We start from the raw sequence: 115,343 nt of genomic DNA, 5'->3' as shown, positions 1-115,343 counted from the left end.
CTCAACGCTATGTTCTAGTTTTCCCATCATATTGATAGCGGTAAACGCAATTATCACAAGCATTAGAAGTGGTACGAGAATGCCAATAAACATCTTATGTTTTATTTGAACGCCATTCATATGGATTTCCTCAGTGAGCTAAGGGGAGTCTTCTAGGCAGAACTCGAGCAGACCATGATGAGTCTGTATGAATAGTTATAGCAAATATGAAAAAAGTGGTTGGATATTTAAGGAAATAAAATCACAGATACAAAAAAAACTCGCTAAGCGAGGTTTAAATGTTGGTACAGATGAGAGGACTTGAACCTCCACGCCCGCAAGGGCACCAGCACCTGAAGCTGGCGTGTCTACCAATTCCACCACATCTGCATGGTATTCGACATGTTGTCGAATTAAGTTGAATCGCAATTTGGTACAGGTGAGAGGACTTGAACCTCCACGCCCGCAAGGGCACCAGCACCTGAAGCTGGCGTGTCTACCAATTCCACCACACCTGCACTGTACTTTATTGCAATTCTTTAACACTGGTCGCTAACGCAGCCAATTTAAAGATGGTGCCCGAACCCGGAATCGAACCAGGGACACGAGGATTTTCAATCCTCTGCTCTACCGACTGAGCTATTCGGGCGACGGGCGCAATTTAAAGGCTTTTCGGCTTTTGAGTCAACTGATTTTTACTAAATAATGTAAAAAGTGACGCGGTTGGATAAGTTTCACTCGAATCGCGTATTTATTGAGTCTTTTGCGATGAGCATGAGAAATACTCAGTGTGATAAAAAAGAGTAAGAAACGTAAAATATGGTCGTAGAGGGTAAAAAAATGCCCCTCTAAAAGGGGCATTTCGACTTAGTTTGATAAGATTTCATTGTTTGGGAAGTTAGCTTGCATTACCATTAGCACGTTTTGCTTCAGTTGGTTCTGACCTAACTCGCCATAAGCTTCTGCCATAATCTCCAGTGCTCGCTCAGTTGACGGTGTACCGGGATACGTTTCTAACACAGATTGTGCACGAACGGCCGCAGCACTCCAAGCATTCATTTTGATATAGTATTCAGCAACTTGAATGGAGTATTTTGCTAAACGGTTTTTCAGCGATAACATGCGTTTTTGCGCATCGGCGGCATATTTGCTGTTGGGGTAGGTTTTGATTAGACGATCAAAATCCTTAAAGGCGTCTTGGGCATTTTTGGGATCGCGATCGGTTCTATCGATATTCAACATATCATGGAATAAATAGCTATCCGCCTGCATATTGACGAGTCCTCGCATATAGTAGACATAGTCGATATTGGGGTGAGTTGGGTTTAAACGGATGAATCTGTCAATGTTGGCAATACCAGAGGCAACATCGTCCATTTTGTAATAAGCATAAATCAGATCTAATTGTACCTGAGTTTTATGTGGTCCGAACGGGAAGCGAGAGTCTAACGCCTCCAATGAACGGACAGCTTTAGAGTAATTGCCAAGCTCCATGGAGGTTCTTGCCTGAGAATAAAGTTCGTCAGGTGAGGTTTTGGCGGCAATGTCGTTATCTTCAGGACTGCTACTACAGGCTGATAACGCTAGTGAAAATAGGACTAAGGTTAAGCCTTTGGAGAATTTATACATACTTGAATTCAATTCTTTATAAGTTGTAGTTAAGAATTTTTCCATTTCACGATAAAATAGAAAGCATTCGATTGTAACAGATAGTACACATTTTTTGACCCCAAAATGGGGATACGGTTCCTATGACACAAGAGATTAATCTAAAAAGCGAGATTTCGGCAACACAAACTGGCCTGAGATTGGATCAAGCACTGGCTGAGTTGTTTCCAGATTACTCGCGCACGCGCATCAAGGAATGGATCCTATCTGATGCAGTCTATGTTGATGGCGTGATGGTAAACAAGCCACGCGAGAAGGTTTTTGAGCTGCAGCAAATTGAAATTAATGCCACGCTCGAAGAAGAAGTGCATGCGGCAGCTCAAGCGATTGAGCTGGATATTGTCTATGAAGACGATGATATCTTAGTCATCAATAAACAAGCTGGCTTAGTGGTTCATCCTGGTGCAGGTAATGCCGACGGTACTTTGATGAACGCACTGCTGCACCATTGCCCTAATATTGAGCACGTGCCACGTGCCGGTATTGTGCACCGTTTGGATAAAGACACCACAGGTTTGATGGTGGTGGCCAAAACGGTTGAAGCACAGACTCATTTGGTTGCCGCATTGCAAGCTCGTGAAATCACCCGTGAGTACGAGGCGATTGTCCTCGGTACTATGACGGCGGGTGGCACAGTGGATGAGCCGATTGGCCGTCATCCGACAAAACGTACCCATATGGCGGTGCATCATTCGGGTAAACCCGCGGTGACCCATTATCGTGTGGCAGAAAAATTCCGTAATCACACTCGCTTAAGATTGCGTTTAGAATCGGGCCGTACTCACCAAATTCGTGTCCATATGGCGTATATCGGCCATGTGCTGGTGGGTGATCCTGTATATGGTGGCCGTCCAAAACCACCGAAAGCAGCAAGCCCTGAGTTTTTTGAGATTTTGAAAAACTTTAAACGCCAAGCACTGCACGCGGTGCGTTTGGAATTAGCGCATCCTGTGACCTGTGAAATCATGAGCTGGACGGCGCCGATCCCAGAAGATATGGTGATTTTGACTAAAGCACTACGTCAAGACACTTTAGAACATCCGATCGAGTACTAACTGATGTTGATGCACGATTGGCCTGTACCGGATAATGTGGCAATTGCAATGACCGACCGCCATGGCGGCGTGAGTCTTGCTCCCTACGACAGCCTGAATTTAGGGCTGCACGTTGGGGACATACCACAGCAAGTATTGGTTAATCGTGGCATTTTGGCTAAGCAGTTAGGGCTTGCGACTGAGCCTGTGTGGTTAGAACAGGTTCATGGTACTCATGTAATTGATTTAGCGGATATCAAATCTGTTGATTTAGCGCCAGAAGCTCAGGCTCAACAAGCGAGTATTTCAGTTTCTCATCCCCATATTGCTGACGCTAGCTATACCAATCTTGCTGGACGAGTTTGCGTGGTGATGACCGCCGATTGCTTGCCAGTGCTTTTGTGTAATCAACAAGGGACTGAAGTTGCGGCGGCTCACGCAGGTTGGCGCGGACTCTGTGATGGTGTGATTGAGGCGAGCGTGGCACATTTTACCTCAAAGCCAAACGAGCTTATCGCCTACTTAGGGCCGGCTATTGGTCCTATGGCCTTTGAGGTTGGCGCTGAAGTGCGTGATGCTTTTATGGTAAAAGATCCTAATGCTGAAAGTTGCTTTATTGCGCGAGGTGATAAATACCTTGCCGATATTATCGGTTTAGCCAAACTGCGTTTAACTAAACTGGGAGTCTCTCAAGTTTATAGTGCCGATATTTGTACTGTATCGAACATGGATTATTTCTCCTATCGCCGCGATAAAATCACTGGCCGCATGGCTTCCTTGATCTGGCTTAAGTCTTAAGTTTATTTCCCTACAGTTTGTATTAATTTCTAGCCATATAGCTTGAATTTGGTTAAATAGCCCCCATCTTTCTAACTAACAAAATGTTGTACCTTATTTGTGAGTTTTAGGAGGCTGTATGCGACTCGATCGTATGACCAATAAATTTCAGCTTGCCATCTCAGATGCCCAGTCGTTAGCTCTTGGGCGTGATCATCAGTTTATCGAACCGCTACATTTGATGATGGCGCTGCTCAACCAGGATTCTGGTTCTATCCATCCTTTATTAACCCAAGCTGGTATTCGGGTGAGTGCATTGCGTTCGCTTTTGAGCCAAGAGCTTGAGCGTCTTCCCCAAGTTGAAGGCACTGGCGGCGATGTACAGTTATCCCAAGGGTTAATTCGTTTATTAAACCTTTGCGATAAATTGGCGCAAAAGCGTAAAGACAAATATATCTCCAGCGAATTGTTCGTTCTCGCGGCGCTTGAGGGCTGCGATGCACTAGCGCAATGCCTCAAAAAATCCGGCGCGACCAAAGAGCTGATGGAACAAACCATTGAGCAAGTGCGTGGTGGGCAAAAAGTGGATGATCCCAATGCGGAAGATCAACGCCAAGCGCTGAAAAAGTTTACCGTCGATCTTACTGAACGTGCTGAGCAGGGCAAACTCGATCCTGTGATTGGCCGTGATGATGAAATTCGTCGCACGATTCAAGTCTTGCAACGTCGAACTAAAAATAACCCTGTGCTTATTGGTGAGCCTGGGGTGGGTAAAACGGCCATTGTCGAAGGGCTTGCTCAGCGGATTGTGAACGGTGAAGTACCTGAAGGTATTAAAAATAAACGTGTTTTATCCTTAGATATGGGGGCATTAATTGCGGGCGCTAAATACCGGGGAGAGTTCGAGGAGCGTTTAAAAGCCGTGCTTAACGAGCTGGCGCAGGAAGAAGGCCAAGTGATCCTCTTTATCGACGAGCTACACACTATGGTGGGCGCGGGCAAGGGCGATGGCGCAATGGATGCGGGCAATATGTTAAAACCTGCTTTGGCTCGTGGCGATCTCCACTGCGTAGGGGCTACTACTCTCGACGAGTATCGCCAATATATTGAAAAAGATGCCGCCCTTGAGCGTCGTTTCCAAAAAGTATTAGTGGATGAGCCAAGCGTTGAAGACACCATCGCGATTTTGCGTGGCTTGAAAGAGCGTTATGAGCTGCATCACCATGTGGAAATTACCGATCCAGCGATTGTGGCGGCGGCGACGATGTCGCACCGTTATGTGTCGGATCGTAAATTACCTGATAAAGCCATCGATTTAATTGACGAAGCGGCATCGAGCATCCGTATGCAGATGGATTCCAAGCCTGAATCCCTCGACAGGCTCGAACGTCGTGCTATCCAGCTCAAACTGGAGGAGCAAGCGTTAGCCAAAGAAAATGATGAGGCGAGTCGTCGAAGGCTAGATCATTTGCAAGAGGAATTGCGTGACGTTGAAGCTAAGGCTTCTGAGCTGAGCGAAATCTGGCGTACCGAAAAGGCTGCCCTTGCTGGTACTCAGCATATTAAAGCCGATTTGGAACAAGCGCGGCTGGACTTAGAAGTCGCGCGCCGCGCAGGTGATTTAACTCGTATGTCTGAATTGCAATATGGCCGCATTCCAGAGCTTGAAAAGCAGCTGGATTTAGCATCGCAAGCTGAAATGCAGGATATGACCCTGCTGCGTAATAAAGTCACCGACTTAGAAATTGCCGAAGTATTGTCTAAGGCAACGGGTATTCCTGTGTCTAAGATGCTCGAAGGCGAGCGTGAAAAACTGTTGCAGATGGAAGTGGCATTACATGAGCGTGTGATTGGCCAAAATGAAGCTGTAGATGCGGTCGCCAATGCGATTCGTCGCAGCCGAGCTGGGCTTGCCGATCCAAATCGCCCGATTGGTTCGTTCCTGTTTTTAGGACCAACTGGTGTGGGTAAAACTGAGCTGTGTAAGTCGTTAGCTAGATTCTTATTTGATAGTGAATCAGCCTTAGTGCGCATCGACATGTCCGAGTTTATGGAAAAACATGCAGTTTCACGTTTGGTTGGTGCTCCTCCTGGATATGTTGGTTATGAAGAGGGCGGTTACTTAACTGAAGCAGTTCGTCGTAAGCCTTATTCAGTGATTTTGCTCGATGAGGTGGAAAAGGCGCACCCTGACGTGTTCAACATTTTGCTGCAAGTATTGGATGATGGCCGCTTAACCGATGGTCAAGGTCGCACTGTCGACTTTAGAAATACGGTGATCATCATGACCTCGAACTTAGGTTCCGACATTATCCAAGAAGGATTCGGCCATTTAAGTTACAGCGAAATGAAGAGCGCGGTGATGAATGTGGTGACCCATAGCTTTAGACCCGAGTTCTTAAACCGGATCGATGAGTCTGTGGTATTCCATCCCTTGGATGCAGAAAATATCAAGCATATTGCTTCTATCCAAATTGCTTCATTGCGTAAGCGTTTGGCAGAGAAAGACTATACCCTGGAGATCACCGACGAGGCATTATCGTTGATCGCAGAAATTGGTTTCGACCCTGTCTATGGTGCAAGACCACTAAAACGAGCCTTGCAACAAGAGATGGAAAATCCGCTAGCGCAAAAACTACTGCGTGGTGATTTGCTACCCGGCAAACCTATCAAGGTCAGCTGTGTGGATGGTGAACTGGTATTTGAGCAATAACATTGCTCAAAACCGTGCGGTGGTAACTATCTTGAGAGCAAAACAAAAAACCGAAGTCCAAGACTTCGGTTTTTTTATCTATTTTTAGTGGGTTACATTAGAGACTTTTGTGCGATTTTTTATGGGAGTCTACCTAGGGCGTGTTGACGTTTCAGGGTTATTTTTACAGCAATTTGACTGGTGTTTATGCAAGGCAAAGTCCGTGCGGTGTAGTTATTCTACATAAACGGACGATAAGGCGGCATAAACGCAGCCAAATGCTGCCCGAAGGGTTGGCAAGCCCTTGCTCTTACTTTCTGTCATCAGAGTCGCTCGTCATTTGAGTAGAATAACGACACATCATTCCTCGTTTCGTGAACACGAGCTTGCCAGAGCGAACAAAATGTAATCTCGAAACGTCAACACACCCTAAGTGTTTAGCTTATTTTTTATCGCAGAAAAGTGTAATCCGTTGCTGATTTTCTGTAATTGCCGCTAGGCGCTCTTCTTCAGTCATCGCAACGGGGTCATTATTCCCCTCTTCTTGACGAGTGAGTTTAGTGTGAGTCATCAGCACATCTAAATTATGCTTTGCATTTTCACAAATAGCTTGAGCTTGCTTAGCGTCTTTCTCTTTGATTAAGGCTGCAGACTTTTCAGATTCTGATATTTCTGCTGGCGCAGCTGTTTTTACGGGGGCCACATAGCCGATTTTACTTGGCTCAAGATCCTCACTATACAACTGCTGTGCTTTTTGTTGTTCCTGAGTCGGTGGTTGTTGACTGTAATGGGTGACCCCATTTTCATCCACCCAAGTGTAAATGACACTTGCCAAAACGGAGGGCGTTAGCAGTGCCATGCAGACAATACTTAATAACACTGCGCTCAAATTTGCTTTCTTTAACATAAAAATCATCCCTAAGGGCATCATCGACATGATTGTAAAATATGCTATCTTGAAGCCTACTTCCATTTCTGTTCATAGCTCTATAAGTGTATGCAAAATTCTTCTAATCAAACAGTAAAGAATAAAGGTATCTATTTACTGCCGAATTTATTCACGACTGCAGGATTGTTTTCCGGTTTCTATGCTGTGATTGCCTCTATGAATGCTAACTTCGAAGCGGCTGCGATCGCGATTTTTGTGGCCATGATATGTGATGGTCTCGATGGGCGAGTGGCAAGGTTGACTAATACTCAAAGTGACTTTGGTGCCGAGTACGACAGCATGGCTGATATGGTGTCCTTTGGGATGGCACCAGCACTACTCGCCTATAATTGGGCCTTGGCGGATTTAGGCAAAGTCGGTTGGTTGGCGGCGTTTATCTATTGCGCGGGGGCAGCATTAAGGCTCGCACGTTTCAACACTCAAGTGGGAGTTGCGGATAAACGTTACTTTCAAGGGCTCGCCAGTCCAGCAGCTGCAGCGGTAATTGCGGGTAGTATCTGGCTCGGTAACCAATATAGTCTCGATGGTAAAAATATCAGTTGGATTGCAGGATTGATCACTGCTACTACAGGCTTATTAATGGTGAGTAATTTCCGTTACCATTCCTTCAAAGAGATCGACTGGCGCGGCAAAGTGAACTTTATCGTCATTCTATTGCTTGTGGGCATATTTGTGGTGGTTTCGGTGCAGCCTGCGTTAATCCTCTGTATAGGTTTTTACCTTTATGCTATCTCAGGTCCTGTGGTTACTATTCGTACAGTTCGAAAACTAAAAGTGGCTCATATTGTTGGCGATGATGAACAAGGCAAAGAGATTAAAGAAAATAAGAGTTCAATCAACTCCGGTGAAAAACCATAATCTAAAAGACTTTTCGATTACTCATAAGTTAGTAGTCAACCTTAAGCAGTGAGGCTGACGGTTCAAGATGAACAGTATCTTGAACCGTAACGTTAAACCTATTCAAGTACATCTACTCTTTATATGCGAAAGTGTTAAAGATTCGTTCCTTAAGGTTATTCGATCTATAGAATTCCCTGCACATATATTGTCTATATGCCAAACTCATTAACCTAATCAGTAAATTTGGCGCATATTTCACCAACAAAGAATGTTTTGCTGGTTATTTGTGCGAGCGAGCTCTTTAATTAAAAAATCCCTTGCACAAAAAATTCAGCTGCCTATAATGCGCATCCACTGACACGGCAGGCAGCGAAAGCGGATGCGGTTGCGGATGCGGTTTCAGTGTGAATCGAATGCAAAATGTGCAGTTGATTCGAAAGCGCCAAGAAGTTTGCAAAAACGCCTTGACGCGACAAGGGAAATGCGTAGAATACGCAGCCCTAGCCAACTGGAAGCGTTAATCGCCCAGTGTGGTGCTCAGGTTCTCTGATGAGACTGAGATGCTCTTTAACAATCTAAACAAGAAATCTGTGTGGGCACTCACAGGTGTTGAGTTAATCGAAATTACTCTGCCGTTTGGCGAGTAATCAAAGAATTAAATCAATGATGACGAGTGTTCATAGCAATATGTACATAATTTTGGTTTCGCTTTCTTCTCTTTATGAAGAGATGGCGGAAACAAATGACAGAATTCATTGAGCCGTTTCTTCGGAAACACCAAAACTTTAATTGAAGAGTTTGATCATGGCTCAGATTGAACGCTGGCGGCAGGCCTAACACATGCAAGTCGAGCGGCAGCACGAGGGAGTTTACTCCTGAGGTGGCGAGCGGCGGACGGGTGAGTAATGCCTAGGGATCTGCCCAGTCGAGGGGGATAACAGTTGGAAACGACTGCTAATACCGCATACGCCCTACGGGGGAAAGAGGGGGACTTTCGGGCCTCTCGCGATTGGATGAACCTAGGTGGGATTAGCTAGTTGGTGAGGTAATGGCTCACCAAGGCGACGATCCCTAGCTGTTCTGAGAGGATGATCAGCCACACTGGGACTGAGACACGGCCCAGACTCCTACGGGAGGCAGCAGTGGGGAATATTGCACAATGGGGGAAACCCTGATGCAGCCATGCCGCGTGTGTGAAGAAGGCCTTCGGGTTGTAAAGCACTTTCAGTAGGGAGGAAAGGGTAAGTCCTAATACGACTTATCTGTGACGTTACCTACAGAAGAAGGACCGGCTAACTCCGTGCCAGCAGCCGCGGTAATACGGAGGGTCCGAGCGTTAATCGGAATTACTGGGCGTAAAGCGTGCGCAGGCGGTTTGTTAAGCGAGATGTGAAAGCCCTGGGCTCAACCTAGGAATCGCATTTCGAACTGACCAACTAGAGTCTTGTAGAGGGGGGTAGAATTCCAGGTGTAGCGGTGAAATGCGTAGAGATCTGGAGGAATACCGGTGGCGAAGGCGGCCCCCTGGACAAAGACTGACGCTCATGCACGAAAGCGTGGGGAGCAAACAGGATTAGATACCCTGGTAGTCCACGCCGTAAACGATGTCTACTCGGAGTTTGGTGTCTTGAACACTGGGCTCTCAAGCTAACGCATTAAGTAGACCGCCTGGGGAGTACGGCCGCAAGGTTAAAACTCAAATGAATTGACGGGGGCCCGCACAAGCGGTGGAGCATGTGGTTTAATTCGATGCAACGCGAAGAACCTTACCTACTCTTGACATCCACGGAAGACTGCAGAGATGCGGTTGTGCCTTCGGGAACCGTGAGACAGGTGCTGCATGGCTGTCGTCAGCTCGTGTTGTGAAATGTTGGGTTAAGTCCCGCAACGAGCGCAACCCCTATCCTTATTTGCCAGCACGTAATGGTGGGAACTCTAGGGAGACTGCCGGTGATAAACCGGAGGAAGGTGGGGACGACGTCAAGTCATCATGGCCCTTACGAGTAGGGCTACACACGTGCTACAATGGCGAGTACAGAGGGTTGCAAAGCCGCGAGGTGGAGCTAATCTCACAAAGCTCGTCGTAGTCCGGATTGGAGTCTGCAACTCGACTCCATGAAGTCGGAATCGCTAGTAATCGTGGATCAGAATGCCACGGTGAATACGTTCCCGGGCCTTGTACACACCGCCCGTCACACCATGGGAGTGGGCTGCAAAAGAAGTGGGTAGCTTAACCTTCGGGGGGGCGCTCACCACTTTGTGGTTCATGACTGGGGTGAAGTCGTAACAAGGTAGCCCTAGGGGAACCTGGGGCTGGATCACCTCCTTACCTATACGACTAACTTGATGTTTGTTGAGTGTTCACACAGATGGCTTGTTGAACTTCCTGTAAGGGAAGGGAGAGCGACATGCACCGCGAGCCGGTAAGCATTGTTCTTTAACAATTTGGAAAGCTGATAGTAATTAACACAATGATGTCTGTCGTTGTGTTAATACGAAAAAAATTGAGTTCTTAACACACTTTTTAAGTGTCTTGAATATTCAAGTCTAAGGCGAGTCCATCTTCTTGGTCGAAGATGAGACAAGTAAAACCAGCTGGTCGCAACGACGCAAGTGATGTGAAACTCATTTGGGTTGTATGGTTAAGCGACTAAGCGTATACGGTGGATGCCTTGGCAGTCAGAGGCGATGAAGGACGTAGTAACTTGCGAAAAGCGTTGGCGAGCTAGTAACAAGCATTTGAGCTAACGATGTCCGAATGGGGGAACCCGGCCGCATAAGCGGTCATCATAACGTGAATACATAGCGTTATGAGGCAAACGAGGGGAACTGAAACATCTAAGTACCCTTAGGAAAAGAAATCAACCGAGATTCCCCTAGTAGCGGCGAGCGAACGGGGATTAGCCCTTAAGTCAGAGGGGTGTTAGTGGAATGGTCTGGAAAGTCCAGCGGCACAGGGTGATAGCCCCGTACACGAAAACTAACCTTTGATGAAAACGAGTAAGGCGGGACACGTGATATCCTGTTTGAATATGGGGGGACCATCCTCCAAGGCTAAATACTCCTGACTGACCGATAGTGAACCAGTACCGTGAGGGAAAGGCGAAAAGAACCCCTGTGAGGGGAGTGAAATAGAACCTGAAACCGTATACGTACAAGCAGTGGGAGCGGTACTTGAGACCGTGACTGCGTACCTTTTGTATAATGGGTCAGCGACTTACGTTTTGTAGCGAGGTTAAGCGAATAGCGGAGCCGTAGGGAAACCGAGTGTTAACTGCGCGTTTAGTTGCAAGGCGTAGACCCGAAACCCGGTGATCTAGCCATGGGCAGGTTGAAGGTTGAGTAACATCAACTGGAGGACCGAACCGACTAATGTTGAAAAATTAGCGGATGACTTGTGGCTGGGGGTGAAAGGCCAATCAAACCGGGAGATATCTGGTTCTCCTCGAAAGCTATTTAGGTAGCGCCTCGAGCGAATACCATTGGGGGTAGAGCACTGTTAAGGCTAGGGGGTCATCCCGACTTACCAACCCTTTGCAAACTCCGAATACCAATGAGTACTACTCGGGAGACAGACGGCGGGTGCTAACGTCCGTCGTCAAAAGGGAAACAACCCAGACCGTCAGCTAAGGTCCCAAAGTGTATGTTAAGTGGGAAACGATGTGGGAAGGCTTAGACAGCTAGGATGTTGGCTTAGAAGCAGCCATCATTTAAAGAAAGCGTAATAGCTCACTAGTCGAGTCGGCCTGCGCGGAAGATGTAACGGGGCTAAACATACCACCGAAGCTACGGGTGCAATCCATTAGGGTTGCGCGGTAGAGGAGCGTTCTGTAAGCCGTAGAAGGTGAAGGGGTAACCCACACTGGAGGTATCAGAAGTGCGAATGCTGACATGAGTAACGATAAAGGGGGTGAAAAACCCCCTCGCCGAAAGACCAAGGGTTCCTGTCCAACGTTAATCGGGGCAGGGTGAGTCGACCCCTAAGGTGAGGCCGAAAGGCGTAATCGATGGGAAACAGATTAATATTTCTGTACTTTTGCTAACTGCGATGGAGAGACGGAGAAGGCTAGGCTAGCGCGGCGTTGGTAGTCCGCGTTTAAGGTGGTAGGTGGGTGACTTAGGCAAATCCGGGTCACTATACACTGAGAGCTGATGACGAGTCCCCAAGGGGATGAAGTAGTTGATGCCATGCTTCCAGGAAAATCTTCTAAGCTTCAGGTTAGTAGGAATCGTACCCCAAACCGACACAGGTGGTCGGGTAGAGAATACCAAGGCGCTTGAGAGAACTCGGCTGAAGGAACTAGGCAAAATGGTACCGTAACTTCGGGAGAAGGTACGCTCCTGTTGGTGATGAGACTTGCTCTCTAAGCTGACGGGAGTCGCAGATACCAGGTGGCTGCAACTGTTTATCAAAAACACAGCACTGTGCAAACTCGCAAGAGGAAGTATACGGTGTGACGCCTGCCCGGTGCCGGAAGGTTAATTGATTGGGTTATCGCAAGAGAAGCTCATGATCGAAGCCCCGGTAAACGGCGGCCGTAACTATAACGGTCCTAAGGTAGCGAAATTCCTTGTCGGGTAAGTTCCGACCTGCACGAATGGCGTAATGATGGCCACGCTGTCTCCAGCCGAGACTCAGTGAAGTTGAAATTGCGGTGAAGATGCCGTATACCCGCGGCTAGACGGAAAGACCCCGTGAACCTTTACTATAGCTTGGCACTGAACATTGACCCTACATGTGTAGGATAGGTGGGAGACTTTGAAGTTGGAACGCTAGTTCTGATGGAGTCGTCCTTGAAATACCACCCTTGTAGTGTTGATGTTCTAACTTGGCCCCATTATCTGGGGTAAGGACAGTGCCTGGTGGGTAGTTTGACTGGGGCGGTCTCCTCCCAAAGAGTAACGGAGGAGCACGAAGGTTGGCTAAGTACGGTCGGACATCGTACGGTTAGTGCAATGGCATAAGCCAGCTTAACTGCGAGACAGACACGTCGAGCAGGTACGAAAGTAGGTCATAGTGATCCGGTGGTTCTGAATGGAAGGGCCATCGCTCAACGGATAAAAGGTACTCCGGGGATAACAGGCTGATACCGCCCAAGAGTTCATATCGACGGCGGTGTTTGGCACCTCGATGTCGGCTCATCACATCCTGGGGCTGAAGTCGGTCCCAAGGGTATGGCTGTTCGCCATTTAAAGTGGTACGCGAGCTGGGTTCAGAACGTCGTGAGACAGTTCGGTCCCTATCTGCCGTGGGCGTTGGATGATTGAGGGGAGTTGCTCCTAGTACGAGAGGACCGGAGTGAACGAACCGCTGGTGTTCGGGTTGTCATGCCAATGGCATTGCCCGGTAGCTATGTTCGGAATCGATAACCGCTGAAAGCATCTAAGCGGGAAGCGAGCCCCAAGATGAGTCATCCCTTGGACTTTAAGTCCACTAAAGAGCCGTTCGAGACTAGGACGTTGATAGGTCAGGTGTGTAAGCGTTGTGAGGCGTTGAGCTAACTGATACTAATGACTCGAGAGGCTTAACCATACAACCCAGATGGGTTTTACTGAAAATGTTCCAGACATTTTCCAGTACTTCCTCCTTCCCTGGAGGTCGTACAGTACTTAGACGAATACAAACACTTAAGAAGTGATACTCAATACAGCTTTCTAAATTAATAAATAAGACAAGAGTAGGTTCTAGGACCTAGCAGCACGCAGTGCGCTCTCGAGTCTTGTTAAAACCGAATTTGCTTGGTGACAATAGCATTGTGGTCCCACCTGATCCCATCCCGAACTCAGAAGTGAAACGCAATCGCGCCGATGGTAGTGTGGGGTCTCCCCATGTGAGAGTAGGTCATCGCCAAGCGCCTAAATAAACAAAAAAGCCCTAGCCTAAACCGCTAGGGCTTTTTTGTTTATACGCTTCGCGAAAAGCTACCTCGATGTCGGTCAATAAATGTTCCTCCAATATTGACACTTCCACCATCCTTGGCGGCCGCCCGCCGCTAAGCGGGATACCCAGCTGCGCAATACATTGCTCCGCGCGACACATCAAAATGCTGTGCATTTTAGGCAATGATGACTCGCCCCCATCTATCCCCTTCGGGGATAACAGAAAGTAGGTCATCGCCAAGCGCCTAATTTGATTTCACTAAAAGTGAAGGTAAACCGTCTTGTAAGAGAGCATAAAGTCAGCTTAATAAGCTGGCTTTTTTGTATTTAGTGTTTTCGGTTTCTGCTTGTTTAACTTTTATATTCTCCCTTAAACACCATTTCATATTGGGTTACCCTGAAGAATTTAGGCGCATAACATCAGGCCAATAAAAAGAGCAACCCAGGCTGCTCTATTCTGTATTGGGGTTAGCGTGACATGCTAGTTTGGTGCTGCGCAAAACTTAACGAATAAGCTTATTGCCCATTAATTTTGGCTTTGAACTTTGCTTTAGTAACGTCATCGGCGAGGTGATACCAATAATCCAGCATATGGCTGATTTCGGCTTGAGTTGGCGTATTAGGCGTTACAGTGTTATTCGTCATAGGAGATGATGCTTGAGGTGTGGATCGCTCTGCCATTAACGTTAATGAGGCTGGATGTTGCCCTTGGTTGTATTGAAAGATTTCCTGCTCGAAGTTTCGTCCTATCTGTAGACCATTTTTTACTAATTTATCTTGGTCAAAGTGTACGGATTGGTTGTGCTTATTCACAAGTTTGAGTGTGGGGGACTTATCAAATTGTTTTGCACTTTTAGCTGAGTTGATACTTGGTAATTCAAGCTGGAGTTGTTGATCGACTTCATTAAAGCGAATGATCAATACATCGGATTGATATTTCACTGAATTAGCTTGTTGTCGATATAGTGCATTATAGCGAAAGCTAATTTGGTTCAATCCGTTGCTAAGGGTGATAGGAGCTGCGCCTAATGGTTTTTGGCCATTGACAGTTAATAATTCTACATCGCTTGGAAGCTGTAAGATCACTTCTGCACTTGCGGGTTGAAGACTGGTGAGCAGAATGACTGAGGCTAACAGGATTGAACTGGGTTTCATAGGCTTTCTCTTGGTTGATATCACGCCTTAATGATAAGTGATATTACCAGTAACACAAAATCACGTTTACACGGTAGGATATGCCTGTAATTGGCTAGAATGCGGGTAAAAGAAAAGGCTCGCTGGGAGCCTTTTCTCGAGAGAGCAGTTTGGGTAGTGTGTACTGGTCAACCCAAACTGGACACTTTTACTTGAGAATTCTCAAACTCTACAGGTGACAGATCGTTATTAGCAGAATGAAGTCGCTCCAAGTTGTAATATTTGATGTAAGCCGTCACATCTTGCTTCATAAACTCCCTTGTTGGTTGAGCAACTTTAAAAATCCAATCGTGTTTCAAGCTACCAAAGAATCGCTCAACAACGGCATTATCCCAACACGCACCCACATCACCCATGCTGGCTCGGATACCATAGCTCGATAGCAGCCTACCGAATTGTTTACTGGTATATTGCGAGCCTCGGTCACTGTGAAATACCAGCCCTCGCGCTGGTTGTCGCAGGTTGTAGGCTTTTATTAATGCCTTGGATATCAAATCTGTGGTCATGCGTTTGTCTATGCGCCATCCCACAATCCGGCGTGAATATAAATCCATCACCACAGCTAAGTACATCCAGCCTTCACCCGTCTTTAAATAGGTCACGTCACCCGCCCAGACCTGATTAGCCGATACTGGATTAAAGTTCATGTTTAACAGGTTATCAGCCACTGCATCTGAGTGTTTTCGCTGTGTCGTCACCTTGTAAGCACATCGCTGGGTTGCTTTGAGTCGAAGGCGGTGCATAATTTTACGAACGAGATAGCGACCAACCTGGTAGCCTTCCTTGCGCAATTTCTTCACCATTTCACGATTCCCTAAGCTGCCTCGACTTTGCTTAAATAGCTGTCGAACAAGGCGATAAAGCTTCAGTGTTTCAACGCTTATCACGTTTGCAGGGCGTTTATGCCAATCGTAATAGCCTGACTTACTGACACTCATTACTCGACATAACAGTGTTATGGGAAACAGGTGAGATTGCAGTTTGATGAAACGAAATCTTACTTCATTTCTCTCGCAAAGAAGGCGCTTGCCTTTTTTAGAATTTCTTTCTCCATGCGTAATTCTTTGTTTTCTCTACGCAATCGCTTCAACTCATCACGCTCAGACTCTTCTAAGGTGATGCCTTGTTGCAGGGCTTCGTGTTTTTCCTTCCAGTTGTAAAGCAGGCTCGTGCTAACTCCAAGAGACTTTGCCGCATCGGCAACGCTATAACCTTGCTCCAGCACCATCAAGACGGCTTCATCTTTAAATGCCTGCGGATAACTCTTATGTGATTTTTTCAGACTCATATAGACCTCTTAATTTATTGACCATACTGTCTCAAAATTAAGTGTCCGATGGGATTAGACCAGAACAGTGTTCATAATTCTGTGTCATTTCAGTAAAATATTCAAAAACAGGAATGACACATGACCCAACCTTTTAACTTCGAACAAGCCCTTAAAGATCTGCAATCAGGTAAAAGCCTCACAGGTAAAGACAGCATTCTTGGCCCACTGATCAAGCAACTCACTGAAGCGGCTCTCCAGGCTGAGCTCTGAAGAATCCCCTGATGATTTTCAGATAAATCATTAAATTAGAGTGAACTTGCACCTTGAAGTGTGATCAGATGGAAGTGCGAACAAACATCAATCACAGGGCATCAAGGTGCAAGTGTTAACTATCTTACATCAATCTCTCTATCAACATTGTCCAGAAATCCATCAAAAGCGACTGAATACACTCATGGTCGCCTGCAAAGCCCTCATCAACGCGGATTGTCTCACCCTCACGCATTTAGGGCGGCACATTGATGGCACCAGCACTCATACTAAACACTCAATAAAACGCATGGATAGATTATTGGGCAACCCGCACCTTCACCATGAAAGACTGGCTGTTTATCAGTGGCATGCAAAGTGGCTGCTAACAGCACATACGATGCCGACCATACTGGTGGATTGGTCTGATATGCGTGAAGGTCGTGAACTGATTGCACTACGCGCCTCTATTGCGATTAAGGGCCGCTCTATCACGCTCTACGAGCGAACATTTCCGTTAGTACTACAAGGCACACAAACTGCCCATAATCAGTTTCTGAATGAACTCCATAAAGTGTTACCTGACAATATTACCCCGCTGATAGTCACTGACGCGGGCTTCCGTAATCCATGGTTTCGAAAAGTCGAGCAGCTCGGTTGGTATTGGCTGGGTCGTGTCAGAGGATTAAGTGTCTATCGGCTGCACCCCTTCGGTCGCCAATTTTCGCTAAAAGCGCTTTATCCCAAAGCCAGTCGTCGCGCAAAACATGTTGGGCGAGTGGCGTTATCGGTAAAGAAACCCTTGTTATGCGAGATGGTATTGTTCAGGGCTCCAAGTAAAGGCAGAAAAGGTCAGCGAAGTACGACAACAGACTGTCACCATACGGCGCAATGGACGTATGAACTAACCGCCAAAGAGCCTTGGGCACTGGTGACCAACTTGACCATAGAAGCCATGTCGCCTCAAAAACTGGTTAATATTTACCAAAAACGGATGCAAATAGAAGAAACCTTTAGAGATTTAAAAAGCCCCGCTTATGGCTTTGGTTTACGTCATAGCAGAACACGTTATGCGGCGAGGATGGACATACTGCTATTGATAGCATTATTGGTACAACTGGCATTTTGGTGGGTAGGATTATACGGAGAAACACAGCAATTACAGCGGCACTTCCAAGCCAACACGGTAAAGAAAAGGAATGTGCTATCAACAATCAGGATGGGCAAAGAACTGCTGCGGCGACGGCATGACTACCCCATATCAGCAGATGATTTGCTTTGTGCTGCGAAGAAACTAGCCCAACTCTCATTAACTCATGGTTGTTGGGGCTATGAATTATGAGGGGATCCTACAGGGCTGAGCTTGAGCAGCATTTAGCGCATGATCCTCAGCCTAATCGTAAAAATGGCAAAACCCCTAAGACCATTAAGCATCCGTCCGGTAACTTTGAGTTAGACGCTCCTAGAGACCGCAATGGCACCTTTGAGCCTCAGTTGATTAAGAAAAATCAAACTACACTAACCGATGAAATCGAACGTAAAGTGTTATCGATGTTCAGTATAGGTATGAGCTATCGCGATATTAATCAACATGTTGAAGATATGTATGGGCTCAATGTGTCTAACGCAACAGTCAGTGCTATCACTGACAAACTCATCCCCGAACTTAAAGCGTGGCAACAGCGCCCATTAGATAGCCATTATCCTATCGTTTGGCTTGATGCGATACATTATAAAGTCAAAGAGGATGGGCGTTACGTCAGTAAAGCCGTTTACACATTGTTAGCGCTTAATATGAAAGGAAAAAAGGAAATTTTGGGGCTTCACTTGTCCGAAAATGAAGGCGCTAATTACTGGCTATCCGTACTGACCGATCTTAATAATCGTGGTGTAAAAGATATTCTTATCGCCTGTGTTGACGGCTTGACCGGTTTCCCTGAGGCCATAGCCAGTATCTTCCCTCATACGGAAACACAGCTATGCGTTATCCACCAGATCCGCAACTCAATGAAGTATGTCGCCTCAAAAAATCAGAAAGCGTTTATGGCTGATTTAAAGCCTGTGTATCGAGCCGTGAGTAAAGAAGCCGCAGAGATGGCATTGGACGAACTGGAGGCCAAATGGGGTGATGCTTATCCGTTGGTAATCAACTCTTGGCGTCGCAAATGGCATAATTTGTCCCATTATTTTAAGTACCCAGAACATATCAGGAAAGTGATTTACACGACCAATGCGGTTGAGGCTGTACATCGCCAATTTAGAAAGCTCACCAAAACCAAAGGTGCATTTCCTAATGAAAATAGCTTGTTGAAGCTACTTTACGCAGGCATATTAAACGCCTCAGATAAATGGACCATGCCAATCCACAATTGGAGCCTTTGTTTATCTCAGTTAGCGATTTATTTTGAAGGACGTTTAGATAGCGTGCTAGAAATTTAAAAATTAGCCTGACACAGAATTTTGAACGCCCTCGCAGTTTGATTATTTCGTTTTATCTTGGCTTAAATTAATGCTGTAAACCGCGAAACCGAGTTCATCTTTGCTGATCTTTTTCATTTCGCGTTGTTTATTCGCTTCGATAAAGGTAGCTGCTTTGTCGCTATCTTGGGTTTGGAAACGAATATCCAACGTAACGTTTGTATTGATAGTTTTAAAATCCCAGTTGTAATCAGCACTTGGGTTTACCATACCTTCGTACTTGCCTGTTGCTTCATTGTACTTAGATTGCGCCGTGATATAGGCCGCTAAGGCTTCACGGTTGGTATCTGGCAGTTCCAGAACTACATGGTCACTGCCTGTGCCTGCGAACTTACCACCAAAGGCGCGATAGTTATTTGAGGCCACGATAAATTCTTTAGCCGCAAATTCTTCGCCAGTGAATACTTTACCATTTTCATCGGTATATCTTAAATCGACGATACGGTTAGCACTCGCGTTGACGACTGCACAATCTCGGTCGAACTTGCTTGGTTGGGTGACATCAATCTTATAGGTTAAGCCATCGAGTACGTCGAAGTTATAAGTTGGGTGGCCATCCCAGTTGATTAATTCCTGTGGCGCCGTTTGGGTTGGATCGATTTGTTTAAACTGGTTTGCTGAACATTCTAACCAGTCTTTAAGCTCTGCACCTGTGGCTTTTACTGCCACCATGGTATTGGGGTAGAGGTAAAGATCGGCGGCGTTTTTGAAGGTTAATGCACCTTTATCCACCTGCACATATTGGTCAGCATCGCTAGTGGTGCCATGGCGACCACCGGCTTTAAAGGGGGCTGAGGCGGATAATACGGGCAGATTCTTTAACGCCTCGGGTAATTTAGCTTTGACGTTAGCAATTTGGGCATCCGAGACGATTTGTACCGTTGGATCGTCTTGCACTAAGGTCAAGAAGCTATACATATCCGCAGCAGCAATGCCAATAGGCTGATCTACGAAGGTTAAAGTGCCTTGGTGCTCAGCCGCTACTGCATCAATAATTTCTTGGTCACGCTCCACTAATGGTGTTTTAGTGGCGCCATCATAGATAGGACGCGCTTTCGTCGAGGCGCTTAGTACCGACCACTTACCGTCTTTACGCTCCAGTTTAAAATCGACTACACCTAAGTTATCGCCCCAGCGTCCTGGCATAACCGCTGGTACACCATTTAGCAAACCTTTAGTGACGTCTGTATTAGGCAAATCGGCATATTTTGCATCAGGGAAGATGGAGTGGCTGTGACCAAACATAATCGCATTAATATCTTTTACATTTGTTAATGCGTAGGTGGCGTTTTCAGCCATTGGATCGCCTGGATTTTCCGTTGAGCCGATACCAGAGTGGGGGATTGCGATAATTAAATCAGCGCCTTTGGCTTTCATTTCAGGCACATACTTTTTCGCGGTGGCAACGATATCTTCAACGGTGACTTTACCCGTGAGATTTTGTTTATCCCACAATAAAATTTGTGGTGGCACAAAACCAATATAACCAATTTTAATGGTTTGGTTATTGCCTTCACTATCGATGATTTGTTTTTCTTTAATGATATAAGGGGTGAATAAATGTTCACCTTTTTTTACACCATTCCAGCAGCCATCATCATCGGCACAATATACGTTGGCGTTAATATAAGGGAATTTTGCACCATGGAGTGATTTATTTAAGAAGTCTAAACCATAGTTAAATTCGTGGTTACCAATATTACCGACTTCATAGTCTAATAGGTTCATTGCTTTATAGGCTGGGTGAACATCACCCATTTGCAGACCGACTTTCGCCATATAGTCGCCCATTGGACTTCCTTGGAGTAGGTCGCCGTTATCCACCAGAACACTGTTTTTCGATTCGCTACGAGCAGCATGGATTAAACTTGCGGTACGCACAAGACCGATTGTTGGGTCCACTTTACCACTGTAGTAGTTGAAATCCATGATATTGGTGTGCAGATCTGTGGTTTCAAGTACACGTAAATCCGCTTGAACAATTGGTTCATCATCTGAGCCACAGGCGCTTACACCAAGGGCGGCAGTGATCATCACTGCGAGTAGTTTTTTATTTAACATTATTTTCTCTATTTATATTTATGTGACCCAAATACATGTTCTATTTTGAACATGTACATCATCCTGTTAATTCATGCGCTGAACACGATTAAGTGTATAAGTGCTGAGTTAACGAACGGGGATTATAAAGACATTTGGTGTTATGAATGTGACATTAATTGGATAAAGGGTGTTTAAAATTGTGACAGCAAACTTTATTGGTTAAATTGCATACAGTTAGGCGAGTTTTTACTTTGTCGTAGGTTAATTAATTGTTGCTCACTGTTTGTTGATGATAATTAATATTTGTTGGATTTATGATTTAAATTTGAATCCATTTTTATGCTGTTATTGAGTTTCATGTCATTGGTACTTAATTGTTTTAATCTAACATTATATTTTTAAATTAAAATATTTAATTTAATTTAGCTTTGTTTGTATTCGGCGATCATTCGCCTGAAGATGAACATCACAGTAGATCGTGTGTTGATTTGTGGTGGAGGTTCATCACACATAAAGAGATACAAATTAGCCTTGAATCTCCAGTTCGAAAGCTTGGCTGAATGACTGTGAACTTGCTAAGGTTGTGCTTCAACAGCGAGCGTATCTATCGATATGTCTGTTGGAAGATAAGCCAAAATCCGTTGCTTGTACCTTCACTTAAAAAATATAAAGAAAGGACAGTAACACTCTAGGGAGTTCCTATGCGTAAGTCTGTTATTACTACCGCTGTTGCCGCGGCGTTGTTTTTGGGTGCCTGTTCTGAAAATTCTGCTGTCAATACTGAAGCGACCAATGCTGTCGCAACCCAAGTTGCTCCAACCACAGCTCAAGCCAGCGCGAGCAATGTATTGTTGAGCAAGAGTCCACTGCAGGATCAAGCCCCTCAATTTAATTTGATTAAGAGCTCGGATTATGCACCCGCCTTTGCGCAGGGGATAAAAGAGCATGAGGCTCAAATCGCAGCGATTATTGCCAATAAGCAGTTGCCTAGCTTTGAGAATACTATTCTCGCAATGGAAACCTCAGGTGAGTTGTTGACCCGAGTTTCCCGCACCTTCTTCAATCTTGCTGGTTTGATGTCGGATGACAACATTCAAAAAACAGAAGCCGATTTAGCGCCTAAATTATCGGCTCATCGCGATAATATTTACCTCGATCCAAGCTTATTTGCCCGTGTTGAGGCGGTATATCAACAACGAACCAATTTAAATGCTGAGGATAAGCACTTAGTTGAGTTCTATTACGATCAATTTGTACGTGCTGGCGCCAAATTATCCGATGTCGATAAAGCCAAAATGCGTGACTATAATGCCGAGCTCGCTACGCTTGCGACTGAGTTTTCGCAAAATAGTTTAAAGTCATTTAAAGATGATGTGATTGTTGTGACTGACAAGGCACTGTTAGACGGATTATCTGACAGCGAAATCGCCACTTTAGCCGCTGCGGCGCAAGCGGCGGGCAAAACCGGTTATTTGATCAGTTTAGTGAACACAACTCGTCAGCCGATTCTTACAAGTTTAAACAACCGTGAACTTCGCCAAAAAGTTTGGCAAACCTCAGCCCACAGAGCTATTGCCAACAATGGCCCATTGATTGTAAAAATGGCGCAAATTCGTGCTAAGAAAGCCAATTTACTCGGCTTTGACACGTGGGCTTCCTATGCAGTGGCCGATCAAATGGCCAAAACGCCTTCTGCCGTTTACGAGATCTTAGATGATCTCGCGCCTAAAGCCCTGGCTCGTGCTAAAGTGGAAGCGGCTGATATTCAAGCTGAAATCAAAAAAGCGGGCGGTGATTTTGAGTTACAACCATGGGATTGGTCTTTTTACGCAGATAAAGTTCGTAAGGAAAAGTATGCTCTTGATGAAAACAGCATTAAACCTTACTTTGAATTTAACTCAGTATTGAAAGATGGTCTGTTCTTCGCGATGCATAAACTCTACGGCATTAGCGTCAAACCCCGAACTGATTTACCTGTTTGGCACAGTGATGTGCTGGCCTTTGAGGTTTTCGATAAAGACAACAGTTCTATCGGCTTATTCTATCTCGACCCTTATGCCCGTGAAGGCAAGGGCGGCGGTGCTTGGATGGATGAGTTTGTCACTCAAAGTGGCTTACTGGGCACTAAGCCTGTGGTGTATAACGCGCTTAATATTCCAAAACCTGCAGAGGGGCCAACCCTGATGACCTTCGATGAAGTGACAACCCTGTTCCATGAGTTTGGTCATGCGGTGCACGGTTTATTCTCTAAGGTGAAATACCCGAGCGTGGCAGGCACTTCTACAGCACGTGACTTTGTGGAGTTTCCATCCCAAGTCAACGAAGACTGGAATATTGATCCTGCCGTTATTGCCAATTACGCCAAGCATTATCAAACCGGTGAGCCAATTCCTAAAGCCTTGCTCGATAAGATTTTAGCTGCGAATAAATTTGGTCAGGGTTTTGATACCGTTGAGTATTTAGCGGCTGCATTACTCGATATGGAATGGCATTCAATCGGTGCGGATACGAAAATTACCGATGTGGAGCAGTTTGAGCATCAAGCTTTGGCAAAACATGGCCTTGATTTTGCGCCGATCCCACCGCGTTATAAGTCGAGTTATTTTAGCCATGCTTTCTCAGGTGGTTACTCTGCCGGATATTATGCTTATCTGTGGACTGAGGTGTTTGCTGCCGATGCTTTTGCTTATATGGGGCAGCATGGAGGCCTAACCCTCGAGAATGGCAATAAATTCCGTGGGGCCGTATTGTCTAAGGGCAACAGTGAAGATTTGATGCAGAATTACATCAACCTAACTGGTCAAAAACCGACGACCAACGCGCTCTTAAAACGTCGTGGTTTAGTCGAATAATCGATTCCATGTAAAATGTGCCAAAGGCTTGATAAGACAATCTATCAAGCCTTTATTCGTACTATTGTTTTTCGATAATCTTTACTCTAAAATCCGGCCGAATTTGACTGTGGGATTGTTTCCCGTATCGACGCCCCTCGAAAATCAGGCTCAGTTTCCCCTCCCTTTGAGCCCTTGAGTACAGCTAAAGCGTAGCCTCTTTTTATTGGATGTAGCATTAATGGTTTCGCAATTGAGTGAATCAGTGCTGGATGTGATCGCTGACGCCTTGGTGGATAAAGGCTATATCTTTTTACCCGAGTTAGTGCCTGCCCATATAAGCCAAGTTTTATTGGAAAAAGTGCAAGCGACAGAAATACATGAGCTAAAAGCGGCCTCCATCGGACGTGGTGCAGAACAACAACTTAACCCCGATATTCGCCGTGATCGGATCCAGTGGTTGGACGAGCAGCATGAGCCTGACTCGCTTTATTTGGATTTGATGATGCAATTAAAAGAGGGGCTCAATCGTCGCTTATTTATGGGCTTGTTTGACTATGAAAGCCATTATGCGGTGTACCAACCTGGTGCCTTCTATAAAAAGCATGTGGATGCATTGAAAGGTAGCCAAAACCGTATTTTAACGACAGTCTTTTTCCTTAATCCTGACTGGATACCCGAACATTGTGGTGAGTTAGTCATTTTTGATGAAGATGATAACGAGATTGAGCACATCGCGCCAAAAATGGGGCACTTTGTGATTTTCTTAAGTGAGCGTTTTCCCCATGAGGTGACAAAAACCTTAGCTAAACGCAACAGTATTGCGGGTTGGTTTAGGGTGAGCAATAGCGTGCATGGCTTTTAAAAGGGCTAAAAAAACCACCTTAGTTAAGGTGGTTTTTTGTATACAGTTATCCAATCCTGGGTATTAGTTAGGCTAACGACGCTTGCGTATCCTTAGCATTAAACTGTTCAACATCTAGTTCATTTTCTGACTTACCTATCACGACGGCTGTCATCATATCGCCAGTGACGTTTGTCGTTGTTCGGATCATATCGATAATGCGATCGATTGAGGCAATAAAGGCGATACCTTCGAGCGGTAAACCAATCACACCTAAGGTCACAGTCAACATCACCATGGCACTACCGGGAACACCTGCGGTGCCGACAGAAGCGATGGTCGCGGTCACGGCGATCATCACATAATCTAAGGTATCGAGTGGAATACCATAAATCTGGGCGATAAAAATCGCGGCAATCGCAGGGTAGATTCCGCCACAGCCATCCATGTTCATGGTGGCGCCTAGTGGCATGACAAAGGCACTGTAACGCTTAGAAACACCCATGGTTTCAACCGCTCTCGTACTTGCGGGCAACGTGCCAAAGCTTGAAGAAGTGCTGAATGCAACTAATTGAGCTGGCAATGCTTTACGGAAAAATTGTATCGGGCTTAATCCTGCTAATTTCACAAAGCCACCATACACAAAAATCATATGTACAAGGGCTGCAATGTAGATTGCGGCAATAAATTTGCCTAAGGGTAGCAGGGTCGATAAACCATACTCACCAACTACCCAAGCCATTAAACCAAATACACCAATAGGGGTGAGTTTGAGCACCATGCGAGTCAGTTGAAACATCACTTCGGCGCCCGCTTCAATTGTGCGTTTTAGCGGCTCAGCCTTCTCGCCGACCTTGTTAATTGCAATCCCCACTAATGCTGCAAACACAATGATTTGCAGCACTTTACCTTCGGCCAGTGAAGCAAATGGATTGATAGGGATCATATCGAGTAGCACCTGCGCAAACCCAGGGATATTGCGTTCACGGACTTCTGTCGTGGCCAGTTGCATGGTGCCACCCATATCGATAAGCGAACCAACGGCTAAACCGATTAACGAGGCGATTGTACCTGTTAGCATAAACATGCCTAAGGTCTTAATGCTTAGGCGTTTTAGATTGGTTTGAGAACCTAGCGAGGTAATACTTACCACGATAGAGCAGAAGACCAGCGGGGCAACAAGCATCTTAATTGCGCTAATAAACAGATCACCCAGAGGTTTGAGCACTGTTGCGCTTTCGCCTAACAGTACACCAACGAGCGCACCTAAAATGAAGCCTGTAAGGACTTTTTGCCAAAAAGGGATGCGGCTAATAGTTTGAAGGATCATGCGTTTTCCAAAAATATATCATTACAAGCCCATAGACCTGAGATGCTAGTATGTGCATCCACTTGAAGTGAATGAACTTATACCAAGTGGCGCGTCAGGTACAGGACAATTTCTGCCATTAAAAACATTGTATCGGTAGTGATAGGGTTATAACAAACCGATTTTCTTATAACTTATTGTGATAAATGAGTTTGTTGTGAAATGGTTGGTTATTACATCGTTTTAACGCTAAGGTTGCAGCCAAATATTTAATGTAAAAAATTATTAATTTCATAGAGTAAGCTTTTATGTCTGACTTGATTATCATGTTTTCGGGGGCCTTTTTGGCGGCCACCTTGTTACCGGGGGGATCTGAAGTTTTACTGGTCGGCCTGTTAAATAAAGTCCCGCAAGCCTGGCTATCATTAGTCGCCGTAGCCAGTATGGGTAATACCTTAGGGGCGATGACGAGTTTTTATCTCGGGCGTTTAGGGCGGTTTGCTAAATCCCCAGAGGCGTTGAGTGAGGGCAAACACGCTAAAGCGTTAACGTTAATTGAGCGTTATGGTGTGTGGTCACTATTACTGTCGTGGGCACCGATTATCGGGGATGTCTTATGCTTATTAGCTGGTTGGTTAAAGCTCCCAATGCGACTCGCATTAATCGTGATTTTTATCGGTAAAACCGTTCGTTATCTTGTAGTTGCCGCTGCAACATTACATTGGCTTGGTTGATTTTTTAACGGGCTGTTCGGTTAAAGTGGCGTAGCTTAGCAAAGGAAGTCATTGTATTGCTTGGAACTTTACTGTGACTTTAGAGTCTTAACTGATTATTAGTAGTGCGCTTTGAGCTGGGACTAATTTTTTAGCCCATTTATGTATAAGGGGAATACTTTGAAAAGATGGATATTAGCCGTCGCGATTTCCGCGGCTCTTGCAGGTTGTGCCACCGAAACCTCAACCAAATTACCCGCAGGCGTAACGTTAATTGAAAATGTGCAATTGACGGACTCTCAAGTCGGTATTCCCTATAAAAAATATCAGCTTGCCAATGGCCTTACCGTGATTTTGCATCAGGATCGCTCAGATCCTTTAGTACACGTCGATGTGACCTATCATGTCGGCTCAGCCCGTGAACTCGCTGGTCGCTCTGGGTTCGCCCATTTGTTTGAACATATGATGTTCCAAGGTTCGGAGCATGTTGCCGATGAGCAACATTTTGAGGTGGTGACTGAGGCGGGCGGCACGCTTAATGGCTCCACCAATACCGATAGAACCAACTATTTTGAAACCGTGCCCAACAATCAGCTTGAGAAAATGCTCTGGCTTGAGTCTGACCGTATGGGCTTTTTATTGCCAGCACTGACCAGTGAAAAATTTGAAGTACAGCGCGAGACGGTAAAAAATGAGCGCGCTCAGCGGATTGATAATCAACCCTATGGTCGAATGAGCGAGCGCTTTAATCAGGCCATGTTCCCTGTCGGGCATCCATACTCTTGGCCTGTGATTGGCTGGCCAGAGGATCTTAACCGCGCGACAGTGGATGATGTGAAGCACTTTTTCCAGCGTTGGTACGGTCCTAATAATGCCACACTGACCATTGGTGGTGATTTCGATGAGCTGCAAGCCTTGGCTTGGGTCAATAAATACTTTGGTGAAATTCCCCGTGGTCCAGAGGTTCAGCCCGAGCCTAAGACCTTAGTTACGATTGATAAAACGCGTTATCTCTCAATGGAAGATAACGTACATTTACCCTTGATCCGTATTGGTTTTCCGACTGTGTATGCCAACCATCCCGATGAGGCGGCGCTGGATTTGTTAGCTAACATTTTGGGCGGCGGTAAAACCTCTTTAGTCTATAAAAATTTGGTCAAAGATGGCTATGCTGTGCAGGCTAGTGTGAGCCAACCCTGTCAAGAGTTGGCGTGTCAGATGTCGATTTATGCCTTAGCCAATCCGCAAAAAGGGGTTACCCTTGCCGAACTTGAGCAGCGCATTTTAGCCTCGATTAATGAGTTTGAGCAGCGCGGTGTGACCGACGACGATTTGCAAAAAGTCAAAGTGCAATTTGAGGCCGATACCATTTTTGGTCTGCAAAGTGTCAAAGGTAAAGTGTCTAACTTGGCGCTTAATCAAACCCTGTTTGGTAAGCCCAATAAGATTGCTTCCGACCTTGCTCGTTACGCTAACGTTACTAAAGACGATGTGATGCGCGTATTTAAAAAATACATCAAAGACAAACCTATGGTGGTGATGAGTGTGGTGCCGCAGGGGATGACTGCGTTAGTTGCCCATCCTGATAACTTCATTGCGCAAATGCTGCCAGTCGCCCAAACGGCGGTTGAAGGTGAATTGCCTAACGCTAAATTGGTTTCAAGCTTTGATCGTTCAAAAATGCCCGCAACGGGTGCCGCGTCTGTGCTTAAAGTGCCGCAAATCTGGACCAGCAAGTTAGCCAACGGCATTGAAGTGATGGGCACTCAAAGCATTGAGACTCCAACAGTTGAGTTGGTGATTTATCTTAATGGTGGTCATCGATTAGTCCCCGTCGAAAAGGCGGGACTGGCAAGTTTAACCGCAGAAATGCTCAATGAATCGACCCAAAAACGTAGCAGCGAGCAATTGTCGCAGGCGCTCGAGGTGTTAGGCAGCACGGTCGATTTTAGTGCATCGGAGTATCAAAGCACGATTAAGGTCTCTGCGCTCACTGAGCATTTGGATGAAACCTTAGCCATTTTAGAAGAAAAGCTGTTTGAACCAGCCTTCAATGAGGCTGATTTTGCTCGGGTGAAGCAGCAACAACTCCAGCAAATTCAGCATATGCAGTCGAATCCGAGTTATCAGGCCAGTGCGGCGCTGTATAGCTTGCTCTATGGTAATAATAACGCCCTTGGGGTCAGTGATACGGGGACCTTAGATTCAGTCGCGGCACTGACACTCGCGGATGTGCAGGCGTTTTATGCCGAGCAATACCGTGGTGCTAATGCCAAAATCATTACCGTGGCGAATCTTCCCGAAACTGCGTTGTTACCAAAACTTGCAGGATTAAGCCAATGGCAAGGTGAGGCTAGCGTATTGCCGCCGCTCAAATCATTCCCTGCGCTTAAAGGGGGGATCATTTACCTGATTGATAAGCCGGGGGCTGCTCAGTCGGTGATCAATATAGCGAAACGTGCCTTACCCTATGATGCAACAGGTAATTATTTTAAATCGTATTTAATGAACTACCCGCTTGGTGGGGCTTTTAATAGCCGTATTAACCTTAACCTACGTGAGAATAAGGGCTATACCTATGGGGCTCGTACAAACTTTTCGGGTACGGGGGAAGTAGGTGAGTTTATCGCCTCAAGTGATGTTCGTACCGATGTAACAGCCAAAGCCGTAAATGAATTCATTAATGAAATCAAAGCATATCAGCAACAAGGAATGACAGATACCGAGCTTACCTTTATGCGAAACTCGGTCTCCCAAGGGCAGGCACTGGATTATGAGACGCCTTATCAGAAGGCGGGTTTTATGCGGATGATCCAGCGCTATCAATTGAGCCAAGATTTTACTACCGAGCAGGACAAAATTATAAATACTGTAACAAAAGATGAACTCAATGCCCTCGCGGCTTCCGAGCTAGATATCTCGAAAATGATTATCTTAGTTGTTGGTGATAAGGCTAAAATTGAAGCGGATTTAGCAACTTTAGGCTATCCAATTGAAACTTTAGTATTGTAAATTAGCTTTTTGGCCTTATATACACCCAATAAACCTAAAGATACAAGTTTCAACCTCTTTAGGTTAGTTGGGCATAAATTGCTGACAAGCTAATTGTGTAGCACAACGTGGCTGCTAGTCTAAAGTGTTAGATTGCAAGACGGTGGCAGCATTAGCTGTCACCGTCTGTGTTTAATGGCAGAAGAATGTAACTTGGCTTGTCCCATGGACAGATTTAGATTTATTTTGAAGTGTATTTTGAAAGATAAGCCTCAAAATAAAGGTCTTACTGTTAACCTTGTCGCGATAGCGAATAACCAACCAGAGAAGCGCAAATTGAAGCCATTCAATGAATTAGTACAACATTTCTCGGACGCTCAAGGGCGCGCCGCACTTCTTGGCATGTTACGTGGAATTGAGCGTGAAGCGTTGCGTATTGATGAGTCTGGTTACTTAGCGCTAGATGGTCATCCCCTCGAGTTGGGGTCGGCATTAACCCACTCGCGTATTACGACGGACTACAGTGAAGCGCTGCTTGAATTTATTACGCCTGTTAATCATCAGGTTGAGTCGCTATTGCAGGGATTAACTGAGACCCATGCCTACAGTGTGCGCCATTTGCATGGGCAGCGGCTGTGGCCTGTCAGCATGCCCTGCTATGTTAAAGATGAGGCGAATATCCCCATTGCTCGGTACGGAACATCTAATACAGGTAAGATGAAAACCTTGTATCGTAAGGGCTTAACTTACCGTTATGGCGCCCTCATGCAGATTATCTCTGGGGTGCATTTTAACTTTTCGGTGTCGCAAGAACTGTGGCAAAGTCTCTATGAACTGAGCGATAAAAGCTTGAGCTTTGATGACTTTATTTCAGAGTCTTACTTTGGTCTTATCCGTAATTATCGCCGTTTAGTTTGGGTCTTACCTTATCTGTTTGGTGCTTCACCAGCGCTGTGTAACTCGTTTATCAAAGGCCAAAAAACCGATTTACGCTTTGAGAAGTCGGGACGAGGCACTTTGTATTTACCCTATGCAACGTCGCTGCGGATGAGCGATCTGGGGTATACCAATAAAGAGCAGGCCGACCTCAATATCAGCTACAACTCCCTGCCAGAGTATCTTGCGGGGATTCGAGCTGCGATTAAGATGCCATCGGCAAACTTTGCCAATATTGGCGTTAAGGTTGATGGTGAATATCGTCAACTCAATGCTAACGTGCTGCAAATTGAGAACGAATTTTACTCACCCATCCGTGCTAAACGGGTGACAAAAAGTGGTGAGAAACCCTCTGAGGCCCTTGCTCGCGCTGGGGTGGAATATATTGAGGTGCGTGCATTAGATGTCAATCCCTTTAGCCCTATTGGGATTGAGGCAAGCCAAGTGCGCTTCCTCGACTTATTCTTACTCTATTGTTTACTAACACCATCACCTAAGTCAGATGCCGCTGAAGAGGCACGATTAAGCGCCAACTTAAAGTCAGTGGTACTTGAGGGACGTAAGCCCGGACTCGAGCTGCACACGGCAACGGGAACATTATCATTACAGACATGGCTCTTGGAGCTATTTGATAACTTATCGTCACTGGCAGTATTACTCGACGGTGAAACGAATGCTTATCAAGCAGCCTTAGCCCATTGGCGAGACGCTGTGGTTGATCCGCAGAAAACCTTGTCTGGCCAAGTTCTTCAGCAATTGGTTACTAAAGGGCAAGATCATGGGCAGTGGGTGATGTCTTTGGCACAGCAATACCATCAATATTTCATCGATTACCCATTATCCTCAGAAGCAGCAAGTGATTATGACGCTGAGGCGCAAAGTTCGTTAGCCAAACAAGTGGAATTAGAGGCTGCACAGAGCGCGGTATCCTTAGATGATTATCTGACTGACTATTTCGGTGCGCCAGCCTAATGAGTCAAGGTGTGAAGATGCGGACATTTATTCTCGCTGCCAGTTTGCTTGGGTCTACTGCGTTACTCTCTGGTTGCGCTTCATCCCCTGAAGATGATTTAAGTTGTGGTACGGTATCGGGCTATTTGCAACCCGATGCTAGTACCCATTGGTATCGAGTGGTGGTGACTCATCTAGATGGTAAGCCTGTGGTCTCAAAGCCTAATTATCAATTAGCACCTGGGGAATATGAGTTTACCGTTGCCGAGTTGATTGATGCTCCATCGCTTGGGGTGTCCCTCAGTGCACGAACGCCAAAAACCTTCACATTAATGGTGGAAGGGCACCAGCGTTACCACATAGGAGCATTATTCCACACGGATAAACGCTACATGGGTAAAGATACTAACTATTGGGAGCCCGGTGTGTGGCAGCAAGAAAATCATGACTGTCAGTTTGATTTGAGTCCTGAAACAAAATAGCTTGTGTTAACAATGGATTGTCATTTCTGCTAATGAGTGTTGCCTGAACTTATACCAATCGTATTAAATATCTGTTCATTCAGCGGGAGTTAAACGGGCTTTAGACAAGGCGAAGGCTTGAAGGCATAGTGGCGCTCTGTCGAAAGCCTTAAACGCAGTATAAAGCCCGTTCAACCCCGCCCTTCGGGAGCCTCACAGGCATCTCACTCCCGTGTTACATTGACTTAAAAGGGAATAACCATTTCTTCGTCAATGCGCCTTGGATTGAGATGCCTGTGAGGCTCTGAACTGATTAGATATTTAATGTGATTGGTATTAGGCGCTTAAGTGATTTTGACGCCAAAAACAGATTTGAGGCTTTGGCGTATTCTACTACTGTGCGATGATGAGCCGTTTTTATTACTTGGGAGAATAAGCGCTTCATGAATTGGCTTTCGACAACTCTGTTATGTACATCCATAGGTTTACTGTCTGGCTGCGCCACTTCTCCGCCTAAATCTCCTGAAAACATTTGCGATATTTTCCAAGAACATCGTTCATGGTATGAAGCCGCAAAGGATACCCGCGATAAATGGGGTGTACCAGTGCATGTACCTCTGGCGATGATGTATCAAGAAAGCTCGTTTAAACATAATGCGGCGCCGCCGATGGAGTACTTCTTAGGCTTTATTCCCATTGGACGTGCCAGTGATGCCTATGGTTATGCGCAGGCAAAATCTATGACATGGGACGACTATGTTCGCGAGACGGGGAACAGTTGGTCATCGCGCAGTAATTTTGATGATGCTATAGATTTTATGGGCTGGTTTATTTATAAGACCAATAAAATCAATGGGATTTCTAAGTGGGATGCGAGAGCGCAATACCTCAATTATCACGAAGGTTGGGGAGGTTATCGTCGGGGCTCTTATAAGTCTAAGGCATGGTTAGTGAAGGTTGCCGCTAAGGTCGATGACAGAGCGAAGCGTTACGCGGCGCAATATAAAACCTGTCAGAAAGATTTAGACTCCTCTTGGCTGCGGCGCTTATTTTTTGATTAACCTTGCGCCCATGCACTAGGAACTTATTGACTATAAGCTGTTGCCGAATGCTTATTGCGGCAGCTGATTATTGGCCACAATGGCTTTGAGTGCATTAACGGCCTGTTTTTTACCGCGCTTTTGCTCATACATCGCATTATCAGCCTGTTTAAAAGACTTAGCCCAATCATTATCGTAGGGGGCGATGCCCACACTAAAATTGAGATTTAGGGGCGATTCATGATGTAACTTAAGGCGCATGGCATCCAGATCGTTTTCGATTAGTTCAAGCGGGCCATGGCATAGGGCTACAAACTCATCACCACCAAACCGAGAGATAATGCCTTTGTGTTTCCAGAAACCTAGGATTGTTTTAGCGACTTCTTTTATTGCCACATCGCCGACCTGATGCCCCTGTTGATCATTGATAATTTTGAGATTATCCATATCAATAATCACTAAAAAGCTGCCTAAATGAGCCTTCGGCTGCCAATGCTGTAAGGCATCTTCAAAGTTTTTGCGGTTATAGAGCCCTGTTAGGTTATCGAAATTGGCGAGCTTGGTGATTTGCAGCGACTTTTGATACAAGGCAATGGCGTTGCTGGCCTCATGGGTGAGGATGGAGACCAAATTACGGTCGTAGTCGTTAAAGGCGCCAACGCTGCTGCTGTCGAGGTTAAGCATGCCGTAAAGTTTGCCATCAATTCGTATTGGGCTGGAGAGTGTGGAGCGTATTGGTTGCTTGGCTGCTGTAAGCAGTACCTGCTGTTGTTCATTTGTTAGTGTGCTTGCGGCATTGATATTTTTCATATCATCCACGACCACTACACGGTCACATTTACCCTTGGTGAGTCGATACTCGAAGGATTGTTCAAGGGAAAAGTTCAGTCTTTTTAGCTTGTTAAGATCGAGTCCCACGACGGATTCAAAATGTAGCTTGTGGTTATCCTCACTGACCTTGATGATGCTGCCCATTTCCGCGCCATTAATAATACAGACGGCTTTATTGAGTAGGGCATCGAGAAATGCATGCTCATTTTTATATTGGCTTGATAGGTGGGCAAGTTCATAAATGGCATCATTAATACTGACAACCTGCTCTAAGTGTTGCCATAGGCGAGTTAAACGCCCCTGATGCAGATAGTAAATTAAGCTATAGGTAACGACATAGATAAGGCAGACAAACAGCAGGGGGAGAATGGTCCAGCCTTCTGTCGGGGCATTAAAAACAAACAATAAAACAAAGAGGACTATCGGTATAATCAACAGCAAGAGATGATAGCGATAATCCAAGCGATCTATAGTCTTACGTTTAAAATTATCCCTTAATTTCACTCGGCAGTTCCTTTATTCGTGCTTCGACTAGCCTGATTTTATCACCATATCACTCATTCACGCTGAGTATGATAAGTATATAACAAACATTAAAATCCACTGATAAGGGGACAACTTAGTCCCCCTATCAGTGCTGAACGCTATTAAATTAGCTTTTTGTAAACTCAGCCAAAATCCAAGCGAGAGGTGCTTGATATTGGTTTGGCATCCACGTTTGTAGTGCACTAATGCTGTTTGTTAATACAGTCAGATTAGGCACCGAAAGATTTAAATGCCCGACTTTGCGGCCAGGACGTACTTCTTTGTTGTACCAATAGAGTTCTGCATTGGGCAAGCTTAACCAACGGGGATCGTTGTCGATACCAATCAGATTAACCATCACACATTGAAAGTTCACCTGTGGCTGTGGAATCGCAATCCCACACAAGGCTCTTAAATGCAGTTGAAATTGATCCATATGGGTGCCCGCTTGGGTCCAATGGCCGGAGTTGTGTACCCGCGGGGCTAACTCGTTGACCAGCAGATTGTCGCCAACACGGAAGCATTCCATCGCCATCACGCCGGCATATTCCAGCTCATGCATAATCGCACTGAGCATGGTTTCGGCTTGGGCTTGCAGATGATCTAAGCGTGCCAGTGGTGCAATCGATGCCATCAAAATGCCATCTTGATGAAGGTTAAGTGTTAATGGATAAAACACGCATTGGCCTTCACGGGTACGCACGCCGACTAAGGACACTTCTTCATCGAAGTTTATCGCTTGCTCGGCAATGGCTAAGTTGCGCCAATCATGGGGGATATCACCCGCTTCGGCTTGTTTTAGCCAATGCTGACCTTTGCCATCATAACCGCCAGTGCGGCGCTTCATTAAAACTCTTGGGCCAAACGCTTGATACAGAGTTTCGACCTTTGTGTGATCATCAACGAGTGACCAAGGTGCTGTTGGGACGTTAAGCTGATCGAGTAAGCTTTTTTGGCTATAGCGATCGGCTAAACGGCTAAAGACTGGGCCGTTAACAAAATGCGGATGGGTGCTGAGTTGTAAGCTTAAGGCGGATTCAGGCCACTGCTCACGTTCGGCGGTAATAATATCGTTTGGCGCGAGGGGTAAAATATCATCCGTTGGCGTCATTATATCCACGGCGCGAACATCAATCGCCAGCGGCTCACCTGCATGGGTTAGCATGGCACCGAGTTGGCCATTTCCTAATACCCAAACCTTAGGTTTTGTGCTTGTTTGAGTCATTAGACTTCCCTCGGATCGGGATTATCCAGCACAGCACGAGTTTGTTCTTCTCTGAAGGCGTCTAAACGAGCAGCAAGCGCTACATCGTTATTGGCTAAAATTTGGCAGGCGAGTAAACCGGCGTTAAAGGCACCAGCAGTACCAATTGCTAAGGTGCCTACAGCGATCCCTTTGGGCATTTGCACGATAGACAGTAAGCTATCCATGCCTGAGAGTGCTTTACTTTGCACGGGTACACCTAATACGGGTAAGCGAGTTTTAGAGGCGATCATACCGGGTAAGTGCGCGGCACCGCCCGCACCACCGATAATAATTTTAAAACCACGGTCAGCGGCACCGGCTGCAAACTCCATCAGTTTATCTGGCGTTCTATGGGCTGATACAACTTCAACATGGTAAGGCACTTGCAGTTTATCCATGATCTCAGCGGCGGCTTCCATTGTGGGCCAATCACTCTTAGAACCCATAACAACAGCAACAAGGGCTTGCATGATAACTCCTTAACTCACTAATTTTAATTATATTTCGACCTTGTTTCAGGTCTGGGTACAGTCGATGTTCCAAGGCCCTATTCGAGCTGGGAGCATCATGGCGCAGAATAATACCATGTAAAGCCCTATTTCTGACTTATTTGCGCGTAAAAATAGCGTCTTTAGCATGGATAAAGTGTTCGTTGAATTGAGCTAAATTAAGCCGATATCCCAAAGCCCAATGATGGGCTTTGGGAGCCTATGGCAATTAATCAGCCTTGGATTAATCGGTGGCTTCTGGAGTTGCCTCTAACTCGGGTGATGGTGCCTCGGTCAGGGCCTCACGCAGAGTAGGATAAAACTTTAATACCCCCTCAACAGGCTGAATTTTAGCTTTTGCTAAGGTACGGATGGGCTGGAACTGCAGATCGGTAATGAGCAACTTGGTTTGATTAAGTTTACATTTTTCAATTAGTTTACTGAGCGCAGCAAGGCCGCCTGCATCCAGAATTGATACCCCATCTAAGTAAAGTACAATCACTTGTTTATCTTGAGTGAGGCTGGCTATCTCGGCAAAAATGCGATCGGCCGCGGCAAAAAATAATGGACCATTAATTTTGAGCACGGCCCAGTCAGCGGGCAGAGATTGATCAACATAGCGTTTGTTACTGCTTATATCATAAAGCTTGGTCATCTCCGCGATTTCTTTCATAAACAGCAGCGCAGCTAAAATAATCCCCACACTGATGGCGATCACCATATCGAAAATCACCGTGAGTGAAAAACAGCTTAAAAACACCAATATGTCGCTGGTGGGGGCTGTTTTGAGTAAATGCACTGCTTTTGGTGCTTCACTCATATTCCAAGCCACTACCAGTAATAATGCGGCCATCGCCGACATGGGTAAATAGGCTAAAATCCCTGCGAGAGCCACGAGGCCAATTAGTACCACTAAGGCGTGGATCATAGACGCGATTGGACTTTGAGCGCCAGCTTTTACGTTTGCCGCACTGCGGGCAATTGCCGCGGTTGCGGGGATCCCACCAAAGAAGGGGGCGATAATATTGCCTATCCCTTGGCCAAGGAGTTCACTGTTTGCACTGTGGCGCTTGCCCGTCATGCCATCAAGGACTACGGCACAGAGTAGTGATTCAATTGCGCCTAACATGGCGATGGCAAATGCTGCTGGGAGTAAGGCTTGAAAGGCAGCCAGATTAAATTCAAAGGCTTGACCATTTGGACCTGTCTGTAGCCAAGGCCATTCAAAGTGAGGCAAGACTGCGGGGATACCACTTCCTATGCCGCCATCAGTTAATTGGTAGTGGAAACGTGTTCCAATGGTTTCAATCTCTGCGCCCATGGCATTGAGTATTAAGGCGAGGATACTGCCTAAGGCGATAGCGGGAAGGTGTGCCGGTACAGGAATTTTTAATCTAGGCCACAGTAACATGGTGGCTAAGGTAGCAGCTGCTATGAACAGGCTTGGTAGATGAAGCGATGGTAGCGCCTGCCCTAGCGCCATGAGTTTGGCAAAGTACTGCTCTGGCATATGCTCAATCTGCAGACCAAAAAAGTCTTTTAGCTGTAACGTGGCAATCACCACTCCAATACCAGCGGTAAAGCCTAAGGTGACTGATTCTGGAATGTAGAGAATTAATCGGCCTAGTCTTAGCATAGCCATGGCAACGAGCATCATGCCTGACATAACGGTGGCAATGAGTAACCCCGCTAAGCCAAACTGCTGCGCTATAGGATAGAGCAATACCACAAAAGCGGCGGTTGGCCCTGAGACGCTGTAACGGGAACCGCCCGTCATCGCAATGATAAAACCACCGACAATCGCAGTGTAAAGGCCGTATTGTGGCGGCACGCCGCTAGCAATCGCCAGAGCCATAGCCAGCGGAATAGCAATTATCCCGACCGTCAACCCAGCGAGAAGATCTTGTCCAAAACGTTTAAACGAATACCTATCTTTTACGCACGCTTCGTTAAGAGCGTGCGCAATTCTTAATGAAAACAAATGAGCAGAGTGTGACACGTGTGGGTCCATAAACGCGGCTTATTACAAGGCTCTATTCTAGAGTCCAGAAGAATATTCTTGTGTGATCATAGTTGCAAAAGAAGGGTAAGTGTCTTTGTTTTTAATAAATAGTATGCTTGGTCAATTAAATGTAGCAATTTCCTCTGCTGAAATAACCCTTTTGTACTTGAACTGCGTTTATGGGGATATACATCATTGAGGGTAAAGTTATGACACATCCATTACGTTTATTGAACACCCAACTCGTTTCCATCTCCTCACATAAAAAACGTCACAATGCAGCTGTTTCTGCCTTAACACTCGCCATTCTATTGGGGTTGAGTGGTTGTATTGATAAACAAACTGAATCGGAGAGTCGCACTGAATTAGCGACTCAAGCTAACGAGGCTGCAGAGCAGCAAGCTGCGCTTGTGCAACGTGTTGAGGCTGAACGGCAGGCTAAAATACAACATGAAAATGAATTAAGTGCAAAATCGCAGGATATGCGTGCTGAACATATGCCTTATATTGCTCAATATGCCGCTAGTTCTAGTGTAGCCGCCCCCGGGTTAAACGATGATTGGCAAGGGGCAGTGCTTCCTGAGCGTAATCAATTTGAAAAGCAAGTACAAAACGGCATTATGGTCGCGGGAGAAATCCCTGTATCGACCTTTTCAATCGATGTTGATACCGGCAGTTATACCACATTAAGGCGAATGCTAAAGGAAGGGCGGTTACCGCAGAAAGACACGTTACGCGTTGAAGAAATGCTGAATTATTTTTCTTATAACTACCCACAACCCAATAAAAATGAGGCGCCATTTAGTGTAACAACAGAGCTTGCACCATCACCTTATAATGATGACATGATGTTATTGCGTATTGGCTTAAAGGGATATGAGCAGAGTAAAGCTGAGCTTGGGGCGAGTAATTTAGTCTTCTTGCTGGATGTCTCTGGCTCTATGGCGTCTGATGATAAGTTACCTCTGCTGCAAACCGCCTTAAAAATGCTGACTCAACAACTGGATGAACAGGATAAAGTATCGATTGTGGTCTACGCGGGGGCTGCAGGCGTGGTGCTCGATGGCGCTGCAGGTAACGATATTAAAATCCTTACCTATGCATTGGAACAGTTAACTGCAGGAGGTTCAACCAATGGCGCAGAAGGGATCCAACTGGCTTATCAGTTAGCGCAGAAACATTTTGTTAAAGGTGGCATTAACCGAGTCATTCTCGCAACCGACGGTGATTTTAATGTTGGGACCACCAACCTCGATGAGTTAGTCGACTTGGTTGAAGTACAGAAAAAACATGGAATTGGCTTGACGACACTTGGCTTTGGCATGGGTAACTACAATGACCACTTAATGGAGCAACTTGCCAATAAAGGTAATGGACAATATGCCTACATTGATTCTGTGAACGAGGCTCGAAAAGTGCTGGTAGAACAGTTAGGTGCGACTTTGCTGACCATCGTCAAAGAGGTAAAAGTGCAAGTTGAGTTTAATCCCGCTTTAGTTTCAGAGTACCGTCTTATTGGTTATGAAAACCGCGCCTTAGCCCGCGAGGATTTTAATAACGATAAGGTGGACGCTGGGGAAATTGGTGCGGGTCATACCGTTACCGCGCTTTATGAACTTCGCTATGTTGAAACCGGTCATATGGCGAATGACAAACTCCGTTACGGTTATAACCCTGATACAGGCAGTGAAAAATATAGCCGTGACGAAATTGCCTATCTTAAATTACGTTATCAACTGCCCGATGCGAGTAAAAGCCAATTATTGACGTATCCGATAAGAGCCGATCAGAGCGTTAAAACGGTAAATCAAGCCAGTGATGATTTTAGATTTGCGGCGGCAGTTGCGGGATTAGGGCAGTTACTGAATCAAAGCCACTACTTGCATCAATTTGATTATAATAAACTTAGGGGGCTTACTCGTTCTGCACTGGGGGAAGATACAATGGGTTATCGACATGAGTTTATGCAACTTGTTGATACTGCAGCGCTGCTAGCGCAAACGAATCAAGTCCCCATTAAGAAATCCTTTGATGCAGAGAATAAACCTTTTCCACCTCAGGATAAACTTCATTAGCATGGAGTAACCTATTTATTCAGTTAGTTAACCAGTAGGGAGCTGTCATGGCACTGGCGATACCGCAAATTCATGCCCATGAGCATACCGATGAACAGTTAATGCAGCGCTATGCAAAGGGCGATGCCAAAGCGTTTGAGCAGCTTTACCTTAAACATAAAGGGGCGTTGTATCGCTACTTTGTGCGCCAACTTGGGGATAAACAGCTAGCCGAAGACTTATATCAAGAGACTTGGGGGCGGGTGATCCGTGCTGCAGCGAGTTATGAGCCGAGCGCTAAGTTTAATACTTGGCTTTATCGGATTGCCCATAACCTGTTGATTGATCATGTAAGAGCGGTAAAGCCAGTCGATTTAGTGAGTCATGATAATGGGGAAGGCCTCGATACCTTCGCGGGGCAAGCGCAGTCGCAGCCGGATGTACACTGGCTGGAGACACAAAAAAGTCTCTTACTAAAAAATTGTGTAGCCCTATTACCTCAAGTGCAGAAAGAAGCCTTTATTTTAAATATCGAAATGGGTTTTACCGCCGCAGTGATCAGCGATATTGCTGGTGTGACGTTAGAGGCCACGAAGAGCCGCATTCGCTACGCCTATCAAAGCTTAAAAGATTGTGTCAATGCTAAATGGCAGGAGGTTGGTCATGAGTAATTCCACTCTGTCATCCGAAGAACAGGCGTTACACCAAGAAGTCTCAGCTTGGTATTTCAGGCAAGCACTCGAAATGCCCCCCGAGAGACTTGACCAAGATATTTTACGATTAGCACAAACCCAATTGTCAGAAAGAAATGTAAGCCAGTTAACGCCCTCGGCAATGCCTATTTGGCGTCGTTTCCCTTGGGTGTTATCAAGTGCGGCCTCCTTAGTCATCGTCGTTGGTTTGGTGATGCTTAATCGAGGACAGTTTGAGGAAGACATGGGCGCGCCAGCCGCTTTGACCATGAGTGCACCCATGCCGGCTGCTCATGTAGCATCTGATGTGGCTGATGCTAAAGTGCAAGAGGCTGAAATGGCTAGCCAAGCTCGATTGGTAGAAGACACTGCTAAGCAAAATGCGCCAAAAGAGATGATGATGGCGCAAGCAAACATGGCAGCTGAAGAGAATATTCAAGCTAAGTCTCGGTCATTACCGCAAGTTGCTCGCGCACATCCTGAAGGAGATGTACAAGCCACCGCAAACACTGATACCGCAGCACTTATGTTGTCTCTAGCACGTTTGCAAGAGCTGATTGAATCTAAGCAAATTCAAGAAGCGTTAGCTTTAGAGCAAACTCTTGTTAAGCAGTATCCCGAGTTGTCACACATTAGCAGTGCGAAAGTTGCTGCGGATGATGCAAAGGCGATTGCTAAATTTAAAGCCTTGCAGCAACAGCTTCATCCATTGCGCAATTAACCTTTAATCAGTGGCGAGGTTTTGTTAGAGCCGACTCACTGATATTGATTAGTCTTATTTTGGAGCGTGATGTTGTTAATCGATACATGTTTTTACAGACAGTTATGTTAATTACTTGATCGTGGTCATAAAGCAAACAGGAATTCGCCTGTTATATTGGAGATCAATAAACGACTTGACTAGTATCAATAGTCAGAGCCCAAGTTCAGGAGGCGATATGCTTAGAAGACTCATGCATGATCATAAACATATAGCAGTGCTATTGAATGTCTTGAAAAACAAACAGATAAAATTAGTCGAAGGCGAACCCATTAATTTTATCGTAGTGAGAGACATTGTTGAGTATATGCAAGGATATGCTGAGCGTAGCCATCATCCTGTTGAAGACATTATTTATGCTTATTATTTGGCGCATAAAGCAAATGATGAAATTGATAAGCTCAGTGCCGAGCATCAAGTTGTGACGGCAGCGTCGTCAGCATTAATGAATACCCTGAACCTGATATTAAGTGACATTGTGGTTGCAAGGGATAAACTGATTGCCGATTTTGCCGAATATGTTGAATTACAAGAAAAACATATGCAAATGGAGGAGCGGGACATTTTCCCTTTGCTTGCTAAGACGTTAACCGAGCACGACTGGAAGGTGATAGAACAACAATGCCAAGCGTCTTTAATTGATGATCCGCTATTTCTTGACCGCGAGCAGCAAGCCTTCGATGACTTACGTTCTTATTTAAAAGATTCGGAATAGGGCTGGTGGGTAATCAAAACAGCATATAAAGAAAAAGCGCAAAAGCGCTTTTTCTTTATATGCTGTTAAGAAAACAACAGGTTATAACTGGATGGTATCTATATCGTAATCAAAGTTGTTATCAATTTCTTGTAATTCCTTGAGTAAACGATGTTTGTCCTTTAACGCCTCGATTTCGCGCCACTTACGTTTTTTATTAGAACCTCGTGAGCGGTCGGGTCTTTCTACAACTTCATCTAGCGCACAACCATAATCTAAACGATCCATGGTAACCTCCTGTTGTTGTATGTTTTGTCAGCAATTAAATAACATATTTTCGAAACAGGGTGCAAGAATTATGTTTCATTTGTGTTAACTTGAAATGAAGTTTGAATGATCTGCTGTTGATCTTGGCTATCACTTTAGAGATGGTTATTACTGATTTTTTAACCTTATTAACGAGATATAATAAAAAAGCCAGCACTCGCTGGCTTTTTGTTCGATCAGATTTTACCCCGTCGATAAAGGTTAATTAACCCATTACTCGATGCATCTAAGACCGTTGCCTCTTGATCCGCGCCAATACGGGTGAGTACATCATTGCCTAGAGTTTTACCCAGTTCTACGCCCCATTGGTCGAAGGAATTAATATCCCAAATAGCACCTTGAACAAAGGTTCTGTGCTCATAGAGGGCAATCAACGCACCTAAGGTCTCAGGTGTGAGCTTATCCATCAGTAAGGTGTTACTGGGTTTATTGCCCGACATAACTTTGTGCTTAGCAATAAGTAACTTTTCCTCATTGCTTAAGGCACTCTTACTCAATTCTGCTAGCGCTTCATCCAAGGTTCGTCCTTGCATGAGCGCTTGAGTTTGTCCAAAACAGTTAGATGCTAACTGATCATGGTGTTCTCCGATCGGATTATGGCTTTGCAGCGGCATAATAAAATCGGCTGGGATCAAGGCGGTACCTTGATGTAGCAATTGGTGGTAAGCGTGTTGACCGTTTGTACCTTCACCGCCCCAAATCACAGGACCTGTGCTGTAATCAACATGGGTGCCATTAAGTGTGACCGACTTACCGTTACTTTCCATATCAAGTTGTTGGAAGTAGGCTGGGAGTCCACGTAGGTAATGATCATAAGTCAATACCACATGGCTTTGAGCATTAAAGAAGTTACCGTACCACAGGGAGAGTAATCCCATGATAACAGGCATGTTTTCGGTCAAAGGTGCATTAGCAAAATGGGTATCCATTTGGTGAGCACCCTTTAGTAGTGCTCTGAAGTTATCCATGCCGATGAGTAAGGCAATAGGTAAACCAATGGCAGACCACAGAGAATAGCGCCCTCCAACCCAATCCCACATCGGGAAGATATTATTGGCATCAATACCAAAACCTGTTGCTTTAACAACATTAGAGGTGACTGCGGCAAAGTGCTTAGCAACATCCGACTGTGAACCACCTTTCGCTAAAAACCAAGCTTTAGCGGTTAAAGTATTGGTTAGCGTTTCTTGCGTACCAAAAGACTTTGATGACATGATAAACAGTGTCGTTTCTGGATCGAGCAACTTGAGTTTTTCGCTGATAGAAGTGCCATCAACGTTTGCCACAAAATGGCAATTCAGACCAGTAATCCAATAGGGGCGTAATGCTTGAGAAACAATTTTAGGTCCGAGGAATGACCCCCCGATGCCGATACTCACGATATCGGTAATTGCTTTACCTGTATAACCTTTCCATTGTCCTGAAGTGACTGAAGTAACAAACTGTTGCATCTTGTTCAGCGTTTGCTGTACTTCAGGAACAATATCTTGACCTTCTGCAATGATGCATTGCTCTGCTGTGTTACGCAGTGCTGTGTGTAATACAGCACGCTTTTCGGTGGTGTTGATTATATCACCGGCAAACATCGCTTTAATCTTAGCGTCAAGCTTTGCCTCTTGTGCCAGTGCAAACAACAAGTTCAGTGTTTCTGGTGTTGCTCTATTTTTGGAATAATCTAAAAATAGGCCGCAGCTTGAAAGCGACATTTTGGTAAAGCGTGCAGGATCCGCTGCAAATAACTCACGCATATGCGGAATATCTTGGCTATGGGCCGATAAAGCCTGCCAGGTTGTGCTTTGGGTCAAGATGGTCATCGAATTGTCTCCGAAGGTACTTAGTTTGCCAGTTTTGCCTTGAGCATGACTTCGAGTTTGCCTTGGTCGATAGCAAAGTTACGGATACCTTCAGCTAACTTATCGACAGCCATCGCATCTTGGTTGAATTCCCAACGGAATTGCGCTTCTGTTAATGGTTCCGCTACGGCAACTGTTGTGCTAGTTGGGACAAGTTTTGGCTGAATAGCCAGCTGAGAATTAGCTAATTCTTCAAGTAATGAAGGACCAATTGTTAGGCGGTCACAGCCTGCTAACTCAATGATTTCACCAATATTACGGAAACTTGCACCCATTACCACAGTGTTATAGCCATGCTGTTTGTAGTAGTTGTAAATTTCAGTGACTGAAACGACACCAGGATCGTTCACTGCGTCATAATCTTTACCTGTATCTTTTTTATACCAATCGAGAATGCGACCTACAAATGGAGAGATTAAGTACACGCCTGCTTCAGCACAAGCCCGTGCCTGCGAAAAGCTGAATAGCAGCGTTAAGTTACAGTTGATACCTTCTTGCTCCAATTCTTTGGCGGCACAAATGCCTTCCCAAGTTGATGCAAGTTTGATCAGAATACGAGATTTATCTACACCAGCTTCTTGATACAGACGGACTAGCTTGTGCGCTTTAGCGATAGATTTTTCTTTATCGAAGGATAAGCGTGCATCAACTTCAGTTGAGATTCGACCTGGAACGAGTTTTAGAATTTCGACTCCAATGTTGACAGCTAGTTTATCGCTGGCATCATCAATCTGTTGCTCAATATCAGTACTTTGTAATTTAGCCCATGCGATGGCATTGTCGATTAGCGCGCTATACTCAGGGATTTGTGCAGCTTTTAAAATGAGTGATGGGTTAGTGGTTGCGTCTTCTGGTTGATAGCGCTTGATTGCTTCAATATCGCCAGTATCGGCCACAATAGTAGTGTATGACTTGAGTTGCTCTAATGTATTTGCCATGAAAAACATCCTTCTCAGATAGCGGTCAAAACTCAGAAATGAACTGATGACTATTAGAAGCGATTTTGCCAACTTTTCCAACCATCAATGTAAAAAAATTACAAAAATGGTAAAACTATATCGTTTCCCGCTGAATATTGTGTTTGTAGCACTATCAGCTCAAGCGCCATCAGATTAGATAGTGTAGATGCCGTAAAAACAAAAAGTCGCTGCAAGCAGCGACTTTTTAATTCTAACGGTGCAATTACTTCAGAACAGGTTGTTTTTCAGTAGTTGTCACGATAGCTTCGATGCGGCGGTTAGCTGCATGAGCTTCTTTTGAATTACCAGCTACTAAAGGCTTAGTAATACCGTAACCATTTGAGGTTACACGGCTTTGGCTAATACCATACTTTTCGACAAGGATCTTAGCAACAGCGTCAGCACGCTTGTCAGACAGAACCATGTTGTATTCTGGTTTACCTACGTTAGAAGCGTGACCCGCGATTTCAACTGTGAATTCTGGGTTTTTATTCATGTAGTTAGCCAATCTTTCGATATCTTTGTAGTACTCTTTCTTCACTACAGCAGAATCGTTAGCAAATTGGATTGAACCTACATCTTCTTGCTTCTTAACGTTTTCATAGAGAGTACAGCCAACAGAGTCAACTTTGTGAGTTGCTGGCGTCGCAGGGCACTCATCTTTATCGTCATAAACACCATCGTTGTCTGAGTCAACTGGTGCCGCTGCAACTACCGCTGCTGCAACTGGTGCTGCGGCTGCTGGTGTACCAAAACGGTAGCTTAGTTCTAAGCCCCAGTAGTTGCTGTCAGCTTCAATGGTGTTGAAGTCTGTGTCGTCTAAGTTTTCATAACGACGATATTTAGCTTGTAACTTCAGGTTATCTGTGAAGTTATAACCTACGCCTGCACCGACGTAAGGTGCAAAATCGTTAGAGCTGTATGAGCTTGAAGTTGTGCCAGTATGTTGGCTGTTTTCTAAGGTGTAGTACATTGCACCCGCTTCAGCAGATAGGCTCCAACGGTTACCCAGTGGCCATACACCAACTAAGCCCAGAGTTGCACCTTTAACGCCTGCATCATTGCTAATGCCACCAGTAGTCCAGTCAGCACTACCTAGATCACGATAGCCGATTTCTGCACCAAAGTAGTCATTAAACATATAGCCAGCGAAGATGTCCCATGCGTATGGGTTGTCATCGCCGTTGTCAGTTGCAATGTGTTCATAGTTATTAACGCCTAAACCTGCGCCAACATACCAAGGTGTTAATTCCTGAGATGCGCTGGCAGCAAGTGGAAGCATTGATGTAAGCAAAACTACTTTTAATGTGTTCTTCATCATTTTCTCTAAGTCCATTGTTTATGATTCTCCACCAAAAATTTGCTTTGCAGGTTTTATGCAAAACATTGCTAGCACTTAGTGTGGGGATCCTTTGGTATTGTAGCCAGCGATTAATTATCACCGCATTTGTTAAAATTTTCCAGTGCTTAGTCTGAAGTTTTTTTCTGGGATAGCATTTTGTTACTTTTTTATGGTGTTAAAAAGGCATCACTTAGGATAATGCCGATCAGTTAAGACAGATCGCTTGACGATCTCGCTAAAAAGATCAAAATCCGATGACCTCATGTCATCGGATTTTTTATGCAACTCTCAGAAGCACTTGCTCGCACTCATATTACCCGCCTAACCGAATTCACCTGCCTCGCTGATGTGTTAGAGCCTGAGTTAATTCAATCCTGTTTAGACTCACAAGGCGTTGCTACTCTCAGACGACGCAAATTGCCGATGGACGCGATGATTTGGGCCGTTATCGGAATGGCCTTGTTCCGAGGGGAGTCTGTTCGGTCACTCATCAACAAACTCGACATTGTTTTGCCGCAAGAGATTGATTATGTTGCCCGTAGTGCCGTGACTCAGGCGCGTAAACGATTAGGCAGTGAGGTCGTTCGAGAAGTGTTCAGCCGTAGCGCGAATACCTGGCACGCGAGAGCCGAACACCCTCATTGGTGTGGTCTGAACCTGTATGGCGTCGATGGTGTGGTGTGGCGGACACCCGATAGTGTTCAAAATCAAGCAGCCTTTGGACGAACCGCCAACGCTTCCGGCGAAGCGGCTTATCCGCAAATTCGCATGGTTTGCCTGATGGAGTTAAGCAGCCATTTGTTGGTCAACAGCGCCTTTGATTCGGTTGTCGAAAATGAAATGAACTTAGCCTCTCAGCTCATTTCTAGCATCCCCAATCACAGTCTAACCCTATTTGACCGAGGATTTTATTCGCTCGGCCTGCTGCACGCTTGGCAGCAAGCACAACCTAATAGCCACTGGTTGTTGCCATTGAAGAAAGGCACTCAATATGAGGTGGTTAGAACGCTGGGAAAACATGACCAGTGGGTGAAACTCACCACCACGCCTCAAGCAAGAAAGAAATGGCCGCAGCTCCCTGACACCCTTGAAGCGCGCTTACTGACTAAGACGGTGAAAGGTAAGTCAGTCGCCATATTGACCTCGTTAACAGACCCAATGCGTTACCCAAGTGAAGACATCGTCGACTTATATGCCCATCGTTGGGAAATCGAACTGGGCTACAGAGAGATGAAACAACATTTACTGGAGAGCCGTTTTACGCTCCGCAGCCAACTGCCTGAGCTGGTGTTCCAAGAGCTATGGGGGGTGCTACTGGCCTACAATCTCATTAGATACAAGATGTTACTGATGGCCAAAAGCTTACCATCGGTTCATCCCAATCAACTGAGTTTTCGTGATGCAGCGAGTCATATCATCTTCAAGTTGACACAGTTGTCATCACAAACGCCGGGAAATGTTCCCAGAGACGTATTGGATATAGAACGCAATGCACGACAATTTAAATTGGATGGTAAACGGGAAAGGGCTTATCCAAGGATCCTTAAAATGAGCAAAAATAAGTTTCCGGTTAGATCAAAGAAAAATGCCGTTCACTCTTAAGTGAACGGCATTAATCACTTAGGATGCCTTTTGATTGTATGTATTTTGTTAATTTGATTTGTACTAGCTCAGACTTGATCTGACAGTTACCAGTTTTATGCTGGTGTCTGTCAGATTAGATTCGAGTCAGATTCTTTTCCGCCCAAACCCGTTTCCCATCAATCAATGTTTCAACTGGCGTTCTGCCGTTGCACATTTTGCCTTGATGAGTGCGTTCATTGTTGTAGTAAGACAGCCACTCGTCCAGATCTTTTTGCAGCTCCTCCAGCGTTTGGTACAGCTTTTTGCGGAAGGTCACCTGATAAAACTCGTTCAGGATCGTCTTATGAAACCGCTCGCAGATCCCATTCGTTTGCGGCGACATCGCTTTGGTTTTCGTGTGGTCGATATCATTAATCGCCAGATATAGCTGGTAATCATGGTGCTCGACCTTGCCGCAATACTCTGTGCCACGGTCAGTTAAAATACGCAGCACCGGCAACTGCTGTGACTCGTAAAACGGCAATACTTTGTCGTTCAATAAGTCCGCTGCAGTGATAGGTGTTTTCGTAGTATAGAGCTTGCAATGAGCGACTTTGCAGTACGTATCGACATAGGTTTGCTGATAGATACGACCAACGCCCTTGAGGTTTCCGACATAAAACGTGTCTTGCGACCCAAGGTAGCCTGGGTGCGCGGTTTCAATCTCACCACAGGCTTCATCGTCGTGTTTTTTGCGCTCAAGTGCCGCAATCTGTTCATCAGTAAGTTGAATGCCATCGCGAGCTACTTTGGCTTCCAAGGCTTTCAGTCGCTTCTTAAAGTTCTCTAAATCATGTCGCAACCAGATTGAGCGGACACCACTGCCAGAAACAAACACGCCTTTTTTGCGCAGTTCATTGCTGGTTCTGTGTTGGCCATGGGCGGGAAATTCAATCGCATACTCCATCACTGCCTGTTCAACAGCTTCTTCGACACGGTTCTTGAGATTTGGACTTCTACGACTTTTTTCGATCAGTGCATCAACACCGCCATCGTCCACTAACTCGCGGTAACGATAAAACGTATCACGAGACACACCCATGACTTTGCAGGCTCTGGAGACGTTGCTCAGTTCCTCTGCCAGATTGAGTAAACCTGTTTTGTGTTTGATGATTGGATTGTTACTATGGAGCATGAGAGTTACCTCCTTGGTTTTGATTAAGGATTCGACACCCACAATCAAAACTGGTAACTCTCACCTTTTCAAGGCGATGTGTCAGATCAAGTCGAGACTAATTCATTTGATTAACGGTTAGCGTGTCCAAACCCAATTTTCAATTTCAACAGGGTCTACTCCATGTGCTTTTATATAGTTGCGGTGATCAACGAGTCTTTGCAGCATATCGGTTGTAATTGAAACATGTTTAGTTTCATCAATAACGCCCTGTTGGAACAGTTTGTAAGCCATATCAATCACAAGGTGATAGCGAGAAGTTCCGTTGCGAACACCCATATCAAATGGAGTAGTCGTTGAACCTTCTTCCTCGTAACCTTTAATTCTGAAACGACGGCTTCCTTTGTAATCAAAAATTAACTTTTTGATTGTATTTGGATAACCGTGATAGTTAAATACAACTCCTTTATCTTGGGTAAATATTTCATCCATCATCCATGGTTTTTCTTTAAATTTACGGCTGCCTAAGCCATCGCTACTTAATTCTGTAACGCTAACAAAACGAATTCTTACTCGAGGAAGCAGTTCACGAATGATCACTAATGATGCCATACATTCTTGTGTTACATAGTCACCGCAACCTGCAAGGACGATATCTGGATTTTCATCTGAAGCAAAATCCCACACCATGACACCGTCTTTTGCTTGTTTACGTGCTTCTTCTAAGCTTAACCATTGTGGTAGTTCTTTTTTACCTGCTACGAGGATGTTCAGCTTGTCACGATCCGCAAATGCACGTTCAGTGTAAACTAAAGTACTGTTAGCATCAGCAGGTAAATAGGCAGAGATAATTTTTGGGTGCTTCTCTAACATCGCGCCTAAGAAAGACGGATTTTGGTGTGAGTAGCCATTGTGATCTTGACGCTCTAATAATGAAGATAGAACCACGTTACACGCAGGCAAAGGTTTACGGAAATGCACGCCTTGGCTTGCATAAACATATTTACAGTATTGATCTGCCATTGATGAAACCACCTGTGAGAATGACTCGTAGGTTGGGAACATGCCGTGGCGGCCTGTGACTGTGTAGCCGTGCAACATACCGAAAAGCAAGTTTTCAGATAGCAGCTCTATTACACGGCCATCACGAGACATATCTTCGTCCCAGCTCTCGATTGGCCATTGCCATGCTCGGTCCGTTTCTTCAAATACGGCCTGAAGTTGATTTGAATAGGTTTCGTCTGGACTAAAGATACGTAAATTACGCTGGTCACGGTTGAGTTTGAACGCATCACGCATCCATTGTCCCATCTTCAGCATAGAGTAACCGCGTTGTCCACGTGGCACTTCTGGGCCGTAGCTGAGTTTTTCTAAATCAGGATTAGATAACGCTCTTACAACTTCGCCACCATAGGTAAGATGTTGGCGACCACAAGCTAAGTGTTTTGGTGGGATCAATGAGCAAATATCAGCATCAAAAATCAATTCACCTTGGGCATTGATTTGGTACAGCTCTTGGAACCGATAACTGGCTAACCAGTTATCAAGGGCAGCGAGATGACCTTTGTCAGTCGCACATTTGTTCACGATAACTTGGTGTGATTCGCAGTTTCCTTCGAGTTTTTGCCCGTTATATTCGCTTACACCCGTCCAGCCTTTAGCTGTACGCATTAAAATCACTGGCCAGCGAGGTTTAACAATATCTTCACCTTTGCGGGCACGGGTTTGAATATCGTTGATCATGCTATAAGCAGTATCCATGGCGGTTGCCATTTGGATATAAACATCTTCTTCGGCTTCGCTGTCCACAATAATTGGGTGATAGCCAAGGCCACGGAATTCAAGATCTAATTCTTCATGGCTCATACGTCCCATACGCGTTGGCCCTGAGATTTTATAGCCGTTAATATGGACGATAGGTAATACAGCACCGTTCGTTGCGGGTGAAACTAAACGGTTTGCGTACCAAGAGGCGGCTAATGGACCTGTTTCAGATTCACCGTCACCGACTAATACGGTCGCGATAAGATCAGGGTTATCAAGCACTGCCCCCCAGCCAACGGATAATGAATAACCTAATTCACCACCTTCAAGAATTTGTCCTGGAGCCTCAGGGTTAGCATGCGAAGGATAACCGTAAGCTGCTGAGAATTTCTTACAGATATCCTCAATACCAGTTTCATTATAAGGAATGGTTTCTGGGTAGAAGTGGCTTAGTGAGCCTTCAATGAATAAGTTTGCTTGTACTGCAGGGAAGCCATGACCTGGACCGACTAAATAAATAAAAGGACGATTATGTTTTACTATAAGTCGGTTAATGTTGGCGTAGACAAAGTTGATACCAGGGCAAGTTCCCCAGTGACCGAGCAAGCGAGGCTTTATGTCCGAATGCGCAAGCGGGCGCTTGTGTAGTACGTTTTGCTTTAAGTAAATCTGGGAGGTGGCGAGGAAGTTAGTAGCTCTTACGTATTTTTTAAGAGCATTTATTTCATGTGTATTCGTCATATTAAGCCTCACTAGAGCAGACGGAAGTGAATTATGTTTTCTTGGAGTTACTATATTTGTAATTTTCTTACAAAAATGTGTTCTGCATCCAAATTTTAAAACATGTATCCGTAGTTAATGCATGTGGCTTAAGTTTGTATTTTTGTTAATTTAATATTGACAGTGACTTATCTAAGCTTTATCAGTGTGAGATTGCTGCTGTTTAAGTATGCAAACGTAGGCTTGATCACATGAGTAATTTCGAATACTGTGCTATTTTGCTGCGTTGAATTCGGTAGCCGTGATGTTGTAAATTCACGGAAGGATAATTTGAAAGAATAAATCTACCGATATTCTTACCTTTGTTAGGAAGGATTCGTTCACCACAGATGTTGCACCTTTTAGCTTAAGTATAGGTGGAGGAGAGCATTTGCTACGGGAAGAAGTAAAATAATATGTTAGAAACTATTGTAAATTTTTTGAACGCACTCCTTTGGGGCAAGCTGCTCGTATATGGATTAGTTGGAGCTGGTCTATATTTCACCTTACGGCTTGTTTTTATTCAACTTACACATTTTAAACACTCTCTTAAAATCATGACGATGAGCCGTCAAGGTTGCGAGAGTGGTCTGTCTTCATTCCAAGTGTTTTGTACCAGTATGGCTGCTCGTGTTGGGGCTGGGAATATGGCTGGGGTTGCTGTCGCAATTGGCGCAGCAGGTCCTGGCGCAGTATTCTGGATGTGGTTAATTGCCATGTTAGGGATGGCGACTGCCATGGTGGAGTCAACACTTGCGCAAGTCTATAAAGTACGTGATGCCAATGGCCAATTTCGCGGAGGTCCTTCTTATTATATGGAGAAAGGGCTTGGTCAGAGATGGATGGGAGTGCTGTTTGCTTTCTTTCTGATTATCGCGTTCGGTTTAGTGTTTAATGCTGTTCAGGCGAATACGATTACGGGGGCAATGGAGCGGGTATTTGGGTTTGATCCGACCTATGTCGGCATTGGGTTGGTGCTAGCCAGTGGCTTTGTGATTATGGGGGGGCTGCGTAAAGTCGCACGAGTGTCAGAGTTTATTGTTCCTATTATGGCTCTAGCCTACATTCTGATTGCATTTATTATTGTGCTATTCAATTTAGAGCAATTGCCAGCCGTGATTAGTCTGATCGTGAAAAGTGCCTTTGGTTGGCAAGAAGCTGCTGCGGGTGGTGTTGCCTACACTGTCGCTCAGGCTATGCAAGCGGGTATTGCGCGTGGGCTTTTCTCAAACGAGGCGGGGATGGGAAGTGCGGCAAACGTTGCTGCAAGTGCATCACCTAACCCTAATCATCCGGCATCCCAAGGTTTTGTGCAAATGATGGGGGTATTTGTTGATACCATCGTGATTTGTACCGCAACGGCTGCCATTATTCTGCTTTCTGGGGATATTGGTTCTAGTGATGATGGTATTCGTCTCACAATCAATGCGATGTCAAACCATGTGGGCGATTGGGGCGGAGCCTTTATTGCCGTAGCCATTTTCCTATTCTGTTTTACTTCTATTATTGCTAACTATTCCTATGCAGAAACCAACGTGATGTTTTTAACGGGTAACAGTACTAAGGCATTACCGTTATTTCGCCTGTGTGTGCTGGGGATGGTGATGTTTGGCTCTGTGGCTAAAATTAGCTTAGTTTGGAACTTAGCGGATGTGTCAATGGGGTTAATGGCAACGGTCAATATAGTCGCTTTGTTATTGTTGTCTGGTTTGGCTATTCGAGTGATCAATGATTACTGCGATCAACTTAAGAGCGGTAAAATGCCTGAGTTTGATCGAAGTAAGTTTCCTGAGTTAATGGAACAACTTGACGATGGAATTTGGCAGGATAACAGCGTAAACGAACTGGCTAAAGCGCCTTCTGAATCTGCTATCAGTCGATAAACTCAAGTTCACTGATTAATGCTATCGAAAAAACCACGTCATCTGTACGTGGTTTTTTATGTCTGTTCAGTATCATAGTACGTAATTTATTAGTTGGAGCGTGTTAATGTTGATTTTGGTTTCACCTGCGAAAACCCTAGATTTTGAGCAACCACCTTTGACTCAAATCCATACTCGGCCTGATTTTTTAGCCCAAAGCCAAGAGCTAATCCAAGTCTGTCAACAGTTAACGCCCAGCGATATAGCAACATTGATGAAGGTCAGTGATAGCATTGCTGGATTAAATGCAGCGCGATTTGGCGAGTGGAAACCCGATTACAGCATTGATAATGCCAAACAGGCTATCTTTGCTTTTCGAGGTGATGTTTATACAGGTTTTGATGCAGATACACTAACAGCGGCACAGCTTGAACGTACCCAGTCACAATTGCGAATTTTATCGGGACTATATGGTTTACTGCGTCCACTCGATTTGATTTTGCCCTATCGTTTAGAAATGGGAACGGCACTCACTAATCAAAAGGGCAAGAATCTCTACGAGTTTTGGGGAAATACTCTTACTGATGCAGTCAATAGTGCGGTAGCAGCGCAGGGGGATGGTATCATTATAAACCTTGCCTCAAATGAATATTTTAAAGCGATTAAGCCAAAATTTTTAAATGGACAATTAATCACTCCCGTATTTAAGGACTTTAAAAATGGGCAGTATAAAGTCATTAGTTTTTTTGCTAAGCGGGCACGAGGAATGATGGCAAGATATATTATTGATCAGCAAGTGAGTTCTATTGACGGGTTAAAAGCTTTTGAGGTTGATGGTTATTACTACAGCGAAGAGCTCAGTAAGCCAAATGAACCAACCTTCCTGCGGGAAGCACAGTAGTATTTATTTGAGTTAAACAACTAAAGAGCAGCCGAGGCTGCTCTTTTACTATGCACTTAACTTGCAGTGGAATCGTTATTTTGATTCATTGTGTAATGGCGTTAACACGATATTCGAGTTTGCCATGATATAAGCAAATTGGGCGTAGGCCGCCACATTTTGCGCTAATGCCTTCGGATTTATTTTATCTAAGGTATCGTTGGGGGTATGGTGATAATCGAAGTAATCGCGACCATCTTGTCTTAATGAGGCTACCGGAACTCCTAATGCGGGCAACATGGAGATATCAGGCCCGCCGGAGGCTTGATTATCACCGAGCGCGACACCGTTATAAGCCATTGGCTTTATGCTTTCTTGGACTTGAGCAAAAACCTTTTCATTTACCTTGGTATCGATTTGATAAATTGGGCCTGCGCCGAAATCAGATTCAGCAGCAATATAATGTAACGGTAACTCTGTTTTATGGGCCTCAGCATAAGCTTTACCGCCGATCAAACCCATTTCTTCAGCGGCATAAAGTACAACCCTTATGGTGCGAGCCGGTTTTTGGGGGAGATCTTGAATATGCTTTGCTGCTGCCGCCACAATGGCAATGCCTGCACCATCATCAATTGCGCCAGTGCCTTCATCCCACGAATCTAAGTGAGCCCCGATCAGAACTATTTCATTAGGCTTACTACTCCCCGTGACTTCTGCAATCACATTGTAAGAGGTATTAGTACCTAAATCTTTTGGTGACATATTAAGCTCTAGCACCGCATTAGGATCGCGTTTTAACATGGCATCGACTAAGTCTGCATCTGGATTAGACATGGCTGCCGCCGGAATTTTAGGTACTCCATCTTGATAACGCATTATGCCTGTATGCGCCATACGGTCATGGTCGGTACCAATTGAGCGTATTATTACCGCAACAGCTCCCTTTTGTGCTGCTGCAATGGCACCTTTTGAGCGTCCCCCAACACTTTTACCGTAACCTTCCCCGGTAATATGACGCACCGTTTTTTGATCGATAAAAGCAATTTTACCTTTTACGTCATCGGGAGTAGCTTGTTGAAGCGCTTCTAAACTATTAAAGCGAGCAATTTTAGCCTTAATTCCTTCTACGGGCGTTGCAACACTGCCGCCTAATGCGGTAATCACTAGGGGTTGCTCTACCGGAGAGATAATTTTGGCTTTCGCTTCGCCTCGCTCCCAAATTGGAACTTGTACAGGTTCTTTATAGACCTTATCAAATCCTAGACTGGTCAGCTTATTCATTGCCCAATTGACGGCAATAACATCTTTAGGGCTACCTGCGAGCCGTGGACCTACTTCCACGGTGAGAGATTCGACTATGTCATACCCCAATGATGAAGCTAATGCAGTTTGTTGTAATTGAGCTGGAATATCGGTTTTGGCTGATGTTTCTACATGGGTTTGACAGGCGCTTAAACCGCTAATAAATAGGCCTGTTATTAAGGTTGTTTGGTAGGATTTCATAGGTTTCCTTTATTTTTATTAAGCATGTCCCATTTTTGAAAACAATCTAGCAAAAAGTGTGCTTTATGTCCCGACTATATCTGTAAGGCAACGCTATATTAGCGCAGGGGTTAGTTTTAGGAGAAAAAGTGCGTAATGAATATTGAATTGATGCAGGAGCGAGCCGATCATGCCGTGGTGCTATTAAAGGCACTCGCAAACGAACGCCGTTTATTTATCCTTTGTTATTTATTGAATGAAGGAGAAATGTGCGTTGGCGAAATGAATAAAAAATTAGGCTTAAGTCAATCGGCACTATCACAACACCTTGCTTGGTTGCGCAAAGATAATTTAGTGACCACACGCAAAGAAGCGCAAACTGTATTCTACTCACTGAAAAGTGATGAGGTACGTGAGATGATCCATTTATTGAACAATATTTATTGTCATTAATGGTTTTCATCAGATATAAAAAAACCGGCAATTGCCGGTTTTTTTTATTTGCTAAGAAAATTAAGCAACAAGTGCTTTGATCTTAGCGTTCAAACGAGCCTTATGACGTGCAGCTTTATTCTTGTGAATAAGGCCTTTAGTCGCCATACGGTCAACGATTGGTTGTGCAGCAGCGAAAGCTTCGGTTGCTGTTTTGTGATCGCCTGCTCTGATAGCTGCGATAACTTTTTTAACGTATGTACGTAACATTGAGCGACGGCTGGCGTTATGCTGACGACGCTTTTCAGATTGAAGCGCGCGCTTCTTTGCAGACTTGCTATTAGCCAAGGTGCAACTCCTAAAAACTGGATTTGATACTTTTAAAGGCCGAGGAATATGCCTGCATTTAGTCACTTTGTCAATGACTATGATTGAATAATCATCATAAAGATAAATTAATTCAACCCGCCTTGGCTATCTTCAACCCAACTCGTGTAATATGTGGCGCAATTCTAACAGCTATTGCCGCAGTGTGACAGAGCCTGAGTCGATTTTTTGAGATGAATCACCTAATCCATTCGATGTAGGTCTGGGGGACGTTTGAGTAAAAAATTATTGAAATCTGGCATGATTGTTAGTGCTATGACGTTGATTTCTCGTGTTTTAGGTTTGGTTCGAGATGTTGTCGTTGCAAATTTACTGGGGGCAGGGACGAGCGCCGATGTTTTTTTCTTCGCGAATAAAATCCCTAACTTTTTACGCCGATTATTTGCCGAGGGGGCTTTTGCTCAGGCATTTGTTCCCGTACTGACCGAATATCAAGAAAAACATACCTCGGACGAAACCCGCGAGTTACTCAGCAAGGTTGCTGGTACGTTAGGTTTATTGGTCACTGTCGTGACGCTTGTCGGTGTGATAGCCTCACCTGTGTTATCCGCCTTATTTGGCGGAGGCTGGTTTGTTGCTTGGTTGAATAATGAGCCCGATGGTGCCAAGTTTGAACTGGCAACGGTCGTGCTTAAAATCACTTTTCCTTATCTGTGGTTTATCACCTTTACTGCCTTAGCTGGCTCAATCCTAAATACTCGAGGACGCTTTGCTGTATCGGCTTTTACGCCAGTATTTTTAAATGTGGCCATTATTGCGGCGGCTATGTTTTTTGCACCAACGTCTTCTCAGCCAGAAATTACTTTGGCGTGGGGAGTATTTTGGGGTGGTTTAATTCAGTTTTTATTCCAAATTCCGTTTTTGCTTCGTGAAAAAGCGTTAGTTAAGCCTTCGTGGGGATGGAATCATCCTGGGGTTGTGAAGATCAGAACTTTGATGATCCCTGCGTTATTTGGAGTTTCTGTCTCACAAATCAACTTATTATTTGATACCTTTATCGCCAGTTTCCTGATGACTGGCTCCATTAGTTGGCTTTATTATTCTGACCGTTTATTGGAGTTTCCACTTGGTTTATTCGGTATTGCAATTGCAACCGTGATTTTACCTGCGTTATCTCGCAACCATGTGAATGCCGAAGGAGATGGCTTTGGTAAAACCATGGATTGGGGGATTAAAGCGATTCTTTTGCTCGGTTTACCTGCCATGATGGGGTTGATTGTGCTTGCACAGCCGATGTTAATGGTGTTGTTTATGCGTGGTGCCTTTACTATCAATGATGTGCAAATGGCATCCTACAGTTTGATGGCTTACGGTAGTGGCCTACTGAGCTTTATGCTAATCAAGGTGTTAGCACCTGGATATTACTCTCGCCAAGATACTAAAACTCCAGTCCGTTACGGCATTATCGCCATGATCACCAACATGGTCTTTAACTTAATATTTGCAATCCCGTTTGGTTATGTGGGGTTGGCTGTGGCCACATCAATGTCAGCCTTGCTAAATGCTACATTGTTATACCGCGGCCTGCATAAAGCGGGAGTTTATCGCATTACCAAACCAACGATGGTGTTTTTCCTAAAAGCCGTGGTCTCGACGGCATTGATGGTGGTAGTCTTGTACTATTTGTTACCATCGCAATCCCAGTGGTTAGAGTGGGGCTTGGCTTTGCGCGCTAAGGCCTTGATTGGTTTAATTGTTGTTGGCGCTATGACGTATTTAGTTGGGCTCTTGGCGTTGGGAATTCGTCCTTGGTCAATGAAACGGGGAGTTTGATTGCTGATTCTTATCGTTAGCTGTTATATACTCAGCCGATTTGCGCTTGGCAGTTGTCTAAAGTTATGGAATTAATCCGCGGTATACATAACATTTTGTCATCTCACCATGGCTGTGTGCTGACGATAGGTAATTTTGATGGCGTGCATCGCGGTCATGCACAGGTGATTGCTAATCTCGTGCAAAAGGCCAAGCAGCTATCGTTACCCCCGACTGTCATGACATTTGAGCCTCAGCCACAGGAGTTATTCCGTGGTGAAAATGCGCCCGCGCGTTTGAGCTTACTACGTGACAAAATTGTCTTGCTTGATGAGTTAGGCGTTGAGCGGTTAGTGTGTGTTAACTTTAACCGTGCCTTTGCTGATCAACCTGCGGAGCATTTCATTGAAGAATTGCTGGTGCGTAAGTTAGGGATTAAGTATCTCGTTGTCGGCGATGATTTTTGTTTTGGCAAAGGCCGGAAAGGCGATTTTGACATGCTGAAGCAAGCGGGAACCCGATATGGCTTTACCGTGGTTAGCACCCAGAGTTTTATCGTGGGATCGCAACGCGTCAGTTCTACTGCCGTCAGAGAGCAATTGGCTAAAGGTAACCTTGAGCAGGCAAGACGGCTACTCGGTCATCCTTTTACCTTAAGTGGCCGTGTTGCACACGGGCAAAAAATCGGTAGAACCATAGGTTTCCCTACCGCCAATATTGCGCTTAAGCGCAATGTGGTGCCTGTGCGCGGGGTATTTGCGGTGAAACTCTATTGGGAAGATAGCGATATTTATGAGGGTGTTGCCAATATAGGTTTCCGCCCGACGGTGAATGGTCAAATTTGCCAGCTTGAGGTTCATCTTTTGGATTTTGAAGGTGACATTTATGGCAAACATGTTGAGGTTGAGTTAGTGGCAAAACTTCGCGATGAACAACCTTTTGATTCATTGGATGCCCTAAAACAACAGATTTTGAATGATGCAAATGAGGCCAGAGCTTTATTTGGTAACGATGCAGGCTGATATTTATCAGTTTAATTAACGGTATAGGATCAATGAGCGACTATAAATTTACTTTGAATTTGCCGGAAACTGAGTTTCCGATGCGTGGTAATTTGGCAAATCGCGAGCCAGAGATGTTAGAACGCTGGACTAAAGACGGTCTGTACCAGCAGATCCGTGATAGCCGAATTGGCCGTACGCCTTTTATTTTGCATGACGGTCCACCGTATGCGAACGGCAGCATTCATATTGGTCACTCAGTAAACAAAATTCTTAAGGACATTATTGTTAAGTCCAAAACCATGTCAGGTTTTGACGCGCCATATGTGCCGGGGTGGGATTGCCATGGTCTGCCAATTGAACTGAAAGTGGAGCAAAAAGTCGGCAAGCCTGGTCAGAAGATTTCTGCGGCTGAGTTCCGTGAAGAATGCCGTAAATATGCTGCTGAGCAAGTTGATGGCCAACGCGAAGATTTTATTCGTTTAGGCGTGTTAGGCGATTGGCAGAATCCTTATCTGACAATGGATTTTGCTACCGAAGCTAATATCGTGCGCTCCTTATCAAAAGTGATTGAAAACGGTCACTTACACAAAGGTGTTAAACCTGTACATTGGTGTACTGACTGTGGTTCGGCATTGGCTGAAGCCGAAGTGGAATACGAGGATAAAACCTCTCCCGCTATCGATGTGGCTTTTACTGCCGTAGATAGCAAAGCTGTTGCAGTTAAGTTTGGTGTAAGCGATTACTCACATTCTGTGTCTATGGTGATTTGGACGACCACACCTTGGACTCTGCCAGCAAACCGCGCCTTATCAATCAGCCCAGAGCTTGACTACAGCTTGGTTGAATTTGTTAAAGATGGCGTGACTCACGCGGTTATTTTAGCCGACGTGTTAGTTGAAGCTTGTATGACCCGTTACGGCGCCGAGAGCCACAGCGTGTTAGCTAAAATTAAAGGCGCTGCACTTGAGCTGGTTCGCTTTAAGCATCCATTCTTAGCTTTTGATGTTCCTGCCATTTTAGGTGATCACGTCACAACTGATGCCGGTACGGGTGTGGTTCACACCGCGCCTGGTCACGGTCAAGACGACTTTGTGGTGGGGCAAAAATACGGTTTAGAAGTGGCTAACCCTGTTGGCGATAACGGTGTTTATAAACCAGATACTGAATTTTTTGCTGGCCAACACGTATTTAAAGCAAACGACAATGTGGTTGCGCTACTGAAAGAAAAAGGTGCGTTATTACATCATGTTGCGTACCGTCACAGCTATCCACATTGCTGGCGCCATAAAACGCCAATTATCTTTCGCGCTACGCCACAATGGTTTATCTCTATGGATAACCACAACCTGCGCAAGCAAGCATTAAGCGAGATTGAGCAGATTCAGTGGATCCCTGATTGGGGGCAAAGCCGTATCGAGAAGATGGTTGAAAACCGCCCTGATTGGTGTATTTCCCGTCAACGTACTTGGGGCGTGCCAATTACGTTATTCGTCCACCGCGAAACCGAAGAACTGCATCCTGACAGCGTGTCATTAATGGCGCGTGTGGCCAACCGCATTGAGCAGGAAGGCATCCAAGCTTGGTGGGATCTCGATGCTGCTGAATTACTGGGTGAAGAAGCCGAGCAATACCGCAAAGTAACTGATACCTTAGACGTATGGTACGACTCAGGTTCAACTTTTGCCTCGGTTGTTGCTGCACGCCCTGAGTTCCATGGTCATGGTGTGGATTTGTATCTTGAAGGTAGCGATCAACACCGTGGCTGGTTTATGTCATCCCTGATGATCTCGACCGCGATGACAGGTAAAGCACCCTATAAGCAAGTGCTCACCCACGGCTTTACCGTTGACGGTAAAGGTCGCAAGATGTCCAAATCCATTGGTAACGTTATTGCTCCGCAGCAAGTCACCAATAAGTTAGGTGCGGATATTCTGCGTCTTTGGGTTGCGGCAACCGACTACAGTGGTGAGATGACGGTGTCGGATGAAATCTTAAACCGCAGCGCTGATGCCTATCGTCGTATCCGTAACACCGCTCGTTTCTTACTGGCGAACTTAAATGGTTTCGACCCGAAAAATGATTTAGTCGCTGTTGAAGATATGGTGGCCTTAGATCGTTGGGCTGTTCGTCGCGCTGCCGCGTTGCAGCAGGAAATCATTGAAGCTTACGAGCAATACAACTTCCATATTGTGACCCAAAAGCTGATGCAGTTCTGCTCGATTGAATTAGGTAGCTTCTACTTAGACATCATCAAAGACCGCCAATATACCGCGAAGCAAGAAGGCCACGCTCGCCGTAGCTGCCAATCGGCGCTATTCCATATTGCTGAAGCTATGGTGCGTTGGATTGCGCCTGTCTTAAGCTTTACTGCGGATGAAGTATGGCAGTTACTGCCGGGGCAGCGTGATGCTTATGTATTCACTCAAGAATGGTATCAAGGTCTGCAATCTATCACTTTAGATACGGATCTAAGCGATGCTTACTGGGAAAATCTGCTGACCGTGCGTAACGAAGTCAACAAAGTGATCGAACAAGCTCGCCGTGATAAACGTGTCGGTGGTTCGCTAGAAGCGGAAGTGACTTTATTTGCCGATGCAACCTTAACTGAGCAGTTAACTCATATTGGTGATGAGCTGCGTTTCGTTTTGTTAACCTCTGAAGCTAAAGTTCTGCCTTTAGTTGATGCGACTAGCGATGCAGTTGAAACCGAACTGGCGTCATTGAAGTTAGTGGTAAATGCGACAACAGCAGAGAAATGCGAACGTTGTTGGCACCACAGGGAAGAAGTTGGCACTATCGAGGCTCACCCAACACTTTGTCATCGCTGCGTAACCAACATTGAAGGTGACGGCGAAGTTCGTCTGTTTGCGTAAAGGATCTGTATGCCATTAACTTGGAAAGACAGTGGCTTACGTTGGTATTGGGTAGTTGTATTGGTGTTTTTGGCCGATCAACTATCCAAACAATGGGTCTTAGCCAATTTTGATTTGTTTGAATCGGTGCAGTTATTACCTTTTTTTAATTTCACCTATGTCCGTAACTATGGCGCAGCGTTTAGCTTTTTGAGTGAAGCCGGTGGCTGGCAACGTTGGTTGTTTACTATCGTCGCAGTTGGATTTAGCTCCTTGCTGACTGTTTGGTTGCGTAAGCAGTCGGCATCATTATTGAAGTTAAATCTGGCCTACACCTTAGTGATTGGCGGGGCCTTAGGAAATCTGGTTGATCGATTAATGCATGGTTTTGTGGTGGATTTTATCGATTTTTATTGGGGAAAGAGCCATTATCCTGCCTTTAATATTGCAGATTCTGCGATTTTTATCGGTGCTGTACTGATTATTTGGGATTCGTTTTTTAACAGTCAATCCGAACAAGATAAAACCGAAGAGGTGAAGTAGTGACTGTGACACGTTCATTAGTGTGCCATATGAATATTGTGCTTGAAGATGGTTCTACCGCAGATAGCACTGCCTCTGGTAAACCTGCACGCTTAAATATCGGTGATGGCACCTTAAGTCCAGCATTCGAAGCACAACTTGTATCCTTAAATGAAGGTGATAAGCACAGTTTTACGCTTGAAGCTGTCGATGCGTTTGGTGAGTCGAATCCTGATGCGATCCACTATATGGATAGAACGCGTTTTCCGGCTGATATGGCGCTAGAGGTTGGCGTGATTGTCAGCTTTGCTGGCCCTGGTGGCAGTGAAATCCCTGGAATTGTACGTGAAGTTGCAGGCGATTCGATTACCGTTGATCTCAATCATCCCTTAGCGGGACGTAAAGTGACATTTGAACTCGACGTGGTAAAGGTACTGTAAGATGAAATTTGATCCTACCAGCCCAAGTTTAAATATCATGCTGGCAAATCCTCGCGGCTTTTGTGCTGGTGTGGATCGTGCTATCAGCATTGTTGAACGCGCGCTCGAGTTATTTTCACCCCCTATTTATGTTCGCCATGAAGTCGTACATAACCGCTATGTGGTGCAAAATCTTAAAGACCGCGGTGCTGTTTTTGTCGAAGAGTTAGATCAAGTGCCTGATAATAATATTGTTATCTTTAGTGCGCATGGTGTTTCTCAGGCCGTACGTGCTGAGGCAAAAGCCCGTGGTTTACGGGTGTTTGATGCCACTTGTCCGTTAGTGACTAAAGTGCATTTACAGGTCACTCGCGCAAGTCGCAAGGGAATTGAATGTATTTTAATTGGCCACGCTGGGCACCCTGAAGTCGAAGGCACTATGGGGCAATATGATAATCCTAATGGTGGAGTTTATCTGATTGAATCCCCTGCGGATGTCGAAACCTTAGAAGTTCGTGATCCGAATAATCTGTGCTTTGTAACCCAAACTACGCTCTCGGTAGATGACACTCTCGACATTATCTCAGCGCTGCTAAAGCGTTTTCCTTCTATTGAAGGCCCTCGCAAGGATGATATTTGTTACGCGACCCAAAACCGCCAGGATGCGGTGCGTAATCTTTCAGCCGATGTGGATCTGTTAATCGTAGTGGGCTCGAAAAACAGCTCTAATTCTAATCGGTTACGTGAATTAGCCTTAAAAACGGGCACCCAGTCTTATCTCGTTGATACTGCTGATGATATTGATTCATCTTGGTTTGAAAATATTACAAAAGTCGCAGTGACGGCTGGCGCGTCTGCACCAGAAGTTCTCGTACAGCAAGTGGTTCAAGCCATCGCGAAATTAGCGCCGAGTGTGGTGACTGAAGTCGAAGGACGTAAAGAAGATACTGTCTTTGCAGTACCCGCTGAATTACGTTAATTGATTTGGCTAAATTTTGATGAATGAAAAGAGGCTTTTAGCCTCTTTTTTATTACCTAAAATACACTAAATACAAACGAGTCATAATGGAAGCCATGCTTATATGCTATTGTTACTGGCTACTTACATTCTTCTCATCTATTATTAACTGTTAGTAATGTTTTTATTGTAAGATTAAGATTTTAAAGGGTAAATATCTGAAAAGCATGTCAAAAATATGACTAAATTCGAACGGTTGACACATCAAGGATTTCAACGAGGCTTCTCATTAATTGAAGTACTTGTTGCATTGGTGATCCTCGTAATTGGTTTGATTGGTATTTTTAATCTACATATCGTTGCTAAACGAGGCAGCTTTGAGTCTTTTCAGCAGACTCAAGCTTCATACTATGCTAATGACATCATTAACCGGATGAAACTTAATCGAACTCAATTAGCCAATTATAGCGGTGAATATACAGGGGCGCTGAGTAAACCCAATAAAGAGTGCGATGTAGCTGTTGGGGCTGTCAGTCTGTGTTCTTCAGTCGAAACTCAAGCTTGGGATCTATATCAATGGGAGCAAAGTATTATCGGTGCAGCTGAAACTGTTGGCGGGCAGAATGTGGGGGGATTAGATTCTCCAACGGCTTGTATTGATATTGATGGTACGACAGTCACTGTTGCTGTGGCATGGAGAGGTATTCGTGAGGGCGCTGGAACCACATATTCTGGAAATGAGTGTGGTGAGGATCTTGGCACTCGTAGGCGTATTTTTGTCGTGTCGACAGTGATTATTTAGGTTAGTGAATAGATGAAAAATTGTCAGAAGGGGATGTCTTTAGTTGAGTTAATGGTCTCGATGCTTATCGGACTGTTTCTCACGCTTGGGCTTTTTGCAATGTTTAGTATGTCATCTTCTAATGTAGTGACGACCAGCCAATTCAATCAATTACAAGAAAATGGCCGCATAGCACTCGCCCTTATGGAAAGGGATATTACCCAGCTTGGTTTTATGGGCGATATAACAGGAACCGATTTTGTGCTTGGCACCAATATGACTTTAAGAGATGGCATTACAAATGATTGCATCGGTGCTGGCGTAAACAACGGTACATTACCAAATACGGAACCTGCGCATTTTAGGCGATTATGGGGATATGAAGCAGGTAAAAGTGCTGAGAGTCTGAGTTGTTTGAATGGGGTGAATGCCAACACGGATGTGATCCAGATAAAAAGGCTGGTTGGGCCGCCTGTCACCAATCCAAACGGTGAACGTTATTATATGGCTGCGACCTCGAGCCAAGCGGTGCTATTTAAAGGGGGGAATCCTCCAAATCCAGCGCTTGAAAACGCACGATTTTGGGAATATCAACATCATATTTATTTTATTAAGAATGATGGTTCAGTGCCGGTGTTAAGACGTAAAACCTTAACTAAAAACAATGGCATGAACAATGAAGAACAATTAGTAGAAGGCATTGAGAATATGCGTATTCTCTATGGTTTTGATAATGACGGTGATGATACCGCTGATAGTTTTATGCCGGCGGAAAATGTGACTACATTAATGTGGGACAATGAACTATTTCAACGTTTAGTTGCTGTTAGAGTTTTTTTATTAGTTAGAGCGATAGATGAAGATAAAAGCTATACAAACGATACAACTTACACTTTAGGTGATAAGGAAATCGATGGCTTAAATGATCACTACCGACGAAAAGTGGTTTCAATAACGATGGTGCTTGCCAATCCTGTGTTAATTCGGAATTAGAGGGTAAAGGGATGAGAAAGCAGAAAGGGATAGTACTATTTTTCGCACTTATAGTGCTGCTTTTGATGACAATTATAGGTGTCGCGTTGGCCGTCAATTCAACCCAATCTATGCGTATGTCTGGAGCGGGGTCTGAGCGAATTGAAGCTAAATCAATTGCTGATGGTGGGTTAGAAGCCGCAATAGCGGCGAATAGAGGCCCTAGCTTAGCAACTTTAACCAATGTGACCACTGGAACTGAGTTCGGAGCAAAACAGACTTTAACACCGATCCCATTTGAAGTGGATGCTGGTGGTAATGTGGTTATTGGTGCGAAAGATGTTGGCTGTCAACGGAGCACTAGGCCAAATAGCGGTAATATCATCAGTTGTCGGCGAGTCGAGATTAGTAGTACAGCTAATTTTGGTCGCGATAACTTGGGGCAGCTCACCGTTGTCGCAGGTGTAGAGCAAGAAGTTTTAACAGGGAGTTAAGATATGCTAATCAAAAAACTCACTTTTTGTACATTGCTTGCATTGGCTTCAACGTCAATCTCATCGTTTGGCGATGATACAGAACTGTATGTAAAAGAATCGTCGACACGCACGGGGGCTAGGCCTAAAGTCTTGGTTATTTTTGATAACTCAGGAAGTATGTCTACCGAAGAAATTACCCAAGTGGTTGATTATGATCCCGATTATGATTATCCCCCTTTAAGTGGCTCGGGTTACAGTGGCGACCGAATCTATTACACCGTTGGTGGCGGTGCATTACCAACGCCCGATACTACTTCTGATAGGCGATATTTTAATGCCACTATAAATGGTTGTAACCAAAGTAAAGTTGCATTGGATCAATTTGGTCGTTTTACGGGTTATATTCGCGAGTTCACCTCAAGCGGAACAACGGGAGTATGGAAAGAATTTCCCGAGACCGATGGTCGTAACATTAAGGTGGTTGATTGTTGGGAAGATATCTCAACAGTTGATCCTCAAAACTCATCTCCTTACTCTAACGGTTTCCCCGCTAATGGATTAACGACAGGTTCAGGTAAAAATAAGAAAGCGTTTCCATATAATACTTCTTCATCACCTGGAACTACTTGGGCTAATGCGTTAGCTGCCGCCAAGAATACCGGCTTTGGTGTTGGTCAACCCGTCACTTTTTATACAGACAACTATTTGAGATGGTATTGGTTATCAAAAGAAGGAAGATTGCCAACTATAAAAGTTCCTAGGATAGATATCGCGAAGAAAGCGATTTCTAACATTATTAGATCTACACCAACTGTTGATTTTGGATTGGCTGTTTTTAATTACAATTACCCTAATGAGGGTAATCGGGATGGAGGCAGGATTGTTTCTGGTATTACTCAAATGACGGATACCTCCCGAGCCAGTTTACTCTCAACTATTGATGGTTTGCCTGCTAAAACAAATACACCTTTGTGTGAGACTATGTATGAAGCCTATCGTTATTTTGCCGGCAAAGGTGTCGTTTTTGGACACGCGGATACCGATTATGGCTCTTATGTAGGCAATCGTCCTCCATATGATAATTCGGTAGAAACTAATGGTACTTACGTTAGCCCATTTAAAGTTTGTACTGATATTGCCTATGTGATTTATGTTACCGATGGCTCGCCAACAGTTGATGGAAGTGCCAATAACAATGTTAAAACTCTAACCGCTGCGGCAAGTAAAAGCGGTAATTATTCTTCATTTTCTCAGGGATTAAGTACACCAAGTTATTTGCCTGCATTAGCAAGTTATATGTTTAATAATGATTTGATTAACAAACCTGATAGTTCAAATACTGAGCAAATGCAAAATGTACGGACTTATACTATTGGTTTTAGTAAAGGTGCTGATGATGCTGCGCCATTATTAGCTGAAACGGCTAAACGTGGCGGTGGATTATATTTTGCTGCACAGAATAGCTTAGAGCTACAAAATGCACTTAATGACGCCTTATCTAATATTTTAAATATAGACTCCAGTTTTACATCTCCCAGTATTGCTAGTAATAACTTTGATAGAACTCAGACCTTTGATGCCGCTTATTATGCGATGTTCTTACCAGGAAAAGGGCCACGATGGAGTGGAAATCTTAAGAAACTAAGAGTAACAGCTGATGGCACTTTAGTTGATGGTGAAGGTAATGCAGCCATTGCTGATAATGGTAATATTAAAGAGACTGCCTGTACGATTTGGACTGATTGTACAAGTCAAAAGGATGGTAATAAAGTTGAGGTTGGTGGTGCAGCCGCGCAACTTAGAGGTCAGTTGAATCGTACTATATTAAGTAATTTGGCGGGGACGAGTAGTTTGTCGCCACTTACATTATCAAATGCCCAGAATGCTGCTGGAGGAGAGCAAGCATTAGCGACCTTCATGAGAACCGACATTGATGAAGTGGCTAATACTTTAGACTGGCTTAAAGGTATTGATGTAGATGATGATAATAAAAATGGAAGCATTACAGATAAACGTAATGATGTAATGGGCGATCCCTTACATTCGAAGCCTCTAGCATTGAATTTTGGTAGTGAAACGGCCACGGATATCCGAATTATTTTGGGCACAAACCAAGGTGTTTTACATATGTTCAAAGATGCTGGTGAGTCAGTGTCAGAAACATGGGGATTTATACCCTATGAGCTTTTACCAAATTTAATCGAGCTTAGAACGAATGACCCATCAGGAGTTCACACTGTATATGGAATGGATTCATCTCCCGTTGCTTATACCGAAACTGATTCTACCGGTAAAGTAAACAAGGCTTGGGTTTTTGTCGGTATGCAGCGTGGTGGTTCATCTTATTATGCTTTAGATGTGTCTAATCCAGACAGCCCCTCACTTATGTGGACTATTAATCCTTCTAGTGATGGTTTTGTCGATCTAGGTCAGACATGGTCGGAGCCTATCGTGACTAAAATCGTGGGTTACGATAAACCAGTATTAATTTTTGGCGGTGGTTATGACGAGAGCTTTGATGCGACGCCGACTACTTCGCCACAAGGTCGCGCTATTTATATTGTTGATGCACAAAAGGGAACGCTGATCCATTCTTTTGGCGGTTCGGCTAGTGGGGCAACAGTGCTTCCTGGTATCCAAGGCAGCATTCCTAATTCAGTGGCTGTATTAGATAGTAACAATGATGGTTATACTGACCGTATCTATGCTTCTGATGTTACCGGTAATATATGGCGTATGGATTTACCTACAGCAAGTTCAGGTACGTGGACCGCTTTTAAGTTTGCTTCATTGGGTGGTTCAAATAGCGATAATAGACGCTTCTTCGCAGAACCCGTAGTTGCGCAAACAATGTTTACCAATTTGTCCGAAGTATCGGTGACAACCGGAACGGAAACTGTGACAACTAAAACACACCAAAATGTTCCCTATGATGCCGTTGCCGTGGGCAGTGGAATGAGGTCAAGTCCTTCAAGTACTAACGTTAATGATATGTTTTTTATGCTTCAGGATCGTAACGTCGTCACTAAGAGTTTTACTGGAAGTAATGTACCCGCGACCATTACTATTAATAATTTGTATGATGTAACATCAAGTGCCCCAACTTCAGAGACGGATAATATTAATTTCGGGACTAAATTTGGTTGGTTTTATGATTTTTCGGGACTCGGTGAGAAAAGCTTGACGGCGGCACTGATTGTTCAAGGAAAAGTATATTTTACCTCCTATTCACCGCCAGCTGATTCTGTTGCTGATAACGTTTGTTTAGTTTCTGGTGCTGGCAAGCTTTATGCGTTTGATTTACATAAAGGAACCAGATCTTTTTCTCAATTATATTACGAACTTGGAGAAAGAGTTCCTGACACTCCGCAAATTGTGATCCCAGCCCCTGAAACGGGTAAAGATCCTTATATCTATATTATTGGTGTCGGGAAAGGCGATATAAATGAAAATGGTGAATATAGTGGCACGATAAACGTCGCTTCTGGTTTAGGTGTCAATAAAATTTATTACCATATAGATGAATAAGTATTTTTATATGAAGATTAAAGATAAAGGTTTTACCTTAATTGAAGTGATGATAGTTGTTGTCATTATTGGAATTTTATCGGCAATAGCCTATCCCTCTTATACTCGTTATGTGGCTCAGAGCACGAGGGCTGAGGGGTTGTCCGCGTTAATGAAATTGGCCAATCTACAAGAGCAGTATTATTTAGACAATCGAAAATATGCTACTGATTTGACTAAAATTATAAATGCAGATCCATATATTACCGAAAACGGTAATTACTCAGTGACATCAAGTGGTACTTCATCATTTACACTAAAAGCGGTCGCAAAAGGGGTACAGGCAAGCCGAGATTCTTCTTGTTCTCCTTTGACCATCACTGATACAGGGGCTAAAGGCCCGAGTGCGGAGTGTTGGAAATGAAATTAGTCATTCTCTCCACGATTTTGGTGTTGATATCGAGTAAAGTTTGGGCTGACACCGGAAATCCACCGGTCGAACAGGATTTTAAATGTTATATTACGTTTAAAAATAATGCTGAAATTGCTTTTTATCGTTGGAAAACGAGTGAAATGCCATTAAGAATGGCAAATCTCGTTGGTACTCTTCGTCAGTCGAATGATGGTAAAAAGTCTTACATCAATGCAGTAGAAGAATGCATTGAGCTTAACGCATCTTTCAGTAGCAGCAAGGCTCAAGCATTGGATAAGTTAACTCCAAGATAAACACGTTTAGTGAATAATTTAAGCTAAATTAAAACTATATACAAAAGATGATGCTTTTAAAAGGTGAGGGCGTTCAAAATTCTGTGTCAGGCTAATTTTTAAATTTCTAGCACGCTATCTAAACGTCCTTCAAAATAAATCGCTAACTGAGATAAACAAAGGCTCCAATTGTGGATTGGCATAGTCCATTTATCTGAGGCGTTTAATATGCCTGCGTAAAGTAGCTTCAACAAGCTATTTTCATTAGGAAATGCACCTTTGGTTTTGGTGAGCTTTCTAAATTGGCGATGTACAGCCTCAACCGCATTGGTCGTGTAAATCACTTTCCTGATATGTTCTGGGTACTTAAAATAATGGGACAAATTATGCCATTTGCGACGCCAAGAGTTGATTACCAACGGATAAGCATCACCCCATTTGGCCTCCAGTTCGTCCAAGGCCATCTCTGCGGCTTCTTTACTCACGGCTCGATACACAGGCTTTAAATCAGCCATAAACGCTTTCTGATTTTTTGAGGCGACATACTTCATTGAGTTGCGGATCTGGTGGATAACGCATAGCTGTGTTTCCGTATGAGGGAAGATACTGGCTATGGCCTCTGGGAAACCGGTCAAGCCGTCAACACAGGCGATAAGAATATCTTTTACACCACGATTATTAAGATCGGTCAGTACGGATAGCCAGTAATTAGCGCCTTCATTTTCGGATAAGTGAAGCCCTAAAATTTCCTTTTTTCCTTTCATATTAAGCGCTAACAATGTGTAAACGGCTTTACTGACGTAACGCCCATCCTCTTTGACTTTATAATGTATCGCATCAAGCCAAACGATAGGATAATGGCTATCTAATGGGCGCTGTTGCCACGCTTTAAGTTCGGGGATGAGTTTGTCAGTGATAGCACTGACTGTTGCGTTAGACACATTGAGCCCATACATATCTTCAACATGTTGATTAATATCGCGATAGCTCATACCTATACTGAACATCGACAACACTTTACGTTCGATTTCATCGGTTAGTGTAGTTTGATTTTTCTTAATCAACTGAGGCTCAAAGGTGCCATTGCGGTCTCTAGGAGCGTCTAACTCAAAGTTACCGGACGGATGCTTAATGGTCTTAGGGGTTTTGCCATTTTTACGATTAGGCTGAGGATCATGCGCTAAATGCTGCTCAAGCTCAGCCTGGAGAGCCGCTTCAGTGAGTTGCTTGATCAGTGGGCCAAGAATGCTGTCTTTACCTGTGAGGCTTTTACCTGATTGCAGATCTTTAAGGGCTTGTTCGAAGTTAAAAGGTTGGGTCATGTGTCATTCCTGTTTTTGAATATTTTACTGAAATGACACAGAATTATGAACACTACCTAAAAGGTAACTTAAAAATTATCAAATCGTTCCATTTCATTGGGCGTTTTGACTGATACTGAATTGAAGTGATAATCTATGTCTACTTGTTCCGTTATTTATGAGCAGCTTTGATTATCACTTCCCTCTTTAATCAAGCCTGATGTGCTAATTTTAATGCTTTTAGAACCATCACTTTCTCCGCTAGGACAATATATAATTGATGTCTCAGTAGAAACTAAGCCATCAGGAGTAAAGTTCACGGTTTTATCAGTTGGGCCAGTTAATGAGATAGTGTCTTTAGAGCTAAACCCATCTATTACCTTAAGGACTTTTTTCGCGCCATTATTCTCAATATACACACTAAACCCTTTAGTCCAGTCATTACCACAGGGCGTTGCTGCATAGGGACATACCGTGACAGTAGCACCGTAATTCACTGCTTGATTTCGAGCAAAGGCAAAGAGGTCATTGATTTTTTGCATTTCATTTGCGCTGCGAGTCGCTTCATAGATTGCAGTAAATGATGGGACGCCAACAGAAAGGAGCAAAGCTGCAATCGCGATGGTAACCATCAGTTCAACCAAAGTAAAACCTTTTGAGATAGTAAACATTGCACAATCCTCGCTTTAATTCGCTTAAGTATATGCGAGAGAGTCTTTAAGATCAGTAACTATCTAAGTTATTCAATATAACCAATAAGTTGATTGACATGGCTGTTTATAATTGGAGCAGCCAATAGGCAAGGTTTCAAAATGGTTTTTACTTTTTGTTGAGCGATTTATATACAGAGCATTGAACGTTCCCCTCCGCACCTTTATACAGTAATACAGCAGTGGAGCGTTCAGAACTTAGCAGTGTTCGACACTATGCGTGCTAGCATAATTTGTGTTAATCATTTATTTACAGTCGATATTTTTAGCCGTTGAGAGGCGCACCCGTCCAGCTTGATTGACTATAACGGCTTTAGAGTTTTTGCTATCAATTGTCCGTGGACAATATTTAAAGGTACCATTACTGCCTGAAGCTAGCCCATCTGGTTGAAATTTAACTGAACTTCGGTTGTATTTGATAAAGTCTCTCCCATCGAATCCATCTACAGTCTTAATCACTTTATCATTGAGATCGAGCGTTTCAACAGTTCCTGAATCAGTAAAAACGGAAATTCCTTGTTGCCAATCTTCAGTGCATTGACCATCGACTAAGGGGCAAACTGTCACTCTATAGCCATAGTTGATTGCGGTGTTACGTGCAAATACGAATGTTTGTTGAATCGTTTTAATATTAGAGTCTGCTCTAATATGGTCAGTGATGTCGGTATAAGTCGGTGCCCCGATCGAGATAAGGAGCGTAGAGATAGATAGTGTTGTGATGAGTTCTATTAGGCTAAAGCCGTACTGATGAGGTTTCATAGCACTTCCTTGTTGTAAGGGCCCCGCGTCCTGCAGGCAGAGTTAATCTTTAACAGCTAATCGTAAGTATAAAATGCGATGCTAAATCTGTGGCGTATTTTTTAGAATTTTACGTGCTAAGAATCGTTTTATAGATACTGTGTTTTATGAGTAAAGCGATGCCTATGCTTCAATAAAGTCTTAAGCCCGTGTAAGCTAGCGGTATTCAGTTTGATTATGTGTAAGCAAGTGCCGAGGAATGTTTGATGAAGAAAGTTGAAGCCATTATTAAGCCTTTTAAATTAGATGATGTGCGCGAGTCACTTGCTGAGATAGGGATCACGGGGATGACGGTGCTGGAAGTTAAGGGCTTTGGCCGTCAGAAAGGGCACACAGAGCTTTATCGTGGTGCTGAGTATATGGTTGATTTTTTACCCAAAGTTAAGATTGAGCTCGTCATCCAAGATGATTTAGTAGACCAAGCGATAGATGTTATTGTTGAAACTGCCCGCACAGGTAAAATTGGCGATGGTAAAATTTTTGTGACAGATGTTGAGCGGGTTATCCGGATTCGAACTGGTGAAGAAAACGAAGAAGCGGTTTAAGCTCGTGCTTTTTTAAATTAGGGGCCGAGGGCCCTTTTTGGAGGGCGTTCAAAATTCTGTGTCAGGCTAATTTTTAAATTTCTAGCACGCTATCTAAACGTCCTTCAAAATAAATCGCTAACTGAGATAAACAAAGGCTCCAATTGTGGATTGGCATGGTCCATTTATCTGAGGCGTTTAATATGCCTGCGTAAAGTAGCTTCAACAAGCTATTTTCATTAGGAAAAGCACCTTTGGTTTTGGTGAGCTTTCTAAATTGGCGATGTACAGCCTCAACTGCATTGGTCGTGTAAATCACTTTCCTGATATGTTCTGGGTACTTAAAATAATGAGACAAATTATGCCATTTGCGACGCCAAGAGTTGATTACCAACGGATAAGCATCACCCCATTTGGCCTCCAGTTCGTCCAATGCCATCTCTGCGGCTTCTTTACTCACGGCTCGATACACAGGCTTTAAATCAGCCATAAACGCTTTCTGATTTTTTGAGGCGACATACTTCATTGAGTTACGGATCTGGTGGATAACGCATAGCTGTGTTTCCGTATGAGGAAAGATACTGGCTATGGCCTCAGGGAAACCGGTCAAGCCGTCAACACAGGCGATAAGAATATCTTTTACACCACGATTATTAAGATCGGTCAGTACGGATAGCCAGTAATTAGCGCCTTCATTTTCGGATAAGTGAAGCCCTAAAATTTCCTTTTTTCCTTTCATATTAAGCGCTAACAATGTGTAAACGGCTTTACTGACGTAACGCCCATCCTCTTTGACTTTATAATGTATCGCATCAAGCCAAACGATAGGATAATGGCTATCTAATGGGCGCTGCTGCCACGCTTTAAGTTCGGGGATGAGTTTGTCAGTGATAGCACTGACTGTTGCGTTAGACACATTGAGCCCATACATATCTTCAACATGTTGATTAATATCGCGATAGCTCATACCTATACTGAACATCGATAACACTTTACGTTCGATTTCATCGGTTAGTGTAGTTTGATTTTTCTTAATCAACTGAGGCTCAAAGGTGCCATTGCGGTCTCTAGGCGCGTCTAACTCAAAGTTACCGGACGGATGCTTAATGGTCTTAGGGGTTTTGCCATTTTTACGATTAGGCTGAGGATCATGCGCTAAATGCTGCTCAAGCTCAGCCTGGAGAGCCGCTTCAGTGAGTTGCTTGATCAGTGGGCCAAGAATGCTGTCTTTACCTGTGAGGCTTTTACCTGATTGCAGATCTTTAAGGGCTTGTTCGAAGTTAAAAGGTTGGGTCATGTGTCATTCCTGTTTTTGAATATTTTACTGAAATGACACAGAATTATGAACACTACCCCTTTTTGCTGCTCAAATTTTATCGTGTGGTTTATTGTTTCTGAAATATCTTTAATGCTAAATTGCCTGTTTAGTTAGACTAAAGTAGTTATCTCTTATCTGTTCCGTGGTATAACTTAGCCATTTACATGAGTTTGTTGAGGTTGTTATTTTGGCTACTAAGCGAATAGTGATTGTGGGCGGTGGTGCTGCGGGTTTGGCGCTTGCCTCTAAGTTAGGCCGCAAGTTAGGTGGAAGTGATGTCGTTGATGTCTGCTTAATTGATAAAAGCCCTATTCATATTTGGAAGCCGAAATTACACGAAGTTGCTGTGGGAGTGATTGATCAATCTATTGAGGGGTTACTTTATAGAGATCATGGTCTTAAGAACGGATATCGGTATCTTCGAGGAGAGATAGAACAGTGTGACCCCGATACTAAGACAATTCGACTTGCAGCGGTTTATAGTGATTCAGGGGAATTACTGCTTGAGCCCCGTCAGATTGAATATGATTTTTTAGTGCTTGCTTTAGGTGGTGTCTCAAATAGTTTTAACACCCTTGGTGCTGAACAACATTGTATTTTCCTTGATAGCTTAGATAACGCTAACTTATTTCATCAAAAGCTCTTGGATGCCCTGTTACAACTCAATGAAACTCAAGAGAAAGTCAGTATAGGTATTGTTGGTGCGGGTGCAACAGGTGTTGAGTTGGCCGCAGAACTTCATCATGTAATTGAATCTGTTAAAGAATATGGTTATCTCAATATCTCTAAACATCATCTTGATGTACATCTGATTGAAGCATCACCCAAGATTCTTCCCCAACTGCCAGAGCGGGTAAGTGCGAGAGCGCAAGCTGTGCTTGATAAAATAGGTATTCGATTACATATTGGCGTACAAGTGAAAGAAGTGACTCGTGATGGCTTTATCACTCAAGACGGCGATATGATCAAGGCCAGTCTTAAGGTTTGGGCGGCGGGAGTAAAGGGGCCCAAAGCCTTCCAAAACTTTTCTAAGTTACCCATTACGCCTCGAAATCAAGTCGAAGTGGATGCTTGTATGCGGGTAAAAGGTCAACAAGATATTTATGCGATTGGGGATTGTGCTTTATTGATCCTAGACTCTGGTCAACCAGTACCTCCTCGCGCTCAAGCCGCTGCGCAGATGGCGGATACACTATATGAGAATATAGTGAACCGATTACAGGGTAAGGTTGAAAAGCCTTTTGTATATAAAGATTATGGTTCCTTAGTCTCCTTAAGCCGCTTTTCGGCCGTGGGTAATTTAATGGGGAATTTGCGTTCAGGCACTTTCTTTGTCGAAGGGCATATTGCAAGGCTTATGTATATTTCTCTATATCAAAGGCACTTAGCGAGTCTTTATGGTTGGTTTTCCGCAATTATCTATCGCATTGCGCAAAAGCTGCTTAAATGGCAAAGGCCAAAGCTGAAATTACACTAATCATAAAGAACAAAACAGAGAGCTATGCTCTCTGTTTTGTTCTTTAGGGTGGCATTTCTTAGTTAAGGTGTATCAATACAGTTAAGGCATTTCTGCTGAGTTAGTGTTCGTTTATGAAGAATAACGACACCTCTCGGACTTCTCTGAGATAAACGTTCGGCACATTGCCGCAAAAATATTCTTAAAACGTCAACACGCTCTAGTGCTTAGGTGAAGCCGAAGAGTCTCGGATAACGGGCTCTGGTGTAAATGTTTTCGTAAACTTTGCATCTTGCTCACGGCGTTTAGCAATTAATAGCTCTGTTGCGACTTGGGCAATTTCAGAATTGGGTTGATGAACTGTTGTGAGTTTTGGCCAAGTTTGGCGTGAGAACGGGCTGTCCTCGAATCCTACAATCGACAAGTCGCCAGGAATATCAAGCCCTGCTAAACGCGCCGCAAAAAGTGCTCCTGCAGCAATTTCGTCGTTACAAGCAACAATAGCGGTAGGGCGGTTTTTAAGTTTTATCAGGGTATTTGCGCCTTCTACCCCCGATTCAAATGAGTATTTCCCTTCAATTATGTAATTTTCATTCAGAATTAGATGGTTTTTTGTTAATGCTTGTTTATAACCTAGTAACCGCTCCTTTGTGGATTCGTGGTGCAAATCACCACTCAAAAAGGCGATATTTTTATGCCCCAAATCAATCAAATGCTGGGTTATTTCAACTGCACCAGATTTGTCATTTACTAAAATGGTGAGACCATCTGGCTCTATAATCCCCTCGCCAGCAATAATGCGGACATAATTAGCATCGATTTCGTTGAGGGATTTAAGCACTTTTGGATCTTCTGAAAGTGGCGGTGTTAATACTAAACCCGCGAGCCTAGAATATTTCACTAGCTGAGTCAGCTCATCGCAAATTGTATCTGATTTAGCATTACAAGGGTGAATAACGAGCTCATAGCCTTTATCCTTGCATGCCGATAAAATCCCATTTTGCATATCAATAATGTAATAAGCGTTCGGGTTATCATAAATAAAACCAATAGCATAGGATTTTGTGCCTGCAAGATTTCTCGCTGCTAGGTTGGGTTGGTAGTTTAATACCTTGATGGCCTCGTTCACCTTATCAACTGTGGCTTGTTTCACTGAAGGTTCATTATTGGTTACGCGGGAAACCGTCTTGATTGACACTCCAGCATATTTAGCTACGTCGTTGATAGTGACTTTCATTGATCTAAAAACTCTTTATTCGAATTTGTGAAGGGCTACTGGATTGATGAACCTAAATCCTTTAAGCACAATTTACAAGCCGACAACCTTGTCGGTTAACTTTTATTATATTGCTTATAGTGCGAGCATTTATGCCTTATGGCAATGCTCAATTGTTACAAACTGCGGCATTTTTCAACTGTTAACACACCGTTATAAGTTGTAATTTTACATCATGTTATTTAAGTGATTATTTTTACTTGAATATATTCCCTTTTGAACCCGCGAAAGTCAGTTTTATGACATTTTTTTTCGTCCAGAGTTATTTTGTTGTGGCAAGGCTGTTAATTATTGTGTAATGTTTGCTCTAGACATGACAGCGTTGTCATTCCATCGGAATGGTTATGAATACTAAAACGATAATAAAGTTATGGAAGGGAAACGAGATGCGACCATCATCCTTTAAGAAAAGTGTACTAGCTACAAACATTGCTATTCTACTCGGCAGCGCTGTTTCAATCAGTGCTGTCGCTGCTGAGGCTGAAGCCACTGCAGCTGCTCCAGAAAATATTGAAAAGATTGAAGTGCGTGGTATGCGTGCTTCAATGAAAGCCTCTGTAAACGATAAACGTTTTTCTGACTCTGTGGTTGATGCTGTTACCGCTGAAGATATTGGTAAATTCCCTGATGGTGATGTCGGTGAATCTTTAGCGCGTATTCCCGGTGTTGCAGTCAATCGTCAGTTTGGCCAAGGACAGCAAGTGTCTATCCGCGGTGCATCTAACCAATTGACTCGTACTTTATTAAACGGCCATACTGTTGCTTCGACTGGTTGGTTTGATCAACAAGCGATTGATCGTAGCTTTAATTATAGTTTGCTACCGCCTGAACTTGTCGGGGGCATCTTAGTCAATAAATCATCTCAAGCAGATATTGCTGAAGGTGGTGTTGGCGGTACTATTACAGTAAAAACCCGTAAGCCGCTTGATTTAGAAGCAAATTCACTATTCTTAAGCGCAAAAGGCGATTATGGTACTGTTTCTGAAGAAATTGACCCGCAAACTTCAGGCTTATATAGCTGGAAAGACGACGATGAAAAATTCGGCTTCTTATTGGCTGGTTCACTCGATAAAACCCAATACCAACGTAACGGTATTGAAACGCTATTAGGTTGGGGCGAAATCGTACCAACTACGTTTCAACAAGATCGTGAACGTACTGCAATTAATGCTGCTTTCCAATATCGTCCAACCGATGCGCTCGAGTTTGGTCTTAATGTAATGAGTCTGCAGCTTGATGCCGATAATGCCAATACTTCTATTTTCTTGTTCCCGACTCAGCAAGGTGAGAACAAGTGTATTCAGAAGAACGCTGCAGGCGTTTGTACCCTAATAGAGCATACCGGTAAAGGTGGTTTTGCGTGGGCACAAACTTGGGCTCGTAAAGCCAGTATGTCTTCCGATACCGTAGATTTAGATTTTGCCTATCAAGCTGAAGACTATAAGTTAGAAGGGCGCATTGGTAAAACGAAGGCTGAGGGCGGTACTGATTTAACCTCAAACTATGGTCAGTCTATTGGTAAACCTGGTGATTTTGCCGGTATCTATGATGCAACTGGTGATGTGATTAAAATTGATATTGCCAATAATTCTTTTGATGCCAGTGATTTTAATGACAAGTTAGAAACGGCGGGTTGGGCGCTTAAAAAGCAACCTAACACCGACGAAGAAGCGTTTGCGACTTTTGATATTACTGTACCAGTTGAATTTGGGGTCATTACTTCAATTAAATCAGGCCTAAGTTATGCTGATCATGAAGTGACTCAAACCACTGAAAAAGCAATAGTGTCTAATGTTATGGCTAAGAATGCCTCAGAATACTATTCAGGTACGATTTCATCGGGTGCAGGTTTTACCTTACCCAAGCCTATTTTTGATAACATGATTCGAGACGCCTATGCTGCTATTGATGGCTTTACCTTAGATAAATCTGGTTACGGTACGCTGCAAGAGAAAAACTTAGCGTTGTACACTATGGCTACATTTGCGGGTGAAGGTGTTCGCGGTAACTTCGGCTTAAGATATATCTCTACTGATATTGAATCAGATTATTATGCGTTAAATAATAAAGGCGTTTATGCCGATGATTTAAGCACAGATAAAGCCAGTTATAATGATGTGCTGCCAAGTATGAACATTGCCTTTGATTTAGCAAGCGATGTGATATTACGAGCATCGGCCGCGCAAGTTATCTCTAGACCAAATTATGCCGATTTATTTGCAACTAATAGATTGCCAGGTTTTGATGACGGCACGCCTAATAATGAAAAGAAAGTAATAGGTAATGTGGCTTTATTACCCTTTAAAGCTTCTCAAGCAGATTTAGGTGTAGAATGGTATTTCAGTAGCGAAGGTTTGTTTGCTGCGACTTATTTTATTAAAGATGTTAGTTCCTTTATTTCTACCAAAGAGACATTAAAGCAACAAATCGGTATTGAAGATCCTAACTTAATCAAGGAAGGCGTCAGTTCTTGTGGTGTTGGTGTCTATGATTGTTGGACTGTGACTGAATATTTTAACGCCACCGGTGGTTCAATCGATGGTATTGAATTGCAGTTACAAGATGCGTTTGATAATGGTTTAGGTTACTTAGTCAATTATACTTTTGCTGATGCATCATCACCTGCTGAAAATTACGCTGATCGTGTAGGTGTGTTCTCTGATTCATCTAAGCACACTGTAAACTTAGTGGGCTATTATGAAATGGATGATTTTTCTGTCCGTGCGGCCTATAACTGGCGCTCAGAATATATGATGCGTGAATTACCAGGTTTCTACGGTAACCGCGAACATCAAGCTTATGGCACAGTAGATTTAAGCGCTAACTACAATGTGACTGATTATTTATCTGTCACATTTGAAGTGGTGAATTTATTCGAAGAGGACAGCATCCAAAAAGGTGTAGCTCCACTTGATGCCAAAGGCGTGATCAGTGAGTTTAAAGCCGATTACCCTGTATGGAGTTTTGAGGGTGAGGCGCGTTATCAGCTTGGTATGGCGCTGCGCTTCTAATTTAATTCTGTCACGAAAAAGCCTAGCATTCGCTAGGCTTTTTATTATCAATAACTTTAATAATAAACTTAGGTTTCTCCAAATTAGAGGCTCGTTATGACAATCAGAAAAATAGCTATTATAGGTGGCGGTACTTCAGGTTGGTTAGCGGCGAACCATTTAGGCCGAGCGTTGAAGGGGCGTTCAGGGTTATCTATTTCAGTGATTGAATCTCCTGATATTCCTATTATTGGTGTCGGGGAAGGTACAGTGCCTTCGATTAGAAAATCATTACAGAGTTTTGGTATCAGTGAGTCAGAGTTTATTCGCACCTGCGATGTTACGTTTAAACAGTCGATTAAATTTGTGAACTGGTTAGATAAAACCCGTCACGGTAAGCATAATTTTTATCATCATCTATTCGATATCATTAATTTACACCAAGGTGACGCAGTATCGGCTTGGTTGGCCGAACAAAGCGGACATTTTGCCGATTTTGTTTCCACACAGCATTTAGCTTGCGAAGTTGCTAAAGCACCAAAGCTCATTACTACGCCAGAATATGCTGGTGTTTTAGGCTATGCCTATCACCTCAATGCGGCAAAGTTTGCTAAATTACTTGCTAAAAATGCCATTGAGAAATTTAATGTAGAGCATATTTTAACGACAGTACACGACGTGTGTTTAGGTGTAGATGGCGCTATCGAGTCATTGCAGACTGAGCAGGGGAATCTATCTTTTGATTTCTATATTGATTGCAGTGGCTTTGAATCTATTTTGTTAGCCAAGGCATTAAAAGTGCCATTTATCAGTAAAGCGCAGCAACTTTTTATTGATACGGCATTAGTCGCGCAAATTCCGACCCAGCCTGCTGATGTTATTCCCCCTTATACCAAAGCAACTGCCCATCAAGCGGGATGGATTTGGGATATTGCACTTACCCAGCGCCGCGGTACAGGATTTGTATATTCATCAGCGCATATGAATCAAGCTGAAGCTGAGCGAAAGTTTGACCATTATCTTGGTGGTAAACTTGCCGATATTCCCCATCGTAAAATCCCAATGACTGTCGGCTATCGTCAGCAATTTTGGGTCAAAAACTGCGTTGCATTAGGGCTGGCGCAGGGCTTTTTAGAGCCCATAGAAGCGACTTCTATTTTATTAACGGACTTTTCTGCTCGATTTCTTGCTGAACGTTTCCCTGCGAATATAGATGATGTTGATTATTTGGCAAAGCGGTTTAATGATACCGTGGGCTATGCATGGGAGCGGGTCGTTGAGTTTGCCAAATTGCATTATTGTTTGTCAGATAGAACTGACTCGGCATTTTGGCTTGATAATCAGCGTGAAGAGACAATTTCTGAGCCGTTAAAAGAGCGACTTAACATGTGGAAGTCATTTAGCCCTATTGCAGAGGATTTTCCCTCAAAGTTTGAGGTGTTCAACTTAGACAATTATTTATATGTTCTTTATGGGATGAAATACCCGACTCAACCGCATGATAGAGGTTTAGTCGCAAAAGCTAATTTGAATGCTTATATGAGTAACATGTCGAATGTGAAGCGTCAGATGTTAGAGGGGTTACCTGAACATAGAGAATTGATTGATAAAATTTGTACTTATGGTTTGCAACCTATCTAAGCGCTTTACTTTGGTGTGTAAAAAGGAAAAATAAAATGAAAACACAATTTGTACCTTTAAATGATGCAAATCATAAAAATTTAGCGATTGGGGATCAGGTTGATTACAGTCTTTTTGAGACTATGCATATGTTACCTCTGCAGGTTCAAGAGTTTATGTCTGCAGCGACCAGTTTTCCGATCGTGTTTACAAAAAATGCTCAAACTGGTGAGTTTCTCTCAATTGCGATTACTGCACTTAAGCCAAATACCAATATGTTACTCAAAAACGGCCAGTGGCAATCTCGATACTTACCTATTCAAGTTCAATTGTATCCATTTGGAATGAGCTATGTAGATAACGACAAAGTTATCTTAGGTATCGATATTAATAATTCATCTGTGGCAGAACATGAAGCGCATCGTTTATTTGATGATTCAGGAAAACAAACGACCTATTTATCAAAAAAACTTGAATTGGCGAGTTTGCAGGCTAGTTATCATGATATGACAAAGTACTTTATCAAAGTGTTACTCAATCATGGACTGTTACAAACACGAACATTAACAGTGACTGCACTTGATGCCACTAAAACTAATATTGATGGAATATATACAATAGATGAAGGCAAACTGCAGCAGCTAGACGATACGACATTGCTTGATTTTGCTAAACGAGGTTTCTATTCGGCTATTTACGCGCACCTTTGCTCATTAAGTTTAATTGATTTAGTGATGGAAAAATAAACTCAAATTTATATAGTTCGTTTTAATAATATTAAAGCGAACTATTGTAATTGGGGCTATTTAGTTTGCTAGCATCACACTCCCAGTCAAAATAATCCAACTTGCAAAAAACAGTTTTAAGGTTTTGACTGGGAAAAATAACGCCGTTGACTGCTGAAAATGATTGCGATCCCAAGTGGGATAGAGAAAAGACTAAAGCAGGTATGGAGTGAAGACGGCGAAGACAGTTGCCATAACTCGCGCTCCAAAGGCCAAGTACTGAAAAGCATGCACAAAGCAAGATACTTGGAACAAAGCCATGCCAAGTTTTATCCATATGATGCAGTTGATAATATCTTGACCATGAAAGCGCGTCCGCAGTCATGCCAAAACATTGGATCATAAAAGACGTTGAAACGCTTTGAGCTTCTGTAAAATCTAAACTAGAGAACACAGGGATGAAAATAACGCCTCCGCCCGCACCCGTTGAATTGTCGAAGATAGCTCCTGTTATCCCTAAAAATACAAACTTTCCATATTTTTTAATTAAATCAAATGGTTGTGCGAATTGGATAAACCAAACTATCCATGCGCTTAACAGAAGGAACAGTATCGTTAAGGATCGATAATATTGGCCACTAAAAGTATTTTTACGTTTAAAGGTCGGGATATATGAGAGCATTTTTTAATGGTGACAGGGTGTGATATGTGAATTGTTGCGCTCATGTTGTCAGTCACTGACAGCGTTGTTATATAGTTGGGGAAATAAAAGAATGATAACTAAATATATGAAATTTAAGTAATAAATGCCTTTTTCTCTAAAAAGGCAATAATAATTGTCAAAAAAATGTAGAAATCCTGTTCTTTCTTGTGTAATTTAATGAATGACAACGCTGTCATCTGCTTGTGTGATTCGTTGTTTAGTAAGGTCTGCATGAAGAGGATGAGGTCTCCTTATTCATGTGTTTGGCAGAAGTATTGCTGGTCGGGCGGCGGTACGTTTGTCTTTAACATTTTTTATAGTCTCTCCCCAGAAACTAGCGTTGGCTGGGTACTGTAAGCAGTGCCCAGCCATTTTTTTAGCTAGAACAAGGCAGTAGGGATTAGCACAAGCTAGCGGCATTAATAAATAAAAAACTCGCTGGATAATCCAGTAATAAGAGGCTGCGATTTATGATCAAGCAAATGGTTGCAATGCTGCGCATGGCATTTCATATCCAGATTCAGCGCACTACACTCTGCATGGGTAGGTTTGGGGTCATTTTTGTGATGCCTGTTTTTGCCGGATTACTCTCGCCCGCTTTTGCCGCGACTTATGCTATTAACGTACCGTCCACTGCAGTAAACGCTAACATATTATCTGCAAGCCGCGCTTCTCCCACTAAAATCGTGACCACGATTCAACAAACTTGGCTGTTCAATCTACTCAAAGAGGCGCTACGCCGCTTTGGCAAAGTATATGAAGTTGAGCAAATGTCGACACAGATGAAGCCAAAACGCAATGCGGAAGAAGCACTTGCTGGCACTGTTGACGTATTTTGGAGCATGACTTCCAAGGTGCTTGAGGAAACCATGTTCCCCGTGCGGATCCCACTGTTTAAGGGATTGCTTGGTAACAGATTATTAATTATTCGTAAAACTGATGAGGCTAAGTTTGCCAAGTCGTTTGGGGCTGTATCTCACACCAATCATCATCAAGTACCTGCGCAGCTCAAAGAAACCGAAGCCGCGGTTACAGTCATCAGTCAATTGAGTGCCAGTGCTAATGACATCGTTATTAATACTATACGTACGCAGCAGGCTACGGGTGAAATCCAAAAAGTGCAAAGCCGTGTAGCCGAAACCGACAGTGTAATGCAAGCGAGTCAAACCTTATCAAATCAAGGGGTCAACCGTTCGGAAGAAATTAAGCTTGTGCTGTCTAAAGTGACTGATTTAGTCTCAAATATCAGTAATATGAATATCGAAGTTTCCCATGCGGCGCAGGAGCAAACCTGTGTCACCGAAGCGATTTCTCGTACATTAAATGATCTTGCCAATGTCTCAGGTTCTGCCTCCCTCGATAGTGAGCACTTAGCGCAATCGAGTGAGCGACTGTTTCACCAAGGGGAAAGACTGCGAGCGTTAGTAACTTCCTTCAGATTGTAGCCATTTCTGAAGCTAGAAAAGGAATATCATGAGTAAAACGATTGCCGCCACCGCCATTTTATTTGCATTAGGCTTAAGTGCCTGTAGCCAAGGGCCTAAAACTGTAAATACGCCAGCGCCAAGCTCTGCTGAGCAACCCACGCCAGCGCTATTAACCCAAGCGCAATTGCAGCAGTTTGGGGATAATTTAGGCGTTACCTACCGGGTTCTCACTAATCGACCTGACGATAACTGTGATAAGGCCGCCGCTGAGGGGCGCTGCTTTGTGGCTGAAATTGATTTTGTTCCTGAAGTCGATCTCATTGGCAAGGAATGGGCGATTTATTTTAGCCAGATGCGCCCGGTTCAATCTGTTGAGGGTAAAGAGTTTTCTATCACTCATATCAAGGGCGATCTCTATCGCATCGCGCCTACCGAGGCATTCAGCGGTTTTAGCAAAGGGGTTAAAAAGACCTTAAGGTTCCGTGGTGAGCTTTGGCAACTGTCAGAAACCGATGCCATGCCAAACTATTACATTGTTGCTGGGGATTTATCGCCAGTGGTGATTGCCAGCACTCAAGTGAAGCAAGATCCTGAGACTCGAATGGAAGTGCGTCCCTATGTCGAGCCGTTCACCGATATGGTGAAACAGTATAGCCGCACTGATGCGGATAAATTGGCGCCTGCGACCGCATCACAGCTATTTAGCAATAACCAAAATGTCAGTGAAGATGCCAGTTTAGCGGTGAATACGATTATTCCAACGCCAAAAACGGTGGTGCTCCACAGCAATGATAAAGTGGTATCACTCTCCTCTGGCATTAAATTGGATGTCGCGTCAGTGTCCAGTCCATCCGCTGAAAAACAGTCTTTTAAAACCGACCAAGTTGCAGCTGCGCTTGAACGCTTAGCACGTTTGGGCGTTAAAGAGTCAGAACAAGGCTTAGTGATGAAACTGAGCTGGCGCCAAGGCGCTGAGGGCAGTTATCTGCTGGATATTAAACCTGATGGTATCAAGATTGCCGCAGGTGATGCGGCAGGATTTTCCTATGCGTTATCATCGCTTACCAGTTTAATCGATGTGCAGGATTTGCGCGTAAATGCGATGACAATTGAAGATAGCCCAAGATATCCATTCCGCGGTATGCATATCGATGTGGCACGTAATTTCCACAGTAAGGCGATGATTTTTGCACTGATTGATCAAATGGCGGCTTACAAACTCAACAAATTACATCTGCATATGGCCGATGATGAAGGTTGGCGCTTAGAGATTGATGGCCTGCCTGAGCTGACCGACATTGGTAGTAAGCGTTGTCACGATCTTGAGGAGAATACTTGCTTGTTACCGCAGCTTGGTAGTGGTCCTTTTGCCGAGTCGAGTGTTAATGGTTTCTATAGTAAACAAGACTACATCGATATTCTCAAATACGCCAATGCGCGCCAAATTCAAGTGATCCCTTCGATGGATATGCCTGGTCATAGCCGCGCGGCGATAAAATCCATGGAGGCGCGTTACCGTAAATTACTCGCCCAAGGCAAGCCTACGGAGGCGAAAACCTATTTATTGTCGGATGCGGCTGATACGACTGTGTATTCTTCAGTGCAGTATTACAACGACAACACCCTGAACGTCTGTATGGAATCGACCTATCAGTTTGTTGATAAAGTGATTGATGAAATTGCCAAATTACACCAAGCCGCGGGGCAACCATTAACTCGATACCATATCGGCGCCGACGAAACCGCAGGAGCGTGGAAGCAATCTCCTGAGTGTTTATCCTTTGTGGCCAATAACGATAAAGGAGTGAAATCCATCGAGGATTTAGGCGCTTACTTTATTGAGCGGATATCGAATCAACTGGCAGAAAAAGGCATTGAAGCCGCAGGTTGGAGTGATGGCATGAGCCATGTTCGCCCAAGCTATATGCCAGCTAAAGTCCAATCCAATATTTGGGATGTAATTGCCTACAAAGGATATGAGCATGCAAACCAGCAAGTGAACAACGGTTGGGATGTAGTACTCTCGAATCCTGAAGTGCTTTATTTTGATTTTCCCTACGAAGCCGATCCTAAAGAGCATGGCTATTATTGGGCCAGCCGCGCCACCAACGCGCACAAAGTGTTTAGCTTTATGCCGGATAACTTAGTGGCGAATGCGGAGCAGTGGACCGACTTGCAAAATCTGCCTTTCGAGGCCGACGATAGGGCAAGAACCGACGAGAAAGGCAAAAAATCTGGACCACGGGAGCAAGGTAAAAACTTTGCTGGTTTACAGGGGCAGTTGTGGAGTGAAACCATTCGCAGCAACGATACCGTGGAGTACATGATTTTCCCTCGTTTATTGATGCTGGCTGAGCGAGCTTGGCATCAAGCAGAGTGGGAAGTGCCTTACCAATATCAAGGTGCATTGTACAACCAAAGCACCGGGCACTTTACTGCGGCAATGCGTGACGCACAGGCGCAATCTTGGCAACAAATGGCCAATACCTTAGGGCATAAAGAGTTTATCAAACTCGATAAGGCCGGTATTGATTATCGTGTTCCTACGGTTGGCGCCAAGATCCAAGGCGGCAAACTGTTCGCTAATGTGGCGTATCCAGGGCTTAAGATGGAGTTCCGCCAAGCAAATGGCCAATGGCAAGCTTATCAAGCTGGGCAGGCCGTGACTGCGCCCGTTGAGATCCGTGCTATTGCTGCTGATGGTATCCGCAAAGGCAGAAGCTTAATCGTTAATTAATTTTTTATGTATACGGCTGTATTTAAAAAGAAAAATACAGCCATTTTTCGTTTTAATTTCAGCCATTTCTTCATCATGACGTTTGATTAGAAATTGCTTCAAAAAGTAAATGACAACGCTGTCATTTTTGCTGTAACATTGAGTTAACTAAAGTTAGGTGTCGTATTAACGGCATAAGTTATTCGCAACGGTAGCGCTGCACTAAGAGATAAAGAGGGATGTCATGGGATTAGTCCAGACAAATGATCAACAACTGTTTATCGGCGTTGATGGCGGCGGCAGTAAGTGCCGAGCCACTATCTATACCGCAGACGGTACCGTTTTAGGGACAGGTGTTGCTGGGCGCGCTAATCCGTTACATGGTCTTGCGCAAACATTTGAATCCATTGAAGCATCGGCGCATCAAGCTCTGCTAGATGCTGGGATGAAAGCGACTGATAGCCATTTGCTGGTGGCGGGATTGGGCCTCGCGGGAGTCAATGTGCCGCGCCTGTATCAGGATGTTGTTAACTGGCAGCATCCGTTTGCCGCCATGTATGTCACCACAGATCTGCATACCGCGTGTATTGGTGCACATCGTGGTGCGGATGGGGCAGTGATTATTACTGGCACGGGTTCTTGCGGTTATGCCCATGTGGGTGATGCTAGCTTAAGCATAGGCGGCCATGGTTTTGCGTTGGGTGATAAGGGTAGTGGTGCATGGCTGGGGCTCAAAGCTGCCGAGCATGTGCTACTCGCGCTCGATGGGTTTGCCACGCCGACCGCCTTAACTGAGATGTTGTTAAGCCATTTAGGGGTGAAAGATGCCTTGGGTATCGTTGAGCACCTGGCGGGCAAGTCTTCGAGTTGTTATGCGCAACTTGCGAGAAACGTGCTCGATTGTGCTAACGCCGGGGATCAAGTTGCTATCGCGATAGTACAAGAAGGTGCTGATTATATTAGCGAAATGGCGCGAAAACTTTTTATGCTCAACCCTGTACGTTTCTCGATGATTGGTGGCTTAGCTGAACCTTTACAGGCATGGCTTGGTAGCGATGTGGTGGCAAAGATTTCTGAGACTTTAGCGCCGCCAGAATTGGGTGCTATGTACTACGCACAGCAGCAATTTAATTCAGCAACAGTTTAATAAATAAGTCGTTTTAGCACATTAGTACTAAAACTGAATCAGTATCAGATCTGAAGGTAAAAAAACATGACAAACACTATTATGGAACAAGAAGCGCGAACCGCACCGCAGAAGATAGCGGGTCAGTTAGCCGCTAACGCCGATCTTATGCAGCAGTTAGGTGAAAAACTGCGTGCTTTTGATCCTCGTTTTGTGATGATCGTTGGCCGTGGTTCCTCGGATCATGCCGGCGTGTTTGCTAAGTATCTGTTTGAAATCGAAGTCGGTGTGCCAACGTTTGCCGCTGCACCATCGGTAGCCAGCGTTTATGGTAAAACCTTGAAGTTAGAAGGCGGATTAGTGATTGTGATTTCACAATCTGGCCGCAGCCCTGATATTTTAGCCCAAGCGCGTATGGCAAAAAATGCGGGTGCCTTTTGTGTGGCATTAGTCAATGATGAAACCGCGCCAATCAAGGACATCGTCGATGTGGTGGTGCCATTACGTGCTGGCGAAGAAAAAGCCGTTGCTGCAACCAAGAGTTATCTCGCCACATTGTCAGCAATTTTGCAATTAGCCTCGGCGTGGACGCAGAGCGAATCCCTTGCCGCAGCGGTAAGCTCTTTACCGCAAGCGCTGCAAACGGCGGTTGTTGCTGAGCCACAACTGACGCCTGAGTCAGTTGAAAACGTTAAAAACTTAGTCGTGTTAGGCCGTGGCTTAGGTTATGCGGTGTCTAAGGAAATTGCGCTTAAGTTAAAAGAAGTATGCTCAATCCACGCAGAAGCCTTTAGTAGCGCAGAGTTTCTCCATGGTCCAGTGACCTTAGTTGAGAAAAAACTCACGATTGTGGATGTGTGCATTGGCGATGAGTCTTACGCTAGCCATATCGAACAGATTGAAAATGTGAGCCAACGTGGTGCCGATTTAGTGCATTTAAATCAAACGTCGACGGATATTCACCCACGAGTGGCGCCGTTAGCCCTGCTACAACGTTTTTATATTGATGTTGCCGCAGTAGCCATTGCCCGTGGTATTGATCCAGACCAACCAGCAGGGCTGAAAAAAGTCACTCAAACGCTGTAGAAGATGGTCGTTGTCGCCGTGTTAATTTAAAAAAGAGGTTTGGGATGAAATTCACTTTAATTGCCGAGCAATTATTTGATGGCGAATCCTTCCATCAGGATGTGCCTGTCACCATTGAGGATGGCCTGATTGCAAGCTTTGATACCGCTCTTGGTGCTAAAGAAGTCCGCTATACAGGAACGCTGGTGCCAGGTTTTATCGATGTGCAAGTTAACGGCGGCGGCGGAGCATTATTCAATACTAGTCCTACAGTCGCTTGCATCGAGACCATAGGTAAGGCGCATGCGCGTTTTGGCACCACAGGTTTTTTACCCACGTTGATTACCGATAATGTGCAGGTGATGGCTAAGGCGGCCGATGCCGTTGCTCTTGCGGTTGCGCAAAAAAGTGCTGGTGTATTAGGGGTACATTTCGAAGGTCCGCATTTATCTGTGCCTAAAAAGGGTGTGCATCCACAAGGCTTTATCCGTGAGATCACCGAAGCGGAACTGGCGATCTTTTGCCGTCAGGATTTAGGTATCCGCGTTGTCACTTTAGCACCTGAAAACGTCTCTCCTGAGGTGATCCGCTTATTAGTCGAGTCAGGAGTTAAGGTCTGTTTAGGGCACTCCAACGCAGATTACGATACGGTTGTTGCGGCTTTAAAGGCTGGGGCGACAGGTTTTACCCATCTATATAATGCGATGTCACCCTTAGGTTCCCGCGAGCCTGGTGTGGTGGGTGCGGCAATTGAGAGCGAAACGGCTTGGTGTGGCTTAATTGTTGATGGTCATCATGTGCATCCCGCTGCAGCTCGAATTGCTCTGCGGGCAAAACCTCGTGGCAAGATGATGTTAGTGACTGATGCCATGCCACCTGTGGGTATGGACGATGAAACCAGTTTTGAGTTGTTTGGTACTCAGGTGTTGCGTGTCGGTGACCGATTAAATGCGGTCACCGGTGAGCTGGCTGGTTGTGTTTTAGACATGGCAAGTGCAGTCCATAATACGGTGAATATGCTTGGTTTACCGCTAGGTGAAGCGTTGAGAATGGCGGCCTTGTATCCTGCTGAGTTCCTTGGCATTGCCGATAGTGTTGGTCGGTTAGCCGTAGGGCAGCGCGCCGATTTAGTGCTGCTGGATAATCAGTATCAAGTGCTGGCAAACTACATTGCCGGAAATGCGGTCTATGTTCGCCCGTAATGCTGAGTGAGTCAGTCGCGAGTTAGCCTTAGCCCTTGTCATATTTTGATGACAGGGGCTAAGTTTTTTTATTGTACAGTCTGCATTTTGCTCAAAATGTATAAAAATCATTAAATAACAATAATAAAGGAAAATGGAATGAGTACGACTGCGCCTGAACTGGCGGCTAATGTGAGCATCAATGCTCAGGTCGCTACCGCTAACAATAGTCAGCCAAAGCCAAGATTGATGTCTCTCGATGCCCTGCGTGGTTTTGACATGTTTTGGATTTTAGGTGGCGAAGCACTATTTGGTGCCCTGTTGATTTTTACGGGGTGGGCTGGTTGGCAATGGGGCGATACCCAGATGCACCATAGTGAGTGGCATGGCTTTCGCCTCTATGATTTGATTTTTCCGCTATTTATTTTCCTCTCAGGCGTAGCCCTTGGCTTATCGCCAAAGCGTTTGGATAAATTACCGCTACATGAGCGCCTGCCTGTTTATCGCCATGGCGTTAAGCGGCTGTTTTTACTGTTGTTGCTCGGTATTTTGTATAACCATGGTTGGGGAACGGGAGCACCTGTCGATCCTGACAAAATTCGTTATGCCAGCGTATTAGGCCGTATAGCCTTCGCATGGTTTTTTGCCGCCTTGTTAGTGTGGCATACCAGTTTACGTACCCAAGTGCTGGTGGCCGTAGGCATATTAGTCGGTTATGGCGCGATGCAACTCTGGTTGCCGTTCCCCGGAGGGCAGGCGGGAGTGTTATCACCGACTGTGTCGATCAATGCGTATGTCGATAGCCTGTTATTACCGGGTGTGAGCTATCAAGGACGAATGCCTGATCCTGAAGGGGTGTTATCGACACTCCCTGCGGTGGTCAATGCCTTAGCCGGTGTATTTGTTGGCCACTTTATTGTGAAATCACATCCCAAAGGGGAGTGGGCCAAAGTCGGCTTACTTGGCGCTGCGGGCGGCGTTTGTTTAGCTTTAGGTTGGTTATTAGATGCCGTTATTCCCGTGAATAAAGAACTGTGGACCAGCTCTTTTGTGTTAGTCACTTCAGGTTGGAGCATGCTGCTGTTAGCGCTGTTTTATGCGCTAGTCGATGTGCTTAAATGGCAAAAACTCGTGTTTGTGTTTGTGGTGATAGGAACTAACGCCATCATTATTTATTTGGCATCGAGCCTAGTGGATTGGAAGTATATTGCCCAAAGTGTGTTTGGCGGCGTCATAGCGGTATTGCCAGAATATGCCCAGCCTTTAGGGGCGGTGGTCAGTTTACTCAACGTACAATGGCTAGTGCTGTATTGGATGTATCGGCGCAAGATTTTTGTGCGGATCTAATCTTTCGTTATTTTGTGCTTTTATCAGGCCGCAGAGTGAACTCTGCGGCTTTTTTATTTCATATTAGGTAGTTGTCAGACGCATCTTTGGTTTTAAATCAGGATCTAGCTAAGCGTTTAGGGTTTATTGTGACGTTCAAGGCGGCATTTTTAGGATTAAATTACAAATGACAGCGTTGTCTTTTTGTGTTGTTTGTTTTAACATCGCTGAAACAATGGTGAGTTCGGATGATAACATTAGCCATTGCAGATGAGTTGCAATAGGGATGTGTGCAATACTCAGCGGATTTAAGTCCCGCAATCACCTTAAATTAATTACTATAAGAAGCAGGTTTATGGAAATGACACTCGATAAAAGCCAGCAGAAAAGCAGTTTTCTCCCCATGGCGATAGTGGCAGCACTCTTTTTCATCCTCGGATTCGCAACTTGGTTGAATGGATCTTTGATGCCCTATTTAAAACAAATTTTGCAACTTAATCCCTTCCAAGCTTCATTAATCCTGTTTTCTTTCTATATTGCGGTGACTTTTACTGCGCTTCCCTCAGCTTGGGTAATCCGTAAAGTGGGCTACAAAAATGGTATGGCCTTGGGCATGGGCGTGATGATGATTGCTGGCTTACTGTTTATTCCTGCGGCGAAGACTCAAGTCTTCGCCCTATTTTTATTTGCCCAATTAGTGATGGGTGCGGGGCAGACGTTACTGCAAACCGCGGTCAACCCCTATGTTGTTCGCCTTGGGCCTGAAGAATCTGCGGCAGCGCGTGTTAGTGTCATGGGGATTTTGAACAAAGGCGCGGGGGTGATTGCGCCATTAGTGTTCTCTGCGTTGATTTTAGATAGCTTTAAAGACCGTATTGGCACAACGTTGACGCAAGTGCAAATTGATGAAATGGCTAATGGTTTAGTCTTACCCTACTTAGGTATGGCTGTGTTTATCGGTATTTTGGCGTTAGCGGTAAAGAAATCCCCGCTGCCAGAGTTATCTAATGAAGACGAAGTTGCTGATCATACTGATAAAAGCCAAATTAAAGCGGCATTATCTCACCCTAACTTAGCGTTAGGCGTGTTGGCGCTGTTTGTGTACGTTGCGGTAGAGGTGATTGCTGGCGATACCATTGGCACCTTTGCATTATCCTTGGGTATTGATCATTATGGAGTGATGACGTCCTATACCATGGTCTGTATGGTTCTCGGTTATATCTTAGGGATATTATTGATTCCTCGCGTTATTTCTCAACCTACGGCACTGATGATTTCTGCAATTCTTGGCCTATTGTTAACATTAGGCATTCTGTTTGGAGATAACAATTCCTACGCAATTGCAAATCTTCTATTGGTTCCTTTTGGCGGTGTAGCTCTACCTGATACCTTGTTGTTGATTGCCTTCTTAGGGTTAGCTAATGCGATCGTATGGCCTGCAGTATGGCCTCTAGCCTTGTCTGGTATGGGCAAGTTAACGAGCACAGGTTCTGCGCTCCTTATCATGGGTATTGCGGGCGGTGCCTTTGGTCCGGTGTCTTGGGGGTTAATGAGTTCGGCTACGGATATGGGGCAGCAGGGTGGTTATATGGTGATGTTACCTTGCTACCTGTTTATTCTTTTCTATGCTGTCAAAGGCCATAAGATGCGCAGTTGGTCTGCTAAATAATAAAGCCATAAATGACACGATCACTAAATCACTAAGCCCTCGAAAGAGGGCTTTTTAATGACACTTGTGCAAAAAAACGCCCTTGAGAGTAAGGGCGTTTGTCTGATGAGATAAACGCACTTAGAAGGCGTAACTGACGCTTGCGAGTACGGTATCATCATTTTGAAATACACCATCAGAGACTTTCTTCTCACTACTTAAATCAGTGCCAAGCCAAGCCAGTGATAGGCCCAATCCCAATAATTCAGTGGAGACGACAACTGAATAATCTGAATAACTATCAAAGTCTTCACCATCATCTAACGCATCGCCAATGCTGTAACCGTAGTGCAGATTGAGGCTCCAGTGTTCAATAAACTCGTAGGAGTAATTGAGTTCACCATAGTGGTAGTCTAAATCACTGCCACCGAAGTCATTGGTATACCAATACGCCACGCGAAATCCGCTAAACTCGACTCCCGCAGTCATTTCAAAATAGCCTAAATCACTCTCGCCAGAATAGTTATAGCGATAAAGTGTGATGTCATAGCTGAGGTTATCGTGAACTTCACCGCCGTAGGCAGCATAGAAATCATACTCGATATCTGGGCCGTTATAATCTGGCGTATCATAGTCCAAATTACTCGCCCATGCACCGACGGAGAACCCTGACTCAAAACTCCAATCGATACCCCCTTGCACCGCGAAATCGCCAGCCGTTTGTGAGACCCCCCGGAAGCGATAATCGTTAGTCAAGCTGATATTTCCAGACACTTCAGCAGCGGCTATGCTAGAAAATAAGCTGGTGGTCAGCGCAAGCCCTGCAAGTTGTGCTAGCCGTTTTTTCTGTAGATTGTTATTCACGGTATTTCTCCCATTTGCTTGATTGACACGGATATACGAAGTTTGGTGTTTAAAAACAGGCTTATACATCCGATGATTTGCCAAACAACAGCCTAGGAATCCCCGTTGCTGTGACCTCATGGCGGTAAAGCTAAATCGCTTTAACTTTGTCTATAGAGGTAAAATTCACCTCTATAAACGTGAGTTTTGCTCGAAGATGACGTACACCTTGCGACAGGGGGTGACTACTTGCCACACACCTTGAAATCCCGCCGGAATAATAAAGCGGTCACCGACACTGAAGGTTTGAGACTGTCCTTCAAGATCGGTAATAACACTGGTTCCTTCGAGAATTTCACAATACTCATATTCAGTGTAGTTGATTTTCCAAGCGCCTGATTCGCTTTGCCAAATTCCACTATGAAATTGGTTACAAGGGCTAGAATAATGATTTTGTAATTGCTGGGTGGGATTGCCTGCAATACGCTTTTCAGGAGCGACTTGATAGCTCTCCACTGGCGGTTGTGCGCTGGCAAAGCGAATGATCGACGTGACGCTCATGGTCATATAGGGCTCCAGTCGATGTTATTTCATGGTCGGCATTACAAACTCAGCTTGAGTCTGTTTGCCTACAGGCCAGCGAGCGGTAATTGCTTTGCGTTTGGTATAAAAACGAACACCATCAGGGCCATGCATATGCAAAGGTCCAAACAGTGAGCGTTTCCAGCCGCCAAAACTATGGAAAGCCATCGGTACGGGGATTGGTACGTTTACGCCGACCATACCCACCTGCACATGGTGACAAAAATGACGGGCAGCCTCACCGCTTTGGGTGAAAATGGCGGTGCCGTTGCCAAATTCATGTTGGTTTATCAGTTTAAGTGCAGTGGGATAATCTTTGACTCGAACAATTGATAGCACAGGGCCGAAGATTTCTTCGCGATAAATTCGCATATCCGGCGTGACATGGTCGAATAAACACGCCCCAAGGAAGTAACCTTGTTGATGATCGGCAACGGATAATTGTCGGCCATCAACCAGTAAACTTGCGCCTTCTTGAATACCTGTTTCAACATAATCAGCGACTTTGGCGAGATGCTGTTTAGAGATGAGTGGCCCCATTTCCATTTCGGGGTTAAGACCGTTGCCGACTTTTAAGTTTTGGATCTGCGGCAATAGTTTTTCCACTAATTCATCACCCACATCACCCACAGCTAACACGACCGATATCGCCATACAACGCTCGCCCGCACTGCCGTAGGCTGCGCCCATCAGTGCACTTACCGCTTGATCTAAATCCGCATCCGGCATCAGTAGCATATGGTTTTTTGCGCCGCCTAAGGCTTGTACTCGTTTACCGTGTTTGGATGCGGTGCTGTAGATATACTCGGCGATTGGCGTTGAACCGACAAAACTAACGGCTTGCACATCTGGATGAGTGAGCAGGGTACTGTAGGATCCCCTCATAATTCATAGCCCCAACAACCATGAGTTAATGAGAGTTGGGCTAGTTTCTTCGCAGCACAAAGCAAATCATCTGCTGATATGGGGTAGTCATGCCGTCGCCGCAGCAGTTCTTTGCCCATCCTGATTGTTGATAGCACATTCCTTTTCTTTACCGTGTTGGCTTGGAAGTGCCGCTGTAATTGCTGTGTTTCTCCGTATAATCCTACCCACCAAAATGCCAGTTGTACCAATAATGCTATCAATAGCAGTATGTCCATCCTCGCCGCATAACGTGTTCTGCTATGACGTAAACCAAAGCCATAAGCGGGGCTTTTTAAATCTCTAAAGGTTTCTTCTATTTGCATCCGTTTTTGGTAAATATTAACCAGTTTTTGAGGCGACATGGCTTCTATGGTCAAGTTGGTCACCAGTGCCCAAGGCTCTTTGGCGGTCAGTTCATACGTCCATTGCGCCGTATGGTGACAGTCTGTTGTCGTACTTCGCTGACCTTTTCTGCCTTTACTTGGAGCCCTGAACAATACCATCTCGCATAACAAGGGTTTCTTTACCGATAACGCCACTCGCCCAACATGTTTTGCGCGACGACTGGCTTTGGGATAAAGCGCTTTTAGCGAAAATTGGCGACCGAAGGGGTGCAGCCGATAGACACTTAATCCTCTGACACGACCCAGCCAATACCAACCGAGCTGCTCGACTTTTCGAAACCATGGATTACGGAAGCCCGCGTCAGTGACTATCAGCGGGGTAATATTGTCAGGTAACACTTTATGGAGTTCATTCAGAAACTGATTATGGGCAGTTTGTGTGCCTTGTAGTACTAACGGAAATGTTCGCTCGTAGAGCGTGATAGAGCGGCCCTTAATCGCAATAGAGGTGCGTAGTGCAATCAGTTCACGACCTTCACGCATATCAGACCAATCCACCAGTATGGTCGGCATCGTATGTGCTGTTAGCAGCCACTTTGCATGCCACTGATAAACAGCCAGTCTTTCATGGTGAAGGTGCGGGTTGCCCAATAATCTATCCATGCGTTTTATTGAGTGTTTAGTATGAGTGCTGGTGCCATCAATGTGCCGCCCTAAATGCGTGAGGGTGAGACAATCCGCGTTGATGAGGGCTTTGCAGGCGACCATGAGTGTATTCAGTCGCTTTTGATGGATTTCTGGACAATGTTGATAGAGAGATTGATGTAAGATAGTTAACACTTGCACCTTGATGCCCTGTGATTGATGTTTGTTCGCACTTCCATCTGATCACACTTCAAGGTGCAAGTTCACTCTAATTTAATGATTTATCTGAAAATCATCAGGGGATTCTTCAGAGCAGGGTATCGACGGCCTCTTTATCACCGTTGATCACGTTAAACACTCCATCGGGTAAGCCTGCTTGTTTGAGCAGCTCGGCAATCCGCATCACTGAACTTGGGTCTTTTTCCGAGGGTTTCATGATAAAGGTGTTGCCGCAGGCAATCGCGATTGGGAACATCCACATGGGAACCATCACGGGGAAGTTAAAGGGCGCTATGCCTGCGACAACACCTAAAGCTTGATTAACGGACCAAGAATCCACTCCACCACCAACCTGCTGCGTGTGCTCCCCTTTGAGTAAGTGCGGGATACCACAGGCAAATTCGACAACTTCGAGGCCGCGGATAAGTTCTCCTTTGGCATCATCGATCACTTTGCCGTGCTCTAGGGTGATGAGCTGTGCGAGTTCATCCATATGCTGCTCGACTAACGCTTTGAATTTAAAGAGTACACGAGCGCGATTAAGGGGCGTTACCTGTGACCAAGCGTCAAAGGCAGATTTGGCGATGGCAATCGCCTCAGCGACTTCATCGGAACTTGCAAGGGAGACTTGACCTCGGCATTCGCCGGTAGCGGGTTCAAAAATATCTTGGCTTCTTGTACTGGCTGGAGTGTGTTGGCCATTTACATAGTGTGTAATCTTGAGCATAGCTAACCTTTATTTCCCTGATTTATCGGCGTTTAAATTAAAAAGAGTGCATCATCCAACGGCGTGAATTGCATCGCTAAGGCTATTTACCATTTGGTCAATCTGATGTTTCTCAACAATGAGTGGTGGGGACATGGCGATAATATCGCCCGTTGCCCGCACGAGTGTGCCTTGATGGAAACAATGCTCGAACACGCTGTATCCGCGTTTACCAACACCTTGGCTATTCGGTGCTAGCTGGAAACCCGCGACTAATCCGGTGTTGCGAATATCAATCACATTCGGTAACCCTTTGAGGCTATGAACGGCTTCTTCGAAATACCGCTCAAGCTCAAAACTGCGCTCAAACAGTTGCTCGTTTTGGTAGATGGAGAGCGTGGCGAGTGCTGCTGCTGCGGCGACTGGGTGGCCCGAATAGGTATAACCGTGGAAAAATTCAATCAGTTCGGTTGGCCCTTGCATGCAAGTATCGTGGATATAATCCTGTACAAACACTGCGCCCATGGGGATGGCGCCATTATTAATGGCTTTAGCCGTGGTGATTATGTCTGGAATAACGCCCCAACGTTGGCTGGCGAATGCTGCACCTACACGGCCAAATGCGGTAATGACTTCATCGAAAATCAATAAGATGCCGTGTTTTTTAGTGATTTCACGTAAGCGTTTTAAGTAGCCTTGAGGTGGTAAAATTACCCCTGCAGAACCTGACATGGGTTCAACAATAACGGCGGCAATATTTTCGGCGCCATGGAGTGTGACTAATTGTTCTAATACCTCAGCTTTTTCAGCACCGAGGCTCGGTAAGCCACGACTAAAGGCGGCATGTTGAATGTCTAAGGTGTGGGGCAGGTGATCCACGCCTTGCAATAGCTGGCCGCTGAAGGCTTTACGGTTATTGCTTAAACCACCCACCGAGATCCCACCAAATCCTACGCCATGGTAACCCATTTCACGGCCAATAAAGCGGGTGCGTGACGCTTGGCCATTGGCTCTATGGTAGCAAAGAGCCATTTTTAGCGCGGTATCAACCGACTCAGAGCCTGAGTTGGTAAAGAATACTTTGTTGAGTCCTTCTGGGCTGAGTTCGGTTAAACGTTCGGCCAGTTCAAAAGCGATGGGATGGCCCATTTGGAAGGAGGGAGCGTAATCCATCTGCCGAATTTGTTTGCTGACGGCTTCACTGATCTCACGGCGACCATGGCCAGCATTACAACACCATAAGCCCGCTGTAGAGTCTAATACCTTGTTGCCATTGATATCTGTGTAATACATACCTTCAGCTTGGGCGAGTAAACGAGGGCTCGCTTTGAATTGGCGATTGGCGGTAAAAGGCATCCAATAGTGTTCAAGTGAAGGATGTTCGTGAGCGAGGTTGTTGGGTGAGTCGGCCATAAATGTTTACCTTGTCCTTTTCCTTGTTAAATGAGGTCAGGTCTTCGTTAAGGGTGGCTAATATTTGCTATGCTATGTTAGAAATAATGAACGTGGAAGAGTGCTGTGCAGTTATTTGTGTCAAAAATGCTATTTTTGTAAAAAATATTGAATATCGATGTCTGAAAAGCGTAATCTAAGTGGCAGTTACAGACTTAGGTCATCTTTGGCATTTGTCAGTCGAGATAGCCCTTATCCCAATAAATATAAAATAAACGAATACAAACGATTAAGAGGTCATCATGAGTACACCTAAAACACGGAGCGATTGGGAAAACCTCGCTGTAAGCCTAGCAATCAATGGCAAGGCTTTTATTAATGGCGAATACCGCGATGCGTCATCGGGTAATACCTTTGATTGCATCAGTCCAATCGATGGCCGTTTATTAGCGCCAGTTGCCAGTTGCGATTTGATGGACGCCAATATTGCTGTGGCCAATGCTCGTGAGGTTTTTGACTCTGGGGTATGGTCAAAGGCGGCGCCTGTTAAACGTAAACAAGTGATGATCCGTTTTGCCGAGTTATTGGAAGAAAACGCCAATGAGCTGGCCCTATTAGAAACGTTGGATATGGGCAAACCGATACGTTTTTCAAAGGCGGTGGATGTTGCTGGTGCTGCCCGTGCCATCCGTTGGTCAGGGGAAGCGATTGACAAACTTTATGACGAACTGGCGCCTACTGCGCATAATGAAATCGGCATGATCACCCGTGAACCCGTGGGCGTGGTGGCGGCGATTGTGCCTTGGAATTTCCCGCTGCTAATGGCCTGTTGGAAGTTAGGTCCAGCGCTCGTTACGGGGAACAGTGTTATCCTTAAACCCTCTGAAAAATCACCGCTCACCGCCATTCGTATTGCCGAGCTTGCCGTTCAAGCTGGGATCCCTAAAGGTGTATTAAACGTGCTACCAGGCTATGGCCATACTGTCGGCAAAGCACTGGCGCTGCATATGGATGTCGATACCTTAGTCTTTACTGGCTCAACAAAAATCGCTAAGCAATTAATGATTTATGCGGGCGAGTCGAATATGAAGCGGGTCTGGTTAGAGGCGGGCGGTAAAAGCCCGAACATCGTATTTAACGATGCGCCTGATCTTAAGGCTGCGGCGGTGGCTGCCGCTGAAGCCATTGGCTTTAACCAAGGTGAAGTTTGTACTGCGGGTTCACGTTTGCTGGTGGAATCTGGTGTTAAAGATGAGCTTGTTGGACTTATAGCTGAAGAGTTGGCTTCTTGGCAGCCCGGTCATCCACTCGAACCAACGACTGTCAGTGGTGCCGTGGTCGATAAGCAGCAGCTTGACACCATCTTAAGCTACATCAAGGCTGGGCAAAATGAGGGGGCAAGCCTAGTCTATGGCGGGCAACAAGTGCTGGCCGAAACGGGCGGTGTGTATGTGCAGCCAACGGTATTTTCAAATGTGAAAAACCAAATGAAAATTGCCAGCGAGGAAATCTTTGGCCCTGTATTATCTGTTATTGAATTCAATGGTATGGAGGAGGCGATTGCGATCGCTAACGATACCATTTACGGTTTAGCGGCAGGTGTTTGGACGGCGGATATCAGCAAGGCGCATAAAACGGCTAAAGCATTGCGTAGTGGCATGGTGTGGATTAACCATTATGATGGTGGCGATATGACCGCACCTTTTGGTGGTTATAAACAGTCTGGTAATGGCCGAGATAAATCTCTGCATTCCTTTGATAAATACACTGAAATCAAGGCAACTTGGATAGTGTTATAAGCCTTTATTTCCTTCTTAAGCCTCTTCCAATCTGATTGGAAGGGGCTTTTTAGTGCCTTTTTTACTTCGATGGTTTGGATTTTTATTGGTTTGCCTGTGCAGAATAACTCACATTTATCGCGATTTTCTTAAAACCTTACACCCTAGACATGTAGGTTAAACCTTAACACCGACTCCCTAACCTGACTTCATAAACTGTGATCTTAGCTTGTGACTTTTCATTTTTGCACCATTAGAATAATCTGATTTAAATAAAACTAATGGAGTTTGTTATGGCTGAAAAAGTGATAGAAGTCACCACACATATGGCAAGCGGTTGGAAGGTCACTGCGCAAGTGCGTGAGCATTTGCTGATCATCGATCAACCCTGCGCCACCAATGAGGGCGCTAATCCTTTAGAGACGTTTTTATTTTCGCTTGGTGGCTATATTTCGGCGATAGCTAAGATGGTAGCACGTGAGCGTAATATCACGATTCGCCAGTTTGATGTGCATGTGAGAGCCGTGATGAACTCAGCAGGTCTATTTGGGCAGCCTTCAGACGATCCGGTAGGTTTTAAGGAAATTGCGATCAATGCCAGCATTGATGCCGACTTAACCGACGCACAAAAGAATGAGTTTTTAGATACAGTGTGTAACCGTTGCCCCGTCCATGACAATCTGCTGCGTCCAAGCTTAGTCACCCACCAAGTTCAGCATTAATCCCGCTTCTATTGGTGGCTCACAAAGTATAAACCCCAGTATTCAGCTGGGGTTTATATCAATTACCTTTATCGCAATCGTTTAATTAAAAGCGTGCCAGTTTAATCAGCCTTTATTTTTGGGGAAATTCGCTAACACTATCTCGGCGACTTTACGGAGTTCCCCCGGGCATATGCCATTAGTTGCTTGCACGGCCATGCCTTGTAGTACAGTGCCTACGTATCTGGCGAGTAGCAGGGGATCGGCGTCGGCGGGTAAATCGCCTTCATCCTTTGCGCGTTGCAGGCGTTCGCATAATGCTTGCTCACCGTCACGGCGGCGGGTGATCAGTGTTTCTTTAATGGCTTGTCCTGCTTCACTACAGGCGAGAGCGCCTTGGACAATCAAGCAGCCATGAGGTTGGTTTTCATCCACTAAGGAGGTTGCTGCGCCAAGTAACATAGACTCAACCACTTGATAGGCGGTTTCTTTTTCAAGTGAAGGATAGAAAAACGCACAGGGGCGCTGCTCGTATAGCTCGATCGCTTTAAGGAATAGCTGTTCTTTGTTACCAAAAGCAGCATAAAGGCTAGGTTTGTTGATGCCCATGGCCTGAGTTAGATCGGTTAACGATGTACCTTCAAAACCTTTGCGCCAGAAGACTTCCAAGGCTTTGGCCAATGCATCATCGGCATCGAAGGCGCGTGGGCGACCTACGCAGGGCGTCTGGGGGACGGTTGACATCATTGGGCTCCTCAATTCTCAATTGCCCCTAGGATAGACATGGGCTTAGTTCATGTCCAGCCACTCTTGCCTGCTGTCTGCGGGTTAGGTGAGTAACTCACCACAATACATCGTCCATTCAAGCCCACATAGCACGTTCGCCATGGCTAATTACCTCAAGGCTCAACTACATGTTTATCAAGTTGTCACAAAATATTACATACTCATCGGTACAAAATCTATTGACAGGGTCATTTTACAATATATATTACCGTTCAGTACATAATATTTTTTACCAATCGGTATTTATTGATTTTGACCGAGTGCCCATCAGTGATGTCTGTCTTAAACGAGATAAATGCCTGCCACATGAGGATTGTAAGATGATAAGTAACCCAACTTTACGGACATTGATGTTGACTACCGTGGCGGCGTTTGTCCTTTCGGCCTGTGGCGAACCCGAAGTCCTGCAGGGGCAAGCACCGGCTGCACCTAAGGTGGATGTTGCGCAGGTATTGCAGGAGCGAGTCACCGAGTGGGATGAATTTACCGGTCGTTTGCAGGCACCTGAGAGCGTGACCTTAGTGCCACGCGTGTCTGGCTATATTGCATCGGTGAATTTTAAAGAAGGCGCTTTAGTTAAAAAAGGTGATGTGCTATTTCGTATCGATGCGAGTGTGTTCGAAGCGGAAGTGGCCCGGTTAAAAGCAGATCTTGCTAGCGCGCTCTCTGCTGATCAACTGGCCACTAACGACTTAGAACGTGCCCGCAAACTCTTTGTCCAAAAGGCGGTATCCGCGGAATTACTTGATACCCGCGAGTCCAATAAACGACAAACCACAGCGGCCGTAGCTTCAGTGAAGGCAGCGCTGCTGCGCGCCGAGCTGGATTTGGATTACACCCAAGTGCGCGCCCCGATTGATGGCCGTGCGTCCTATGCCAATGTCACCGCGGGTAACTATGTCAGTGCTGGGCAGAGTGTACTAACCCATTTGGTCTCTACCGCTAGCATGTATGCCTATTTTGATGTAGATGAGCAAACCTACCTGAAATACGTCAAATTGACCGCTGAAAAAAAGCGTAACGACCCTCGTGCTGGCGACAATCCCGTATATATGGCGCTGGCAAACGAGCGCGAATATCAACACGTCGGCATAGTCGATTTTGTTGATAATGCGATGGACAGACAGACGGGCACTATTCGAGTTAGAGCCACATTTAGCAATGAAGACAACAGTTTGCTCCCTGGCTTGTTCGCTAGGCTGCGTACTGCTGGTAGCAGCGCCTACGACGGTATCTTGATCGACGATAAAGCCGTGGGAACGGATCTGAATAACAAATTTGTGTTAGTGGTAGCAAATGATGGCACTGTGGAGTATCGCGGTGTCACCCTAGGTGAAAAAGTTCAAGGATTACGGATTGTTAAGCAAGGTTTGGCAGCAAACGACAAAATTGTGGTCAATGGTATGCAGAGGGTTCGTCCTAAGATGCAAATTGAGCCACTGCTAGTCGATATGGCTGACAGCGAGCAGCTAGAGGCGCTTCGTCATGCTCAGCTAATGCTTGATAAAAACCAAGAAAACCTAACAACTCAAGCCGTTGAAGTGGCAAGCCGCGGATAAGGAATCCAACAGAATGTTGTCGCAGTTTTTTATTAAAAGACCGATATTTGCAGCCGTGCTCTCGCTGCTATTTTTTATCACCGGAGCGATTGCCGTTTGGCAATTACCCATTACTGAATACCCAGAAGTAGTGCCGCCGACAGTGGTGGTGACCGCCAACTACCCTGGCGCGAACCCTAAAGTCATTGCCGAAACGGTAGCCTCGCCCCTAGAGCAGGAAATCAATGGCGTCGAAGACATGCTGTATATGTCATCGCAGGCGACGTCCGATGGACGCATGACCTTGACCATCACCTTTGCCATTGGCACCGATGTGGACAGGGCGCAAACCCAAGTGCAGAGCCGAGTCGATCGCGCTATGCCACGTTTGCCGCAGGAGGTTCAACGCCTCGGGATTGTGACCGAAAAATCGTCGCCTGATTTAACCATGGTGGTGCATTTACTGTCGCCGGATAACCGTTATGACATGCTGTATTTGTCTAACTATGCGGCGCTCAACGTAAAAGATGAGTTAGCACGCATCAAAGGCGTGGGCGCGGTGCGTTTATTCGGTGCGGGCGAGTACAGCCTGCGGATTTGGCTTGATCCGAATAAAGTCTCGGCGCTTGGCATGTCACCATCGGATATTATCGCTGCAGTACGAGAGCAAAATCAGCAAGCCGCTGCGGGCAGTTTAGGAGCACAGCCCAGTGGCAATGCCGATTTCCAGTTGTTGATTAACGTTAAGGGGCGCCTGACTGAACTGTCAGAATTTGAAGACATTATCATCAAGGTCGGACAAAACGGTGAGGTGATCCGCTTGAAAGATGTGGCGCGAGTCGAACTTGGTGCGATCAGTTATGCGCTGCGTTCATTGCTGGATAACAAGGATGCGGTGGCGATCCCGGTATTCCAAGCATCGGGCTCGAATGCGATTCAAATTTCCGACGATGTACGCGCCGAAATGGCAAGACTAGCTAAGTCTTTCCCCGAAGGCCTGCAATACGAGATTGTGTACGATCCAACTGTGTTCGTGCGTGGCTCGATTGAAGCCGTGGTCAAAACCTTACTTGAAGCCGTGCTCTTAGTGGTATTAGTGGTGGTGTTGTTCCTACAGACTTGGCGTGCCTCGATTATTCCATTGGTGGCCGTGCCCGTTTCTTTGGTTGGTACCTTTGCCTTTATGCACTTGATGGGCTTCTCGCTCAATGCGTTGTCACTGTTTGGTCTGGTGCTGGCCATCGGGATTGTGGTCGACGATGCCATTGTGGTGGTAGAAAACGTGGAGCGAAATATTGCCTCGGGGTTAAGCCCGATTGCAGCGACGCAAAAAGCCATGAAGGAAGTGACTGGGCCGATTGTGGCAACCACCTTAGTGCTGGCCGCGGTCTTTATTCCGACCGCCTTTATGAGTGGATTAACGGGGCAGTTTTATAAGCAGTTTGCGCTGACTATCACTATTTCGACCTTTATTTCGGCCATTAACTCACTCACCTTGAGTCCTGCGTTATCGGCGTTATTACTCAAAGGCCATGACGCGCCTAAGGATGCACTCACTCGGTTAATGGATAAGCTGTTTGGTGGTTGGTTATTTACTCCTTTTAATCGCTTATTCAACCGTGCATCTGAAGGTTATGGCTATTTAGTGCGTAAGGTGATCCGTTTTGGCGGCATTATCGGACTGGTGTATCTGGGCATGGTTGCGCTCACGGGCGTGCAATTTGTGAATACCCCAACGGGCTATGTGCCCGGCCAAGATAAACAGTATTTAGTGGCATTTGCCCAATTACCGGATGCGGCCTCACTCGAGCGTACCGATGTGGTGATCAAGAAAATGTCCGACATCGCCTTGAATCACCCCGGTGTGGCGCACTCTATTGCCTTCCCCGGCTTGAGTATCAACGGTTTTACCAATAGTCCTAACTCGGGCGTGGTGTTTGTTGCGCTCGATGATTTTGAGTTACGTAAGAGTCCTGAACTGTCGGCGAATGCGATTGCCGGCCAATTAAATCAGCAATTTGCTGGTATTCAGGATGCGTTTATTGCCATCTTCCCGCCGCCACCTGTGCAAGGCCTCGGCACTATTGGAGGGTTCCGTCTGCAAATTCAAGACAGAGCTAACCTTGGTTATGAGGCCTTGTATCAGGTGACCCAACAAGTGATGTACAAGGCGTGGGCCGATCCACAATTGGCGGGGATTTTCTCCAGCTATCAAGTGAACGTGCCACAACTTGAACTGGATATCGATCGGACTAAAGCGAAACAGCAGGCAGTGTCGCTCGATCAAATTTTCCAGACATTACAAACCTATATGGGCTCGACCTATGTAAACGATTTCAATCGTTTTGGTCGAACCTATCAGGTGAATATGCAGGCCGACGAAGCGTTCCGTCAAAGCCCGCAGCAGATCAGTCAGCTAAAAGTGCCTAATGTGAATGGCGATATGATCCCACTAGGCTCCTTTATCAATGTGAGTCAGAGCGCGGGGCCCGATCGTGTGATGCACTATAACGGTTTCACCACGGCTGAGATTAACGGTGGCCCAGCACCGGGTGTGAGTTCGGGCCAAGCACAGGCGGCGATTGAGAAAATCCTCGCCGAGACCTTGCCCATAGGCATGACCTACGAGTGGACTGAGCTGACCTATCAGCAGATCCTCGCCGGTAACACTGGCTTATTGGTGTTCCCGCTGGTGATTGTGCTGGTGTTTATGGTGCTCGCGGCGCAATACGAGAGTTTAAGTTTACCATTGGCGATTATCTTAATTATCCCAATGACCTTACTCTCGGCGCTCAGTGGTGTGCTTCTCTATGGTGGAGATAATAATATTTTCACCCAGATTGGTCTTATCGTCCTCGTGGGCTTAGCGACGAAGAACGCGATTCTGATTGTCGAATTTGCCAAAGAGAAACAAGACCATGGTATGGAGGTTATGGAGTCAATTCTTGAGGCGGCACGCTTAAGGCTGCGCCCCATCTTGATGACTTCTATCGCCTTTATCATGGGAGTGGTGCCTATGGTGTTTTCGACGGGGGCGGGCGCTGAGATGCGTCAGGCCATGGGAGTGGCGGTATTTGCAGGTATGATTGGAGTCACTATCTTTGGTCTCATTCTGACACCACTGTTTTACTACTCCTTAGTAAAACGCGGCCGTCGTAAGAGGACGCTAGAGGTCTAACTTCATTGTGTGATAAGTTCTATTTAATATCGATAGAAAAGACCTGAAATTTCAGGTCTTTTTTGTATTTTGCAGCTAATTATCAAGGTATTGACTATATTTTAGCGAGGAACAAATAATTAATTAGGAAAATTCAATGAATGCCTTTCTGCCCCATGACTTCAAAGTCTACATGGATGTGAGGCATGCGTTGTTAGCCGTTGCCACGGCATTGGATTTTGTTGGGGTAGATGATTTGCACCACGGCCATAGGGTTGCCTATATGGCTTATGAATGTGCAAGTGTGCTCGGCTGGCCTGATGAAAAAAAGCAGTTCGCCTATTTTGCGGGGCTTATCCATGATTGCGGCGTTTCCTCCTCCGAAGAACACTTACGTCTACTTAAATTAATGCAACCGGAAGATGCCCATTGTCATAGCAAACGTGGCTATGAGGCATTGCTTGAATGCCCGATTTTAGATGTTTTTGCTCCTATCGTTCTATACCACCACACGCCTTGGCTTGAGCTGCAATCCCATGATCTTTCTGTCTTTGAGCGTGATATTGCTGCACTGATTTTCTTAGCGGATCGTACCGACTTTTTAAGGGCCAGATATACGCATGGTTGCCATGAGGAGCTGATTACATTGCATGAAAGTATGGTTGCTGAGAATTTATTGGCTCACTGCGGAACCTTATTTGAACCAGAAATGGTCAATGCTATGTGCCAACTGGTTAAGAAGGATGGCTTTTGGTACAACATGGATGCAACTCATATTGAGTTGTTAGGTTTGGAGTTCAAAGCTAATCACTTTTACGACAAAGAGTTAGATATCGGAGGTGTGAAGCAATTAGCGCGATTTTTAGCTCGAATAGTCGATGCTAAGAGTCCCTTTACATTTCACCATTCAGAAAAAGTCGCATTGTTAGCAAAATTAGTGGCAAAGGACTGCGGTATATCAGATACCGATGCTGAATTATTATACGTCGCGGGATTATTACATGATGTCGGTAAGCTTAAAACGCCTGACCTATTGCTGCATAAAGAAGGCAAATTAACGAAGGAAGAGTATTCGATTGTCAAACGTCATACTGTTGATACAGAACATACTTTACATCGTTTTTTCCCCAAGTCGGTGATTGGCGAATGGGCCTCAAATCACCATGAGCGTCTCGATGGTTCTGGCTATCCTTTTAGTAAGCGGCAGGAACAATTAGATTTACCTTCGCGTATTCTTGCTGTAGTCGATGTTTTTCAGGCGCTGACTCAAAAGCGACCATATCGAGGCTCTTTGTCGCTATCAGAGATTTACGACATTATGCAGCCCATGGTCGATAAGGGGCAGTTAGATGCTGGTGTTTACAGTATATTGTTGGCTGACATAGATAATTTTTATCATTTATCAACCCAAGAGTTTCAAACTTAAGGTTTATAGCTGTTAGAGCAGTAAAACATCATCAATCGGGTTAAATTGCGTTGTGGCATCCATCAGAGCTTTAGCCGTCAGTTGAGGTACACCATAGACCTCTGCTTTTACGCCATATTTTTGCGTTATTTTCTCAAGCAATATCGCAAAATCACCATCGCCAGAAAGCAGTATTACTGTATCTACATTGGGGGCAGCATCAAGTACATCAATCGTTATCCCTACATCCCAATCTCCTTTTGCCGATCCATCACTGCGTTGAATAAAGGGCTTTAGTTTTAGCTCAAAGCCGATATGCCTTAAGGCATCTTGGAACTTTAATTGGCCATCATCGCCCCGATGAATGGCATAAGCGACAGCACTGACAATTTCTCCCTGTGTGCTTAAATGTTGCCACAGTTTGCGATAGTTAAATTGGCGCTGATATGCCTCGCGACAGGTGTAATAAATATTTTGCACATCGACAAAGAGAGCGATTTTGTTCAAAGGAATGTCAGCAATGAGTGAATGTCATCGTCACTATAGCATAGACATTAGGTCAAATTGAGATAAAACCATTATTTGGTATGGTAGCCCTTAAATTTGACGGTTAAATAATAAGCTGTCAATTTGTGTTTAGGATAAACGGATTAAAACAAGTTAGCGTTTAATAAAGTGAGTTAACTATCTGTCTAATAAAATTTTTATTTATAAATAAATGCATTATTCATCTTTTGATGCTTCATTTATTTTTCAGTGAAGGTTATTTGTTGTCTTGTCCTTATAAATCTTATGTGCTTCTATCAATTAAATGTTATCTGTATGTTGTAATTGGGAGGGCGGATGCGGCGATTATTTCCTGAGGAGAGCGAAGCGTTATTATTTAAGACGTTAAATTATATCCCCATTCCAATTTTATTGTCTGAAGCACTTGCGGTTGAAGGTCGCAGGCCGAGTACGCACAGAATTCATCGCTTTATGAATCATGCTTTTGTTGAGCAATTAGGCTACAACTTAAGTGAAATTCCCAATATTGCTGCATGGTTTGATACTGTTTATCCCGATCCTATTATTAGAGAGCAAGCCATGCTTGAGTGGGATAGCGTCGTTTATGAAAGTGAACAGCAAGGGTTGAGTACTGCAGGCTTTAAAACCTTTATTCGCTGCGGCACTGGCCAGTTCCGCTGGTTTTTAATTAATGCACAATTGACCACGGAAAACCAATCCAATTTAAACATCGTTACCATGAGAGATGTGCATCAGTTACAGCTCTTGCTAGAAGAGAATGAGCGGCAATCAAAAACCGATTTATTAACGGGCCTAGCTAATCGGCGGCAGATAGAGGATGTGCTCGCGGCGGCAATGGCAAAAAGTGATCGCACCCAATCCTCTTTGTGTGTCGTGATGTGTGATATCGATTTTTTTAAGAATATCAATGATAACTTTGGTCACCTTTGTGGTGATGACGTACTTAAAATAGTCGCGTCTCAATTGCAACATTCTGCCCAAGCTGCAACCTGTATTGCCCGTTGGGGAGGAGAAGAGTTCTTGATCGTTTTAGAACACGTTGTTCCAGAATCTGCAGGCGTTCTTTGTGAACAATTAAGGGGGCTGATAGCGGCAACAGATTATCAATCCTATGGTCAACATATGCAATTAACGATGAGTTTCGGCTGTGTGCAATATCAAGCAAATGAGAGTTTGCAAAGCCTATTGTGTCGGGTTGATAAGGCATTGTATCAAGCAAAAAACGGTGGCCGAAATCAGGTTGTGATGGATTGAAATTCGGGCACTTTGAGTGTGTAGGGATTTAATATAACCTCAGGTGTGCTCTGACAATCTTAAGTCAGTCAGAGAAAAATAATCTGTCGTTTGCCATGTAAATGACGGTCTTTAGCATGAAAGAAAACTAAACGAAATAGCGGCTTGATCTAGGTTGTAGAACACTTCAATTATTTGATTTATTTAAAATACTGTGCAGGAGTAGTTCCCGTATATTGTTTAAAAAAACTAATAAAGGCGCTGTCGCTGGAAAACTGTAAATTAAAACCAGCCTGCGCCACTGATGTGCCTGCTGCTAATTGCTCTATCGCCGACAGTAAGCGCCATTGTTGCCGCCATGCCTGATAAGCCATCCCAGTCTGCGAGCTAAAAATACGACTAATCGTGCGCTCACTGGCGCCAATTTCAATAGCCATCTCTTTTAGATTGGCAGGCTGCATCTCCTGTTGCAGTACTTGCTTAAGCCAAGTTTGTAACCGCTTATCCTGTGGTAAGGGCAAAGCTAGATTTTCTGCCTTTGCATTTTCCAACTCTTCGCAAAATAGAGCAAAAGCATTGTGTTGACTGTATCTAGGCTTGTTCCACGGCCAGTATGACATAGTGTCAATGAGTGCTTTGAGTAACGGATTAACATGGAAAATTGTGACCTCACTTGGCAAAGAGGCGACAGCTTCTGGTTCAAAGTAGAGTGACCGATAGGCAACCACATTGCGCATAGTGACATGATGCTCCACGCCCGCGGGTAGCCAAGCCGCGCGGGTTGGCGGTAGTACGACTTGAGTATCAGCTAAGGAAAACCTCATACAGCCAGCAGAAGCATAAAGCAGTTGAGCTTTGTGGTGGTGATGCATACCTGAATCGTGCTTCCCCATATCCGCAGCAATACCTATGACGAGGTTGTGCAATGCATCGGGGTTGAATTGCTGTTCAGGTTTAATAAAGGCCATTTTGTCCTATTTTTGATGTTTATTGTCTAAATGTCGTTAATTGTGTTTTGTCCATCCTATCTATACTGCGTCATCTTTGACAAGTATGGAGCTAGATTTTAGGGCGTGTTGACGTTTCGAGATTAGATTTTGTTCGTTCTGGCAAGCACGTGCTCACGAAACGAGGAATGATGTGTAGTTATTCTACTCAAATGACGAGCTGCTCTTATGACAGAAAGTAAGAGCAAGGGCTTGCCAGACGAACCCTTCGGGCAGCATTTGGCTGGCTTTTCTGCCGCGTTATCGTCCGTTTATGTAGAATAACTACACTGCACGGACTTTGCCTTGCATAAAAGCCAGCCAAATTGCTGCAAAAATAACCCTGAAACGTCAACACGCCCTAGTAACCCAATGTATTTGGATTACTAAAATTTATTTTAAATCATGAATATAAAACCACCATTATGGCTTGCTGTGCTGCTAATGATGTTTCCGCAAATTATGGAAACCATTTATAGTCCTGCATTGCCAGATATTGCCGAGCACTTTGCCGTGCCGATTAGCGCTGCCGCGCAAACCTTATCAGTCTATTTTGTTGCCTTTGCGATTGGTGTTTTTTGCTGGGGACGTTTAGCCGACGTGATTGGTCGGCGCAAAGCCATGCTCGCGGGATTAGTCTGTTATGCCATTGGCTCTGCTTTCGCTTTACTCGTAAGCGACTTTAGTTTGTTGCTGATGGCTCGGGTATTGTCGGCCTTTGGCGCGGCAGTGGGCTCTGTGATAACTCAAACCATGATGCGTGACAGTTATAGTGGCGAGGAGTTAGCGAAAGTCTTTTCTGTGATGGGAATGTCATTTGGAATAAGCCCCGTTATCGGGTTGCTTTTGGGCAGCGTTCTCAGTGCCTTTTGGGGATATCAAGGTGTGTTTGTCGTACTGATGAGCTCAGCAATTGTGTTGCTGTTTTTGTCGGTAAAATCCTTACCCGAAACCAAACCCGCACACACCCAGACAATTGCCATAGGTGAGTTAGCGATTAAGATGCTTAGTGACCGCGGAATTATTAAGAATACCTTGCTGGTGGCAGCGTTTAACCTGATGTGGTTTAGCTACTTTTCACTGGCGCCATTTATGTTTGAGGCGCAAGGGTTATCGACGCTTATCTTTGGTATGAGTGGCTTATTGTTAGGCTTTGGCGCATTCCTTGGTAGTTATTTTAATCAAGTATTGCTGGGTCGATGCTGCACCAGCCCACGACTGATTCGTTTAGCCAGTAGCATCGCACTTGTCGGTGGAGTTGGCATTTGGCTATTGCAATCGACCTTTATCGGCTTGAATAATGTTTATTTTTTAGCACCTATGTTATTGATTGTGATTGCTTACGGGATTGCGATACCGAATATACTCAGCTCTGCTCTGGCAGGCTATCGTACTTACGCTGGCTCTGCTGGCGCACTCTTTGGGTTGTTTTACTATATTTTGCTCGGCGCGGGATTGGGTGTTGTCGGTCTGATTAACCATCTTGGCGGCGTGATTACGTTGGCGGCATTGTTTTGTACAGTGCTCAGTATGAGTCGCGCCCGTGGCGAGTAATTCCACTCCGACATAAATAAAAAGCCAAGGTATTTGTACCTTGGCTTTTTATGATCCGCGCTGATGATTTACGTCTCTTGGTTTTCCATCACCGCTTTGTTATCAAGCTTTTGCCGTTTGCTCCTGCTGTTTGGCTGCCTCTTGTGCTGCGAGCTCTTGAGCTTTTATGGCCGCTTCGAGTTTCGCTTCAACATAACCCGGTGAATGGGTGGCGGCCGAGATTAAACGGTACATTGCCGGGATGACGAACAGGGTTACAAAGGTCGCAAAGGCCATGCCGAAAAACACCACAGTCCCCACGGCAATCCGGCTTTCAGAGCCTGCGCCCGTTGAGAAAATCAGCGGTATCGCGCCGACTAAAGTGGTGAAGGCCGTCATCAAAATCGGGCGTAAGCGGCGGGTCGAGGCGTCGATAATGGCTTTGTCTAGGGCCAAACCTCGGTCACGCAATTGGTTGGCAAACTCGACGATTAAGATCCCATTTTTGGTCACCATGCCAATCAACATGATCATGCCGATCTGACTATAGATGTTAATACCTTGACTGGTTACCAACAGGCCGAGGAAACCACCAAATACCCCCATTGGCACAGTAAACATCACCACTAAGGGGTTGATAAAGCTTTCAAATTGCGCAGCGAGTACTAAGTAAGCTACCAGTAGCGCTAAACCGAACACAATAAAAATGCTGCTTTGGTTTTCTTTAAAGTCCTTAGATTCACCGGTATAGCCGATGGAAATATCCTTGGGTAACAACTCTATGGACTTGTTTTCCAAGAACGTTAAGGCCTCGCCTAAGGTGTAACCTTTACTGATGTTAGCCTTAAGGGTGATGGATTTTTGTTTATTGGTGTGGCTCAATCTTTGCGCCGAGGCCACTTCTTCGATATGGGTGACCGTATCGAGCGTGACTAATTCGCCCTTGGCCGAACGCATATAGATTTGGCTTAAATCTCCAACGTTGTTAAAGCTGTTTT

At 44.8% G+C, this 115,343-nt stretch carries 85 protein-coding genes, 3 tRNA genes, 3 rRNA genes and 3 pseudogenes (2 of these 94 only partly in view); 56 read left to right on the top strand and 38 right to left on the bottom strand.

The window, feature by feature from the left end:
- From SO_RS16750 to SO_RS16730, 5 genes are all read right to left on the bottom strand, one after another.
- Positions 1-120 carry the start of a methyl-accepting chemotaxis protein gene (locus tag SO_RS16750; protein ID WP_011073402.1) on the bottom strand. The gene continues 1,506 nt to the left of window position 1, outside the view, so 120 of the gene's 1,626 nt are visible here — the first part of the coding sequence; its start codon is at positions 118-120; its stop codon lies beyond the left edge, outside the window.
- A 162-nt stretch (positions 121-282) separates the two neighbouring features.
- Positions 283-369, bottom strand: a tRNA-Leu gene (locus tag SO_RS16745).
- Positions 370-410: 41 nt separating this feature from the next.
- A tRNA-Leu gene (locus SO_RS16740) sits at positions 411-497 on the bottom strand.
- Positions 498-552: 55 nt separating this feature from the next.
- A tRNA-Phe gene (locus tag SO_RS16735) sits at positions 553-628 on the bottom strand.
- A 218-nt stretch (positions 629-846) separates the two neighbouring features.
- Positions 847-1,608, bottom strand: coding sequence for an outer membrane protein assembly factor BamD (locus SO_RS16730; protein WP_011073401.1), 762 nt, complete (start codon positions 1,606-1,608; stop codon positions 847-849).
- A 122-nt stretch (positions 1,609-1,730) separates the two neighbouring features.
- Here SO_RS16730 and rluD point away from each other — a divergent pair, with 122 nt between their 5' ends.
- The 3 genes from rluD (at position 1,731) to clpB (ending at position 6,171) form a co-directional block, all read left to right on the top strand.
- Positions 1,731-2,702, top strand: a complete 972-nt coding sequence (gene rluD, locus SO_RS16725; protein ID WP_011073400.1) for a 23S rRNA pseudouridine(1911/1915/1917) synthase RluD — start codon at positions 1,731-1,733, stop codon at positions 2,700-2,702.
- 3 nt (positions 2,703-2,705) lie between these two features.
- Positions 2,706-3,479, top strand: a complete 774-nt coding sequence (gene pgeF / locus SO_RS16720) for a peptidoglycan editing factor PgeF (protein ID WP_011073399.1) — start codon at positions 2,706-2,708, stop codon at positions 3,477-3,479.
- A 118-nt stretch (positions 3,480-3,597) separates the two neighbouring features.
- Entirely contained in the window at positions 3,598-6,171 is a 2,574-nt protein-coding gene (gene clpB / locus SO_RS16715; RefSeq protein ID WP_011073398.1) for an ATP-dependent chaperone ClpB, read from the top strand.
- A 421-nt stretch (positions 6,172-6,592) separates the two neighbouring features.
- Here clpB and SO_RS16710 read toward each other — a convergent pair whose 3' ends face one another.
- Complete coding sequence (locus SO_RS16710) at positions 6,593-7,057, bottom strand: DUF4124 domain-containing protein (protein ID WP_011073397.1); 465 nt, start codon at positions 7,055-7,057, stop codon at positions 6,593-6,595.
- A 90-nt stretch (positions 7,058-7,147) separates the two neighbouring features.
- Here SO_RS16710 and pssA point away from each other — a divergent pair, with 90 nt between their 5' ends.
- From pssA to rrf, 4 genes are all read left to right on the top strand, one after another.
- The gene (gene pssA / locus SO_RS16705; RefSeq protein WP_011073396.1) at positions 7,148-7,957 is read left to right on the top strand and encodes a CDP-diacylglycerol--serine O-phosphatidyltransferase; all 810 of its coding nucleotides are present in this window, start codon (positions 7,148-7,150) and stop codon (positions 7,955-7,957) included.
- A gap of 768 nt (positions 7,958-8,725) precedes the next feature.
- Positions 8,726-10,268 (top strand): 16S ribosomal RNA (locus SO_RS16700).
- Positions 10,269-10,579: 311 nt separating this feature from the next.
- Positions 10,580-13,472, top strand: a 23S ribosomal RNA gene (locus SO_RS16695).
- 205 nt (positions 13,473-13,677) lie between these two features.
- Positions 13,678-13,793: ribosomal RNA gene (gene rrf, locus SO_RS16690) — 5S ribosomal RNA — on the top strand.
- The 16S, 23S and 5S rRNA genes sit together here, the layout of an rRNA operon.
- A 542-nt stretch (positions 13,794-14,335) precedes the next feature.
- On the opposite strand, the gene SO_RS16685 is transcribed toward rrf, so the two are convergent.
- Both SO_RS16685 and SO_RS16680 read right to left on the bottom strand, forming a co-directional pair.
- Complete coding sequence (locus tag SO_RS16685; RefSeq protein WP_011073395.1) at positions 14,336-14,974, bottom strand: DUF2057 domain-containing protein; 639 nt, start codon at positions 14,972-14,974, stop codon at positions 14,336-14,338.
- 167 nt (positions 14,975-15,141) lie between these two features.
- Positions 15,142-16,301, bottom strand: a protein-coding gene (locus SO_RS16680; RefSeq protein ID WP_141135407.1) for an IS3-like element ISSod1 family transposase whose coding sequence is annotated in 2 segments (ribosomal slippage) — positions 15,142-16,052 and positions 16,052-16,301 — 1,161 coding nt in all. Because the reading frame shifts where the segments join, the coding sequence is not laid out codon by codon here.
- 120 nt (positions 16,302-16,421) lie between these two features.
- On the opposite strand from SO_RS16680, the gene SO_RS23425 reads away from it, so the two are divergent.
- The 3 genes and pseudogenes from SO_RS23425 to SO_RS16670 form a co-directional block, all read left to right on the top strand.
- The gene (locus SO_RS23425) at positions 16,422-16,553 is read left to right on the top strand and encodes a hypothetical protein (protein WP_274544492.1); all 132 of its coding nucleotides are present in this window, start codon (positions 16,422-16,424) and stop codon (positions 16,551-16,553) included.
- A gap of 106 nt (positions 16,554-16,659) precedes the next feature.
- Entirely contained in the window at positions 16,660-17,874 is a 1,215-nt protein-coding gene (locus tag SO_RS16675; protein WP_011070548.1) for an IS4-like element ISSod3 family transposase, read from the top strand.
- Positions 17,875-17,885: 11 nt separating this feature from the next.
- Positions 17,886-18,971 (top strand): annotated as a pseudogene (locus SO_RS16670) (IS256-like element ISSod4 family transposase); the annotation flags it as partial.
- A gap of 42 nt (positions 18,972-19,013) precedes the next feature.
- Here the strand turns inward: SO_RS16670 and SO_RS16665 are convergent.
- On the bottom strand, positions 19,014-21,071 hold the full coding sequence (locus SO_RS16665; protein WP_011073394.1) for a bifunctional 2',3'-cyclic-nucleotide 2'-phosphodiesterase/3'-nucleotidase: 2,058 nt from the start codon (positions 21,069-21,071) through the stop codon (positions 19,014-19,016).
- Between the two features lie 683 nt (positions 21,072-21,754).
- Between SO_RS16665 and SO_RS16660 the strand changes: the two genes are divergently transcribed.
- Positions 21,755-23,905, top strand: a complete 2,151-nt coding sequence (locus tag SO_RS16660; RefSeq protein WP_011073393.1) for a M3 family metallopeptidase — start codon at positions 21,755-21,757, stop codon at positions 23,903-23,905.
- A gap of 220 nt (positions 23,906-24,125) precedes the next feature.
- Positions 24,126-24,749 carry a 2OG-Fe(II) oxygenase gene (locus SO_RS16655; protein WP_011073392.1) on the top strand — a complete coding sequence of 208 codons (624 nt, stop codon included), beginning with the start codon at positions 24,126-24,128 and terminating at the stop codon, positions 24,747-24,749.
- Between the two features lie 67 nt (positions 24,750-24,816).
- On the opposite strand, the gene SO_RS16650 is transcribed toward SO_RS16655, so the two are convergent.
- The gene (locus tag SO_RS16650) at positions 24,817-26,058 is read right to left on the bottom strand and encodes a dicarboxylate/amino acid:cation symporter (RefSeq protein WP_011073391.1); all 1,242 of its coding nucleotides are present in this window, start codon (positions 26,056-26,058) and stop codon (positions 24,817-24,819) included.
- Positions 26,059-26,345: 287 nt separating this feature from the next.
- Here SO_RS16650 and SO_RS16645 point away from each other — a divergent pair, with 287 nt between their 5' ends.
- The 5 genes from SO_RS16645 (at position 26,346) to SO_RS16625 (ending at position 33,150) form a co-directional block, all read left to right on the top strand.
- Entirely contained in the window at positions 26,346-26,771 is a 426-nt protein-coding gene (locus SO_RS16645; RefSeq protein ID WP_011073390.1) for a YqaA family protein, read from the top strand.
- Between the two features lie 141 nt (positions 26,772-26,912).
- Positions 26,913-29,762: a M16 family metallopeptidase gene (locus SO_RS16640; protein WP_011073389.1), complete on the top strand. Its 2,850-nt coding sequence runs from the start codon at positions 26,913-26,915 to the stop codon at positions 29,760-29,762.
- Positions 29,763-29,999: 237 nt separating this feature from the next.
- Positions 30,000-31,649 carry a glutamate--cysteine ligase gene (gene gshA / locus SO_RS16635; protein WP_011073388.1) on the top strand — a complete coding sequence of 550 codons (1,650 nt, stop codon included), beginning with the start codon at positions 30,000-30,002 and terminating at the stop codon, positions 31,647-31,649.
- Between the two features lie 17 nt (positions 31,650-31,666).
- Entirely contained in the window at positions 31,667-32,110 is a 444-nt protein-coding gene (locus SO_RS16630) for a hypothetical protein (protein ID WP_011073387.1), read from the top strand.
- Positions 32,111-32,532: 422 nt separating this feature from the next.
- Entirely contained in the window at positions 32,533-33,150 is a 618-nt protein-coding gene (locus tag SO_RS16625) for a transglycosylase SLT domain-containing protein (protein ID WP_011073386.1), read from the top strand.
- 51 nt (positions 33,151-33,201) lie between these two features.
- Here the strand turns inward: SO_RS16625 and SO_RS16620 are convergent, their stop codons facing one another.
- The 4 genes from SO_RS16620 to dauA all read right to left on the bottom strand — a co-directional run bounded on the left by SO_RS16620 (position 33,202) and on the right by dauA (position 38,218).
- Entirely contained in the window at positions 33,202-34,464 is a 1,263-nt protein-coding gene (locus SO_RS16620; RefSeq protein ID WP_011073385.1) for a sensor domain-containing diguanylate cyclase, read from the bottom strand.
- Between the two features lie 148 nt (positions 34,465-34,612).
- The gene (gene purK / locus SO_RS16615; RefSeq protein WP_011073384.1) at positions 34,613-35,710 is read right to left on the bottom strand and encodes a 5-(carboxyamino)imidazole ribonucleotide synthase; all 1,098 of its coding nucleotides are present in this window, start codon (positions 35,708-35,710) and stop codon (positions 34,613-34,615) included.
- Positions 35,710-36,201 carry a 5-(carboxyamino)imidazole ribonucleotide mutase gene (purE, locus tag SO_RS16610; protein WP_011073383.1) on the bottom strand — a complete coding sequence of 164 codons (492 nt, stop codon included), beginning with the start codon at positions 36,199-36,201 and terminating at the stop codon, positions 35,710-35,712. Before purE ends, purK begins: the two co-directional genes overlap by 1 nt.
- A 262-nt stretch (positions 36,202-36,463) precedes the next feature.
- Positions 36,464-38,218, bottom strand: coding sequence for a C4-dicarboxylic acid transporter DauA (gene dauA, locus SO_RS16605; protein ID WP_164925752.1), 1,755 nt, complete (start codon positions 38,216-38,218; stop codon positions 36,464-36,466).
- Positions 38,219-38,430: 212 nt separating this feature from the next.
- On the opposite strand from dauA, the gene SO_RS16600 reads away from it, so the two are divergent.
- The 4 genes from SO_RS16600 (at position 38,431) to SO_RS16585 (ending at position 42,442) form a co-directional block, all read left to right on the top strand.
- A complete protein-coding gene (locus SO_RS16600; protein ID WP_011073381.1) occupies positions 38,431-40,296 on the top strand; it encodes a vWA domain-containing protein in 1,866 nt (621 codons plus the stop codon).
- Between the two features lie 47 nt (positions 40,297-40,343).
- Positions 40,344-40,946 carry a sigma-70 family RNA polymerase sigma factor gene (locus SO_RS16595; protein WP_011073380.1) on the top strand — a complete coding sequence of 201 codons (603 nt, stop codon included), beginning with the start codon at positions 40,344-40,346 and terminating at the stop codon, positions 40,944-40,946.
- On the top strand, positions 40,939-41,688 hold the full coding sequence (locus tag SO_RS16590) for a hypothetical protein (protein WP_011073379.1): 750 nt from the start codon (positions 40,939-40,941) through the stop codon (positions 41,686-41,688). The genes SO_RS16595 and SO_RS16590 overlap by 8 nt, the downstream gene beginning before the upstream one ends.
- Positions 41,689-41,905: 217 nt before the next feature.
- Positions 41,906-42,442, top strand: coding sequence for a hemerythrin domain-containing protein (locus SO_RS16585; RefSeq protein ID WP_011073378.1), 537 nt, complete (start codon positions 41,906-41,908; stop codon positions 42,440-42,442).
- 81 nt (positions 42,443-42,523) lie between these two features.
- On the opposite strand, the gene SO_RS16580 is transcribed toward SO_RS16585, so the two are convergent.
- From SO_RS16580 to SO_RS16565, 4 genes are all read right to left on the bottom strand, one after another.
- Positions 42,524-42,709 carry a DUF3545 family protein gene (locus SO_RS16580; protein ID WP_011073377.1) on the bottom strand — a complete coding sequence of 62 codons (186 nt, stop codon included), beginning with the start codon at positions 42,707-42,709 and terminating at the stop codon, positions 42,524-42,526.
- A 215-nt stretch (positions 42,710-42,924) separates the two neighbouring features.
- Positions 42,925-44,562 (bottom strand): glucose-6-phosphate isomerase, encoded by a 1,638-nt coding sequence (gene pgi, locus SO_RS16575; RefSeq protein WP_011073376.1) that lies wholly within the window; start codon positions 44,560-44,562, stop codon positions 42,925-42,927.
- Between the two features lie 20 nt (positions 44,563-44,582).
- Entirely contained in the window at positions 44,583-45,539 is a 957-nt protein-coding gene (tal, locus tag SO_RS16570; protein WP_011073375.1) for a transaldolase, read from the bottom strand.
- A 244-nt stretch (positions 45,540-45,783) separates the two neighbouring features.
- On the bottom strand, positions 45,784-46,896 hold the full coding sequence (locus tag SO_RS16565) for an OmpA family protein (RefSeq protein WP_164925751.1): 1,113 nt from the start codon (positions 46,894-46,896) through the stop codon (positions 45,784-45,786).
- A 285-nt stretch (positions 46,897-47,181) separates the two neighbouring features.
- Here SO_RS16565 and SO_RS16560 point away from each other — a divergent pair, with 285 nt between their 5' ends.
- The gene (locus tag SO_RS16560; protein ID WP_011071337.1) at positions 47,182-48,504 is read left to right on the top strand and encodes an IS4-like element ISSod7 family transposase; all 1,323 of its coding nucleotides are present in this window, start codon (positions 47,182-47,184) and stop codon (positions 48,502-48,504) included.
- A 115-nt stretch (positions 48,505-48,619) separates the two neighbouring features.
- Here SO_RS16560 and SO_RS16555 read toward each other — a convergent pair whose 3' ends face one another.
- Positions 48,620-49,660 carry an IS481-like element ISSod13 family transposase gene (locus tag SO_RS16555; protein WP_011073373.1) on the bottom strand — a complete coding sequence of 347 codons (1,041 nt, stop codon included), beginning with the start codon at positions 49,658-49,660 and terminating at the stop codon, positions 48,620-48,622.
- 117 nt (positions 49,661-49,777) lie between these two features.
- Positions 49,778-52,144 carry a phosphoketolase family protein gene (locus tag SO_RS16550; RefSeq protein ID WP_011073372.1) on the bottom strand — a complete coding sequence of 789 codons (2,367 nt, stop codon included), beginning with the start codon at positions 52,142-52,144 and terminating at the stop codon, positions 49,778-49,780.
- 434 nt (positions 52,145-52,578) lie between these two features.
- Between SO_RS16550 and SO_RS16545 the strand changes: the two genes are divergently transcribed.
- Together SO_RS16545 and yaaA are read left to right on the top strand one after the other, a co-directional pair.
- Positions 52,579-54,045 carry an alanine/glycine:cation symporter family protein gene (locus SO_RS16545; protein WP_011073371.1) on the top strand — a complete coding sequence of 489 codons (1,467 nt, stop codon included), beginning with the start codon at positions 52,579-52,581 and terminating at the stop codon, positions 54,043-54,045.
- Positions 54,046-54,151: 106 nt separating this feature from the next.
- A complete protein-coding gene (gene yaaA, locus SO_RS16540) occupies positions 54,152-54,925 on the top strand; it encodes a peroxide stress protein YaaA (protein WP_011073370.1) in 774 nt (257 codons plus the stop codon).
- A 75-nt stretch (positions 54,926-55,000) separates the two neighbouring features.
- On the opposite strand, the gene SO_RS16535 is transcribed toward yaaA, so the two are convergent.
- Positions 55,001-56,407 (bottom strand): M28 family metallopeptidase, encoded by a 1,407-nt coding sequence (locus tag SO_RS16535; RefSeq protein ID WP_011073369.1) that lies wholly within the window; start codon positions 56,405-56,407, stop codon positions 55,001-55,003.
- Between the two features lie 135 nt (positions 56,408-56,542).
- Here SO_RS16535 and SO_RS16530 point away from each other — a divergent pair, with 135 nt between their 5' ends.
- Positions 56,543-56,839 carry an ArsR/SmtB family transcription factor gene (locus SO_RS16530; RefSeq protein WP_006084975.1) on the top strand — a complete coding sequence of 99 codons (297 nt, stop codon included), beginning with the start codon at positions 56,543-56,545 and terminating at the stop codon, positions 56,837-56,839.
- A 60-nt stretch (positions 56,840-56,899) separates the two neighbouring features.
- Here SO_RS16530 and rpsT read toward each other — a convergent pair whose 3' ends face one another.
- A complete protein-coding gene (gene rpsT, locus SO_RS16525; protein WP_011073368.1) occupies positions 56,900-57,166 on the bottom strand; it encodes a 30S ribosomal protein S20 in 267 nt (88 codons plus the stop codon).
- A gap of 252 nt (positions 57,167-57,418) precedes the next feature.
- Here rpsT and murJ point away from each other — a divergent pair, with 252 nt between their 5' ends.
- From murJ to SO_RS16465, 12 genes are all read left to right on the top strand, one after another.
- A complete protein-coding gene (murJ, locus tag SO_RS16520) occupies positions 57,419-58,978 on the top strand; it encodes a murein biosynthesis integral membrane protein MurJ (RefSeq protein WP_011073367.1) in 1,560 nt (519 codons plus the stop codon).
- A 65-nt stretch (positions 58,979-59,043) separates the two neighbouring features.
- The gene (gene ribF, locus SO_RS16515) at positions 59,044-59,979 is read left to right on the top strand and encodes a bifunctional riboflavin kinase/FAD synthetase (protein ID WP_011073366.1); all 936 of its coding nucleotides are present in this window, start codon (positions 59,044-59,046) and stop codon (positions 59,977-59,979) included.
- 32 nt (positions 59,980-60,011) lie between these two features.
- Positions 60,012-62,834 (top strand): isoleucine--tRNA ligase, encoded by a 2,823-nt coding sequence (ileS, locus tag SO_RS16510; RefSeq protein WP_011073365.1) that lies wholly within the window; start codon positions 60,012-60,014, stop codon positions 62,832-62,834.
- A gap of 9 nt (positions 62,835-62,843) precedes the next feature.
- Entirely contained in the window at positions 62,844-63,356 is a 513-nt protein-coding gene (gene lspA / locus SO_RS16505; RefSeq protein ID WP_011073364.1) for a signal peptidase II, read from the top strand.
- Entirely contained in the window at positions 63,356-63,775 is a 420-nt protein-coding gene (gene fkpB / locus SO_RS16500) for an FKBP-type peptidyl-prolyl cis-trans isomerase (RefSeq protein ID WP_011073363.1), read from the top strand. Before lspA ends, fkpB begins: the two co-directional genes overlap by 1 nt.
- A gap of 1 nt (position 63,776) precedes the next feature.
- On the top strand, positions 63,777-64,733 hold the full coding sequence (gene ispH, locus SO_RS16495; protein ID WP_011073362.1) for a 4-hydroxy-3-methylbut-2-enyl diphosphate reductase: 957 nt from the start codon (positions 63,777-63,779) through the stop codon (positions 64,731-64,733).
- Positions 64,734-64,926: 193 nt separating this feature from the next.
- Positions 64,927-65,514 (top strand): type IV pilus modification protein PilV, encoded by a 588-nt coding sequence (pilV, locus tag SO_RS16490; RefSeq protein ID WP_164925904.1) that lies wholly within the window; start codon positions 64,927-64,929, stop codon positions 65,512-65,514.
- 12 nt (positions 65,515-65,526) lie between these two features.
- Positions 65,527-66,486, top strand: a complete 960-nt coding sequence (locus SO_RS16485) for a PilW family protein (protein WP_011073360.1) — start codon at positions 65,527-65,529, stop codon at positions 66,484-66,486.
- 11 nt (positions 66,487-66,497) lie between these two features.
- Positions 66,498-66,959 (top strand): pilus assembly PilX family protein, encoded by a 462-nt coding sequence (locus tag SO_RS16480; RefSeq protein WP_011073359.1) that lies wholly within the window; start codon positions 66,498-66,500, stop codon positions 66,957-66,959.
- 3 nt (positions 66,960-66,962) lie between these two features.
- Entirely contained in the window at positions 66,963-70,469 is a 3,507-nt protein-coding gene (locus tag SO_RS16475; RefSeq protein WP_011073358.1) for a pilus assembly protein, read from the top strand.
- Between the two features lie 10 nt (positions 70,470-70,479).
- Positions 70,480-70,872, top strand: a complete 393-nt coding sequence (locus tag SO_RS16470; RefSeq protein WP_011073357.1) for a type IV pilin protein — start codon at positions 70,480-70,482, stop codon at positions 70,870-70,872.
- A complete protein-coding gene (locus SO_RS16465; protein WP_011073356.1) occupies positions 70,869-71,174 on the top strand; it encodes a TapY2 family type IVa secretion system protein in 306 nt (101 codons plus the stop codon). Before SO_RS16470 ends, SO_RS16465 begins: the two co-directional genes overlap by 4 nt.
- A gap of 98 nt (positions 71,175-71,272) precedes the next feature.
- Here SO_RS16465 and SO_RS16460 read toward each other — a convergent pair whose 3' ends face one another.
- The 3 genes from SO_RS16460 to SO_RS16450 form a co-directional block, all read right to left on the bottom strand.
- Positions 71,273-72,475, bottom strand: a complete 1,203-nt coding sequence (locus SO_RS16460) for an IS256-like element ISSod4 family transposase (RefSeq protein WP_005054087.1) — start codon at positions 72,473-72,475, stop codon at positions 71,273-71,275.
- A gap of 155 nt (positions 72,476-72,630) precedes the next feature.
- Positions 72,631-73,125, bottom strand: coding sequence for a GspH/FimT family pseudopilin (locus SO_RS16455; RefSeq protein WP_011073355.1), 495 nt, complete (start codon positions 73,123-73,125; stop codon positions 72,631-72,633).
- 285 nt (positions 73,126-73,410) lie between these two features.
- Positions 73,411-73,923, bottom strand: a complete 513-nt coding sequence (locus SO_RS16450; RefSeq protein WP_011073354.1) for a GspH/FimT family pseudopilin — start codon at positions 73,921-73,923, stop codon at positions 73,411-73,413.
- A 245-nt stretch (positions 73,924-74,168) separates the two neighbouring features.
- On the opposite strand from SO_RS16450, the gene glnB reads away from it, so the two are divergent.
- Entirely contained in the window at positions 74,169-74,507 is a 339-nt protein-coding gene (glnB, locus tag SO_RS16445; RefSeq protein WP_011073353.1) for a nitrogen regulatory protein P-II, read from the top strand.
- A 73-nt stretch (positions 74,508-74,580) separates the two neighbouring features.
- Here the strand turns inward: glnB and SO_RS16440 are convergent, their stop codons facing one another.
- Positions 74,581-75,783 (bottom strand): IS256-like element ISSod4 family transposase, encoded by a 1,203-nt coding sequence (locus SO_RS16440; RefSeq protein ID WP_005054087.1) that lies wholly within the window; start codon positions 75,781-75,783, stop codon positions 74,581-74,583.
- Positions 75,784-75,991: 208 nt separating this feature from the next.
- Between SO_RS16440 and SO_RS16435 the strand changes: the two genes are divergently transcribed.
- Positions 75,992-77,281 carry an NAD(P)/FAD-dependent oxidoreductase gene (locus tag SO_RS16435; RefSeq protein WP_011073352.1) on the top strand — a complete coding sequence of 430 codons (1,290 nt, stop codon included), beginning with the start codon at positions 75,992-75,994 and terminating at the stop codon, positions 77,279-77,281.
- A gap of 199 nt (positions 77,282-77,480) precedes the next feature.
- Here the strand turns inward: SO_RS16435 and SO_RS16430 are convergent, their stop codons facing one another.
- Positions 77,481-78,497, bottom strand: coding sequence for a LacI family DNA-binding transcriptional regulator (locus SO_RS16430; protein WP_011073351.1), 1,017 nt, complete (start codon positions 78,495-78,497; stop codon positions 77,481-77,483).
- A gap of 425 nt (positions 78,498-78,922) precedes the next feature.
- Here SO_RS16430 and SO_RS16425 point away from each other — a divergent pair, with 425 nt between their 5' ends.
- The 3 genes from SO_RS16425 to SO_RS16415 all read left to right on the top strand — a co-directional run bounded on the left by SO_RS16425 (position 78,923) and on the right by SO_RS16415 (position 83,892).
- Entirely contained in the window at positions 78,923-81,547 is a 2,625-nt protein-coding gene (locus tag SO_RS16425; RefSeq protein ID WP_011073350.1) for a TonB-dependent receptor, read from the top strand.
- Positions 81,548-81,643: 96 nt separating this feature from the next.
- Positions 81,644-83,167 (top strand): tryptophan halogenase family protein, encoded by a 1,524-nt coding sequence (locus SO_RS16420; protein ID WP_011073349.1) that lies wholly within the window; start codon positions 81,644-81,646, stop codon positions 83,165-83,167.
- A 35-nt stretch (positions 83,168-83,202) separates the two neighbouring features.
- Positions 83,203-83,892 (top strand): SapC family protein, encoded by a 690-nt coding sequence (locus SO_RS16415; RefSeq protein ID WP_011073348.1) that lies wholly within the window; start codon positions 83,203-83,205, stop codon positions 83,890-83,892.
- Positions 83,893-83,923: 31 nt separating this feature from the next.
- On the opposite strand, the gene SO_RS16410 is transcribed toward SO_RS16415, so the two are convergent.
- On the bottom strand, positions 83,924-84,553 hold the full coding sequence (locus SO_RS16410; protein ID WP_238560495.1) for a hypothetical protein: 630 nt from the start codon (positions 84,551-84,553) through the stop codon (positions 83,924-83,926).
- Between the two features lie 491 nt (positions 84,554-85,044).
- Here SO_RS16410 and SO_RS23270 point away from each other — a divergent pair, with 491 nt between their 5' ends.
- The 7 genes from SO_RS23270 to nagP all read left to right on the top strand — a co-directional run bounded on the left by SO_RS23270 (position 85,045) and on the right by nagP (position 95,084).
- Entirely contained in the window at positions 85,045-86,019 is a 975-nt protein-coding gene (locus SO_RS23270) for a methyl-accepting chemotaxis protein (RefSeq protein ID WP_405130453.1), read from the top strand.
- 28 nt (positions 86,020-86,047) lie between these two features.
- Complete coding sequence (locus SO_RS16400) at positions 86,048-88,738, top strand: family 20 glycosylhydrolase (RefSeq protein WP_011073347.1); 2,691 nt, start codon at positions 86,048-86,050, stop codon at positions 88,736-88,738.
- 223 nt (positions 88,739-88,961) lie between these two features.
- Positions 88,962-89,864, top strand: a complete 903-nt coding sequence (gene nagK / locus SO_RS16395) for an N-acetylglucosamine kinase (RefSeq protein ID WP_011073346.1) — start codon at positions 88,962-88,964, stop codon at positions 89,862-89,864.
- Between the two features lie 66 nt (positions 89,865-89,930).
- Positions 89,931-90,929, top strand: a complete 999-nt coding sequence (gene nagB-II, locus SO_RS16390; RefSeq protein WP_011073345.1) for a glucosamine-6-phosphate deaminase NagB-II — start codon at positions 89,931-89,933, stop codon at positions 90,927-90,929.
- 44 nt (positions 90,930-90,973) lie between these two features.
- Positions 90,974-92,110: an N-acetylglucosamine-6-phosphate deacetylase gene (gene nagA, locus SO_RS16385; protein WP_011073344.1), complete on the top strand. Its 1,137-nt coding sequence runs from the start codon at positions 90,974-90,976 to the stop codon at positions 92,108-92,110.
- Positions 92,111-92,248: 138 nt separating this feature from the next.
- The gene (nagX, locus tag SO_RS16380; RefSeq protein ID WP_011073343.1) at positions 92,249-93,436 is read left to right on the top strand and encodes a transmembrane glucosamine N-acetyltransferase NagX; all 1,188 of its coding nucleotides are present in this window, start codon (positions 92,249-92,251) and stop codon (positions 93,434-93,436) included.
- A gap of 340 nt (positions 93,437-93,776) precedes the next feature.
- Positions 93,777-95,084 carry an N-acetylglucosamine MFS transporter NagP gene (gene nagP, locus SO_RS16375; RefSeq protein ID WP_011073342.1) on the top strand — a complete coding sequence of 436 codons (1,308 nt, stop codon included), beginning with the start codon at positions 93,777-93,779 and terminating at the stop codon, positions 95,082-95,084.
- A 120-nt stretch (positions 95,085-95,204) separates the two neighbouring features.
- Here nagP and SO_RS16370 read toward each other — a convergent pair whose 3' ends face one another.
- The 6 genes and pseudogenes from SO_RS16370 to aptA all read right to left on the bottom strand — a co-directional run bounded on the left by SO_RS16370 (position 95,205) and on the right by aptA (position 100,721).
- The gene (locus tag SO_RS16370) at positions 95,205-95,927 is read right to left on the bottom strand and encodes a TorF family putative porin (protein ID WP_011073341.1); all 723 of its coding nucleotides are present in this window, start codon (positions 95,925-95,927) and stop codon (positions 95,205-95,207) included.
- 171 nt (positions 95,928-96,098) lie between these two features.
- Positions 96,099-96,473 (bottom strand): cupin domain-containing protein, encoded by a 375-nt coding sequence (locus SO_RS16365; protein WP_011073340.1) that lies wholly within the window; start codon positions 96,471-96,473, stop codon positions 96,099-96,101.
- 18 nt (positions 96,474-96,491) lie between these two features.
- A pseudogene (locus tag SO_RS16360) lies at positions 96,492-97,355 on the bottom strand (aldehyde dehydrogenase family protein); the annotation flags it as partial.
- A 14-nt stretch (positions 97,356-97,369) separates the two neighbouring features.
- Positions 97,370-98,584, bottom strand: coding sequence for an IS4-like element ISSod3 family transposase (locus SO_RS16355; RefSeq protein WP_011073339.1), 1,215 nt, complete (start codon positions 98,582-98,584; stop codon positions 97,370-97,372).
- Positions 98,585-98,693: 109 nt separating this feature from the next.
- Positions 98,694-99,329: pseudogene (locus tag SO_RS16350) on the bottom strand (aldehyde dehydrogenase family protein); the annotation flags it as partial.
- 51 nt (positions 99,330-99,380) lie between these two features.
- On the bottom strand, positions 99,381-100,721 hold the full coding sequence (gene aptA, locus SO_RS16345; RefSeq protein ID WP_011073338.1) for an omega-aminotransferase AptA: 1,341 nt from the start codon (positions 100,719-100,721) through the stop codon (positions 99,381-99,383).
- Positions 100,722-101,002: 281 nt separating this feature from the next.
- Between aptA and SO_RS16340 the strand changes: the two genes are divergently transcribed.
- Together SO_RS16340 and SO_RS16335 are read left to right on the top strand one after the other, a co-directional pair.
- Positions 101,003-102,499: an aldehyde dehydrogenase gene (locus tag SO_RS16340; RefSeq protein ID WP_011073337.1), complete on the top strand. Its 1,497-nt coding sequence runs from the start codon at positions 101,003-101,005 to the stop codon at positions 102,497-102,499.
- 272 nt (positions 102,500-102,771) lie between these two features.
- Entirely contained in the window at positions 102,772-103,200 is a 429-nt protein-coding gene (locus SO_RS16335; protein ID WP_011073336.1) for an OsmC family protein, read from the top strand.
- 105 nt (positions 103,201-103,305) lie between these two features.
- On the opposite strand, the gene SO_RS16330 is transcribed toward SO_RS16335, so the two are convergent.
- Entirely contained in the window at positions 103,306-103,926 is a 621-nt protein-coding gene (locus SO_RS16330; RefSeq protein ID WP_011073335.1) for a TetR/AcrR family transcriptional regulator, read from the bottom strand.
- 359 nt (positions 103,927-104,285) lie between these two features.
- On the opposite strand from SO_RS16330, the gene SO_RS16325 reads away from it, so the two are divergent.
- From SO_RS16325 to SO_RS16315, 3 genes are all read left to right on the top strand, one after another.
- On the top strand, positions 104,286-105,524 hold the full coding sequence (locus tag SO_RS16325; protein WP_011073334.1) for an efflux RND transporter periplasmic adaptor subunit: 1,239 nt from the start codon (positions 104,286-104,288) through the stop codon (positions 105,522-105,524).
- Between the two features lie 13 nt (positions 105,525-105,537).
- Positions 105,538-108,681: an efflux RND transporter permease subunit gene (locus SO_RS16320; protein ID WP_011073333.1), complete on the top strand. Its 3,144-nt coding sequence runs from the start codon at positions 105,538-105,540 to the stop codon at positions 108,679-108,681.
- A 136-nt stretch (positions 108,682-108,817) separates the two neighbouring features.
- Positions 108,818-110,086, top strand: a complete 1,269-nt coding sequence (locus tag SO_RS16315; RefSeq protein WP_011073332.1) for an HD-GYP domain-containing protein — start codon at positions 108,818-108,820, stop codon at positions 110,084-110,086.
- Between the two features lie 12 nt (positions 110,087-110,098).
- Here the strand turns inward: SO_RS16315 and SO_RS16310 are convergent, their stop codons facing one another.
- Complete coding sequence (locus SO_RS16310) at positions 110,099-110,572, bottom strand: LabA-like NYN domain-containing protein (protein ID WP_011073331.1); 474 nt, start codon at positions 110,570-110,572, stop codon at positions 110,099-110,101.
- A 336-nt stretch (positions 110,573-110,908) separates the two neighbouring features.
- Between SO_RS16310 and SO_RS16305 the strand changes: the two genes are divergently transcribed.
- Complete coding sequence (locus SO_RS16305; protein ID WP_011073330.1) at positions 110,909-111,847, top strand: sensor domain-containing diguanylate cyclase; 939 nt, start codon at positions 110,909-110,911, stop codon at positions 111,845-111,847.
- A gap of 179 nt (positions 111,848-112,026) precedes the next feature.
- On the opposite strand, the gene SO_RS16300 is transcribed toward SO_RS16305, so the two are convergent.
- Complete coding sequence (locus SO_RS16300; RefSeq protein ID WP_011073329.1) at positions 112,027-112,794, bottom strand: AraC family transcriptional regulator; 768 nt, start codon at positions 112,792-112,794, stop codon at positions 112,027-112,029.
- A gap of 423 nt (positions 112,795-113,217) precedes the next feature.
- Between SO_RS16300 and SO_RS16295 the strand changes: the two genes are divergently transcribed.
- A complete protein-coding gene (locus tag SO_RS16295; protein WP_011073328.1) occupies positions 113,218-114,366 on the top strand; it encodes a multidrug effflux MFS transporter in 1,149 nt (382 codons plus the stop codon).
- A gap of 102 nt (positions 114,367-114,468) precedes the next feature.
- On the opposite strand, the gene SO_RS16290 is transcribed toward SO_RS16295, so the two are convergent.
- Positions 114,469-115,343, bottom strand: partial view of a multidrug efflux RND transporter permease subunit gene (locus SO_RS16290; protein ID WP_011073327.1) — the 3' end only. It continues 2,266 nt past the right edge of the window; 875 of the gene's 3,141 nt are visible here — the last part of the coding sequence; its start codon lies off the right edge, out of view; it ends in the stop codon at positions 114,469-114,471.

It is taken from the genome of Shewanella oneidensis MR-1 (genome assembly GCF_000146165.2).
Taxonomy (GTDB): Bacteria; Pseudomonadota; Gammaproteobacteria; order Enterobacterales; family Shewanellaceae; genus Shewanella; species Shewanella oneidensis.
The sequence above is the reverse complement of the archived record's forward strand: the minus strand, read 5'-3'. Positions and strand labels throughout refer to the sequence as shown.

Excerpts from the sequence above, each read along its gene's own strand:
- purK (WP_011073384.1), bottom strand. The coding sequence starts at position 35,710 with ATGACTCAAACAAGCACAAAACCTAAGGTTTGGGTATTAGGAAATGGC.
- SO_RS16710 (WP_011073397.1), bottom strand. The coding sequence starts at position 7,057 with ATGTTAAAGAAAGCAAATTTGAGCGCAGTGTTATTAAGTATTGTCTGC.
- SO_RS16665 (WP_011073394.1), bottom strand. The coding sequence starts at position 21,071 with ATGTTAAATAAAAAACTACTCGCAGTGATGATCACTGCCGCCCTTGGT.
- SO_RS16415 (WP_011073348.1), top strand. The coding sequence starts at position 83,203 with ATGAAAACACAATTTGTACCTTTAAATGATGCAAATCATAAAAATTTA.
- SO_RS23270 (WP_405130453.1), top strand. The coding sequence starts at position 85,045 with ATGATCAAGCAAATGGTTGCAATGCTGCGCATGGCATTTCATATCCAG.
- nagP (WP_011073342.1), top strand. The coding sequence starts at position 93,777 with ATGACACTCGATAAAAGCCAGCAGAAAAGCAGTTTTCTCCCCATGGCG.
- ileS (WP_011073365.1), top strand. The coding sequence starts at position 60,012 with ATGAGCGACTATAAATTTACTTTGAATTTGCCGGAAACTGAGTTTCCG.
- SO_RS16295 (WP_011073328.1), top strand. The coding sequence starts at position 113,218 with ATGAATATAAAACCACCATTATGGCTTGCTGTGCTGCTAATGATGTTT.
- SO_RS23425 (WP_274544492.1), top strand. The coding sequence starts at position 16,422 with ATGACCCAACCTTTTAACTTCGAACAAGCCCTTAAAGATCTGCAATCA.
- SO_RS16425 (WP_011073350.1), top strand. The coding sequence starts at position 78,923 with ATGCGACCATCATCCTTTAAGAAAAGTGTACTAGCTACAAACATTGCT.
- SO_RS16655 (WP_011073392.1), top strand. The coding sequence starts at position 24,126 with ATGGTTTCGCAATTGAGTGAATCAGTGCTGGATGTGATCGCTGACGCC.
- SO_RS16640 (WP_011073389.1), top strand. The coding sequence starts at position 26,913 with ATGTATAAGGGGAATACTTTGAAAAGATGGATATTAGCCGTCGCGATT.
- SO_RS16685 (WP_011073395.1), bottom strand. The coding sequence starts at position 14,974 with ATGAAACCCAGTTCAATCCTGTTAGCCTCAGTCATTCTGCTCACCAGT.
- SO_RS16320 (WP_011073333.1), top strand. The coding sequence starts at position 105,538 with ATGTTGTCGCAGTTTTTTATTAAAAGACCGATATTTGCAGCCGTGCTC.
- SO_RS16325 (WP_011073334.1), top strand. The coding sequence starts at position 104,286 with ATGATAAGTAACCCAACTTTACGGACATTGATGTTGACTACCGTGGCG.
- SO_RS16305 (WP_011073330.1), top strand. The coding sequence starts at position 110,909 with ATGCGGCGATTATTTCCTGAGGAGAGCGAAGCGTTATTATTTAAGACG.
- SO_RS16430 (WP_011073351.1), bottom strand. The coding sequence starts at position 78,497 with ATGAAAGTCACTATCAACGACGTAGCTAAATATGCTGGAGTGTCAATC.
- SO_RS16475 (WP_011073358.1), top strand. The coding sequence starts at position 66,963 with ATGCTAATCAAAAAACTCACTTTTTGTACATTGCTTGCATTGGCTTCA.
- SO_RS16335 (WP_011073336.1), top strand. The coding sequence starts at position 102,772 with ATGGCTGAAAAAGTGATAGAAGTCACCACACATATGGCAAGCGGTTGG.
- pgeF (WP_011073399.1), top strand. The coding sequence starts at position 2,706 with ATGTTGATGCACGATTGGCCTGTACCGGATAATGTGGCAATTGCAATG.
- SO_RS16585 (WP_011073378.1), top strand. The coding sequence starts at position 41,906 with ATGCTTAGAAGACTCATGCATGATCATAAACATATAGCAGTGCTATTG.
- SO_RS16535 (WP_011073369.1), bottom strand. The coding sequence starts at position 56,407 with ATGAAATCCTACCAAACAACCTTAATAACAGGCCTATTTATTAGCGGT.
- SO_RS16485 (WP_011073360.1), top strand. The coding sequence starts at position 65,527 with ATGAAAAATTGTCAGAAGGGGATGTCTTTAGTTGAGTTAATGGTCTCG.
- SO_RS16730 (WP_011073401.1), bottom strand. The coding sequence starts at position 1,608 with ATGTATAAATTCTCCAAAGGCTTAACCTTAGTCCTATTTTCACTAGCG.
- tal (WP_011073375.1), bottom strand. The coding sequence starts at position 45,539 with ATGGCAAATACATTAGAGCAACTCAAGTCATACACTACTATTGTGGCC.
- SO_RS16555 (WP_011073373.1), bottom strand. The coding sequence starts at position 49,660 with ATGCTCCATAGTAACAATCCAATCATCAAACACAAAACAGGTTTACTC.
- SO_RS16330 (WP_011073335.1), bottom strand. The coding sequence starts at position 103,926 with ATGATGTCAACCGTCCCCCAGACGCCCTGCGTAGGTCGCCCACGCGCC.
- SO_RS16560 (WP_011071337.1), top strand. The coding sequence starts at position 47,182 with ATGCAACTCTCAGAAGCACTTGCTCGCACTCATATTACCCGCCTAACC.
- SO_RS16580 (WP_011073377.1), bottom strand. The coding sequence starts at position 42,709 with ATGGATCGTTTAGATTATGGTTGTGCGCTAGATGAAGTTGTAGAAAGA.
- purE (WP_011073383.1), bottom strand. The coding sequence starts at position 36,201 with ATGCAAGCCCTTGTTGCTGTTGTTATGGGTTCTAAGAGTGATTGGCCC.
- SO_RS16340 (WP_011073337.1), top strand. The coding sequence starts at position 101,003 with ATGAGTACACCTAAAACACGGAGCGATTGGGAAAACCTCGCTGTAAGC.
- SO_RS16565 (WP_164925751.1), bottom strand. The coding sequence starts at position 46,896 with ATGGACTTAGAGAAAATGATGAAGAACACATTAAAAGTAGTTTTGCTT.
- ispH (WP_011073362.1), top strand. The coding sequence starts at position 63,777 with ATGAAATTTGATCCTACCAGCCCAAGTTTAAATATCATGCTGGCAAAT.
- SO_RS16315 (WP_011073332.1), top strand. The coding sequence starts at position 108,818 with ATGAATGCCTTTCTGCCCCATGACTTCAAAGTCTACATGGATGTGAGG.
- SO_RS16625 (WP_011073386.1), top strand. The coding sequence starts at position 32,533 with ATGAATTGGCTTTCGACAACTCTGTTATGTACATCCATAGGTTTACTG.
- SO_RS16550 (WP_011073372.1), bottom strand. The coding sequence starts at position 52,144 with ATGACGAATACACATGAAATAAATGCTCTTAAAAAATACGTAAGAGCT.
- pgi (WP_011073376.1), bottom strand. The coding sequence starts at position 44,562 with ATGACCATCTTGACCCAAAGCACAACCTGGCAGGCTTTATCGGCCCAT.
- SO_RS16470 (WP_011073357.1), top strand. The coding sequence starts at position 70,480 with ATGAAGATTAAAGATAAAGGTTTTACCTTAATTGAAGTGATGATAGTT.
- SO_RS16590 (WP_011073379.1), top strand. The coding sequence starts at position 40,939 with ATGAGTAATTCCACTCTGTCATCCGAAGAACAGGCGTTACACCAAGAA.
- nagB-II (WP_011073345.1), top strand. The coding sequence starts at position 89,931 with ATGACAAACACTATTATGGAACAAGAAGCGCGAACCGCACCGCAGAAG.
- SO_RS16410 (WP_238560495.1), bottom strand. The coding sequence starts at position 84,553 with ATGCTCTCATATATCCCGACCTTTAAACGTAAAAATACTTTTAGTGGC.
- nagX (WP_011073343.1), top strand. The coding sequence starts at position 92,249 with ATGAGTACGACTGCGCCTGAACTGGCGGCTAATGTGAGCATCAATGCT.
- glnB (WP_011073353.1), top strand. The coding sequence starts at position 74,169 with ATGAAGAAAGTTGAAGCCATTATTAAGCCTTTTAAATTAGATGATGTG.
- SO_RS16420 (WP_011073349.1), top strand. The coding sequence starts at position 81,644 with ATGACAATCAGAAAAATAGCTATTATAGGTGGCGGTACTTCAGGTTGG.
- yaaA (WP_011073370.1), top strand. The coding sequence starts at position 54,152 with ATGTTGATTTTGGTTTCACCTGCGAAAACCCTAGATTTTGAGCAACCA.
- aptA (WP_011073338.1), bottom strand. The coding sequence starts at position 100,721 with ATGGCCGACTCACCCAACAACCTCGCTCACGAACATCCTTCACTTGAA.
- SO_RS16465 (WP_011073356.1), top strand. The coding sequence starts at position 70,869 with ATGAAATTAGTCATTCTCTCCACGATTTTGGTGTTGATATCGAGTAAA.
- clpB (WP_011073398.1), top strand. The coding sequence starts at position 3,598 with ATGCGACTCGATCGTATGACCAATAAATTTCAGCTTGCCATCTCAGAT.
- nagK (WP_011073346.1), top strand. The coding sequence starts at position 88,962 with ATGGGATTAGTCCAGACAAATGATCAACAACTGTTTATCGGCGTTGAT.
- SO_RS16400 (WP_011073347.1), top strand. The coding sequence starts at position 86,048 with ATGAGTAAAACGATTGCCGCCACCGCCATTTTATTTGCATTAGGCTTA.
- SO_RS16530 (WP_006084975.1), top strand. The coding sequence starts at position 56,543 with ATGAATATTGAATTGATGCAGGAGCGAGCCGATCATGCCGTGGTGCTA.
- SO_RS16460 (WP_005054087.1), bottom strand. The coding sequence starts at position 72,475 with ATGACCCAACCTTTTAACTTCGAACAAGCCCTTAAAGATCTGCAATCA.
- SO_RS16365 (WP_011073340.1), bottom strand. The coding sequence starts at position 96,473 with ATGACCATGAGCGTCACGTCGATCATTCGCTTTGCCAGCGCACAACCG.
- SO_RS16440 (WP_005054087.1), bottom strand. The coding sequence starts at position 75,783 with ATGACCCAACCTTTTAACTTCGAACAAGCCCTTAAAGATCTGCAATCA.
- pssA (WP_011073396.1), top strand. The coding sequence starts at position 7,148 with ATGCAAAATTCTTCTAATCAAACAGTAAAGAATAAAGGTATCTATTTA.
- SO_RS16630 (WP_011073387.1), top strand. The coding sequence starts at position 31,667 with ATGCGGACATTTATTCTCGCTGCCAGTTTGCTTGGGTCTACTGCGTTA.
- SO_RS16455 (WP_011073355.1), bottom strand. The coding sequence starts at position 73,125 with ATGTTTACTATCTCAAAAGGTTTTACTTTGGTTGAACTGATGGTTACC.
- nagA (WP_011073344.1), top strand. The coding sequence starts at position 90,974 with ATGAAATTCACTTTAATTGCCGAGCAATTATTTGATGGCGAATCCTTC.
- rluD (WP_011073400.1), top strand. The coding sequence starts at position 1,731 with ATGACACAAGAGATTAATCTAAAAAGCGAGATTTCGGCAACACAAACT.
- SO_RS16600 (WP_011073381.1), top strand. The coding sequence starts at position 38,431 with ATGACACATCCATTACGTTTATTGAACACCCAACTCGTTTCCATCTCC.
- SO_RS16645 (WP_011073390.1), top strand. The coding sequence starts at position 26,346 with ATGTCTGACTTGATTATCATGTTTTCGGGGGCCTTTTTGGCGGCCACC.
- SO_RS16650 (WP_011073391.1), bottom strand. The coding sequence starts at position 26,058 with ATGATCCTTCAAACTATTAGCCGCATCCCTTTTTGGCAAAAAGTCCTT.
- SO_RS16595 (WP_011073380.1), top strand. The coding sequence starts at position 40,344 with ATGGCACTGGCGATACCGCAAATTCATGCCCATGAGCATACCGATGAA.
- lspA (WP_011073364.1), top strand. The coding sequence starts at position 62,844 with ATGCCATTAACTTGGAAAGACAGTGGCTTACGTTGGTATTGGGTAGTT.
- SO_RS16480 (WP_011073359.1), top strand. The coding sequence starts at position 66,498 with ATGAGAAAGCAGAAAGGGATAGTACTATTTTTCGCACTTATAGTGCTG.
- SO_RS16660 (WP_011073393.1), top strand. The coding sequence starts at position 21,755 with ATGCGTAAGTCTGTTATTACTACCGCTGTTGCCGCGGCGTTGTTTTTG.
- SO_RS16545 (WP_011073371.1), top strand. The coding sequence starts at position 52,579 with ATGTTAGAAACTATTGTAAATTTTTTGAACGCACTCCTTTGGGGCAAG.
- SO_RS16450 (WP_011073354.1), bottom strand. The coding sequence starts at position 73,923 with ATGAAACCTCATCAGTACGGCTTTAGCCTAATAGAACTCATCACAACA.
- SO_RS16300 (WP_011073329.1), bottom strand. The coding sequence starts at position 112,794 with ATGGCCTTTATTAAACCTGAACAGCAATTCAACCCCGATGCATTGCAC.
- ribF (WP_011073366.1), top strand. The coding sequence starts at position 59,044 with ATGGAATTAATCCGCGGTATACATAACATTTTGTCATCTCACCATGGC.